Below are 115,343 nucleotides of genomic sequence, written 5' to 3' on the forward strand. Positions count from 1 at the left end.
CCAGCCGCGGTCACTCAGGAGTGCTTCGGCGGCACTCCCGCGCAGACCCGCCTCCAGGGTGGCGATGCGGGAGACCTCGTCGATCTCGACCAGACGGTCGAGACGCCGGAGGTCGAGGCTGAGGACTCCGGCGAATCCGGCTCGGTCGGGCGCGAGCCCGCCCACCACCGAGGTCCCGCCGGTGAACGGCACGACCGCGACCTTCGCGGCGGCGCAGACCTGCAGGATTCGCACGACCTCGTCGTGATCGGCTGGGTAGATCACCAGGTCGGGGGCGTCGGCGGCGTCACCCGCACGCAGCCGCAGGAGGTCGGGAGTCGAGTAGCCACGGGTGTGCTGGACGCGCGCGTCGTCGGAATCGACCACGTACGCGGCGCCGACGACGGCTTCGAGGTCGGCGCGAACGGCTGCCGGCAGGGTCGATTCGCGCGGGGTGACCGACTCGGGTGGGACGCCCCGGTCCTCGGTGGCGTCGCCGGCCAGCGCGGCCGCAGCAGCGGGTAGCTCGGTGACGCGCGCCGGGTCGCCCCAGCGCGGCCGCCGCATCTCGACGACGGGGATCGCGGTCTCGTCCGGCTTCGGCTCGTCACCCGTCCGGTCCGAGCCGGTCATCATGAGCTCACTGCTCCGTCTTGACGACCGCGCGCACGACGAGGTCGGCGATCTGCTCGTCGGTGAGCGAACTGTCCGGGATGAGCATCAGGGAGTAGATCGTGCGCACCAGGAACTCGGCGGCCCCACGCGGGTCCGGGACGAGCTGGTCCCCGATCTGCGGTTCGAGATCGGGCAGCGTCTGGTCGACGATCTGGTGGATGAGGGTCGGACCCGACGAATCGCTGGTCGCGACCAGCGCCCGCACGACTTCCTCGGGTTCCTTGCGCAGCACATACTGCAGGGCCTCGTGCTCGCGGATGTAGGGCAGCACGTTCACGACCTGCGCGCGCACCTTCCCCGCCGCGTCGGGCGCGGAGGCCGACCATTCCCGCAGCTTCACCCGCAGCAGGGACACCTCGCGGTCGACGATCGCTGCGACCAGCGCATTCCGTCCGCCGAACATGCGGTAGGCGGTGGCCCGGGCGACGCCGGCATGACGCGCCACGGACGTCAGACTCAACGTCTTGGCGCCGAAGCGGGAGACGAGTCCCACTCCGACCTCCACCATGCGGTCACGGTCCATGCGAAAAACTTATCGAATCAGGGTGTCCGCAGGTGCGGGCGCCTCCGATCAGGCTACCGTCCATCGGCCACCGACCGGATGTGCCGGGCGGCCACGGCGAGCGTCGCCAGGTCGAAGCGTTCGGCCGCCTCGATCTCGCCCAGGGTGACCGTCGCCCGCTGCAGCGCCGTCTGGTTGGAGAGTTCCCAGGCCTCGATGGCCTCGGTCGGCCAGTAGGAGACCGCGGCCGCCCGGACCGGGTCGTCGGCCAGGGTTCCGACGACGTTGCAGGTGAGGTCGCGGAGTGCGCGGTACAGGTCGTCCCGCAGCGCGGAGCGGGCCAGCGCATGCCAGCGGTCCCCGCGGGGCAGTGCCGAGAGACGGATCAGCCATCGGTCGACGTCGATGTGGTCGGACAGCGCGAAATAGACGGCCCCGACGGTCGCGATATCGCACCCCGTCTCCTCGGCCACTTCCGCGATGTCGAGGACGCTGTAGCGGTACAAGCCCTCGGCCACGCGCCGTGCGATCGCCGGCGGAACCCCTGCCTCGGTGTATTGGGCCACCGCCGATTCGATGCGGGCCGCCTCGTCGCCGCGCAGCCAGATCGACACCTGCGGCGCGGAGTCCCGGACGATCCGGAAGCGTTCGATCGTCTGCGTCACCGGGATCGGCTGCGGGCGGCGCGTCAGCAACCAGCGCGAGGCACGGTCGAGGAGCCGGCGCGCCTCGGCGATGATCTCGTACTCCACCTCGGGACGCAGACCGGCCGCCTCGATGTCGGACTGCAGCTCTGCCAGTCCCAGAACCTCCACGGCGACGACGAATGCCCGCACGATGTCGGCGGCCGCCGCGCCGGTCTCCTCTCGCAGCCGGAACGCGAACGTCAGGCCGCCGAACGCGAAGAGGTCGTTGACGAGTTCGGTGGCGATGACCTCGGTCCGCAACGGGAAGTCGTCGACATCGCCCAGATCCGCGAGTGCTTGCGGGAAGTACCGCGTGAGCCGGTCGGAGAAGTAGGGATCGTCGAAAGCGCCAGTCGCCGCACAGAGCTCGGTCTTCACGTCGAGTTTTGCATGACCCATCAGGGTCGCGAGTTCCGGCGACGACAAGCCCTCCCCGCGTCGGGCCAGGGCCGCGAAACCCTCGGCGGTGGGCAGGGTCTCGAGTGCCCGGTCCAGACCCCGGCGCCGTTCCAGGTCCTCGACGAGACGGGCGTGCACGTCGACCATCTGTGCCGCATGCGCGCGTGCTTCACCGAGAATCCGGTTCTGCGCCCAGTTGTTGCGCAGCACGAGATCGGCGACCTCGTCGGTCAGCTCGGCGAGGACCTCGCCACGCCGTGCCCCCGACACCCCGGTCGAGGACCGCCCGTCGAGCAGGATCTTGATGTTGACCTCGTGATCGGAGCAGTCGACGCCCGCCGAGTTGTCCAGTGCGTCGGTGTTGATCCGTCCGCCGTTGCGCGCGAATTCGATTCGCCCGGCCGACGTGACGCCCAGGTTGCCGCCCTCCCCGATGACCCGCGCCCGCACCATCGTGGCATCGACGCGGACGAGATCGTTGGTCCGGTCACCGACCTGATCGTGGTTCTCGGCCGCGCTCTTGACGTACGTACCGACCCCGCCGTTCCAGAGCAGATCGACCGGCGCGCACAGGATGGCCGAGATGAGCTCCTGCGGAGTGGCGTCGGTCGTCTCGCGCGGCAGCCCGAGCACCTCGGCCGCCTCGGGCGACACCGAGATCGACTTCGCCGTCCGGTCGAAGACCCCACCGCCGGTGCTGATGAGTTCACGACGGTAGTCGGCCCACGAGGAGGACGGGAGACCGAAGAGTCGTCCGCGTTCCTCGAATGACCTGTCGGCGTTCGGGTCCGGGTCGATGAAGATGTGCCGGTGGTCGAAGGCCGCGACCAGTCGGATACGCGGGGTCGAGAGCATCCCGTTGCCGAAGACGTCGCCGCTCATGTCGCCGATGCCGGCCACGGTGAACGTGTCCCGGTCGACGTCGATGCCGAGTTCGGCGAGATGCCGGGTCACGCTCACCCAGGCGCCCCGCGCCGTGATGCCCATCGCCTTGTGGTCGTATCCGACCGAGCCGCCCGAGGCGAAGGCGTCGCCCAGCCAGAAGCCCCGGTCGACGGCGATGCCGTTGGCCACGTCGGAGAACCGTGCGGTCCCCTTGTCGGCTGCCACGACGAGGTAGGAGTCCTCGCCGTCGCCGCACACCGTCGCGTCGGGGTGCACCGAACGTCCGTCGGCGGATCGGTTGTCGGTCAGGTCGAGCAGGCCCGAGATGAACTGGCGGTAGCCGTCCTCCCCCGACATCGCCGGGTTCTTGACGACGAACCCACCTTTCGCGCCCGCCGGCACGATGACCGAGTTCTTCACCGTCTGCGCCTTCGCCAGTCCGAGAATCTCGGTGCGGTAGTCGTCGCGGCGATCCGACCATCGGATCCCGCCGCGGGCAACGGCACCGAAGCGGAGATGAACGCCCTCGACATCTGGTGAGTAGACGAAGATCTCGTGCAGCGGACGCGGCGGCGGGAGGATGTCGACCTCCCGCGGCCGGAGCTTGAACGCCAGCTGTGGCCGTTCCGGTCCGAGCGCGTCGGGGCGGTAGAAGTTGGTGCGACTCGTGGCGAGCACGAGAGAGCGATACGCACGGAAGATCCGGTCGGCGTCGAGTCCCTGGACCCGGTCGATCAGCGCGTCCAGCGTCCCGAGTCGTCCGGCGACGAGATCGACACTCCGGGCGGGGTTTTCGATGCCTGGATCGAACTGGGCACCGAAGAGCTCGACGATCGCCGAGGCGACGTCCGGGTTGCCGGTCACCACGGACTCGATGGTGCGCTGCCCGTACGGCAGGGCCGTCTGCTGCAGGTAACGGGCATAGGCGCGCAGCACGACCACCTCGCGCCAGCCCAATCCGGCGGTGAGCACCAGGTGCCCGAAACGATCGGGTTCCGTGCGGCCCGACCACATCGCCGAGAACACATCCAACACTGCCGCGTCGTCCGTACCCGCGCCGGCGACCCGTCCCGGAGAGGCAACGAAAGCGTGCAGGCGACAACGCAATCCGTCGGGGCGTCGGACCACCGTGGTGGCGTGATCGACGAGCTGGAGGTCGAGGCTGCGCAACAACAGGATGACCTTCTCGAAGGACACCTCGGGGCCGCCGCTGTACAGGGTCACCTGCAGGTGACCGTCCGCGGTCGTCTTCGCCCCGACCTCCACGGTGTCGGGCGTGAGCGCTTCGAGGATCGCGACCTCGGGGGCCGCGGTGTGCGCCTGCTCTTCGACGTAGCCGGTCGGCAGGAGGTCGTGGCGAGGGGGCAACGTGCTGGTCATCGCTGGACTCCGGGGGTTCAGGTGGCGGGGTTGGTGATCGGAGGTGGTTCGGGAGAGCTGTTGGCGTGCAGTGGAATGCACGCGGCCCACCCATGGACGACGCTGGCCATGGGTGGGCCGGGAGTGCAGGACGCGTGTCCTGTCAGTCCTGAGTGATCAGGACTTCACGTGTGCATCCGCGACGTCGAGTGCGGTGTCGAGGATCGCCAGACCCTCGCGCACCTCGTCGTCGGAGACGGTGCACGGCGGCACCGCGTGGATGCGGTTGAAGTTGGCGAACGGCAAGAGCCCGTTGGTCTTGCAGGCCGCGATCACCGCGTTCATGGCCGGGCTGCTTCCGCCGTATGGCGCCAGCGATTCCCGGGTCGCACGGTCGGCGACCAGCTCGACGGCCCAGAAGACACCGAGTCCGCGGACCTCTCCCACCGACGGATGCTTGTCGGCGAGCGCACGCAGTCCGGGACCGAGCACCTCGGTGCCGATGCGCGCGGCGTTCTCGACGATCTTCTCGTCGGTCATGGCGTTGATCGTCGCGACCGCGGCCGCGGTGGCGAGCGGGTGACCCGAGTAGGTCAGGCCGCCCGGGTACGGGCGCTGAGCGAAGGTCGCGGCGATCTCACCGCTGATGGCGACGCCGCCGAGCGGCACGTAACCGGAGTTCACCCCCTTGGCGAAGGTGATCAGGTCCGGCACCACGCCGTCGAAATGTTCGATGGCGAACCACTTTCCGGTCCGGCCGAAGCCGGCCATCACCTCGTCGGCGATGAACACGATGCCGTAGCGATCGCAGATCTCGCGGACACCGGCGACGTAACCGGGCGGCGGGACCATGATGCCGGCGGTGCCGGGCACCGACTCGAGCACCAGTGCTGCGATCGAGTCGGGTCCCTCGAGGCGGATGAGCTGGTCGAGAGAGGCCAGCGCGCGCTCGGTCTCCTGCTGCTCGTTCTCGGCGTGGAACTGCGAGCGGTAGAGGAACGGTCCGTGGAAGTGGACCACGCCGCTGTTGCCGTAGTCGTTGGGCCACCGGCGCGGGTCACCGGTCATGTTGATCGCGGTGTCGGTGCCGCCGTGGTACGAGCGGTAGCGGGTGAGCACCTTGTACCGGCCGGTGTGCAGTCGCGCCATGCGGACCGCGTGCTCGTTGGCGTCGGCTCCGCCGTTGGTGAAGAAGACCTTGTTCAAGTCGCCCGGCGTGCGCTCGGCGATCAGCCGGGCGGCTTCGGAGCGGGCATCGTTGGCGTGCTGCGGTGCGATGGTGCACAGGGTCGCCGCCTGCTTGCGGATGGCCTCCACGACGACGGGGTGCTGATGTCCGATGTTGGTGTTGACCAGCTGGGACGAGAAGTCCAGCAGGCGGTTTCCATCGCCGTCCCAGACGTAGGAGCCCTCGGCGGCCAGGATGGTCATCGGGTTGATCTGTTCCTGGGCCGACCAGGAGTGGAACACGTGCGCGCGGTCGAGGGCGTGGGCGCGGACGCCACGCTCGCGTGCGGACTCGAGGTCTTCCCCGGTCGACAGGATGACACGCTCGGTGGTGGTCATGTCGGTGTCCTTTCTGCGGTGTCTCGCCGGTCAGTTGTTCTCGGGGAAGCCGAGGTTGATGCCGTCTCGCTCACTGGGGTCCTGCCAGCGGGTGGTGACGACCTTGCCGCGGGTGAAGAAGTGCACGCCCTCGGTGCCGTGGGCGTGGGTGTCGCCGAACAGCGAGCTCTTCCAGCCGCCGAAGCTGTAGTAGGCGGTGGGCACCGGGATCGGGACGTTGATGCCGACCATGCCGACCTCGACCTCGTTCTGGAAACGACGCGCCGCGCCACCGTCGTTGGTGAAGATCGCGGTGCCGTTGCCGTACGGGTTGCTGTTGATCAGCTCGAGCGCCTCGTCGTAGGTCTCGACCCGCACGACCGAGAGGACCGGGCCGAAGATCTCGTCGGTGTAGACGCTCATGTCGGTGGTGACGTTGTCGAGCAGCGTCGGGCCGAGCCAGAAGCCGTCGGTCTCGCCGTCGGCCTGGACGCCGCGGCCGTCGACGACGACGGTGGCGCCGGCCGCCTCACCGGCGTCGACGTAGGAGGCGACGCGATCGCGGTGGGCCTTGGTGACCAGCGGGCCCATGTCGGAGTTGCGGGTGCCGTCGCCGGTCACCAGGCCGACGGTGCGTTCGGTGATCTTTGCGACCAGTTCGTCGGCGATGTCACCGACGGCGACGAGCGCCGAGATGGCCATGCAGCGTTCACCGGCCGAGCCGAAGCCCGCGTTGACCATCGCATCGGCGGCGAGGTCGAGGTCGGCGTCGGGAAGGACGATGGCGTGGTTCTTGGCGCCGCCGAGGGCCTGCACGCGCTTGCCGTGCGCGGTGCCGGTCGAGTAGACGTACTGCGCGATCGGGGTCGAGCCGACGAAGGAGATGGACTTCACGGCGCGGTTGGTCAGGAGCTCGTCGACGGCGGTCTTGTCACCCTGCAGCACGTTGAAGACGCCGGCCGGCAGCCCAGCCTCGGCCCAGAGTTCGGCGATCCAGATGGCGGCGGTGGGAACCTTCTCCGACGGCTTGAGGATGACGGTGTTGCCGGTGGCGATGGCGATCGGGAAGAACCACATCGGGACCATCGCGGGGAAGTTGAACGGCGCGATGATGCCCACCGGGCCGAGGGGCTGGCGGATGGAGGCGACGTCGACCTTGGTGGAGGCGTTCTCGGTCATCCCGCCCTTGAGCAGGTGTGCGATGCCGCAGGCGAACTCGACGACCTCCTGGCCGCGGGAGATCTCACCGAGGGCGTCGGAGAGCACCTTGCCGTGCTCGGAGGTGATGATCTCGGCCAGCTCACCCTTGCGGGCGTTGAGCAGTTCGCGGAAGGAGAAGAGGATCGAGGTGCGCTTGGCGATCGAGGTGTCGCGCCAGCCGGGGAAAGCCGCTGCGGCGGCGGCGATCACGCGCTGTGCGTCGGCGGTGTCGGCGAGTGCGACCTGACCGGTGACCTGACCGGTCGCCGGGTTGGTGACCGGGGCGAAGCGCTCGCCGGTGCCGGAGAACTCCTTGTTGTCGAACCAGTGCGAGATCGTCCTGGTGGCGAGTGCGTTGGTCATGGAATCGCGTCCTTTGCTCGAGGGATCACTGCTGGGAGGGATCCGAGGGAGGGGGAACCGGGAGCCGCGCGGGAGAGACGGTGCGCTGCGGTGGTGATTACAGAATGCGGCCTCCGGAAGCCCTACGGTGCCGACAGTGTGTAAGTTTCGACCCGAAGTCCTTTACACTCTGTTAGGTGAAGCCGACCATTGCGGACATCCTCTCGCTTCCCGTGGTGCGCAACGGGAAGCCGAGGCAGGTGGGTGGCGGGCGACTCGACCGCGAGGTCCGATGGGCTCACGTCAGCGATCTGGCCGATCTCACCGATCTGTTGCAGGGCGGCGAGATCGTCCTGACCACCGGACCGGCACTTCTCGCGGACCCCACCGGTTACCTGGAGGGGCTCGCGGCTGCCGGAGCGGTCGGGGTGATCGCGGAACTCCTCGACGCCGACGTACCCGATTCCGTTGCGGCGAACGCTGATCGCCTCGAGCTGCCCGTGGTGGTCCTTGAACGCGCGATCCGCTTCGTGGACGTCACCGAAGAGGTGCACAGCGCCATCGTCGCCGACCAGTACGAGGAGGTCGTCTTCTCGCGGCACGTCCACGAGGTGTTCACCGGGCTGGGGATGCGCCGGGCGGAAGTCACGGAGATCGTCGAGGCAGCAGCCGAACTCATCGACTCGGCGGTCGTCCTGGAGGATCTCACCCGGCAGGTGCTGGCATTCGCCGGTCGAGGTACTCCGGCGAAGGATCTGTTGCGCGACTGGGAAAGACGCTCCCGACTCACGCCGACCGGGCGGGAGACCTCGACCTCTGGCCCCGAGGGATGGCTCACCGCGCCGGTGGGTGCGCATCGTCAGGAGTGGGGACGGCTCGTGGTCCCCCACCCCGGCGACCTCGGCGAACGCGCGCGCATGCCGTTGGAACGCGCCGCGCAGGCCCTCGCACTGCATCGGATGATCGAACAGAACTGGACCGAGCTGGAGATGCGTGCCCAGAACGGTCTGGTCGACGATCTGCGCCTGGGACGGATCCCCGACGAGGCCGAAGCCACCGCACGCGCCCATGCGCTGGGTCTGCAGCCAGGGTTGACATACGCGCCGTTGACGATTCGCGTGGTCGAGTCGGTGAGCGCCGACCAGGTGATGGCACAGGGCCGCTTGACGCGGGCGCTTGATTCGGTGCGGCACTCCGTGCGGGGTGTGGGACGCACGGCATTGACCGCGCTGCGTCCGACCGGCCAGATGGATCTGATCCTGTCGCTGCCCGCCTCGCGGAACACCGACGTGATGACCGATGTGTGTACAGCCATCCACACCTCACTCCTGCGGGTCGACGGCGTCGTCCGCGTGACGATCGGCGTCGCACCGGACTCGACGCGGCTCGTCGACGCCGCGCGCGGTCTCGCGGAGTCGGCCCACGTGGCCGAAGCGGCGCTGTCACTACCCAAGAGCGACAAGGCCTTCCACCGGACGACCGACGTCCGGCTACGTGGCCTGATCGCGGTGATCCGCTCCGACGCCCGCGTCCAGGCGTTCGCCGAGACCGAACTGCGCGGCCTACTCGAACACCACGCGCGTCACGACGACAACATGCTCGAGACACTGCGACGCTTCATCGGGTTGGGCGGCAACAAGGCCGAACTCGCCAAGGCGATGAACCTCACCCGACCGACGGTCTACGCCCGTCTCGCACGGATCGAACGCATTCTCGGCGTCGAACTCGACGACGCCGAATCCCGGACGTCACTGCATGCGGCACTGCTCATCCTCGACAGCCGGCCGGAAGCCGAACGCGGCCGCTGACGCATGAGCGCCACTTCGAGAGAGAAGCGCCAGCCGTAACCGGCGCTGCTGCAGTCGAACTGACCCCCGCTCCCTGAGGAGCGTCGAGCCCCGACTGCCGAACCTCAACTCGACCGGCAAACGTCGATCGAAGTCTGCGGGGCGGGTTGACGTCGACCGGTGGTCGGGTAAGCGACGGTGTCTCACCAGGCCTTCGAGGCTCGTCGCTTACGCTCCTCGCACCTCAGGCAGCAGACCTGGGCGCGTTGCGTTCTTTCGGATCAGGGATCGGGGAACTCCCGCGCCTCAGGGGGCGAGGGGCGGGGCGGGAGTCGCGGATGGCTTCACAACTCCCGGATCTGCTGCACCGACACGACGCGGAGCCCGTGCTCGGCGGCGAACTCGAACGCCTCACCGGCGCCGGCCATCTGAGTCTCGTCGCGCACCGACACCAGGTCGGCGAAGGAGACGACACCGGAAAGCCCTGCGCGGCGGGCGAGTTCACCCAGTTCGCGTGCACAGCCGTACGACGCCGCGGCGTCGGCGGCGACGCCGACGACCAGGACGTGGCCGGGCCGGGTGAAGTCCGCGTGGCCGAACCGGTCGTCGGCCAGGGCACGGAGGGTGCAGGCGCGGTCGGCGGCCGAGATGCCGGTTCCGACGCCCGCCACCGCATCCACCGAGACCGCGAAATCGGTTGGTGCACCCGGGGTCACGTCACCGGCGGGCAGCATCGGCGGCAGCCCGAGGACCCGGCATCGATCTGCGGGCAGCGACACCGTCACGAGACCCGAGCCGAACCGGATGACGAAGGCCATCTCCTCGGTGGTCGCGGGTTCGGCGGCGAGTGCCAGTACCACCCGCCCGGATTCGACGTCGGACACGACGACGGGACGTCCGGCACGCACGTCGTCGAACACCTCGTGCGCGATGTGCGACGAATCCTGCGCAGGGGCGGCACGTTCCAGCAACACGGCCATCGTGAATCCTCTCGGAGGAAGAGTGGAGCGGCCGCCGACCGATCGGACCCATCACGATCGATCGGCGGCCGGGTTCTGGTGGGACACCTGCCCTGAGGCAGGACTTGCTCAGACGCGCTCGGCGAGATCGCCTGCGTCGGGATCGACGGAATCCGCTTCGCGGACGCGAGCTTCGGCGACCTCGTCTTCCTCGGCCAGCCGCTCGGCGTGCGGAACGGCGAGCCACAGGGCGAGACCGATGGCGACCACACCGCCGAGGAGCTTGCCGATCAGCATCGCGGCGATCATGTTCGGCTGGAAGTTCGCGGTGAAGGCGATGTAGTCGCCGATCGCGAACGCAGCGCACACCGCGAACGAGATGGTCAGCACCTTGTCACGGGCCGGCATCAGCGGGACGACCCGGAACAGGGCGAGGACGTTGGCCGCGCCGGCGAAGAAGCCGGTCATGCCCGCCTCGGAAACCCCGACGCGCTTGCCCAGGGCGGCCAGCGGCTTGTCCAGCCAGGTCCGGATGGCGTAGACCATCGGGAACGCACCGGCCAGCATGACGCCGATGTAGCCGGCGACCTCCAGTGCCCGGAACTGGTCCTCCTCGTCGGCGATGAAGGGAGCCAGACCCCACGAACCGAACATCCACGAGAACACACCGGTGAAGTACTCGACGACCCCGAGCGCGAGGGCTGCCGTGGTGACCGCACGGATCAGCTGGCCGAAGGCCATGAAGCCCGAGATGGACTGACGGGGGAAGAACTTCAGCAGTACCGCCAGCACGATCATCAGCAGGACCAGCGGGATGAGGTTCAGGATGATGTCGACGACCGGCAGGTCGAACGGCTTGCTGGCGTCCGATTCCGTGGACACGTCTTCGCGGAGCAGGACGCCCGTCTGCGCCAGGATCAGCGTCATGAAGAACGCGGTGAACGGGATGCCGAGCAGACCCGTCATCACGCCCAGAGCCATGTACTTGTGGTCCTTCTTGGGCAGCATCGCCAAGCCGACCGGAACGCTGAACGCGATCGTCGCGCCCGCGGTCATGCCGACCGCGAAGGCGAGGATCCAGGCGTTGTGACTGCCGGCGACCTCATGGGACAGCTGGTAGGCACCCTGGTCGGCCGGGATGAACGAGCTCACCGCGATCGACGCGTCGGAGTGCATCCACCGGTACACCGGTCCGATCCACTTGTCGATCCCGTCCGCGAGGAACGGGATGATCGACATCATGCCGCCGACCGGGAGGAAGATCGCACCGATCGACATGATGCCCTCGCGGAACTCCTCGCCCAGCGGTGACCCCGGTTTGAAGATGTAGGCGCCGGCCCCGAGGAGCAGGAACGCCATCATGATGTAGATGATGATCTGGCCGAACAGTTCCATCAGGCCGACCTCCCTTCACGTGAATTCTGTTGCGAGCGCATGTGTCTGGTCTCCTGGCCCCGGTGGCTCAGCGACCCGCGAGGAGGCCGCCGTCGATGAGCACCTCGGCACCGGTGATGTACGAGGCATCATCGGAGGCGAGGAATGCCACCGTCGGGGAGATCTCTTCCGGTCCGGCCAGGCGACCCATCGGGATCGTGGCCAGAGTTGCCTCTTCGGCGCCCTCGCCGAGCTGTGCGAACTCGTCGCGGAGCATCTGGGTGTCGATGTATCCGGGGTGGATGCTGTTGACGCGGATGCCGAACTTGCCGTAGCTGAAGGCGGCGGACTTGGTCATCAAGGTGACCGCACCCTTCGACGCGACGTAGGACAGGTAGCCGTCCGCACCGACGAGGCCGAAGATGCTCGAGGTGTTGATGACGGCCGCGTGCTTGCTCTTCTTGAGCAGCGGGATCATCGTGTGGAACGACAGGAAGATGGACTTCTGGTTGACGTTGGTCGTCTTCTCCCACGCGGCCTCGGTGGAGAGCTCGGCCGGGTGGATGTCGGCGAGGATGCCGGCGTTGTTGACCAGGATGTCGAGGTATCCGACGGTGGTCTCCAGCTCGGCCGCCAGCGCCTGCCACTGCTCGATGCGGCTGACGTCGAGCTGGTGGAAGGCGACCTGCAGGCCCTCGGCTTTCAGGGTGCGCTCGGCCTCCGCGCCGACCTCTGCATTGATGTCGGCGAAGTGGACGATCGCACCCTCCTGCGCGAGGCGGCGGGTGTGCTCGAGTCCCTGACCACCGGCACCGCCGGTGACCAGGGCGATGCGGCCCTCCAGGCGGTTGGCGACAGGTGCGGTGCTGCTCATGATGAAGTACCTTTCAGTGCTCGTGAATCCTATGGGTGCGGTGCGTGCGGCAGCACCGTCTGTGGAGGGGGACTCTCTTGTCCCCCGAAGTGAGGCGTGACCTGTGGGTCGGACCGCTGTGGCCCGGGCTATCGATTGACGACGTAGAACTTGCGGACGGTCTCGAGGACCTCCCAGGTCGCGGTCTCATCGGCGTCGATGACGAAGGTGTCACCCGCGGCGATATCGAAGACCTCCGCGGAGGGATGGACGGTCACCCGTGCGCGACCGGCCACCAGAGCCACCGACTCGGGGCCCGCGACGTTGCGCAGCACACCCGGCGTCATCTGCCAGATGCCGTGCGACTGTCCGCCGTCGGTCCACAGCACGCGCGAGCTGATGATGCCGGTCTCCGGGTCGGTACGCTCCCGATCGACGAGGTCGGCCTCGGCGATGCGGAGGTGACGGGAGTCGACGATGGTGCCCAAGGCATGGTCCTTTCGGGATGAGTCGGCCCGCCGGACGCCGTTGTCCGGCGGGCCGATCAAGGTGGTCGGTGAAGCGGCGGGTCTCAGCCGTTGAGGTGGGCGAGCTGCGGGGCGACCTTCGCGCCGAGGAGCTCGAAGCTGCGTCGGTAGGGTTCCGGGTTGTCGGTGTACTCGTGGACGAAGCTGACCAGGGTGCCGAAACCACCGACGGCGTTGTACAGCTCCTCGATGCGGGCGGCGACCGTGTCCGGCGAACCGATGATGAAGAAGTTGTCGATCATCCAGTCGAGATCCAGATCGTCCTCGCTGATCTCCCCGCCGGTGAGCAGCGGCCCGAGGCCCAGACCCTTGAAGGTCGGGATGTTGTACTTGCCCCACAGGGTGCCCATGGCACCGTTGCGGACCAGGTCCAGAGCCTGTTCGTCGGTGTCGGCGACGAAGATGTCGCGGCAGACGCGCCAGTCGGCCTTGGACGGGTTGTATCCCGCTTCCTTCGCCGCGGTGGAGTAGGTCTCCCAGTGGTTGATCCAGGTCTTCTCGTGCACCTGCTGGCTCAGCAGGTAGGCACCGCGGGAACCGGCGAACTTGATGGTCGAGGAGTTCTCCGACATGCCGGTGATCATGATCGGGATCTGAGCCTGAGCCGGCTTGAGGTGCGGGCCGGCGATCTCCTCGTCGTGGGCGGGCATGTCGACCGAGAAGTACTCGCCCTCGATCTTGAAGGCGCCCTCGCGCTTGAAGATCGCCTCGAGGATGTCGAGTGCCTCCACCATCATCTTCGAGTTGTTGGCACCACCACCGGTGCCGAACAGCTGCGCATCCGAAGCGTATGCGCCCGGGGCGATTCCGGCGATGTACCGGCCTCCGGTCATGTGGTCGAGCCACATCATCCGGTGCGCCAGCGCGATCGGGTTGTGGTACGGCAGCAGGTGTGCGGCTGCGCCCAGGGTGAGCCGCTCGGTCACCTGGGACGCGGCGGCGATCATGGCGTCGGGGGCGGGCGACGGCTCACCGCCGAGGGTGTAGTGCTCGGCGAAAAAGGCCTCGTCCCAACCGTATTCCTCGGCCCATTTCACGAGCTGGAGGTCCCAGTCGATGACCTCTTTGGCGGTGCGCTTGCCGTGGGCGTAGTCGTGCGAGTAAGGCGCGCTGAAGGTTCCGAATCTCATTGATCTCCTCTTTCTCGATGGACCGGCGGGCGCCGGGTGGGTAGGACGGGATGGCCGGCCGGCGCGGTGCGCCGTCGGTTGAGTTCTGATGGCTGGGGCCTGGGGAAGGAAGGGGGCGTCGCCGTGACCGACGGCCGCCCTAGGCGGGCGTCGGCTCGGCGAGCCGGCGGAATCCGCTGCGATGGAAGATGATCGGCTCGCGCGGCGTGGACTCCTCCGCCTGCCCGAGTTCGAGGACCTCCACCGAGCACGATCACGTGGTCGCCGCCGTCGAGAATGTCCGCGATCCGGCAGTCGAACCAGGTCACCGTCTCACCGAGGATCGGATTGCCGGTGGAAGTCGTTGTGTAGTCGAGGGATTCGAATCGGTCATCGCCGCTCGAGGCGAACTTGCGGGCCAGCTCCGAGTGCTGCTCCGACAGGATGTTGACCGCGAACGATCCGGTTTCGGCGATCACCGGCCAGGTCGTCGAGGTCCGGGCAGGAGCGATGGCGATCAGCGCCGGCTCGAGCGAGAGCGACATGAACGACTGGAGCGTCATGCCGTGCGGACGGCCGTCGTCGACACCGGTGACGATCGTGAGGCCGCTGGGGAACTGGCCGACGGCCTTCTTGAACGCGTCATGGTCGAACGCTTGGGTTGGCATGAACCACCCCTTCCGAGGTTCTGAACATTTGTTGAAACTTTGTTGGACGTAAACCTAAAGGCGGGCATCCTCGCTGTCAACGGGTAGTTCCCAAGTTTTCCGCGCTGTAACAAGCGAACTCGGTGTTACACGGGTGTTAACCGGGGGCTGGATTCTAGCCAGTTCCCGACCCGCACATGTCGTCAAAATTGAGACATAACTGAACGTTTGTTGTAGCTTTGCGGTGAGCAGAGAGCGGACACGCATCCGGTAAGACAATTCAGACCCCGGCCTTCAGCTCGGCGAGCAGGGCGTGTCAGCCCGACCACACCGAGCTGAAATCCGCCCCCAAGAACCGCCCCCGAAATCGGCCCTCCAGCAGGACGCCGGCGACATATCGCCCGTGCCGGACTTTCAGAGGGCTCATCTCAGGGGCGCATTTCGGTGGATGGCTACGGGGGGCGTCGTCGATCGGGATCAGGCTTTCGCACCCGCGGAACGGGTCTTCACCTGCGGGTATTCGCGCGACTCGTCGGTGCGGATGATCGCGAGCACGACCTCACGGAGCTCTGCGTCCGACAAGGACGCGTCACCGACGTTGCGCTGGACCGCCGATCCGTCCCAGACCGCTTCGAGGATGGTGGCCACTTGCGCCGAGCAGTACGTCTCGACACCCGATTTGGCACGCTTGGACCACTTTCGGATGAGCTGCCGGTAGGCCTTCTCGCGAACACCCTGCGCGTACATCTCCCACATGAGAACGACGGATTGGGTGTCCTCCGAGAGCTTTCGCGTCATGTCGACGACTGCGTCGGCGAGATCTTCGTCGTTCCGGACGAACGTGAATCCGCTCTCGTACTTCTCGGAGATGCGGTCCACGTAGTAGGCGAACGCGTCGAGGAGCAGTTCATCGAGATCGGCGTAGTGATAGTTCACGGTGCCCAGCGCGAGATTTGCCGCGCTGCACACCTTTCGGTGGGTCACACTCTTGACGCCGCTCTCGGTGATCACCTGCAGAGCTGCTTCCATGAGAGCGGCACGGGTCGCCTCGGACCGCGCATTCTTCGCTTTCATGAGCCCTTCCCCGACATCGACCGAACTGCGATTATCGCACTCCGGAGTCGCGCACTGCAGTGGCACCCTGGGCATCGATGGCGCCGGCCGGCGCGACACTCTCGACACCACTGCCTCGGCGGGTCCGCGGCAGCAGCCGACGGGCGATCGCCACCCCGCCGATGCACAGCACGCCGCCGATGATGCCGATGCCCGTCGGGAGTTCGTCGAGTATCGCCCAGGACATCACGATGACGATCGCGGGAACCACGAGCGTCGTCGCCGCCATCGCGCCCGCATCGGTGCGCGCAAGCGCGTAGGCCCAGGTCGAGAAGGCGATCGCGGTGGGACCGATGCCGAGATAGATCACCGCGGCGACCGCCGGCGCGTCCGCGTCGGCGAGTTCGGCGATCGCGGTCGGCGCGAACGGGAGCGTCGCGACCAGGCCGGCGAGCGCACCGAGCCAGGTCGCGGTCAGCGCGCCGACCGTGCGGAGCGCGGACTTCTGGATGAGCACACCCGTCGCGTAGAGGCCCGCGGCACCGAGGCCCAACACGATGCCGAGCCAATCGGCGTGTGCGTCGGCGGTGGCCGAACCACCGACCGCGATGAGCACGACCCCGGCGAAGGCGATCGCCATCCCGATCACCAGGTGTCGCGGAAATCCCTCTCCCAGAAAGGCTCCCGCCGCCAGCGCGACGAGGATCGGGGCGAGGTTCACCAGCAGGGACGCGGTACCGGCGTCCAGATGTTGCTCGGCCCAGTTCAACAGCACGGTGTAACCCGCGAACCAGGCGACACCGTAGGCGATCACGAGACCCAGTGCCCGTCCGCGGGGAAACCACGCGGGGACCGGACGGTCGTCGTCGACGGCAGTGCCCCGTCTCCGCAAACGCACCACCAGCATGATGGCCGTCAGCGGGACGACCGCCGCGAGCAATCGCACGAACGCCATCGACCCCGGCGAGAACGAATCCCCCAGCGCACGAATGCCGATGAACGCCGACGCCCACAACACCACGGTGACCACCGCAGCGAGCGCAGGCAGAGAGACGACGCGGATGCGTGGCGGGAGCAGGGGCACGGTCCCAGCGTCGCGTATCGCACCCTGAAGGACAAGCGATTTCATGGGCTTCGACAAGCTCAGCCAGCGGGGGGGCAGCTCAGCCAGCGGGGGGCAGCCCAGCCAGCAAGGGCAGCCCAGCCAGCGAGGGCAGCCCAGCCAGCGAGGGCAGCCCAGCCGGCGGGGGCAGCCCAGCCAGCGAGGGCAGCCCAGCCAGCGAGGGCAGCCCAGCCAGCAGGGGCGGCCCAGCCGGCGGAGCGGGGCTAGCCGAGCTTGCGCAGGCGCGGTTCCAGATCGCGCTGGAAGTTCTCCAGGAACCGACGCTGGTCGTGGCCCGGGGCGTGGAAGACGAGGTGGTTGAGCCCCGCGTCGGTGTAGAACTTGACCTTCTCCACGGCCTCGTCGGGGTCGGACGCAACGATCCAGCGCTTGGCGACCTGCTCGATGGGCAGTTCGTCGGCGAGACGTTCCATCTCGGTGGAGCTGTTGACGCTGTGCTTCTGCTCCGGCGTCAGTGACAGCGGCGCCCAGAAGCGCGTGTTCTCCAGTGCCAGTTCGGGATCGGGATCGTAGGAGATCTTGATCTCGATCATCTTGTCGATGGCGTCGAAGTCCCGTTCGGCCTTCTCCGCACCTTCCTTCACCGCCGGCAGCAGCTTCTCGGTGTAGAGCTCGGCGCCCTTGCCCGAGGTGCAGATGAAGCCGTCCCCGGCGCGACCCGCATACCGGGCGACGACCGGACCACCGGCGGCAACGTACACCGGGATCGGTTGTTCCGGAACGTCATACATGTACGCACCCTGCGTGTGGTAATACTCGCCGTCGAAGTTGACCTCGTCGCCGGTCCACAGTTCACGCATGAGAGTGATCGCCTCGCGCAGGCGGGCGAAGCGCTCCTTGAACTCGGGCCACTCGCCCTGGAAGCCGGTGGCGTATTCGTTGAGCGCCTCGCCGGTGCCGACACCGAGCATGATGCGGCCCGGGTACATGCAGCCCATCGACGCGAAGGCCTGGGCGATGACGGCCGGGTTGTAGCGGAAGGTCGGGGTCATGACCGATGTGCCGATCTGAACGCGCTTGGTGCGCTCGCCGACGGCCGCCATCCACGCGAGCGAGAAGGGAGCGTGGCCGCCGTTGTGCCGCCACGGCTGGAAGTGGTCGCTCACCGCGACCGAGTCCAGTCCGTGTTCCTCGGCCGCGACCGCGATCTCCACCAGCTCGCGCGGATCGAACTGCTCCGCCGATGCCTTGAAACCGAGCTTGAGTTCTGCCATGAGCCTCGCCCCTAACCGTCGGCCGTGCCGACCTGACATTCCCTGGTCGATCCGCTGATCGTGATCGCCGTCTGTGACCTCAGTTACCAACCTAGAGCATGGGTGGCGGGACGCCTCTCCAGCTCCCGGCGTGCACCTCCACCCGCATCCGGAAGGGACGAATGGACCTCAAGTTGACTTGAAGTCCTACCCTGGGCGACATGAGCATGGAGTCGGTCGCGTGGGACATGATGTACAAGTCGTCGACCTCGCCGGACGGTAAGCGGTTGCGGGGGGATCGGCGTACGACGCTGCGTCGGATCAGCGGGTTCGCCGGACCCCATCGCCGCCGGATAGCGCTGTTCCTCGTGCTGTCCGTGTTCACCGCGGTCCTGACGGTGGTCACGCCGCTCCTCGCCGGACGCGTCGTCAACCTCATCACCGACAGCGGGTCCGAGGCGATGATCGTCGGTCTCGCGGTGACGATCGCCCTGATCGCCGTCGCCGAGGCGGCGGCCGGAATCGGGGTGCGGTGGCTGTCGTCGAACATCGGCGAGGGCCTCATCCTCGACCTGCGACGCGCAGTCTTCGACCATGTCCAGCGGATGCCGGTCGCCTTCTTCACCCGCACCCGGACCGGCGCCCTGGTGAGCCGGCTCAACAACGACGTCATCGGCGCGCAACGCGCCTTCAGCGACACGCTCTCGGGCGTCGTGTCGAACATCGTGACGCTCACGCTGACGCTGGGCGTGATGATCTACATCAGCTGGCAGATCACGCTGCTCGCCCTCGTGCTGCTGCCGATCTTCGTGGTCCCGGCGCGCCGGATGGGACGCCGGATGGCCGCCCTGTCGCGTGAGGCCGCCGAGCACAACGCCCGGATGTCCACCCAGATGACGGAACGGTTCTCCGCACCCGGAGCCACCCTGGTCAAGCTGTTCGGACGTCCCGACCTGGAATCACGCGAGTTCGCCGACCGTGCGGATCGCGTGCGCGACATCGGTGTTCGACGCGCGATGCTGCAGGCCTACTTCTTCACCGCGTTGACGCTGGTCTCGGCGCTCGCGCTCGCCCTGGTCTACGGGCTCGGGGGATGGCTTGCGGTGAACGAACATCTGTCGGCGGGTGCGGTCGTCTCGCTCGCCCTGCTCCTCACCCGCATGTACGCCCCGCTCACCGCGCTGGCGAACGCACGGGTCGAGATCATGAGCGCGCTGGTCAGTTTCGAGCGCGTCTTCGAGGTCCTCGACCTGACACCGCTGATCACCGACGCCCCGGACGCACGCCCGGTCCCCGGCACCGAAAGCGGCCGGCCGGTCCCGGTGTCGGTGCGCTTCGACGACGTCTCCTTCGCCTACCCCGCCGCCGACAAGGTCTCGCTGGCATCACTGGAAGAGGTTGCACAGCTGGACAACCGGGCGGGTACGACGGTTCTGCACCACGTCGACCTCGATGTTCCCGCGGGCAGCATGGTGGCTCTTGTCGGCAGTTCGGGTGCGGGCAAGTCGACGATCGCGAGTCTCGCGACCCGGCTGTACGACGTCGACGAGGGCTCGGTGCAGCTCTCCGGCGTCGACATCCGCGACCTGCAGACCGCGTCGGTGCATCGCACCGTCGGCCTGGTCACCCAGGACGGCCACCTCTTCCACGACACCATCCGCGCCAACCTCGTCCTCGCTCGACCCGACACCTCCGACGAGGAGATCTGGGACGCGCTGCGCCGGGCGCGTCTCGACGAGCTGGTGGCGTCGTTGCCCGACGGACTCGACACCATCGTCGGCGAACGCGGATACCGCCTCTCCGGCGGTGAGCGCCAGCGGATGACGATCGCGCGGCTACTGCTCGCGCAGCCGTCGGTGGTGATCCTCGACGAGGCGACCGCACATCTGGATTCGACCTCGGAGGCGGCCGTTCAGGAAGCATTGGGCGAAGCCCTCGAAGGCCGGACCTCGATCGTGATCGCACACCGCTTGTCGACGATCCGCGCGGCGGACCAGATCGTGGTGCTCGAAGCAGGACGCGTCGTCGAACGTGGCGATCATCCGACGCTGCTGGCGCGCAACGGACGCTACGCCGAGCTCTACCGCACGCAGTTCGCCGACGACGGCGACGAGGGCGAGGACGACGGCGGGACGCTGAGCGCCTGACTCCGGCTTTCCCGGAGGGGGCTCACCAGAACCTTCGGATCAGGCAGCAGGGGGAGGGTTGTCGTCGAGGTCGTCGAAGTTGTCGATCAGCGGACGCCGGGGGCGCTTCGGGTCCTTGGCGCGCTCTGCGCGGCGGCGGCGGATCTGCAGCACGATCAGCACGATGTTGACCACGATGATGGCGATCCCGACGGCCACCCAGAACCAGCGGCCGTCGCGCCACCAGTCGACGGTCAACCAGCCCAGGCAGACGATGAGGATGGCCGCGCCGACGCTGGTCATCGTCGTCGACAGCGTCTGCGCGCCGCGGGAGAAGTCGGGGCCGGTACTCACGGGAACTCCTGGGTAGAACAGGTCGGGATGGCGATCAGGTCTGGATCACGACGACAACCGCGATCAGGATGGCCACCACCACTATCGCAGTGACGACGAACAGGATCTGGGCCGGGCCCGGCATCTGTCCACCCTGCTGGAGCACTCGCATCGTCCGCCGCCAGCGCCACGCACCGATCACGGCGAGGGAGCAACCCAGGGCGACGAGGACGAGACCGAGGACCAGTTCGAGCACCGGATCGTCGATGTCGGGGGCGAGGTAGACGATCGCCATACCTGCCGCCATGAACCCCATCGCGGTCCGCACCCACGCGAGGAGCGTGCGTTCGGCGGCGAGGGTGAAGCGCGCGTCGACCGCACCGGGCGGGGCGTCGGTGGGTGGCGCGGCGGTGGGGACGGCACCTGCTTCGGTGCCGGGGCGGCTTTCGTCAGCCGACCCGTTGGTCCTCTCGGTCGTCAGTGCTCTTGCCCTCTCGTATCGCCTGTTTCGCGAAGGCCGCGGTCACCTCGATCGCGTGGATGGTCTCCGGGTGATGCGAGGCCAGCACCGGGAACGCGTGCACCTGCCAAGCGTAGCTGTGCGCGAGGGCCTCGATCCCCGCCTGGTCGAGAATCTCGACCAGGTCGATGACGTCGGGCTCCAGCATCTCGCCCTGGGCGGTGACCATGACCGTCGGCGGGAACTCGTCCGGATCGAGATCGGAGATCCGGCGCACCCCCGTCAGCGGCACGGGACCGCGATCGAACTTGGGGGCCAGCTTGGCCATCTTCGACTTCGGCAGATAGGCGTCGGAGCGACTGGACCGGTCCGGGTTGGTACCCAGGTCCACGTCGAGCAGCGGAGAGAAGCCGATGAGCGCCGCCGGGGCCGGTAGTCCGCGCTCGGCGACGGCCTCGACGACCTTGGCCGCGAGGAACCCGCCCGCCGAATCACCGGCGACGATGACCCGCCGATAGTGGCGTTCGTTGATCAGTTCGGCGTACGCGTCGATCGTGTCGGCCACCGATGCGCCCACCCCCGCCTTCGGCAGCTGCCGGTACTCGAGTGAGAACACCGGGATCTCGCAGGCGCGCGCCAGCCGCGCGGCGATCGAACGGTGGGTACCGAGACCGCACACGACGAAGGCGCCGCCATGCAGGTACAGCATCGCCGTGTCGCTGTCCCGGCGCGACGGACCGGCGGGCATGATCAGCTCCGTGGAACGACCCGCGAGGGTCAACTGCTCGCGGACGACCCCGCGGGGTTTGGGTCCGACCGCCATCAGCCGGTCGATCAGGAACAGACCGGCGAGGCCCGCACTGTTGACCGGCCACAGGGTGAGCATCGGCTTCAGGAACAGGCGTGATCCGAGCCAGAGAGGATATGACAGGAGACTCGGCCGCCGGTGATGGACGATGGGCATGGAATTCCTCCTGGTCTGAGCCGAAGCTACACCCTCGGCACCCCTCCTGTATCCGGTAAACGCCGGGGAAAAACATTCACCGGGCCGAGCCCTGCTGGTCACCTGGGTCGGCTATATTCTCGAACTCGTGACTAGACGGTGGCTGTGACGCAGGTACAGATCTCTCCTCAGTTCCTGCTGTCCGCGCAGGCAGACGATCCGCGGACCCTGTGTGACGTCCTCACCGAGACCGCGCGGGCGAACCCCGACGCCGCCGCGATCGACGACGGCGACGTCACCCTCACCTACGGCCAGCTGCTGGCGCTGATCCGACGCACCGTCGCTCGTCTCGCCGAGGTGGGCGTCGGGCACGGCAGCCGCGTCGGCATCCGGATGCCGTCCGGTTCACGCGATCTGTACGTCGCCATCCTGGCCACGCTGTACGCCGGTGCCGCCTACGTGCCCGTGGACGCGGACGATCCCGATGAGCGCGCCGAACTCGTCTTCGGCGAGGCCGACGTGGATGCCATCGTCGACGCCGACGGCCCGCACGCGACGAAACCCGCCGGCACCGCGGTCGCACCGGCGCGTCCGACACCCGACGACGACGCGTGGATCATCTTCACCTCCGGTTCCACCGGCACCCCGAAGGGTGTCGCGGTCACCCACCGCAACGCGGCCGCCTTCGTCGATGCCGAGGCACACATGTTCCTCGCCGACGCGCCGATCGGACCCGGTGACCGTGTGCTCGCCGGGCTCTCGGTCGCTTTCGACGCGTCGTGCGAGGAGATGTGGCTGGCCTGGCGCAACGGCGCCTGCCTCGTTCCGGCACCACGATCGCTGGTGCGCAGCGGCATGGACCTGGGGCCCTGGCTGGTCGCGCGGGACGTCACCATTGTCTCGACCGTGCCGACACTGGCGTCGTTGTGGCCACCGGAGGCCCTGGAGGCGGTGCGACTGTTGATCTTCGGCGGCGAGGCCTGCCCGCCGGAACTCGCCGATCGCCTCGCCGTGCCCGGGCGGGAGGTGTGGAACACCTACGGCCCCACCGAGGCGACCGTGGTCGCGTGCGCCGCCCCGCTCGGCGGACCCGGTCCGGTGCGCATCGGATTGCCTCTGCGCGGATGGGATCTCGCGGTCGTCGACGCCGACGGCCGGCCGGTCGCCGAGGGCGAGGTCGGCGAACTGGTCATCGGCGGCGTCGGACTGGCCCGCTACCTCGACCCGGCCAAGGACGCCGAGAAGTATGCCCCGATGCCGACCCTGGGCTGGGAACGCGCCTACCGCAGTGGCGATCTCGTGCGACTCGAGTCCGCGGGCCTGATCTTCATGGGTCGGGCCGACGACCAGGTGAAGGTCGGCGGGCGACGCATCGAACTCGGCGAGATCGACAATGCCCTACAGCACCTGCCCGGTGTGAGTGGCGCCGCCGCCGCGGTCCGCAAGTCCGCGGCGGGCAACAGCCTGCTCGTCGGCTACCTGGTCTCCGCTGATCCCGACTTCGACGTCTCGGCCGCGCACGCCGAACTCACCCGCCACCTGCCCACCGCGATGGTCCCGACCCTCGCCCTCGTCGACGAATTGCCCACGCGCACTTCGGGAAAGGTTGATCGCGATGCGCTGCCCTGGCCCCTGCCGGGCAGCAGCAGACCAGTGGATGAGGATGTGGAACTCGGTGAGACCGAGTTGTGGCTGGCCCAGTTGTGGACCGATGTGCTCGGCATCCGGGTCAGCAGCCCCGATGTCGACTTCTTCGCCGAGGGCGGTGGTTCGCTCGCCGCCGCACAGCTGGTGACCGCGATCCGCGGACGCCACCCGGACATCTCGGTCGCCGACCTCTACGACCATCCCCGTCTCGGCTCGATGGCCGAGATGCTGGACGCGCGCAGACCGACGACGAACATCGTCGAACGTCATGTGAGACCGACACCGCGCGCCACGGGCGTCGCCCAGGTCGCGCTGACCGTTCCCCTGACCACCCTGACCGGTCTCCAGTGGGCGACCTGGCTCGGCGTCGTGAACAACCTGGCCGCCGTCGTCGCCGACCGGATGAACCGCTCGGTCCCGTGGCTGGTCGAGGTGAACTGGTGGGTTCTGCTCGTCGCGTTCCTGGTCTTCATCACGCCGCCCGGCCGGATGTTCATCGCGGCGTCGGGTTCCCGTCTGCTCCTCGCCGGCGTCACCCCGGGTGAGTACCCCCGCGGCGGCGGCGTGCACGTGCGGCTGTGGGTGGCCGAACGACTCCTGGACGCGAGCGGTGCGGCGAACCTCTCCGGCGCGCCGTGGATGATCTACCTCGCCCGCGCTCTCGGCGCACAGGTCGGGCGGGGCGTCGACCTGCACACGATCCCGCCGGTCACCGGACTGCTGACGGTCGGGGAAGGCGCCTCGGTCGAACCCGAGGTCGACCTCGCCGGTTGGTGGATAGACGGCGACGTCGTCCACATCGGGGAGATCGCGATCAAACGCGGGGCGACGATCGGCGCACGGTCGACGCTCATGCCGGGAGCCGTCGTCGGACGTGACGCCGTCGTCGCGCCGGGTTCCGCGGTGTTCGGTCGGGTGAAGGCGCGCCAGCACTGGGCCGGCTCACCCGCGATCAAGGTGGGCAAGGCCGCACACCCCTGGCCCGATCACCGGCCACCGCGCGCCAGTGGCTGGGTGCCGGCGTACGGCCTGTCCTCGCTGGTCCTGGCCGCGATCCCGCTGGTCTCGCTGGCCGCGGGACTCGCCGTCATCGGCAGCTGGGCCCTCTCTGCGGACCGGTTGCGCGACGCCGCGGTCCGTGCGCTCATCCTCCTGCCGGCCGCGACCCTCACCAGCCTCGTCGTCTTCGCCGCGATCACCGCAGGACTGGTACGCCTGGCATCGCTGGGGTTGAGCACCGGCTACCACCCGGTGCGATCCCGGGTCGGTTGGCAGGTCTGGCTCACCGAACGGCTCCTCGACGCCGCCCGCACCTATCTGTTCCCGCTCTACGCCAGCCTGCTGACACCGATCTGGTTCCGCGTGCTGGGCGCCAAGGTCGGCAAGAGCACCGAGATCTCGACGGCACTCGTGCTGCCGCGCTTCACCACCATCGGCGACGGCGCCTTCCTGGCCGACGACACGATGGTCGCGTCGTATGAGCTGGGCGGCGGCTGGCTGCACATCGACGAGGCGAAGATCGGCAAGCGCTCGTTCCTCGGGAATTCCGGGATGACCGGGCCGGGCCGCAAGGTGCCCAAGAACGGCCTGGTCGCGGTGCTGTCGGCGACGCCGGACCGCGCGAAGTCAGGGTCGAGCTGGCTGGGCAGCCCACCGGTCCGCCTGCGCCGCACCGCCGCCGAGATCGACACGTCGCGCACCTTCGACCCGCCGACAAAGCTGAAGGTCGCGCGTGCCGCCATCGAAACCCTGCGTCTCATCCCGGTGATGGTGTCGTTCGGGCTCGGTGTCGGCATGTTGTTCGCGCTGCAGTACGTCGCCGTTCACCTGCACTACGGCATGGCCGCGCTGGTGAGCGGACTGTTGCTGCTCGGGGTCGGCGCCATTGCCTGTGGCACCGCGGCCGCCGCCAAATGGCTCGTCGTCGGACGCATCACGGTGAGCGAGCACCCGCTGTGGAGTTCGTTCGTCTGGCGCAACGAGCTGTCGGACGCGTTCGTCGAGACCGTGGCCGCGCCGTGGTTCGCCAATGCCGCCACCGGGACACCGATTCTCAACCTGTGGCTTCGTCTGCTCGGCGCCCGGATCGGGCGTGGCGTGTGGTGTGAGACGTACTGGCTACCCGAGGCCGATCTGGTCAGCCTCGGCGACGGCGCGACCGTGCAGCGAGGCTGCGTCGTCCAGACGCATCTGTTCCACGACCGCGTGATGGCCATCGACCGCGTCACCCTCGACGCCGGCGCGACCCTCGGACCGCACTGCGTCGCCCTTCCGGCGTCGGGGCTGGGCGAATCGGCAACGGTCGGACCGGCTTCGCTGGTCATGCGCGGCGACGTCGTGCCCGCGCACACCCGTTGGCAGGGCAATCCCATCGCCCCGTGGCCGACGGCGAAGTAGGTTCCGACCAGCCCGACCAGCAGGGCGGTCCTGCCGGCCGAGCCGCGTCGAACGAGCGCAGCGAGGACGCCGCGTGTCGAGGTCAGACCGCAGGCTCGACCGGGGCCTCGACCTTCTTGGGGAGCGTCAGGAGCGTCGCGATGGACAGTGCGACCAGCATGATGCCACCGACCCAGGCCAGGACCTGGAGCGAGAAGACCGGCAGGATGATCATCACGATTCCGGCGATCACCGCGACGATGCCCGAGAGGATCAGGAACCAGGTCGGGCTGTGACCGGACTTCGTGACCGCCGCATAGAGGTCGGCGACACCCTGGAAGATCCAGCCGATGCCGATGAAGACCGCGAGCAGCCATATCGCGTCGCCGGGGCTGAAGAGCGCGATGATTCCGGCGAGCAGCACGATCACGCCGACCACGCCGAGCAGTACGCGCACTCCCGTACTCAGGAACGACGCCGCGAACGCCTGGTAGATGCGGAAGATCCCGGCGATGATCAGCGAGATCGCGAACAGGATCGCCACCACGACGATGGTGGGTCCCGGCCACACGATCACCACGACACCGAGAACGATGCCGACGATCGAGGTGACGATCAGCGCGGTGCGGACGGCGCCGATCAGTTCGTCGGGGAAATGTTTCGTGTACGCCGTCGCAAATGTCATGGTCGAAGGTTATCGGGAGACGGACCCCGGCACATGCTGATCGCGGGGCCCTGGCACAAACCTGACTGCGGCTACCGGTAATAAGTAGCGGATGACCATCATCGCCTTTTTCGAGGCTGTCGAGACCTCCTCGGCGTCGGAGCTGCGCTACCGGCCCACGCAGTTCGCCTCCAGCCTGTGGGCGCCGGGGACGTTGAGCGGGCCTGCGGTGTGTGCGCTCGCCGCGCGCGCGGTCGAGGTGGAGTACGGCGACGATCAGTTCCTGCCGGCCCGATGCACGATCGACCTGTTCAAGGCCGCCCGCGACGTCATCACCTCCACACGGACGCGGCTGACACGCTCCGGTGGACGTATCCGGGTCGTCGACGTCGAGATCGTGCAACACCCGGAGGACAGCGAGGAGGTCGTCGTGGCACGAGGGACGACCGTGTTCCTGCGGACCTCGGCCAACCCGCCGGGAGAGCGATGGCAACGGCCGCCGGAGGCGGTGACGTTCCGTCCGCCGAGATCGACGCCCTCGGACGACGACCTCATCCCGCGATGGGCGTCCGACGCGCCGGGCCGTGCACCCAGGGAATGGGAGTACGAGATGCCCGATCACCAGAACGCCTATCGCAAACGAGTCTGGACTCGCGCGGCCCCGATCGTGCCCGGCGAGGAGCCGACACCGTTCCAGCGCGCCGTCATCAGCGCGGAGTCGGCGAGTGTCATCTCGAACTGGGGTACCACCGGCATCGGTTTCATCAACTGCGACCTCACCGTGGCGATCAGTCGTCTACCCCGTGGTGAACGCATCGGCGTCGAGGCCGACCTCCATGTCGAGGACGACGGCGTCTCGGTCAGCAACGCGGGACTGTACGACGCCGACGGGATGTTCGGGACGGCGCTGGTGACCGCGGTGAACAACGCTGCGGCACAGATCGACTTCACCACCGTCGACACCACCGCACGCTATCGTCCACTCTGACCGTTTTCAGCGTTTCGCCAGGATAGCGACCTATTCTTCCGGCCCCCAGCACCTCTCAGGTCTTGATAAGGTCTCGCCCATGACACGACGCCTTCATCGGCTTCTCCTGGGTCTCGTCGTCTCGACGCTCGCAGTTGCTCTGACGACGACACTGACCGCCTCGCCCGCACAGGCCGGGAATGCCGCAGGTCCGGCGACCATCGTCAATCGCCTGACGGGCCCGTTCGCGATGAACGACACCATCGGACGCTTCAACATCGTCGGCACCGATCTGGGCGTCATGTGGGACAACGGTCGCGGCGAGATCCTCACCGCATTCGGTGACACCCAGTCGTTCAACGGTTGGTCCCTGCTGTACGGCGAGCTGTACTACTGGCGGTCCAACGTCCTGCTGCGCAGCGCGGACCGCAATCTGGCCGACGGCATGACCTTCACCTCGCACGCCGGCCGCCCCGGCCACGCGAAGCGACTGCTGAAGCCCAATGTCCGTCGCGAGGTCACCATCATCCCGACCGCGGGTGTCGCCGCCAACGGCAAGCAGTACATGACCGTCATGTCGGTCAAGCGATGGGATCAGCCGGGGATCTGGACGACCAACTGGTCGGGCCTGGTCGTCTCGAACGACAACGGCGAGAACTGGCGGGCCCTGAACGCCTTCCGTCCGAACGGAGGCGGCAACAAGAAGTTCCAGATGGGCGCCTTCCTGAAGGTCGGCAAGACCATCTACTACTACGGCACCCCGGACGGCCGGTGGGGCGGCGTCTACCTTGCCCGCGTCGACGAGAAGGACATCGAGAACCTCGGCAAATGGGACTACTTCTCCTACGGCCGTTGGGTCCGCAACGACCCCGGCGCCGCGACCCCGGTGATGGGCGCCCCGACCGGCGAGCTGTCCGTGGCCTGGAACGATTACCTCGGCAAGTACATCTCGCTGGCAAGCCAGGACATCGGCGTCACCCTCCGCACCGCCGATAACCCATGGGGCCCTTGGACTTCCGGTGAGATCGTCGCACCGTCCGCCGACCCGTACACCGGCTACGCGCCGTACATCCACCCGTGGTCGAAGGGCAGCACGCTCTACTTCACGTACTCGATCTCGATCGGCTATCAGGTCTATCTGATGCGGTTGCCCCTGAAGAGATGACACTGAAGAGATGACGCTGCAACGCTGAGGTCGGCACAAGGGGGGTGTGGGGCGGTTCCGGATCTTCTCCGAACCGCCCCACACCGCGTTCTCCGGGTGGTTCAGCCCTGGCCCAGCATCGCCCGCATCTGGTCGATCTCGGCCTGTTGCGTCTTCTTCACGTTCGTGGCAAGGGCTTTCGTGGCCGGGTCGGTGCCGTTGGCCAGCACCTTGTCGGCCATCGCGATGGCGCCTTCGTGGTGACGGATCATGCCCTCGAGCCAGAGTCGGTCGAACTCAGCGCCACTGGCGTTCCGGAGTGCCGCCATCTGCGCCGCGGACATCATCCCCGGCATGCCCTCTTGGCCCATGCCGCCACCCCCGGGCCCCATGTCCCCGTCGTCCATGTGTCCGTCGTCCATGTTTCCGTGACCCATGTCCCCGTCGTCCATGTGTGCCCCCATCGGGACGCCCCATGACCTCAGACGGGCTGTCATCTGGTCGATCTCGTTCTCCTGCGCGTCCTCGATCGTGTTCGCGAGGGTGATCAGTTCGCGATTCTGCGTCCGGCCCTCGACGAGTTCGGCCATCATCACCGCCTGGCGGTGATGCGCGATCATCTCGGTGGTGAACTCGACGTCGGCGTCGTTGTGGGCCGACGCGGGCGACTGGCCGGGCGCGGACGAGCCGGCCGGGGACGATGCCGCCGGGCGGTCGGCGGAGGTTGTGCCGGAAGGAGATTCATCGGACGAACATCCGGCGAGAGTGAGTGCGACGGCGGCGCCCAGGGCGGTCCCGATCGCGGCGCGGCGTCGAACAGTTGCATTGCGTGGTACAGACATCGGTTTTCCTTGCTGCTGAGGGTTTTCGGGTATGACGACATGGCGGACCCACCGGTCCGCGGATGTCTCCTCAGCAGCGGATCACCTGCAACTGCAGGTGCGAGCGGATGGCCCACGGGGGCGGACGTCCGAGGACGACGACGCCGCGACGAGCCGGGCGATACCGCGCTGCCGCCGACAGGGACAGGAAGGCCCAGACGAGCAGGACGAGAGCGGCAGTCGGGAGATCGATGTCGGCGGCTCGGGTGAACACGCACCCGTGGTCGTGATCGCCGCAGTCCGCACCGGACATCGACGGGGCCTCACCCATCACCGCGGCATGCGTCATCCCGGGCGCCGACGACGCTGCCGCCGTCTGATGACCGGCGTGGGAGTGGGAGTGGGAGTGGGAGCCGGCACGGCCTTCCGCCCCGGCCGGACCCGCGACCACGGTGTGCATGAGCATCACCGCGAGCGCGAGCGGAAGGATCAGCCCCCGATACCGTCGTACGGTCCGGGCCCCGTGCCGGGTCATCTGTCCCAGGCTAGCGGGGTCACGACGCGGGCGTCGACACCTTCTCGGCGTCCGGGTCCTCACGGTCGGATTCGGTCCCGGCGGCTTCGGTCCCGGCAGCTTCGGTCCCGGCAGCTTCGGCCTCGGCGGCCAAACGTTTCTGTCGCGGGATCAGATACTTGCGATCGACGATCTGGTACGCCGCGATCACCGCTGCGGCGAGTGCCCACCCGAGCACGATGTCGAAGACGTAATGCTCGGCGGAATAGACGAGGGCGAACGCCATCGCGAACGCGTAGCCCATGAAGAGCGTCTTGCCGAGCGCCTTCACCCGTGGCCACATGAAGAGCGCCAGCAGCATCGTGAGACCGGCGTGCAGCGACGGGATGGCCGCGACGAGGTTGGACTTGCCCTGGCCGAGCGTGACCAGGTTCGACGCGGCATGGATGTTCAGGAAGTTCCAGCCACGCGCCGAGATGCGTTCCACGTACGGTTCCGCGTCGGGATGGGCATTGTCCAAGGGCCCGAGCAGGCCGCCCGGTTCCTTGGCCACGGGCTCGTACATGCAGATCGGGTCACGCGGATAGTCCTGGACCTCGGCCGCGGTGCATCGTGCGGCAGCCCACGGCGGGGCACCCGGGACGAGGGTGTACCCGACGAGGGCCAGGAATGTCGTCGCGACGAAACAGGCTGCGTATCGGCGCCAGGCCGCACGGTCCTTGAGCCACAGCCACGCGGCCACCGCATACGGGATGATGAAGTACGACATGTAGACGACGCTGACGATGACCTCCCACCAGGGTGGGCTCGCCTGCTTGAGGTTCTCCTGCAGCCACGCCGTGGGCGTGATGCCGCCGAAGAGGAACGCGTCGAAGTCGATCGCGAGATTCCAGTGCGTCGGCATGCCGACGACCTGCGCGATGTTGCGCGTCCAGTCGTAGAGGATCAGGATCAGGGCGAACGGCGCCCAGTCGAGGATGATCGTGATGAACCTGCGGCGCCCGATGCTGGCCGCCGCCAGTCCGAGGCACATCAGGATGATCAGCCGCGTGCGGTCGAAGGCCAGGCCCTCGAGGGCGATGTGCACGCCCATCAGCACGAACCAGGCGGTGACGGCGATGCGTCGGACCATGGTCAGGTCGCGACGGTTCTCGGGTTCGGCCTCCATCTCCGCGGCGGCGGCCAGGTCTTCGAGAACCGGCGCCATCTCCGGCGGGTCGACCTCGGACGTCTCAGGGGCGGATTCGGGTCCGGAGGGCGGTTGGTCGGACCTCGACAGCGTCGCATCCGCCGAGTTCGTGTCATCAGGCTTCTGGCCATCACCGCGTTCCGTGGACCTGCCCGGTCGCGGGAAGCCCACCGACTCGTCAACACTCACCCGACACAATCCCGCCCGTCACGCCCCTCAGGGCACCCACGCTCGTAACCTGCCGTCAGTGTAATGGCCATCTTCCATTGGTGAGCCATCGCAGCACGGCGCGTATCGCCGGTCGTCGCGACCGGCCCCATCACCCACCCGGCGACTGGTTTCGGCTGAAATACACCCCGTCGGGGTGTCGTGGATCACACTGGAGTCCGGCAATCCCCATTCCAGAGGAGGTCTCGGTGCCCAATCGCTACCTGCGCTACGGCGACCAGCGCTACATCATCACCAAGGAGGCGGAGGCTCGGCTGAACCGCACCCTCGATGCGGTGTATTCCGACGGGACTCGCGGCCATGAGTGGCTGAACCTGTATCACGACAGTGCGGCCCCGTGCCGCCTGCTGATCGCGGCCGGGGTACCGATCACGATCGAGACGGAGCCGGCACCCGGCGAGTGACGAGTCGTCGAATGACCGACCGCGGTGGCCTGTCCCTCGGGACTCGGGCACCGGTATTGCCGCCCGGATGCGGGCACTATCGTTGACGCATGCGCATCGGAGCACACCTTCGCGAGGACACCGACCCGTTGGTCACCGCCACCGAACTCGGCATCGACGTCTTCCAGATGTTCGTCACCGATCCGCAGAGCTGGAAGAAGCCGCAACCGAATCCGCATGCGGCCGCGATCCGCGAATCCGATGTCGACGTCGTCGTGCACTCCAGCTATCAGATCAACGTCGCGAGCCTCAACAACCGGCTGCGCATGCCGTCGCGCAAAGCCGTCGAACAGCAGGCCGACGCAGCCGCCGAACTCGGGGCCTTCGGTCTCGTCGTGCACGGTGGGCATCTCCGTGACGGTGAGGAGTCAGCAGAGGGATTCGCCAACTGGCGCAAGCTCTTCGACCGCCAGGTCGACAAGGGCGGCTTCGGGGTGCCGATCCTGATCGAGAACACCGCGGGCGGCGATCACGCGATGGCACGGACGCTGGAGTCGATCGATCGGCTGTGGGAAGCAGTCGGCGACTTCGAGCAGGCCGGCTTCTGCCTCGACACCTGCCACGCCTGGGCCGGCGGTGAGGATCTCGTCGGACTGGTCGAGCGCGTCAAGGAGATCACCGGACGCATCGACCTGGTGCACCTCAACAACTCTCGCGACGAGTTCGACTCGGGTCGCGACCGTCACGCCAACCTCGCCTCGGGGCACATCGATCCAGAGGTGCTCGTCGCCGTGGCCGCGGCCGCCGATGCGCCGGTGATCCTGGAGACGCCGGCCGAGGGCATCCCCGCCGACCTCGAATACCTTCGTTCAGCGCTCTAGCCGGTCCGTCACGACAGATTCCGGCCCGGGGTCGGGGTTCCGCGGGATACGCGGCCACGTTCATGACATCCGTCCCGTCACAGCGTCCGCCGTCGATCGTGGTGCGTCATACGCCTCCGGTCCTGCCGCCGCCAAGCGCATGAGCGATTGGACCGCATATCCCCGTCACCTGCAGCCATTGCCGGAATTGTCGTGCGTCATCGCCGGCCCGGCAGTCGGTGTAGATCACATCGGCAGCGATTGATCCCCCGGCGATATGGGTCTATATTGGCGGTTACCGGCGAGTAACTTAGCTCGAACCGAGACTGCTCCACCATGCCCGGCCGGTACCCACTTCACCCGAGTGGGATCGGACCGGGACCTGGAACAACCCGCCATCACGCATACGGCCGCACCAGAGAAGGAATTCATCATGGGCCATTACAAGAGCAACATGCGCGACCTGCAGTTCAACCTGTTCGAGCTGTTCGAGCTCGACAAGGTGCTGGAGTCGGGCGACTTCGGCGACCTCGACCACGAGACCGCCGTCGACATGCTCCGCGAGGTCAAGGCACTCGCCGAGGGCCCGATCGCCGAATCCTTCGCCGACGTGGACCGCAACCCGCCGGTCTTCGACCCCGAGACCCACAGCGTCACCATCCCCGAGGGCTTCAAGAAGTCCTACAACGCCCTCGTCGAAGGTGGCTGGGACAAGATCGGCATCGCCGAGGAGCTCGGCGGCCTGCCCGCCCCGCGTTCGCTGTACTGGGCGATCGGCGAGATGATCCTCGGCGCCAACCCCCCGGTGTTCATGTACGCCGCAGGTGCCGGCTTCGCCAACATCTTCTACAACAACGGCACCGACGAGCAGAAGAAGTGGGCCGCGATCTGCGCCGAGCGCGGCTGGGGCGCCACCATGGTGCTGACCGAGCCCGACGCCGGTTCGGACGTGGGCGCCGGCCGCACCAAGGCCACCCAGCAGGAGGACGGCTCCTGGCACATCGACGGTGTGAAGCGCTTCATCACCTCGGCCGACCAGGACATGACCGAGAACATCTTCCACCTCGTGCTCGCCCGCCCCGAGGGAGCCGGCCCCGGCACCAAGGGTCTGTCGCTGTTCTTCGTGCCGAAGTTCCACTTCGACTTCGAGACCGGTGAGCTCGGCGAGCGCAACGGCGTGTTCGTCACCAACGTCGAGCACAAGATGGGCATCAAGGCCTCGGCCACCTGTGAGGTCACCTTCGGGCAGCACGGCACCCCGGCGAAGGGCTGGCTCGTGGGCGAGGTCCACAAGGGCATCGCGCAGATGTTCGAGGTCATCGAGCACGCTCGGATGATGGTGGGCACCAAGGCGATCTCGACGCTGTCGACCGGTTACCTGAACGCTCTGGACTACGCCAAGGAGCGCATCCAGGGTGCCGACATGACCCAGATGACCGACAAGGCAGCCCCGCGCGTGTCGATCACCCACCACCCGGACGTGCGTCGTTCGCTGATGACCCAGAAGGCCTACGCCGAGGGTCTGCGCGCGGTCTACCTCTACACCGCATCGCACCAGGACGTCGCTGCCGCCAAGATCGTCTCCGGCGCCGACGCGGAGATGGCGCACCGCGTCAACGACCTGCTCCTGCCGATCGTCAAGGGCGTCGGTTCCGAGCGCGCCTACGCCACCCTCGGTCACGAGTCCCTGCAGACCCTCGGCGGTTCGGGCTTCCTGCAGGACTACCCGATCGAGCAGTACATCCGCGACTCGAAGATCGACTCGCTCTACGAGGGCACCACCGCCATCCAGGCGCAGGACTTCTTCTTCCGCAAGATCATCCGCGACAAGGGGCAGGCCCTCGCGCACGTCGCCGGCCAGATCCAGAGCTTCATCGACTCCGAGGCCGGCAACGGTCGGCTGAAGGCCGAGCGCGCTCTGCTGAAGACCGCCCTCGAGGACGTCCAGGCGATGGCCGCCTCCCTGACCGGGAGCCTGATGGCCGCACAGGAGAACCCGGCCGAGCTGTACAAGGTCGGCCTCGGTTCGGTCCGCTTCCTGATGTCCGTCGGCGACCTGATGATCGGCTGGCTGCTGCTGCGTCAGGCCCAGATCGCCCTCGCCGCACTCGACAACGGTGCATCCGACAACGACAAGGCCTTCTACGAGGGCAAGGTCGCCGTGGCCAGCTTCTTCGCCAAGAACATGCTGCCGCTGCTCACCTCCGTCCGCGTCACCGTCGAGAACGTCGACAACGAGATCATGGAGCTCGACGAAGCGGCCTTCTGATCTGAGAATCCGCAAACCCACCCTTGATCGGCAAACCCACCACCTCGCGAGGCGGTGGGTTTGCCGATTTGTGGTGGGTTTGCGGAGCGGTCACTCGAGCAGCGAGACACAGGACCTCCTCTTCGTTGCCGGCGAACCAGAACGTCGAGTAGCTGAGCCCGCAACCGAATCGGGTGAACGACTTACTGGCGACGACGTAGTGGAAGTCGGTGGTGTCACACGAGATCTTCTCGGCCTTCAGCCAGTCCGACCCCGAGGTCATCTCGAGACACTGCCCGACCTCGACGTCGTCGGCGTTGTGGACGATCGAACCGTCGGAGTCCCGACCAGCGCCACCGCACCGGCGATCACCGCGCCTACGACGAGGAATGCAAGGACGCCGAGCGTGATCCAGAGCCCCTTGTGACTCTTCTTCGGCGGTGGCGGCCCTTTTCGGCAAACCCACCACCCGGACGGGTGCCGGATTAGCGGAAAAAGGGTGGGTTTGCCGTTGCGGTCGCGTCTCGATCCGAGAAGGTCCGGGTGTGTCATACGGGACCTGCCTAGCCTCGGGAAGTGAGACCACCGACAGTCGGGGACAACTCGAGGGAGAGCCCATGAAGGCACTCGTCTTCCACGGACCAGGCAAGAAGAGCTGGGACGACGTACCCGATCCGACGATCCTCCACCCGACCGACGTCATCGTGAAGATGGACGCCACCACCATCTGCGGCACCGATCTGCACATCCTCAAAGGCGACGTACCTGCCGTCGGGCCAGGTCGCGTACTCGGCCACGAAGGCGTCGGGACGATCACCGAGATCGGCTCTGCGGTAACGACTCTCGCAGTCGGCGATCAGGTGATCCTGTCGTGCATCTCGGCCTGCGGCAAATGTGACTTCTGCAAGCACGGCGTGCATTCGCACTGTCTGGGCGAGGAGGGTGCGTCGGGTATCGGCTGGATCTTCGGGCACCTCATCGACGGCACACAAGCCGAGTACGTACGTGTCCCCTACGCGGAGACATCGGTCTACAAGCTGCCGTCGGGGGTCACGCCGGAGCAGGGCGTCGTCCTCAGTGACATCCTGCCCACCGGTCATGAGATCGGTGTCCGCTACGGCAGCGTCGAACCCGGCGATGTGGTGGCCGTGGTCGGCGCCGGACCGGTGGGCCTCGCGACGATCGCGACCTCGGGACTGTACGGGCCGAGCCGGGTGATCGCCGTCGACGTCGATGCCAACCGCGTCGAACAGGCCAAGGCCTTCGGCGCGACCGACGGCGTGGTGTCATCGGATACCGATTGGAAGGACCAGGTCCTCGCGATGACCGACGGTCTCGGCGTCGACGTCGCGATCGAGGCGGTCGGCATCCCGCAGACCTTCCAGATGTGCCTGGACGTAGTGCGCCCGGCGGGCCATGTCGCCAACGTCGGCGTGCACGGTGCGCCGGTCGAGTTCGCACTCCAGGACCTGTGGATCTCGAACATCAACGTCTCGATGGGTCTGGTGAACACCGACACCCTCGGCGTCCTGCTCAAGCTCGTCGCGCAGCGCCGGATCGACCCGGACCTGTTCATCAGCCACCGATTCGCCCTTTGCGACATCATCGAGGCCTACGACGTCTTCGGTCGGGCCGCGGAGACCAAGGCACTCAAGGTGGTCCTGCAGGCCTGAGCCATCCGCACACCCTCCGGGAACGGCCGAACCCACCACCCCGGAGGGCAGTGGGTTCGGCGAGCAGTGATGGGTTGTGCAGGCTACTTCGGAGGCATCCGGATACCGCCGTCGACGCGGATCACCTCGGCGTTCATGTAGCTGTTGGTGACCAGCTCGACGACCATCGAGGCCAGCTCGTCGGGAGCGCCCAGGCGGTGCGGGAACAGGACCGACTCGCCCAGCTTCGCCTTGAACGCCTCAGCGGCCTCGCCCTCGCCGTAGATCGGGGTGTCGATGAGGCCCGGGGCGATGGTGTTGACGCGGATGCCGACCGCGGCCAGGTCGCGGGCGACCGGCAGGGTCATGCCGACGACGCCACCCTTGGACGAGGAGTACGACGCCTGGCCGATCTGGCCGTCGAAGGCGGCGACGCTGGCCATGTTCACGATCGCGCCACGCTCACCGTGGGCGTCGAGCGGCTCGTTGCGGCTCATCGCAGTGGCGGCCAGACGGATGCAGTCGAAGGTGCCGATCAGGTTGATCGCGATGACCTTCTTGTAGGCGTCCAGGTTGTGCGCCGACCCGAACTCACCGTCGCGGCCGATGGTGCGCTGGGCCCAGCCGATGCCGGCCGAGTTGACCAGCGCGCGCAGCGGGCCGAGTTCGGTGGCCGCGTTGACGGCGGCCTCGATCTGCTCGGTCGAGGTCACGTCGACGGCGACGAACTGTCCGCCGATCTCCTTGGCGAGTTCCTCACCTTTGTCTGCGTTGAGGTCGGCGACGATGACCTTCGCACCCTTGGCCGCCAGCTGGCGAGCCGCAGCTGCGCCGATGCCCGACGCTCCACCCGTGACGATTGCACTAGCTCCATTGATATCCACGACTCGGAGCCTATCGAGCGTTCTATCGCTCGGTAAAGTCCTTCGGTGAAAGACGCCGATCGTCTTACACGCACTTCACGTTCGGCTCGGGCGCGTACCGGACGGTGCGGGTGTACCGGTTGATCTCGCGGCCCGTCTTCGCGTCACGGATGATGCGCGTGTTCGACGTGGTGAATCCCTTGCTGCCGCTGCTCGCGATGCAGTCGTCGCCCTTGGGGAGTCTGATCCGTTCCGGTTCGGTGGTGTCATAGCGTTCGCCGGTGATCGACTCGACCTCGAAGGCCTTGGTGCCCCACAGCCGCACCGTCACCGCAGACGGCGACCAGCTCGTCTCGATGAGCACACCGTGACGGGTGTTGTTGCGGAACTTCAGGTCGATGGCGCCCTCGAAGACGGTGGCCTCCCGGGCCTCCGGATACCGCGAGATGTAGTACGCGTGCTCGGTGTGGTCGACGTCCTCGAGACCGGCGAAGTAGGCGGCGTTGTAGAGGGTGGTCGCGAACTGCGAGATGCCGCCGCCGACGGCCGTCGCGGCGCGGCCGTTGTTGATGATCGTCGAGTCGACATAGCCCTGCGCCGTCCCGCGCGGACCGGTATGGCCGTTGAGCGAGAACACCTTGCCGGGCAGGACCAGCGCACCGTCGACCTCGGCGGCGACGAGGCGGATGTTCTCGCCGGAGGCACTCGAGAAGCCATCGGTGGTGTACTCGCTGATCAGTTCGCGCACACCGAGTTTGCGGGCGGCGTCGGTGGTGAGCCGCGGATCGACGTCGTCATAGACCACCTCGGCGGTGCGGCTGCCGCCGCCTGCGGTCGCCGTCGTCGCGAGTTCCCGAAGCGTCTTGTCCCAGTTGATCTTCGAGCCGGTGACCGCGGGCACGACGGTCGGCCGGCCACTGGCGAGACTGAAAGTCGCACTGACGGCGGGACTCTGGGACGGATCGAGATCGGGCGCGAGCGCTTCCCGCGCCTTCTTCTCGTCGACGAGCGGCGTGAGCCCGCCCCGGCCGTCCGGACCGAAGGTCAGCATCGACGCGATGTCTCCCGCCGGGACCTCGACCGTGCGTTTCCGCCGGTCGATCAGCTTCACCGGGCCCGACGTGGCGCGTTCGGCCGGCCCGGCCACGGTGGCCGCGACGACCTGGGGGCCGACGGTCGGCGAGAACGGTTCCATCGGCATGTCGATCGGCGCCCCGTCGAGCCAGTGGTCGACGAGCACGGCGGCCGCGGCCTCCCGTGCGATGCGTTCACCCGGCGCCGGTTCGTCGCCCACCGGCGTGGTGCCCTCGAAGTGCACCCCGCCCTCGACCGCGGCCTTCTCCAGCGACCGGCGGTGGGCGTCGAGCGCCTTGTTCATGGTTGCGGGGTCGAGTTTCACGACCGGTTCGACGTCGACATCGCGACCGACGAGTGCCAGGAATCGCACGAGCGGGTTGCGCGGCTGTTCAAGGAGGCGTGCGCGGGTCGTCTCGGCGTCGAACTCGAGGCCCAGTTCGGCAGGCGCGACCTCGGCCGAGCCCTCGGGGGTCCGGAGGACGACCGGCTGGGTGGAACGCATGGTCAGCTCGTCGAGGACGGGCTCCAGCCCGGCGGTGTCGCGATTGCCTGCCGAGATCCCGCCGATGACGGCTCCACGGGCGGAGTGGTCACGGGTGGCGACGAAGTCGATGGAGAGCGTGAGGGTGACGATGGCCACGACGGCGAGCACAGCGCGTATCGCGTGGCGTACTCGCCCGGCGCTTGTGGTCACAACTCCATCCATCACGGCTGACTACCTGGGCCGGTCATGGTGGTGGCCGTAGAACGTACCCGAGAAAAGTAGGTGCTCCAGCCGAGCTGTCGGGTCGGGGGTCTGACAGCTCTGCCGGAGCTGTCTTCATGTTTACGCTACTTTTCGGCCGTTGACACGTCCGCGGCCGCGTTTGGTCCAAACATGTGACGAAGGACCCCATTTCGCGCGCGAAAACGAGACGGATCGAGCGATTCGTCGCCTCCCCCGCTCCTTGCGCGAAAAACTAGACGGATCGAGCGATTCGTCGCGTCCCCCGCTCCTTGAGTAGCCCCGGAGCTTGCGGAGGGGCGTATCGAAAGGACCGGCAGACGAGCGTCTTCGCCGAGTCCCTTCGATACGCTCGCAAGCTCGCTACTCAGGGAGCATGGAGTGCCGGACGAGGGATCAACCCTCGATGATCGCGGTGACGCCCTGCCCGCCGGCGGCACAGATCGAGATCAGCGCGCGTCCGCCGCCGTTCTCCTTGATCTGCTTGGCCGCCTGGGCCACGATGCGTCCGCCGGTCGCGGCGAACGGGTGGCCCGCCGCAAGCGAGGAGCCGTTGACGTTGAGCTTGGACCGGTCGATCGGTCCGAGTGCCGAGTCGAGGCCCAGACGCTCTTTGCAGTACTCCTCGGACTCCCACGCCTGCAGGGTCGCGAGCACCACGGAGGCGAACGCCTCATGGATCTCGTAGAAGTCGAAGTCCTGCAGCGTGAGACCGTTGCGCGCCAGCAGCCGCGGTACGGCATAGGTCGGGGCCATGAGCAGGCCATCGGGCCCGTTCACGTAGTCGACGGCGGCCGTCTCGCTGTCCACGAAGTACGCGAGCACCGGCAGGCCGCGCTCGGCCGCCCACTCGTCGCTGCCCAGGAGCACGGTCGACGCCCCGTCGGTGAGCGGCGTCGAGTTGCCCGCGGTCATCGTCGCGTCGCCGAGGGAGACGCCGAAGACCGGCTTGAGCTTCGCGAGCTTCTCCGCGGTCGAGTCGCCACGCAGGTTCTGGTCACGCGTCAGACCCATGAACGGGGTGATCAGGTCGTCGAAGAAACCGTCGTCGTAGGCGGACGCCATGTTCTGGTGGCTGCGTGCCGCGAGTTCGTCCTGGTCGGCCCGCTTGATGCCGAACTCCTTGGCGGTGATGGCGGCGTGCTCACCCATCGACATGCCGGTGCGCGGCTCGCCGTTCTGCGGGATCTCGATCCCGAGCTTGGTGAGCAATTTGGCGGCACCGAGGATCTGGTCCTTGGTCGACCGCGCGCGATTGACCTCGAGCAGCTGGCGGCGCAGGCCCTCGCCGACGGCGATCGGGGCGTCGGAGGTGGTGTCGACACCGCCGCCGATCGCGGCGTCGTAGCGGCCACGTGCGATCCCGTCCGCGACGGTGGTGATGGCCTGCAGGCCGGTGCCACACGCCTGCTGGATGTCGAAGGCGGGGGTATAGGGCGAGAGTGCCGAGCCCAGCACCGATTCGCGGATGAGGTTGAAGTCACGGGCGTGCTTGAGCACGGCACCTCCGGCGACCATGCCGAGCCGCTCGCCCTGCAGGTTGAAGCGGCTCACCAGACCGTCGAGCGCGGCGGTGAACATCTCCTGGTTGCTGACCTTGGCGTATGCCTTGTCCTGGCGGGCAAACGGGATGCGATTGCCGCCGAGGATCGCCACCGGACGCTCGGGGCGGGTCTTCGGTTGGGTGGTCTTGTTCGCGGGGGAATTGTTCTCTGCCACGTCGATCTCCAGGGTCGTGTGCGGTATCTATAGCGTATTCTTACTCAACAGTAAGTTCGTTGTCGAACGACAGTCAGAGGAGATCAACATGGCCGCCACCGGAAACACTGGCCTGTACTCGAGCTTCGTCCATTCCGCGCCCGGCGCTTTCATCGCCAAACAGGCCGGACTCCCCGTCCCGCCGCCGTTGCGGCGGTACAAGCCGTCCGAACCGGCGCTGCCCGGTCCCGTACTGCTGGGAGGATCGGGACGCCTCGTCGAACCGCTCCGCGAGATGCTCTCGGGTGACGACTACGACCTCATCCAGAACGCCCTGACCGGCCGCAGCGCCGACAAGTACGGCGGCCTGGTCTTCGACGCCACCGGCATCACCTCCCCGGGCGAACTGCGCCAGTTGTTCGAGTTCTTCCAGCCGGCCATGCGCTCGACCGCACCGTGCGCGCGCTTCCTGGTCATCGGCACCACGCCGGAGCTCGTGACCGACCCGTCCGAGCGCGTCGCACAGCGCGCTCTCGAGGGTTTCACCCGCTCGCTCGGCAAGGAGCTGCTGAAGGGTTCCACCGTCCAGCTCGTGTACGTCTCGCCCGACGCCAAGACCGGTCTCACCGGCCTGGAATCGACCGTACGCTTCGTGCTGTCGGCCAAGTCCGCTTTCGTCGACGCACAGGTCATCCGAGTAAGTTCCGCCGACGCGACCGCCCCGAAGGACTGGGATCGCCCCCTCGAGGGCAAGGTCGCCGTGGTGACCGGTGCGGCACGCGGCATCGGCGCCACCATTGCCGAGGTCCTCGCGCGCGACGGCGCCCACGTGATCGCCGCCGACGTCCCCCAGGCCGGTGACGCACTGTCGGAGACCGCCAACAAGGTCGGCGGCACCGCCTTCCCGCTCGACGTGACCGCCCCCGATGCGGGCGACAAGCTCGCCGAGCACGCCCTCGAGCGTCATGGCGGCATCGACATCATCGTCAACAACGCCGGCATCACCCGCGACAAGCTCCTCGCCAACATGGATGACGCCCGCTGGGACGCCGTCATCGCGGTGAACCTCGTCGCCCCGCAGACCCTCGTCGAGAAGCTGCTGGAGAAGGGCGCGCTGCGTTCCGGTGGCGCCGTCATCGACGTGTCGTCGATCGCCGGCATCGCGGGTAACCGCGGCCAGACCAACTACGGCACATCGAAGGCCGGCGTCATCGGCCTGGTCGACGCCTACGCGCCGATCCTGGGCGAGAAGGGCATCACCATCAACGCGGTCGCCCCGGGCTTCATCGAGACCAAGATGACCGCTGCGATCCCGCTGGCCACCCGCGAGGCCGGCCGCCTGATGAGCTCTCTGCAGCAGGGCGGCCAGACCGTCGACGTCGCCGAGACCGTCGCCTACTTCGCCAACCCGGCGAGCAGCGCCATCACCGGCAACGTGGTCCGCGTGTGCGGCCAGGGATTCCTGGGTGCGTGATGGGTAAGACGATCACTCTTCCCGGCGCCCCCGGCACCGGCGAGCTGTACGGCAAGGCCGTCACCGGGATGTTGCCGGGCATCGGCAAGCCCGCCCGGGTCCCGGCCGACGCGACCGTCCCCGACACCCACTACCGGCTCGAGGATGTCCGCGTCGATCCCGCTGCGCTGCAGGCGTATTGCCATGCGACCGGTCAGCGTTTCGGCGCCACCCTGCCGGTGACGTACCCCTTCGTGCTGCAGTTCCCGGTCGTCATGAAGCTGCTGACGTCGGACGAGTTCCCATTCGGCGCAATCGGTTCGGTTCACATGTCGAACAAGATCGAGCGGAAGCGTCCGATCGAGGTCGGCGAGCCGCTGTCGATAGAGACGCACGCGGAGAACCTGCGGGAGCATCGCAAGGGCATCCTCGTCGACGTCATCAGCGAGATCAGCGTCGGCTCCGAGCTGGTGACCACGCAGACGGCGACCTTCCTCAAGCAGCAGCGGACCAGCCTGTCCGACGAACCGCGCGGTCCCGAGCCGAAGTCGAAGACCCCGCCGCCGCCGGATTCGATCCTGGCCGTGGATCTGGGGCGGATCCGCGAGTACGCCGCGGCGTCGGGCGACCGCAACCCGATCCACATGGCGAACCTGACGGCCAAGGCCTTCGGGTTCCCCAGGGCCATCGCGCATGGGATGTGGAGTGCCGCAGCGGCAATCGCGAATGTCGAGGCCCAGCTGCCCGGCGCGGTCACCTACGACGTCAAGTTCGGCAAGCCGATCCTGCTGCCGGCCAAGGTGAACCTCTACACCCGTCGCATCGACGGTGAGGGCAACTTCGACATCGCGATCCGCGACCGTCGCAAGGGATTCCCGCACCTCACCGCGACGACGCGGAAGGGCTGATTTTCGCTCACGAGATCCGTTCCCGCTCACCCCATTTGTGTGAGCGGGAACGGATCGAGGGAGCGAACCTCTTTCCGTCAGCCACTACTGCCAGTCCATTCTGGTCAGTTGACTTGCACGAAAAGGCACACGACTGCGCCCCGCAACGTCGACCTACGAAGAATCCCGCTGATCGGCCGCGCCAACCCTTCGCCCCGACCCGTATCTGCGACTATTGCTTTCATGACCGACGAGGCGACTGCCGACGAGACCCCATCCACCAAGGCCGGCCGCTCGAGTGCATGCGACGGGCCTGGATGGATCGCGTTGACTCAGCGCGACGATCTTGTGAAGTACGGGGCTGGCAACGCAATCGCATTGTTCGCTGCCGAGTTGAGGCTCGGCATCGATGACATAGACACCTTCGCCGCCGACGCCCTCACCGACCACAGCAATGACAAGAAGTGCGATCTGGTCGCCGTGGATCGTGGAAGCGGGCAACTGATCGTCGCACAGGCATACGCAGCTGCTAAACCTGAAACTAAGAACGAAGGTCCCGCCAGCAAAGCCAGCGACTTGAACACTGCGGTGACCTGGCTGCTGTCCGGCGACATCAGCACACTTCCTGAAGTACTTCGCGACGCTGCGACTGAGTCGAGGGATGCTCTCGAATCAGGTGAGATTACTGATCTGCAGATTTGGTCGGTACACAATTGCCCAGAGGGCACAAACGTCCAGAACGAGCTGAATCAGGCTGTTCGGACGGCCGATAGCCTAATCAGGCGCTACTTTCCCGACGCACAAGTGAACGTGTCGTCAATGGAGATTGGCGAACGAACCATAGATGAGCTTTACCGACGGACCCATCTTCCGATCTTGGTCGAAGAACCGATTGAATTCACAACGTTGGGCGGTTTTGAACTTTCGGGGAGCGACTGGAAGGCATACAACACAGCGGTAAAGCTGAGTCGCCTAAGGGAACTCTGGCAGTCGCACGGCACCGACCTTATGTCGCCAAACATCCGCGACTATTTAGGAGTGCGACGATCTCAGCGGAACATCAACTACGGCATCAAGACCACCGCCAAAGAATCTCCACGCGACTTCTTTATCTACAACAATGGAATTACCGCAGTTGTTCACAGTTTCGAAGTTGCAAATGACACACTGACCGTTCGTGGACTGGGCATCGTCAACGGCGGACAAACAACGGGATCAATTGGGACCCTCAGCGACACTGAAGCGTCCGACCTCGGCGACTCCTGGGTACAGATAAGATTCGTGACGAGCGCCAACTCGGACGTCCTAGAAAATGTCGTCCGCTACAACAACACACAGAACAAAATCGAGGCAGCTGACTTTCGTAGCCGTGACAGCGTACAAGAACGACTGCGCACTGAATTCCAAGCTGTGCCTGACGCGCTATACCGCGGAGGCCGTCGCGGCGGTGCAGACGACGCAATGAAGCGGGACCGAAGGCTCCTCGCTGACAGCGCGGTCGCACAGTCCCTGGCCGCTTTTCACGGGTATCCAAACCTGGCGTATAACGAACTAGGGCAGATCTGGGAGAACGATCCCACATACGCGCGATTCTTCAACGACAATCTCAACGCTCGCCACATAGTCTTTTGCTACTCGCTACTCAAAGCGATCGAAGCACAGAAATCGGCGGTAAACTCCATTCCCGATGACGAACGCACGCAGAGCCAGAAATCACGTGCGGAGTTTTTCCGATCGCGTGGCGGTATCCATCTCCTCACAGCCGCGATCGGGAACAGCATTGAAACGATTCTTAATCGCGCAGTTCCGAACAGGTTTTCGTTGCGATTCACCAGTAATCTCTCGCCAGCGACCGCAACAGACACGTGGGCTCCAGTAGTGCAGACCTGCGCTGCGTTCACAAAGCAGCTATCGACCGCCACGAATCTGGGGCTTAAGTCAACGGACCGGGTTCGCGACGCACTAGCGCTGTTCGAGTCCATGATTGAAGCCACACGCGGGTCCGACCCCTCTACCTTCGACACTTTCGCTTCGGCAGTCGAGCTTTCCTAGCGACCTATCCGCGAACGGTCTAGGACTCGGAAGCGGAAAGGGTGACTCGTCCCAATGTTGCGTCACATTTCTGACAGGTGTAACGAATTGCATCGTGCGACAGCGAACCCGGTAACGCGGGGCCACAAGAGATGCTTGTCGAAGTGCCGCGCCCCTCAGATGTCGGTACCGACACCCTTCAGGCCGCGCCAGGCGATGCCGACGAGCATGTTGGTGGCCTTCTCGAGGTCGACGTCACCCTCGGTGATTCGGTCGGCGACCGCCTCGCAGGCGCCGACGATGGCGACGGCGGTGAGCTCGAAGTCGATGTCGCCGGCGGTCTCCACGGTGGTGCCGGCCTTGATGAGCGCGGCGACCATCTCGGTCACGCGCTGACGACTGTCGGACACGATCCCCGCGAAGCTCGCGGTCCCGATCGCCACCCGGTACAGCACGCGCCACGATTCCCGGTTCTCGTGCACGAAGCGCAGGAACTCCCGGATGACGGTCACGGCCTGCTCGCGCTGGGTGAGCGACGGGTCGAAGCCCACGCTCATCGCGTCGATGAACAACCCGGACTCGCGGGCGATGCAGGCGCTGAACAGCTCCTCCTTGGAGCCGTAGTACAGGTACAGCATCGGCTTGGAGATCTGCGCCTCGGACGCGATCGCGTCCATCGAGGTTTCCCGGAATCCGTTCTGCGCGAACACCTTCACGGCGGCGTCGAGCATCTGCTGCTCACGCACTGCACGCGGCAGGCGTTTGGTTCCGCCCGACATGGCCACCTCCATCCTCGCTGTCGTGTCCGAACGACGATACCCAATAAACTTACCAATCGGTAAGTTTGACGTTCGCCAGGGTTGCTCCGGACAGATTACTCAGCAGGTGACGACGCCCTTGGACCGGAGGATGCGGATCACCTTCGCGTCGAGGCGTGCAGGTGCGAGGCGTCCGCGCTTCACCGCGACCTCCAGATTGTCCAGAACCGACGAGACCCGGTCGGTGGACAGCCACAGCGCGACGTCGCCGCCGGCGAGGATGAACTTCTCCACGGCCTGCTCGATCGGGTACCGCTGGCTGATCGCCGCCATGCCCGAGAGGTCGTCGGAGAAGATCACGCCGTTGTACCGCGGACCGTCGTAGCCCACCCCCGTGCGCAGCATCTGGATGGCCGGCCGGCTGATGGACGACGGCAAGCCGTCGGTCAGCCCGGGCACGATGAGGTGCCCGACCATGACGCCCGCGGTCCCGGGGTCGCGCAGCAGATTGCGGAAGGGCACCAGATCGCTGTTCTGCAGTTCGGCGAGTGACGGCACCGTCACGACGCCGAGGTGCGAATCGCCCGAACCGTGGCCGTGTCCGGGAAAGTGCTTGTACACCGGCGTGATTCCGGCCTCGGCGAGTCCGGCGGCGTAGGCGGCCGCGTACTCGGTGACGACGGCCGGGTCGTTGCTGAAGGAGCGATCGCCGATGACCTCGTTGTCGGATTCGTCGCTGACGTCGGCAACGGGCGCGAAGTCGACGGTGACGCCGAGGTTCTTGAGTTTGCGACCGACGCCGGCGGCGATCTCCTTCACCTGCGCGGGCGTCTTCGTCTGCGCGAGTTCACGAGGCGATGCGTGGTCGATGCCGAGCGACGACAGGCGCGACACCCGACCGCCCTCCTGGTCGACGGTGATCATCAACGGGATCGACGAGTTCTGCGAGATCCGTGATGCCGCACCACTCGTCAGGATCGCCTTGTCGGTCCAGCTCCCGACGAAGATCCCGCCGATCTCCTCGTCCTCGACGATCTGCTGGGCGTCATCGGCACCCGTGACACCCACGACGATCAGCTGGGCCAGTTTCTGCCGCAGCGTGAGCTTGGCGAGTTGCTCAGCGCCACAAGGATTTGCGACGGTGGTCGTGGTCGCGGACACCGACGACGGGGAGGCCGACGGCGAGCCGGACGCGGACGGTGTGGGCGGCGGAGAATCCGGCGTCGACGAATCGCAGGCGACGAGACCGAGACCCAACGCCGCAACCGTCGCAGTCGTCAGCACGTTCCGAATCCACCGAGGTCGTCGAGTTGGGCCCATGGCACGAGTCTGGCATGTAACCTGAGCAAATGGACGTGGGGTCCATCCCGGCCGGGTCCGCGACCGCCCCCAGCGGTCGCGGTGGTGGCCGCGCCACTCAGACGCTGATGATCGCCTACGACGGCTCACCGAACGCCGATCGTGCCATCCGCTATGCCGGACACTTCCTGCGCGCCGAAGCCGCGGTCGTCGTGACCGCCTGGCAACCGGGCGGCATGACCTCCGCCCGCATGTCCACCCTCGCCGGCGGCATGCAGCCGTTCGTCGACACGCAGCTCGACGTCGGGGTCGACCGTGCCCTCGAAGACGAGGCCGAGCGGATCAACGAACGCGGCGTGGTCCTCGCCCGCAAATGCGGACTGACGTCGAGGGGCACGCTCGTCGAGGTCGAGTCGACGGTCTGGGGGGCACTCGTCGCCGCCGCGGAGGCGCTCGACGTCGATCTGCTCGTCACCGGAACCCGCGGCGCGTCGGGCCTCAAGGCGCTGCTGCGATCCAGCGTCGCCGAACGCGTGCTCAAGCATTGCCATCGTCCGGTCTTCATCGTGCCGGCGAAATGTGAACAGGAGCCGCAGTTGACGCTGTAGGGGGTTTCGATACGGCTCGTCGCAAGCTCCTCGCCTACTCAACCAGCAGGAAGATACGGCTCCCTAAGTCAAGCGGCGGCCAGGGTTGCTGGTCGAGCCGGTAGCGAGCGAAGCGAGCCACCGCGTCCATGCTGGTTGAGCCGGTAGCGAGCGAAGCGAGCCACCGCGTCCATGCTGGTTGAGCCGGTAGCGAGCGAAGCGAGCCACCGCGTCGAAACCGCGCGTCCCTGCTGATTGAACCGGTCGGCGGGGTCTGATGGCGGACGGGTTTCGACACGACGCCTCGCTACGCTCGGTGTCGGCTCAACCGGCATGGGTTGCTCGGTGTCGGCTCAACCGGCATGGGTTGCTTGGTGTGGTGGCGGACGGGTTTCGACACGACGCCTCGCTACGCTCGGTGTCGGCTCAACCGGCATGGGTTGCTCGGTGTCGGCTCAACCGGCATGGGTTGCTCGGTGTCGGCTCAACCGGCATGGGTTGCTCGGTGTCGGCTCAACCGGCATGGGTTGCTCGGTGTCGGCTCAACCGGCATGGGTTGCTCGGTGTCGGCTCAACCGGCAGGCGGCGGGGATGTCCTCAAGTGTGGGATGTATGTCCTGGACGACGAAGCCGACGTCGGGACACGATGAGCACATGACACGAACGGTGCTGGTTCTCGGCTTCCCCGGGGTGCAGGCACTCGACGTGACGGGACCGGCCGACGTCTTCACCACCGCATCGATCGCGCTGCGTGACCAGGGGTCGCCCGTCACCTACGACCTGCGACTGGTGTCGCAGCACGGAGAGCCCATCGACAGCGGCGTCGGCCTGCAGTTCGTCTCCCACCCGCTGCCCGACCCCGCCGAACCGATCGACACTCTGTTGCTGCCGGGCGGCACGGGCGTCCACCGGGCCACCGAGGACACCGACCTCATCGACTGGGTCCGCGACGCGGCGGGTCGGGCACGGCGCGTCATCAGCGTCTGCAACGGCGCCTTCCTCGCCGCCGAGGCCGGGCTACTCGACGGCCGACGCGCGACTACGCACTGGGCGGTGGGCGAGCTCCTTGCCGAGCGGTATCCGGCCATGCGGGTCGACGCCGACGCCCTGTTCGTCCGCAGCTCGGACCACGTGTGGACGTCGGCCGGTGTCACCGCGGGCATCGACCTCGCCCTCGCGGTCATCGAAGAGGACCACGGCACCGAACTCGCCCAGTTGGTCGCCCGCTGGCTCGTCCTCTACATGCGCCGGCCGGGTGGACAGAGCCAGTTCGCGCCGCCGGTCTGGATGCCGCGCGCACGACGCGACGTGATCCGGGCGGCGCAGCAGCGCATCGAGGCCGAACCCGGCCTGCCCCACCGGCTTTCCGACCTCGCGCAGGAAGCCGCGATGAGTCCGCGCCATTTCTCCCGCGTCTTCACCGCGGAGACCGGCGAGGCACCCAGTGACTACCTCGAACGGGTCCGCACCGACGCGGCTCGTCGGGCGTTGACCGAATCCGCCGACACCATGCCGGTGATCGCCGCGCGCTGCGGGTTCGGTTCCTCGGAGTCTCTGCGCCGCACGTTCATCCGACGTCTCGGCATCTCCCCCGACCAGTACCGCAAGACCTTCCGCTGACACAGTCCTCGCCACCGACCAGACAGGCAGACCCATGACCCAGATCGCGATCGTCCTCTATCCGCGGTTCACCGCCCTCGATTTCGTCGGACCGTACGAGGTGCTGCGCATGCTCCCCGACGCCGACGTCCGATTCGTCGCCCACGAACCCGGCCCCGTCGTCGCCGACTCCGGTGTCCTCGTCGGCGCGACACACTCGTTCGACGAGACGCCGTCACCCGATCTGATCCTCATCCCGGGTGGACCGGGATGCTTCGGGGCGGCGAAGGACGAGAAACTCCTGGAGTGGCTGCGCACGGTCGGCCCGGGAGCACAGTGGACGACGTCGGTCTGCACCGGCTCGGTGGTCCTGGCTTCCGCGGGACTGCTGGACGGTCTCCGGGCCACCACGCACTGGTCGTCGCTGACCGCGCTGTCCCTCTACGGTGTGACGGCGGTGTCGGACGAGCGCGTCGTGCGCGCCGGCCCCGACGAACACATCGTGACCGCGGCCGGCGTCTCGGCCGGCATCGACCTGGCACTGTGGCTCGCCGACCAGATCGCCGGGACGAAGAAGGCCGAGGCCATCCAACTCGCGATCGAGTATGACCCGCAACCGCATCTCGAGTCCGGCCACCGATCGAAGGCGTCGGGCGCCACGATCACGGCGTCGACGGTGATGCTCAGCCGCGACGTCGACAAGCCCGAGGTGCTGAAGTTGAGCACCGGCTGCTGTGGGATCGGGCCCTGGCGACGGTCCGTTCGCGCCGCTGACGCCGAAACCCGTGATGGAACTGCCGGACATGCCCGGGTGACACCCGGGTGAGACTCCGCGCGATGGTAGTTTCTTCGCCATGACCAACAACCGCCTTGTGGCCGGCGCCGTCGCCGGAGTGGCCGGCATCCTGGTGGGACTCGGCGCGGTGTTCCTCGGCGGGTTCATCACCTCGGAGAACAGCCCGTCGACGGACCTGAACAACATCAATCCGAACAGCGGATTCGTCCAGGGTTCGGTCGACTACGGATCGCGCGGCGGCGCGGGCGAGACCAACTGACGCCCGACCCCGATGCCGTGCACGGCGTCGGGACGACCTGACGGCAGCAGCAACTGAGTAGGACACCGACCACCGCTCCCACAGGTGTCCTGTCGGCACGTGGGATCGGTGTGGCTGCCGCGGTCGCGCTGATCGTCTGTCTGCTGCAGTCCCCGGGGCAGATCGCCGCCGACACGAAACTCGACCTGACGGCGAATCCACTCGGGTTCCTTGCGCGTGCCGCACACCTGTGGACCCCGAACGCCCCGATGGGCCAGGTCCAGAACCAGGCCTACGGATACTTCTTCCCGCACGGCGCGTTCTTCGCCGCCGGCGACCTCCTGTCGGTCCCGCCCTGGATCGTCCAGCGGCTGTGGTGGGCGCTGCTCCTCACCATCGGCTTCGTCGGCATCGTGCGCGTGGCGGAGGCGATGCGGCTGGGCTCGCCGGCATCCCGCATCCTCGCCGGCGTCGTCTTCGTCCTGAGCCCCCGCGTCCTCACCACCCTCGGCTCGATCTCGTCGGAGACGCTGCCGATGATGCTGGCGCCCTGGGTCCTCCTGCCCGTGATCCGGGCGCTCGACGCCCCCATCTCCGATTCCCGGCCGCTGTGGCGGGAAGCCGCACGCTCGGCGGCCGCCGTCGCACTGATGGGCGCGGTGAACGCGGTCGCGACGGCGGCCGCGCTCGGCGTCGCGGCCGTGTGGTGGCTGCTGCATCGTCCCCGCGACCGCCGCTGGCGGCGCTTCGGTGCGTGGACCGCGCTGGGCCTGGTCCTGGCGTGCGCGTGGTGGATGGTGCCGCTGCTCATCCTGTCCCGGGTCAGCCCGCCCTTCCTGGACTACATCGAGTCCTCCCGGGTGACGACGCAGTGGACGTCGCTGACCGAGGTGTTGCGCGGCGCGAGTTCGTGGACACCGTTCGTCTCCACCGAGCGGGTGGCCGGGGCGGTGCTCGTCACCCAGCCGGCCGCCGTGCTGGCGACCGGTGCCATCGCCGCCGCGGGACTCGCGGGTCTGTGCATGCGGCACATGCCGTTCCGGGGACGTCTCGTGACGATCCTGGGCGTCGGCCTGGTGATCATGTGTGTCGGCTTCGCCGGTGGTCTCGGTTCGCCGATCGCCGAGCAGATCCGGGTGTCCCTCGACGGTTCCGGTGCCCCGCTGCGCAACATCCACAAGTTCGAACCGTTCATCCGCATCCCGCTGGTCCTGGGTGTCGCTCACCTGCTCGCGCGGGTCCCGCTGCCCGGCACCGTGTCGGTACAAGAGACGCTCTCGGCCTTCGCCCATCCGCAGCGCTCCCGCCCGGTGGCCGCGGCCATCGTGCTCATGGTCTCGGTGATCGGTGCGGGTTCGCTCATCTGGACCGGCCAGCTCGCACCCGCCGGGACCTACACCGCGATCCCGAACCACTGGAAGCAGACCGCGGACTGGTTGTCCGAGCACAGCAGCCGGCCGGACGGTGCCCCGGCGCGCGCGCTCGTCGTCCCCGGTGCGCCGTTCGCCGACCAGCTGTGGGGTCTGACCCGCGACGAACCCCTCCAGCCACTGGCCGACGCCCCGTGGGCGGTGCGGGACGCCATCCCGCTGACGCCCCCCGGCGCCATCCGTGCGCTCGACTCCGTGCAACGCGAGATCGCCGCCGGACGCGGATCACCCGGCCTCGCCGAGACCCTCGCGCAGCAGGGCGTGGGATTCGTGGTGCTCCGTGCGGACCTCACCCCCGAGACCTCCCGGTCGGCACGACCGCTCCTCGCGCAGCAGGCACTCGACACCTCGCCCGGGTTGACGCGGGTGGCACGGTTCGGGCCCCCGGTCGGACCGCCGACAGTCCGAGGAGTGATGCGCGACAACGGATTGCGGCCGACGATGCCCGCGATCCAGATCTATGCGGTCGAGGCGACCGGCTTCGACGGCACCGGCCCCCTTCTCGTGGACCAGCACGGGATGCCGCGGGTCGCGGGCGGTCCCGAGGCCATCGCGGCTCTCGCCGAAGTTCGTGCGCGTCAAGGACTTCCACCTCTCGGTCCGGTGTTGCTCGACGCCGATGCGCGACGCGCCGGGATCACCGACGGCCCACTCATCGTCACCGACACCCCGAGCGACCGGGAAACCGACTTCGGACGGGTCGACGACCACAGTTCCGCCATCCGGTCGGCCGACGACCCGCGTCGGACCCAGAACGCGGCCGCGGACTACCCGGTCGACGATCAGCCGCTCGTCCGCGGGGAATGGTTGCTGGACAACCGGAGTGGCGAGGTCCAGGTGACGACGTCCGGTTCGGCGTCGGACGCGGTGCAACCGGGGCAGACCTCCCCCGCGAACTCCCCCGCCGCGGCCTTCGACGGCAACCCACAGACGGCGTGGGTCAGCGGCGGACTCGAAGGAGCGCTCGGGCGGTGGATGCGAGTCGGATTCACCACACCCCAGACGGACCTGGCGCTGTCGTTGACCACCGCCCGGGCCCTCGGCCCGGACGTGACCAGCGTCCTGGTCACCACCGAGGCCGGAAGCACGGTGGCGTCGGGACTCGAACCGGGCAGACCGACGACCGTGACCGCCCCGAGCGGCTCGACCCGCTGGATACAGATCCGCGCGCTGAGCACCGAAGACGGCACCGCCGGGAACCAGTTCGCCCTCGGTGAGGTGGAGGTGTCGAACCTGCGGACCTCGACACCGCTGCAGATCAGACATCGTGTCGTTCTGCCCGAACTCGCGGCAGGCACCGAGGTGGCCCAGTGGCTGCTGTACTCGGAGCTGAACGGGCGGGCGTGGTGCGTCGCCGACCCCGCCCGCGAGATGACCCGGTGCGCTCCGGGACTCGGGCTGTCGCCGGAGACATCGTCGGTGTTCAGCCGGGCTCTCTCCGTCCCCGAGGACACATCGGTCACCCCGTCGGCCATCCTCCGCCCACGACCCGGAGACGCGCTCGATCGGCTCCTCGCCACCCCGGACGGCGTGAGCGCCACCGGACCGCGACCGGTCACCGATCCCCGTGGCGGTCCGGCCGCTGCCGTCGACGGCGACCCCGGAACCGCCTGGACCGCACCGCAGATCCCGGCCAGGGAAAGGCCCCAAGACCGCAACAACGACGACGAGGAGTCGGCGGACGAGGCGGAGCCGACCCTGACCGTCCACCTCCCCGCCGAACAACGCGTCGAATCGCTGAAAATCGTTGCGCCGCTGGATTACCCGGCCACACCGACCGAGGTCGCCGTCGATCTCGGCACCGGCGAACAGATTCGCGAGGTCGGCAAGGACGGCGTCCTTCGACTCGATCCCGCGGTCACCGACCGCATCGAGATCACCGTCCGCGAACAGCGCGACCTGATCGACGTCAACAGTCTCGGATTCGCCACGCCCGCGCCGCCGGGGATCGCCGAGGTCGAGGTGACGCCGGCACCGCGGGCGCCCGCCGGCGACCGGGTCGTCGAGATCGGTTGCGGTGACGGTCTCGGCGTCACCGCCGCCGGTCAGGTCATCGGGTTCTCTGCGCGGACCACCACGAAAGCACTGCGTGCCGGTGAACCGGTGGTCGCCCGTGCGTGCCGACCGGGCGAGCTGCGACTGCCCGCCGGTCAGCAGGAGGTGTCGGTCAATCCCGGACCGGCCTTCACCGTCGACGCGGTGTCGCTGACCGCCGGGACGCCCGTGACCGGGGCGGCGACGACCACCCCGGACGTCACCGAGTGGACAGCGGCGAGCCGTGCGGTGCAGATCGATTCCGGTCCCGAACGCCTGCTGGTGGTCCCCGAATCCACCAATCCGGGCTGGATCGCGCGGATCGACGGCCGGGAGTTGTCCCCGGTGGTCGTGAACGGGTGGCAGCAGGGCTGGGTCGTGCCGGCCGGAGTGTCGGGTGCGGTCGAGCTCACCTATCGGTTCGATTCGCTGTACCGCTGGTCGCTCGTCATCGGACTGGTGCTGATGGCCCTGCTGCTCGTCGCCGCGTGGTGGCCCTTTCCCCTGGTGTCACGATCCGGGCGGGACACCGTTGCCGAACCGCGGACGGTGCCCACCGGACGGTTCACCCTCGTGGCCGCCGGTCTGGGGATCCTCGGCGCGTCGTGGCTGCTGTCCGGATGGTGGGGTCTGGCCGTGGGCCTCGCCGTCGGCGTGGTCGGTGCGGCCGTTCCGCCGAAGGTCGGTGTCACGGCGACATTCGTCACGATGATGGCTGCGACCGTCGGCCTCACCGCCGGGCCGTGGCACGCCTCCGGCGGCTACCACGGCTGGGAGTGGTGGGTTCAGTTGCCGGCGTTGATCGCCGTGCTGATGACCGGCTGGCTGGTGTTCTGGCCGGGCTGCGACGCCGACGAGCCGGGCGAGGCCGAGTCGGACGACTCCGAGTCACCGGCCGCACGGTTGCGGCGTCGGGTCTCGCGGTTGCGCAGCCAGTGGCGAGCCGGCTCCTCGATGAAGGCGTAGGAGGCCGCGGAGATCCCGACCGTCAGTCCCAGCGTGATCACCCAGACGAGGACGGTGTTGCCATTGAACGGCACGATGCCGAACAGCGGGAAGACGACGGCCAGGATCGCGATGTGCCAGATGAAGATGCCGTAGGACCAGCGCCCCAGCGCGAGCATCACGCGTGAGGTGAGGAAGCGGAACGGCCCCGCGTTGCAGACCAGCGGGGCGAGAAGGGCGTAGCCGCAGAGTCCACCCAGGACCATCTTGGTGGCGAACTCGATGTTGGTGACGTCGCCGAGCCCGGTCGGACCGGCGAGACGGGTGCACGCGAGGCCGTAGGCGACGACGAGAAGCCCGAGCATCAGGGAACGGTTCGCACTGAGCCGCATCGCCAGGGACATCCACCGGCCGCGCGCTGCGCCGGTGTCGAGGACACCGGCGACCTCGGCGAGGATCAGGCCGGCGACGAACCACGGCAGATGACCGAACACCCAGTTCTTGGTCTCCACCCCGTCGGCGACCGGCAGCGAGGTGCCGACCCAGGCCCAGCCGAGGCTCAGCGCACCGAGCATCAGCAGCACCGGGATGCGCGCCCCGACGCGCCGACCACGCAACTGGAGGAGTGCGAGGCCGATGAGCGGAAGCAGAGCGTAGAAGGCGATCTCGACCGACAGACTCCACATCTGCGTGAGACCCGCGGTCAGCGTCAGGGGCACGAAGACCTGCGTCAGCGTCAGGTTGGCCAGCCAGACGTCGAGGTCGGCGCCCTGGGCCTCCGGCAGCAGGAGCAGCACCAGCGCGACGACCACCACATACGCCGGCCAGATGCGGACGACGCGGTGACGGAGATAGCGCCGGATCGGCGGATGCCCGGCGCCGCGGTGCGCGGCGTCGACCCACGGTCGCCACAGCAGGAAGCCGGAGAGACCGAAGAACAGCGCGACCGCGAGGTCGAGGCGACCGAGCACCGGTCCGAGGACCGGGATCTCGACGGCACTCGTCTGGAAGGCGACGTGGGTGGTCAGCACCCCGATCGCGGCGAGCGCTCGCATGCCCTCGAGTTGCGGGTAGAAGCGTCGCGAGTCGGTCGCCGGTCCGGGGGCGTCGGGATGGCGCGCCCCGGAACGGGAGTCGGTGCCCGATGATCCGACAGAGTCGGGGCTCGATGATCCGACAGAGTCGGACCTCGAGGCAGCGACGGAGTCGCGGGCGGAGTCGGTGCTGGTCATGCTGGTGACAGGGTAGCCCGGCGGCATCCACTACCCTCGCCACCATGTCTTCGGAGCCGTCCCCGGTGCCCCAGTCCGCGGTGTCAGAGTCCGCACCTCACCGCTGGTCGACCGCGGACCTGGCCGGGCCGACACTGATCTTCGTCGGCAGTTTTCTCATCGCGGTGACCATCGCGCTGCCGACGCTGCTCGTCGGCAACTTCCGCGAGATCCCGCTCAGCACCGACTTCACCACGGTCGCCACCGCCGCGGACGCGACGATCCTCGACCGCTGCTCGCTCGCCACGCCCGCGGCGCGGACCCTCGACGCCGATCTGGTCCGCCAGCAGCGGGTCGTCGCGGTACAGCCCTCCGACGAGCACCGCGTGACACTGCAGGCCGGCACCTCGGTCCAGACAGACACCCTGCGTATCGACGACCGCGAGGTCGAACCGGAGGCCCCCCGGCCCGGCAGCGAGGTCGACGCCGAGTCGTCGGAAAGGTGCAACGACGCCACGGTCAACGCGCTCAAGGACCGGGTGACGCTCGACCGGGAGACCGCCGTACCGCAACTGTCGGCGCGCGGGGCGTCGGAGATCCAGTACGACAGCAACCAGGCACCGGTGCTGGTGCCGGACCGCCGCGGTTTCACCTACCTGCTGCCCTTCGACACCAGCCTGACCGACCACGAGTTCTTCGACGTGGTCACACGCACGACCGTGCCTCTGAGATACGACGGAGACACCGAGGTGGTCGGCAGGGATGTGGCCCGGTTCCGCGCCGAGGTCCCCGAGACCGACCTCGCGCGGGCAGCGCTCGGCCGGCCGGTGGGCACCGATGTCACCATCACCCGGCCCGCATCGTGGTTCGGCCTCGACGGGCCGCCGCGTGAGCTGACGGCCACCCTGCGGCACCGCAGTTCGTGGGATCTCGCCGTGGAACCGCGCACGGGGACGATCGTCGACGCGAAGATCACCGTCGACGAGTTCTACGCCTTCCCGGAGGGCACTCCCGGAGTGCCGGCGGACTTCCGGCTGCCCCATCTACAGGCCGCCTTCGCCTACGACGACACGACACAGTCCCAGATGTCGCGCCTGGCTTCGGATCTGGCGACGCCGATCACGATCTGGGGTCGTATCGTGCCGATCGTGACCGGCGTCCTCGGCGTCATCGCGCTGGTCGCGGGCGGTTTCCTGATCAACCCCGCGTGGCTGCCGCCGAGATTCCGGCGGACCGGTCGTGATTCCGGTGACGTGACCTAGATCAGGACGCCGCTTCTGCGGCGAGTCGGCCGAGCGTGTCCTCGAGCTGGGCCTCGGTGACGAGCGGGAACCCCACCTGTTCGAGGAGTTTCTTGTCGGTGACCTTCGACCAGTCGTAGGTGTGGCGGACCAGCGTCTCGTTGGGACCCTGGGACTCCAACTCCCACAACCACTCCCATCCGGGCGGCTCCGTACCGGCGGGGGTCGTCTTCCAGGCCAGCAGCTTGTCCTTGGCATATCCGGTGACGTGGTTGTCGGTCTTGTACTCCCCGCCCATGTGGTCGCCCTCCATGTTCATGGTGAACACGTCGCCGACCTTCTGGATCCGATCGGCGTGGTCGACGCCCCGGATGAACCCCGAACCGTCGAGCGCCTGGTGCCTCTCGGGGTTGGAGAGTACGTCGAACACCGCGTCGACCGGTGCCTCGATGACTCGTTGGACCGTGACCTGAGTACTTCCGTTGTGGCTCATCTGCCCACCCTGCCGAAACATGTGCATCTCGGCAACGTTCCTGCTGAGGCCTGCGATCAGCGGGCGAGAACCCATGTCCCGGCGGCCGCGACCGTCACCGCGACCGCCGCAGTGGCTGCGACCCCGACCACCGAGCCGGCGACGGTGAGGATGACCGTCACCTCGATCGCCACGACGATCCACGTCCCGAACGCGACACGGGTGCGATCACGGGCGATCGCCGACAACAGCACCACCTGGAGGACGGCGAGGGCGGCACCGATGTAGGCGAAGAGCCACAGCAGTGGGACGAGTTCGTCGTAGCCGTCGCCGAAGACGATCGGGACCATCGGCCCCGCGCCACCCGCCGCCAGAGTGAGCACCACGCCCACACCCGCGACCACCGTCACCGCCTGCCGAAGAGAGACCCGGGACCGGGCGGGATCGGCGAGGCGCGGATAGAAGACGACGCCGATGGCCTGCGGCAGCCAGAACGCGACCTTCGTCGCGATGGCGCCGAGCGCGTACACCCCGACCGACTCGGCGTCGAGCACGCGCGGTGAGAGCAGCAGGTCCACCGACGACGCCACGATCAGCACCAGCTGGACCTGCGACGCGCGAACCACGCTGAGGACTCCGACCGTCCCCGACGCCGCCGCGGCATGCGCCCGCTCCCCGACCCTTCCGACGACGACCCAGACGACGACGGCCGACACCGCGGCACCGAGGGTTCCGGCGAGCAGTCCACCCGCCGGACCGGCACCGACGACGAAGGCCCCGATGATCGGCATCGAGCGCAGGATCCCGACGGCGGCCAGCACCCACGACAGCGTCCGGAACTCGCCGCGTCCCTGCAGGATGCCCTGACCGGTGGCGATCAGCGCCAGCAGCGGGGCCGCGCCGAGGGCGGCGAGAGTCGTGACGACACCGGTGCGCATCAGCAACGCGACGAGCGGTGTCGCGACGGCGACCAGGACCACCACGTAGAGCGTCGTGTGGACACCCACCCGGCGCAGGCGGCGCTCGTCGCAGCCCAGGACCACCTCCCGCGCGACCACGTTCTGCAGCGCCAGGGCGGGCACACCCAGCACGAGCATCGCCGACAGCAGGACGGCGAACTCGCCGTACTCGCTGACGTCCAGGTAACGGGCGCTCGCGGCCAGATGGACCACGTACATGCAGACGTTGGCGACCATCGATCCGACGGCCACCGATCCGACGGCGCCGACGGTGCCGGCGGCGGGTCGGCGCCGTCGGCTCGGTCGGATCTGCTGCATGGCACAAGTGTGCCGAGTTGGCACCGGGTCCCGTGCACAGGGTGCTTTGCACCGGTCCTCGGGCATAGGCAACGATGGGTAGGCTGCAGAATTCACCGACGAGAGATGCCGATGTACGACGACAACACCACCGACGACGCCGAATCGACCGATGTCGGTTCGCGTATCGATCCGGTGCTGGCCCGAAGCTGGCTCCTGGTCAACGGCGCGCACTACGCGAAGTTCGAGCGCGCCGCTCGCTCGCGCGCCGACATCGTCGTCCTCGACATCGAAGACGCGGTCGCTCCCAAGGACAAGGTCGAGGCGCGCAACAACGTCGTGCGGTGGATCGGTCCGAAGGACGGTTCCGGCCCCGGTGCCGGTGAATGGGTCCGGATCAACGGATTCGGCACCCCGTGGTGGGCCGACGACCTCGCCGCCCTCGCGGAGACCGCGGTCGGCGGTGTGATGCTGGCGATGGTCGAGTCCGTCGACCACGTGACCGAGACCGCCAAACGCCTGCCCGGCCTGCCGATCGTCGCCCTCGTCGAGACTGCACGCGGACTCGAGCGGATCAGCGAGATCGCATCGGCCAAGGGCACCTTCCGCCTCGCCTTCGGCATCGGCGACTTCCGTCGGGACACCGGTTTCGGCGACAGTCCACAGACGCTGGCCTACGCCCGGTCCCGATTCACCATCGCCGCCAAGGCTGCTCACCTGCCCAGCGCGATCGACGGCCCGACGGTCGGTTCCAGCGCTCTGAAGCTGAGCGAGGCCACGGCGGTGAGCGCCGAGTTCGGCATGACCGGCAAGATCTGCCTCACCCGGTCACAGTGCGCCCCGGTCAACGAGGGCCTGTCCCCGTCCCAGGACGAGATCACCTGGGCGCGGGAGTTCTTCGCGGAGTTCGAGCGCGACGGCGGGGAGATCCGCAACGGTTCGGACCTCCCCCGCATCGCACGCGCCACCAAGATCCTCGACCTCGCCCGCGCCTACGGCATCACCGAGTCGGAGTTCGACGACGACCCGGTGCACGCACCCGCGCCGTCGGACACCCACCACTTCTGAGCCACCCGGGCCGCGGTGTTCTCCGGACGGTTGCTCCCGACGCTCTACCTGGTGAGTGCCGTTGCGGCCGTGGCCGTCCTGGCGCCGCTGCTCCCCGGATCGATCGGCGTCGGACCCGGTTACCTGCTGTACCGGGACGCGGTGTCGACGCCGCGTACCCATGTCACCGACACCACGTTGGGCATCGGCGACCTACCGCCGCGCGCGGTGCCGCAGGACTGGTTCGTGGCGATGGCGTCGACAGTGGTCGACGGCGGCGCGATGGTCACCGCGATCCTGCTGGCCGCCTTGGTGTTCGCCGGCGCCGGCTTCGGCCGATTGGCATTCCGGCTCGTCCCCGCCGCCGGGCGTGTGGGCGCGGCGGCCGCCGCTCTCGCGGCGATCTGGAATCCCTATGTCGCCGAACGTCTCCTGCAAGGGCACTGGAGCCTGCTCGTCGGCTACGCCGCGCTGGGCTGGATTCTCGTCGCCGCATCCGATCTGCGGGAACAACCGGACGCGGCACGGTTTCTTCGGCTCGGCGGATTGCTGGCGGCTGCCGGGCTGACGCCGACGGGTTCGGTGCTCGCCGGGATCGTGCTGGCCGTGGTACTCATCGGTCGTCCGGTCGGCCTGCGGCCCGGCCTCGTCGCTGTCGGCCTGTGGGTGCTGAGCACCCTGCCGTGGGTCGTGACGGCGGTGGTCAGCGACGCCACCACCACGTCCGCCGCGGCGGGCGTCGATGCATTCGGTCTCCGGTCCGAGCCGGGGCTGGGTCCGGTCGGGACCGTTCTCTCCCTGGGGGGCATCTGGAACGTCGACGCGGTACCCGCCAGCCGAACGATCTGGTGGGCGGCGATCGCGACGTTCTGTTCGTTGCTCGTGGTCGCGACCGGCGTCGTCCACCTCTGGCAGCGCCGGCGGATGCTCGATCCGCTGGTGCGGGCGATCGGAGCATCGGCCGTCGTCGTCGCGATCCTGCTGGTCCTCGGCACCTTCGGTCCGGGACAGTGGTTGCTGGAGTTCACGATCGAGCACGTCCCCGGCGCCGGTCTGTTGCGGGATACCCAGAAGTTCTCCGCTCTTCTCGTTCCCGGAGTCGCGCTTGCCGTGGCCGGGGCCGTGGCGGCCGCCCGTCGACGAGTCCCGTCGGGTTTCGCACTCGCCGCCATCGTGCTGCTCGTCGTGGCCCCCCTTCCCGATCTCGCCTGGGGTGTCGGTGGTTCCGTGCGGCCGGTGACCTACCCGGACGACTGGGCGGCGGTGGCTGCCATCGTGCCCGACGATCGGGGTTCGGTCGCCCTGTGGCCCACGGACACCGTGCGGCACTACCGTTTCGCCGGCGGCATCTCGCTCGATCCCGCCGCGCGGATGTTGCGGGCTCCGGTGATCGAGTCCGGCGCGCTCACCGTCGACGGCGAGGTCGTCGACCCGCCGAGTGAGCATGCGGCCGCCGTGGCGTCGGTGCTCGAAGCCGGTGGCTCACCCGCCGAACTCGCCGCGCTCGGCGTGGGATGGGTTCTCGTCGAAGATGATCCGACGCCCGAGCGGCTCGCCGCAGCAGCGCGCCTCGTCCACGACGGGGAAGATCTCCGGCTGTACCGGGTCGATTATCCCGTCGAGCGGGGTGCCGGAGCGGCCGATCGGGCTCTGGCACTCGCCGCACACCTGTGGTGGGCGATGATGCTCCTGGCGGGAGTCGTGGGCGCGGTCGTCGCTAGCGTGCGAGAACGGCGTCGAACGTCTCGATGAACCCGTCGCAGGTCGCGGCCCAGGAGTAACGGCCCGCCCTGATCCTGGCGTTGCGCCCCAGTCGCTGGGTCTCGTCGGGGTTGTCGATGAGTTTTCTCGTGGCACTCACCAGTTCGTCGACGCCGTCGACGAGGAGGCCGGTGTTGCCGTCGTCGACGGAGTCGGTGAGACCGACCGAGCTGCGGTAGCCGATGGTCGGGACACCGTGCTGGGCCGCCTCGACGACCGCCAGCCCCCACCCCTCTTTGCGCGAGGGCATCAGGTGGACCTGCGCCTGTGAGAGCAGCTCGTGCTTGCGCTGCTCGCTGACGTGGCCGTGGAAGGTCACCGCGTCAACGACCCCGAGTTCGGCTGCAGCGGAACGCAATTCATCGGACCACCAGCCACCGCCGATGACGTCGAGGTACACGTCGACCCCGGAACGACGCAGCTGTGCCAGCACGGTGAGAGCGTCCTCTACCTGCTTGTGCGGGACCAGCCGGGACAAGACGCACAGACGCACCGGGCCCGAACCGCCGTCGGCTGCGCCTCCGGTGAGCAGCGCGTCGGCCGGGACCGGGTCGATACCGTTGCGCACGACCGAGATCCGCTCCGCGTCGACGCCGAGGGCGACGAGTTCGGTCTTCGACGGCGTGGACACCGTGACATAGCGGTTGCGGCGATGAATCCTCGGGGACAGTCGCGACTCGATGAACCAGCCCACCGGCCCGAGCACACGTCCGGCGACCGGCCACTGCTCGCGGTGGCAGTGGTGGACCAGTACCACCGTCGGCGCGGAGGCGACGAGGGTCGCGAAGAACGGCACCCCGTTCTGGGTGTCGACGATGACTTCGGGGTGACAGCCCCGGAGCGGGCCGAGGCCGAATCGGCCGGCCAGAATCGTCGCCAGCATGCGCGGGTACACGCTGATCCGCCCTCCGGCACGCACGAACCGCATGCCGTCGCGGTGCTCCTCACCGGCTGCCCCCGGGTAGGACGACGTCAGAAAGGTCACGCGCGCGCCGCGTCGGGCCAATTCGGCACCGACACGTTCCAGATATGTCTCACTGCCGCCGCCCTGAGGGTGGCGGGTGTCCCGCCAGCACAGCAGCAGGACGTCGGAAGGTACGCGCATCGCACGACAGCCTACCGACTGGTAACGCCAGGCCGTCGTCACACCGGGAAGCGGCGAGTTCATGATCAGGGTTCCGCCCGTCAGTGACAGACCTGCGTCGATGAGCGCGGCTGACCGTCGCCCACCGCCCGCGACTAGAGTTCTCCGACGATGACGACCACGACTTCCGGCCGGAACCGAATGGCCCGGCTGGCCACGCTGCGGCGTGCCGCCGGACTGCTGAACGACTTCCGCTTCGAGCAGTCCGACCCCGCCCGCTTCTACGGCGCACTGGCGACCGACACCGCGGACATGGTGGCGGCCTTCGTCCCCGACCTCGACGGAAAGGTCATCCTCGACGTCGGTGGGGGTCCCGGCTACTTCGCCGACGCCTTCCGGGCACGGGGCGCGCACTACATGTCGGTCGAACCGGACCCCACCGAGATGCACGCCGGCGGGCTCGAACATCGTGGGTCGGTCCGCGGATCGGGCCAGAACCTGCCCTTCGCCGACGACTGCGTCGACGTCTCCTTGTCGTCGAACGTCGTCGAACACACGTCGACGCCGTGGGAGATGGCCGACGACATGCTGCGCGTGACCCGGCCCGGGGGCGTCGTCATCGTCAGCTACACGCTGTGGTGGGGACCGTTCGGCGGCCACGAGATGGGACTCACCCATTACCTCGGCGGTCATCGTGCCGCGCGTCTCTACACGAGACGTCACGGTCACCCCCCGAAGAACCTGTTCGGGACGTCGCTGTTCGCCGTTCACGCCACCGATGGCCTGCGCTGGGCGCGATCGGTGACCGACCGGGCCGATCTCCTCGCCGCCTTCCCTCGCTACATCCCCCGCTGGATGTGGTGGGTCATGCGCGTCCCCGGCCTGCGTGAGGTCCTCGGCACGAACCTCGTGCTGGTGCTGCGCAAGCAGTAACACCTAACGCAAACCCACGCTTTTTCGGCAAATCCGGCACCCGCGCGGGTGGTGGATATGCCGAAAAAGGGTGGGTTTGCAGGCCCGCCTACTCCGCCGAGAGGTCCGCGGTGCAGTTCAGCGTGCCGCCCTGACTGGTCGCGGTCGCGAGTTGTTCGCCGTCGACGAGGATGCTGCAGGTCACCGGGCCGCGGACGACGATGGCCGAGAGGGTCGCCTTCGGCCCCTTCACGGTCACCCGCTGCGACCAGGGCGACCCGGTGGCCGCGATGACCGTCGGCGCGCCGCCGCCCTTGCTGAAGCTGAGCGCGACCACATCTCCGTTGCCGGTGAGCTGGTAGGTCACCGTCGCCGGCCCCGGCTTCTTGCTCGGACTCGACGTCGTCTCCTCGGTCGTGGTCGTGGTGGTCGGGGACGAGCTCGTCGTCGTCCGCTCGCTGGTGGTGGTCGTCGACGACGAGGACGCCGCAGCGGTCGAGGAGTCGTCTCCGCCGGACTTCGTGACCAGCACGACGACCAGACCGAGGATCACCAGGGCAGCCAGGGCGACCAGCGCGAGACCGATGGTGCGGCCCTTCGACGACCCGTGCGGGGGTTCGCCGCCCTGCGGCGCGTCGTACGGCGACGCTCCATAGGGCGACGCCGCCGTGTACTGAGGATCCGCGTACTGGGGTTCCGTGTACTGGGGTTCCGTGTACTGGGGTCCGGGGTGGGGCTCGGTGTACGGCCCGGGATACGGCTGACCTTCGGGATGCTGGGTGTAGGCCTGCGACGGGGGCGCCGAGGGGTCGTAGTCGGGATCGAACTGTCGGGTCTCCGGCGGATTGTTCCGCGGATCGTTCGGATCGCCCTGGGGTGGTCGGGTCATGCCGACGATTCTGTCATCCGGATCCTGATATCGGCCTGTGACCACGCGGCCCGGGCAGAACCCGGGCCGCGTGACATCCGGATCAGGAGCAGAGCGTCACAGATCGGCGATGGCCTCGAGCGGCCCCGTCCGGGCCGCTCGGACCGCGGGCCACAGAGCCGCCAGCACACCGACCACCGCCGACGCGACCAGCGTGATCACGATCAGCGACCACGGGATCACCGGCGCACCCAGACCCCAGGCGGCGAGCGTCCGCACGAGCGCCACGCCGATGAGCGTTCCCAGAACCACACCGACCACGGCACCGAAGATCGAGATCAGCACGGACTCCAGATAGATCGAACGACGCACCTGGCCGCGCACCATGCCGATCGCGCGCAGCATGCCGATCTCGCGCTTACGTTCCACCACCGACAACGCAAGGGTGTTGATGATGCCGAGCACCGCGATCAGCAATGCCAGTCCGAGCATCGCGTAGAGCGTGCCCAGCATCTGGTCGATCTGGGCGGAGATCTGTCCCTTGAACTGGTCGCGGTCCTTGACCTGGACGGTCAGGTACCCGGCGGTCGCGTCCTCGAGGCCGGTGCGCAAGGTGTCCAGATCGGCACCCGCCTCGGCCTTCACGAAGACCGTGACGTCGAAACGCGCCGCCGGCGGGACCAGCCGGTCGTAGACCGCGGGCCCGACGACCCACGGCTGAAGGGCCTCGTTGTCGGCGTACACACCGGCGATCGGGACCTGGACCTGCTCGCCCACGGGCGAGGTGAAGTTCAGGACCTGACCGCGTTCCCAGCCCTTCGTCATGGCCGTGCGATGACTGATCAGCATCCCGTCATCCGGCAGCGCCGTCGACGCGCCGTCCTCCATGTCCATGACCGTCACGTCGCTGAGCGGACCACCGAGCGCCGAGAAACCCTGCACCGGCTGATCGTCGACCTTCGCCTGCACGACGCCGAACGAGACCACCTCGCCGACGCCCGGCACGTTCTTCACCGCGGGTGCCACCGTGGGTGGCAACGGTCCCTGGTTGGTCCCCGCGAGGATGTAGTCGGCGGTGATCCCGGAGTCGACCGCCTCGTCGACCGTGCCCTTGAACGACTGGCCGAGTGTGCCGATGATCGCCACCAGCATCAGCCCCAGGGTCAGCGCGAACGCGGTCGCGGCCGAACGTCGGGGATTGCGAACGGCATTGGTGCGCGCGAGTCGTCCGATCGTGCCGAACGGTGCGCCGACCGCGCGGCCGAGCACCCCCACGAACGGCCGTGCGACCGCCGGCCCGACCAGCACCGCGGCCAGCACCAGGCCGGCCGCGCCCGCACCGACCGTCAGAGCCGGTCCGGAGCCCTCGTCCATCGCGCCGACGACGATGGCCACGATCGAAGCCAGGCCGATGACCGCACCGATGACGGTGCGGTTGCGCAACGACGCCGATCCCTCGGCCGCCGATGCGCGCATCGCCTCCACCGGCGGCACCCGTGCGGCGCGAGCCGCGGGCACCCAGGCGCTGACCATCGTGACGACGACGCCGACCAGGATGCCGGCGAGCACCGCGCCGGGCCCGATCGTCAGCTCACCCTCCGGCAGACCCGACGTCGCACTGGTGAATGCCTTGAGCACGGCGGCCAGGCCGATGCCGATGGCCAGGCCCAGCACTCCGCCGATCACGCCGACGACGAACGCCTCGAAGAGGACCGACCGCGACACCTGACGCTGGCTCGCGCCGACCGCCCGCAGCAGCGCGAACTCGCGGTTACGCTGCGCGACGATCATCGAGAAGGTGTTGTAGATGATGAAGGTGCCGACGACCAGACCGATCGCCGCGAACGCCAACAGGATGTACTGGAAGATCTGCAGGAACTCGTTGACCTGCGCCTTCTGGTCCTCCCGCACCTGATCGCCGGTCCGCACGTCGTACAGGTCGGCGTCGGCGCCGAGGAGGGTTCGCACCCGCTCCTGCAGTTGCTCCGGCGAAACCCCGGCGACGGCCGACATGTCGACGAGCCCGACGTGCTTGCCGTCGCTGAACAGACGCGACGCGGTCGCGGCGTCGAACTGCGCGTTGACGTACCCGCCGGTCGAGGTGGGGAGATCGATCAGCCCGACGACGGTGACATCGAGTGGGACGGCGTTGCCCTGGCCGATCACGACCTTGGTCTTCGACCCGACCTTCAGCCCGGCTTCCTCGGCAGCCGAGGAGTTCAGCGCGATCTCACCGGCATTGGCGGGGCCGCGGCCGCCCGGCATGATCCGGGACTCATCGGGATCGAGCGCCTCGCTCTCCGGGATGTAGGTGGTGCCGACGCTCGGGGCACCGCCGGTCTGGATGGCCTTGCCGCCCGAATCGGCAACGGTGATCAACCCGTTGTTGTTGACGACGAGCTTGTCGATGCCGAGTTCGGCACGCTGGGCGCGCAGCTGGTCGACGACCGACAGCGGAACGCCGGGCGACTGCCGGTCGGCAGGCGTCACCTCGACCGCCACGCCCTGCGCAGCGCTGTCGAAGATGTCCGTGAAGGCCTTCGAGATGGAGCTGGTGAACACGATCGATCCGACGACGAACGACGTGCCGAGGACGATCGAGAAGAGGGTCAGGAACAGACGGAGCTTGTGCGCCCGCAGGTTTCGTAGCGAAACCCGGCGCATCACCGATGACGACGCCACGGCTCAGAGCGCTCTGGAGGTCTCGGCGGGAGCCGAGGTGGACGGGGCATCGGCGTGGTGGACAACGTCGAGGTTCTTCATGACCTCGAAGACGTCGTCGGCACTCGGCCGCGCGAGCTCCTGCACGATCTGCCCGTCGGCGAGGAACACCACGCGGTCGGCGTACGACGCCGCGCGCGGGTCGTGGGTCACGATGACGACGGTCTGCCCGAACTCGTCGGTGGCGGCACGCAGGATCGAGAGAACCTCACCCGACGACCGGGAGTCGAGGTTGCCGGTGGGCTCGTCGCCGAAGATGATGGCCGGCTTGCCGATCAGTGCCCGGGCACACGCCACGCGCTGCTGCTGACCGCCGGACAGCTCGCTGGGCAGGTGCGAGAGCCGGTCGGTGATACCGAGTCGCTCGGTGACCGCGTCGAACCATTCGGTGTCGACCGCCCGGCCGGCGATGTCGACCGGAAGGGTGATGTTCTCTTTCGCGGTGAGCGTCGGCACCAGGTTGAACGCCTGGAAGACGAACCCGATGCGGTCGCGGCGCAGCATCGTCATCGCCTTGTCGGACAGTGCGGTCAGATCGGTGTCGCCGATGAAGACACGGCCGTCACTCGCGACGTCCAGGCCCGCCAGACAGTGCATCAGCGTCGACTTGCCCGACCCCGACGGCCCCATGATGGCGGTGAACTCGCCCGCGCGAAACGAGATGGAGACGCTTTTCAGCGCCTCCACGGCAGTGTCGCCCGTGCCGTACCTCTTGGACAGGTTCTCCGCACCCGCAGCCATTCCGTGTTTCGGCTCTCCGGCATCGCGGGCGGCCTCATCAGTCGTCGTCATGCCCTCAACGGTGCCAAATCCGACGACGATGCGCTATCAGGTAATCCCCTGACACCACCCTGAGGCGGTGATTGTCACACTCGTCCCCCCGGCTCCTCGAGTAGCCCCGGAGCCTGCGGAGGGGCGAAACTTTCACACCAAGCAACCCCATGCCGGTTGAGCCGACACCGAGCGCAGCGAGGCGTCGCGTCACCCATGCCGGTTGAGCCGACACCGAGCGAAGCGAGGCGTCGCGTCACCCATGCCGGTTGAGCCGACACCGAGCGAAGCGAGGCGTCGCGTCGAAACCCGCCCGCCACCACACCCCACCGTCCGGCTCGACCAGCACGGCGCGAGGTTTCGACGCGGTGGCTCGCTCCGCTCGCTACCGGCTCAACCAGCAACCCCGATCGCCGCTCGCGGAGGGACGTCAAAGTTACTTCGGCAGCTGGACCTCGAACGAGTGGACGCGGGTGGGCGATCCGGCGTTCTGGGAGACGACGAGCAGCGTTCGGCTGCGCTTCTTCGCGTACGGGGTGTCGGGGTGCCAGTTGCCCCACGCGAGGCCCGACATGTCGCCGGTGGCCAGACGCGGCGTGCCGGTCGTGGAGAAGATCCGACGCTTGGGCATCGCCCTCTCCTTGCCGGAGAGCTTCTTCTTGCCGGTCACCGACGTCGCGTCGCGGGTGGTGGTCCAGAAGATGTTCGTCAGCGTGCCCGCTCCGCGTTCGAGGACGAGGAAGTCGGTGGAGTTGATGGCCAGCACGTCGGCGGCCACCTTGTCGCCGTCGGTGCGATAGACGAACTCGCGATCGGTCTTGCCGAAGGTGAGCAGACGCGCCGACGTGCGTCCGTCCTGCTTGAGCCCGCCCGCGGTGAGCACCGAGACCTGACCCTGCGGCCCGACCGCGAGGCCGGTCAGCCCACGCTGCCCGGCCACACCCGACTTGGACGCCGGGCGCCACGCGGCGGGCAACCGCAGGTCGCGGACGAACTGGCCGAGCGGGCCGATCTGCCGGACGAACTGGTTGTTGCCACCGCTGACGACGGTGTAGCCGCCGTTGGTCTTGCGGATGCCTTCGAACTGCGCACCGCCGGGCAGCAGGGGCACGAACCACGGACCGAGGACCGTGCCACCACCGTTGAGCGCGGGTCGGCCAACGAATGACGCTGTCTCCGAGGAGTATCCGATGCGGGCGGTGAAGAACCGTGCAGGGAGAACGTCCTCCGCGATCAGCGCGTACTGCCCGTTGGCGGTCCGGTCCAGTCCGGTGATCCGGTTGAACGTCGGAACGAAGTCGCCGAGCGTCGTCGTGTCGGTGTAGTACGCGCCGACGCCGGCGCCGGAAGCCGGTGCGGCAGAGGCAGGTTGAACTGCGAGCGGAGAGGTCAGCCCGAGTACACAGGCTCCGACGATCGTGGCCCCCCACAAACGTAGTTTCATGAGAGGCACGATACCTCAACCGTCACATCAGCCCCGGACCGAACCAACCGAGCGGTCGCCGATCAGGCGAGTCGATGCTTCAAGGCATCCAACTCGTCACGCAGCGAGGTGGGGAGCTTGGGACCGATGAACTCGAAGAGCTCCTCGATCGACGGGATCTCCTCGCGCCACTCGTCGGCGTTGAACGCCAAGGCCTCGGCGACGTCGTCCGCCGGCACGTCGAGCCCGGAGACGTCGATGTCCTCCGGCTTGGCGACGATGCCGATCGGGGTCTCGACGCCCTCCGCCTCACCCTCGATGCGACCGATGATCCACTTCAGCACGCGGCTGTTCTCACCGAATCCGGGCCACAGGAAGCGCTTGTCGTCGCCGCGACGGAACCAGTTGACGTAGAACACCTTCGGCAGCTTGGATTCGTCGGCGTTCTTGCCGATGTTCACCCAGTGCTGCAGGTAGTCACCGACGTGGTAGCCCATGAACGGCAGCATCGCCATCGGGTCGCGACGCACGGTGCCGACCTTGCCCTCGGCCGCCGCGGTCTGCTCCGAGCCGACGGTGGCGCCCATGAAGACGCCGGTCTGCCAGTCGCGGGCCTCGGTCACCAGCGGGACGGTCGTCTTGCGACGGCCGCCGAACAGGATCGCCGAGATCGGCACGCCCTTCGGGTCGTCCCACTCGTCGGCCAGCGACGGGCACTGTGCGATCGGGGTGCAGTAACGCGAGTTCGGGTGGGCGGCATTGTGATCGGACTCCGGGGTCCAGTCGTTGCCGAGCCAGTCGGTGAGGTGCGCGGGCGCCGGACCGTCGATGCCCTCCCACCAGATGTCACCGTCGTCGGTGCGGGCGACGTTGGTGTACAAGGTGTTTCCGGCCTCGATGGTCTTCATCGCGTTCGGATTCGAGTCGTAGCTGGTACCCGGGGCGACACCGAAGAAGCCGAACTCCGGGTTGATCGCGTAGAGACGGCCGTCCTCGCCGAAGCGCATCCAAGCGATGTCGTCGCCGACGGTCTCGGCCTTCCAGCCCGGAATGGTGGGCTGCAGCATCGCGAGATTCGTCTTGCCACAGGCACTCGGGAAGGCCGCGGCGATGTAGTAGACCTTGTTCGCCGGGCTGGTCAGCTTGAGGATGAGCATGTGCTCGGCCATCCAGCCCTCGTCGCGGGCGATGACCGACGCGATGCGCAGGGCGTAGCACTTCTTGCCGAGCAGCGCGTTGCCGCCGTAACCCGAACCGTACGACCAGATCTCGCGGGTCTCCGGGAAGTGGGTGATGTACTTCTCGGTGTTGCACGGCCACGGCACGTCGGCCTGGCCGGGCTCGAGGGGAGCGCCCACCGAGTGCAGCGCCTTCACGAAGAAGCCGTCGTCGCCGAGGAGCTCGAGGACACGCGGACCGACGCGGGTCATGATCTTCATCGAGAGGACGACGTACTCGGAATCGGTGATCTCGACGCCCAGCTTGGGGTCGTCGGAGTCCAGCGGGCCCATGCAGAAGGGGATGACGAACATCGTGCGGCCGCGCATCGAGCCCCGGTACAGCTCGGTCATGGTGGCGCGCATCTCGGCGGGCTCGACCCAGTTGTTGGTCGGGCCGGCATCCTCTTCGGACTCCGAGCAGATGTAGGTCCGCGACTCGACGCGTGCCACGTCGGCGGGGTCGGAGCTGGCGAGGAAGGAGTTCGGCTTCTTCTCCTCGTTCAGCTTGACGAGGGTCCCGGCCTTCACCAGGGCGGCGGTGAGGCGCTCCCACTCCTCGTCGCTGCCGTCGGACCAGACGACCCGATCGGGCTGGGTCAGCTCGGCGACCTCAGTGATCCAGGCCAACAGACCCTGATGTTTGGTCGGCGCGCTGCTCGGGTCCAGTCCGGGAATGGTGGCTGCGGTCATCGTTGGGGCCTCCTGCGAGCATGTGACCTGCTGGAATGGTCACCGGTCAGTCGTCTAGGTGTTCAGGATACGTGTACCGAGCGGACGTTAGGTGTGGGGGCCTGCGACTGCGGGTTATCCCACACTCCTCCGATATGGGACCAAAGTCCCTGGAAGACGACCATCGGCCGGCTCCCGAGCAGCTCAGCCGATGCGTCCCGAACCGCCGGAAATCCACTCACCGGTGTCCGGGTCGAGCACGGCCGAGCGGAATCCGCCGTCGGCACCGATCTCGGTGATCTTGTCGACCTGGCCGTCCCGGTCGCTGTCGGTGTACACGGTGAACCCGTCCGGACCGTTGCGGGTCAGCGAGTCGTTGACCCCGTCGTTGTCGGTGTCGACCTCCGCCGGCCCGAGGTCCCAGATCCGGCCGTCCTCGTGCATCCACAGATGGTCGTCGAGGTCGTCGGCGGGCGATTCCGCGTGGATCGCGGCAACCGAGTCCACGTGTGGATCGAGGCCGGTACCGGGTAGGTCTCCGGTCGCGAACGGTCCACCCGGCGCGGACGCCCCGGCGTCGGGGTGACCGGCGTCGAACGGGTCGGAACCCGCGTCGTCGTCGAAGATCGAATCCATCTCTCGCTCACCTGGTCCTGTCGTCGCCGTTGCTGCGGTCGTCTGGGCCGGCCGGATCGTTCGTGCCGGGGTCGGGCTTTTCTGTGGAGCCGGTCGGGCGCGGTCCGTCCGACTCGTCGGCCCGCAACCCCTCGGAGCCCCACAACCACTCGGAGCGGGCGACCAGTTCGCGGCGGATGCCCTCGGCACGGTCACGGCGGATACGCGTCTCCTGCTGCCCGGCCCCGCTGCGCAGCCGCCGGATGTCGTCGTCGATCTCCGCGACCTGCTCGGTCGTCCGCCGTGCCCGACGTTCGTGGGCGCGAGCGATCTGTCCCGCTGTCCGGGTCTCGGCTGCGGAGAACCGCAACCCGAGCTGATGGTCGAGTGCGGAGCGAGCGACCGCGAGCCGTTCGGAGACACGGGTCAGGCGATCGGCACGATCCAGCGCGCCGCGTCGGACGCGGATGACCCAGACCGCCACGCCGATCCCCAACAACAGGGTCAGCGGCATGCTGATCCATTGCAGGGTCTGCACCGAGGCCATCGGTGCGACGACGAGGCGTCCGACACCCAGGCCGGTGGAGGCGCCGATGACGACGAGCAGCGCGTCCTCCGCACCACCTCGGCGCCGCCGGTTGCCCGGCCCGTCGGCAGGCAGCGGGGTGTCGGACCAGGGCTCCCGCGGGGACGGTTCGGGGTCGAGACCCACCAGTGCCGTGGCCGCGACCTCGTCGATGCGCTCGTCGGCGTCGCGGCGGATGTCCTCGGCGAGGTCGGCCCACCGGGTGTCCAACCACGACCGGTGCTCGGCGTCGTCGACCTCCGGAGCATGGTCGGCGGCCGCCGCGAGTTCGCGGACACGCGACTGGAGCTCGGCCGAGCACTGCGCCCGGGCTCGGGCGAGGCCGGCTCGCACGGCGGCGAGACGGTCGATCCGGCCGCGATCCCGCGACGACAGCAGCCGACGACGCGCACTCATCAGGTCGTCGAGCGTTCCGGAGGAGTCGGTGCCGGTTCCCGCGTCGGCGTCGGCCAGCAGATGCTCGACGGCCCCGACGCCGGCCGCGACCCGGGCCCGTTCGAGGCGCAACGCATCGGGGGCCGCGTGCGCCTCGCGTATCCAGTCGACCAGCGCGTCGACGCCTGAGTCGACGACGTCTCCGCCGAGTGCCGCTGCCGCCGACACCCCGAACACCGGCATCGTCCCGAACGGATCGAGGGTCGTGCGGTGGGCCCGCACGATCCTGGGCCATTCCCAGAAGGCGTCGATCTTGGTGCACACGAGCGCGACGGTCCCGATCTGGGCACGCACCTGCTCGACGAGGTGTCGTTCCTCGTCATCCACCGACGACGAGGGATCGACGACGACGAGCGCGACACCCGGCCGGGTTCCGCTGTCGGGTCCGGGTTCCCGGGCCTGAACGTCCCGGGCGTGGATCTCGAGGCCGGGGGCCAGTTCGCGGATGGCGTCGACGAGCGTGCGCACCCCGGCCCCCTCGGTCCCGACCACCAGGACCCCGGACCCGGAACCGACGTGTGCGGCGTCGAACCCGGTCAGTTCGCGCGTCGCCTCGAGGATGCGGGTACTCACCCGAGACCTCCCGCCGCCAGCAGCCGTTCGGCGTTCTCCCGGTCACACCCGCCGGCCGCCGCGCGTTCGAGTTCGGCGCGGATCTCGACCTCGCGCCAGAACCGGACGCGACCGACGCGGTCGGAGATCTCCGTGGTGAGCTGCGGAACCCCGCTGATCGCGTGCAACGCACGATTGAGCGCCGACGCGTCGGCCGCCATGTCCGATCCCTCGGCGATGAGCCGCAGCGCGGTGTCGATCCCGAAGGCGTCGATGCGGCGCAACAGCCCCTGCCGCAGGATTCGCTCCTCCGATCCCGGCGCGCCGACGAGGAATCGCCCGGCCATCGACGGCATCTCGGCCCCCTCGGCGGCCAGCCTCGCGAGGGCGGTGAACTCCGTCGCGTCGAGGTCGGCGCAGGCCAGCAGCTGGGAGACCGCGTGGACGGGCAGGCCGAGTTGTGTCGAGGACCGATTCGCGGCGTCGACCGCGGCGTCCCAGTCGGGATGTGTGTCCGCCTTGCCCAGGACCACCACGACGCGGTCGGCCGGCAACGATCGCAGCAATTCGTGATCGGCCCGGCGCGGCGGCCCGGCCAGCACGAGAACCCAGAGGTCGGCGTCTGCGGCCGCGCGGGCGTCCTCGCCCGGGCCAATCACCGTCAGCGCCAGCCGCTCGCGCAGGGCGCGGGCCATCGTGTCGCGTCCGACGCCCGGCCTGCCGACCACCTGCACATGCAGCGGCCGTAGAAACCGTCGTCCCGCCGCGGAGAGGATCGGGACCAGAGGCGACGACGGCTCGACGAGCCCGGCGAGTCCGCCCTGTTCAGCGGCCATGGACAGGGAGTTCCGGTCCGGCCGTGGCGCTGGTGACGCATTCGTCGATGTGCCCACGTCCGCCCCCACGTCTCCATGCCCTTCTCCACCCGACATCCCGCGTGTTCCGCGGCTGGCCCGAGACTAATCCCGATTCACCCCGATGGGCGTCCTGACCTCCACATCCCCGTCAACTGGCCGTTCTGTCCCCACGAACTCGCTGCCACTTGACGGACACGCCTACCCGCGACTTCGTGGAAATGCCACGATGCGCAACGATGGACGGGTGAACAACAGCGCTGACAGGTCACGGTTGTATCCCCGCGTGACGAGCTTCCGATTCCGCCGGGGGACCTTGACGACCGGGCAGCAACGCAATTGGGAGACCCTCTGGCCCGTCCTCGGCCGCGACCTCGAGATCGGCCCGGAACGCATTCCCGAACCCCAGCTCGACCTGAACGCCATGTTCGGCCGGGACGCCCCCAAGGTGCTGGAGATCGGCAGCGGCACGGGAATCTCGACCGCGGCGATGGCCGAAGCCGAACCCGACGTCGACGTGGTGGCGGTCGAGGTCTACAAGCCCGGCCTGGCCCAGCTGCTCGGTCTCATCGACCGCAACGAGCTGACCAACGTGCGGCTGATCCGCGGCGATGCGTCGATCGTCCTGAGGGAGCTGATCCCGTCGTCGAGCCTCACCGGCGTCCGCCTGTTCTTTCCCGACCCCTGGCCCAAGTCGCGTCACCACAAGCGCCGGTTCGTCCAGACGGGCACACTGGAGCTGATTGCCGACCGCCTCGTCCCCGGCGGCGTGCTGCACATCGCCACCGACCACGCGGGTTACGCCGAGTGGATCGCCGAGAAGCTCGCCACCCAGGACGCCGACGCCCCGCATGTCGTGCAGCTGACCCGCGAGTCCCCGATCCTCCTGGAGCGGCCGACGACGAAGTTCGAGGGTCGGGCGGAGCGAGAGGGCCGGTACGTCAGCGAGTTCGTGTACACGCGGCCCATCCCGCCGGCCTCCGCGTCCGGCGACACCACCGACGGGAGCCCGGCATGACCGACCAGAGCCCTGCCGGATCCCCTGGCGGATTCGCGGACACCATCTCGGGCCAGACCGGCACGCGCCGGATGCTGCTGGTCTGGGATGCGCCCAACATGGACATGGGCCTCGGGGCCCTGCTGGGCGGCCGTCCGACGGCTGCACACCGCCCTCGATTCGACGCGCTGGGCCGGTGGTTGCTGCACCGGACCGCAGATGTGTCAGCTCTCACGGAGGGTGAGAGCGGCGTCGAGCCCGAGGCGACCGTCTTCACCAACATCGCCCCAGGTAGCGCAGACGTTGTGCGTCCCTGGGTGGACGCCCTCCGCAACGTCGGTTTTGCGGTGTTCGCCAAGCCGAAGCTGTCCGATGACAGCGATGTGGACTCCGACATGCTCGACCACATCGAACTTCGCAGGCACACTGTTGGACTAGCCAGCGTGATCGTGGCGTCCGCCGACGGTCAGGCATTCCGCGAGCCGCTCCTCGAAGTGGCCGCCGACGGGGTGCCCGTCACCGTCATCGGTTTCCGCGAACACGCCAGTTGGGCCCTCACCACCGAGGAACTGGAGTTCGTCGACCTCGAGGACATCCCGGGCGTGTTCCGGGAGCCGCTGCCCCGCATCGGGCTGGACTCGCTTCCGGACGAAGGCGCCTGGCTCACACCGTTCCGGCCGCTCAGCGCGCTACTGCGCTGACCGCGCGCGGTGCCTCGTCGGATGACGCCGAGGGGCTCGCTGAGGGTGTCACCGACCCCACACCTCAGGGATCACTCAGGCAACACTGTCAAGATCTCACCGAGAACTGACAGAATCGCGACCGGCACCGTTCACCCCCGGCACGGCGCGCGTCGCGGCGCACCGACGGCCCGACACCCCTGGACCGCGGCCGGCGCCCGACACGTCGCACACGAAAGGACATCAGCGTGTTCCGAGTAATCGGCACATTCGTGTATCGAATGCGCTTCCTCGTCATCGCGGTGATGATCGCACTGATGGCGGGACTCGGACTATACGGCCTCGACCTCAGCAAGCATCTGAGTCAGAGCGGTTGGTTCGACCCCACGTCGGAATCCGATCTCGGCGCCCGCTACGCCGACAAGGCACTCGGCCGCGATCACACGTCTGATGTCATTCTGCTGGTCACGCCACCAGAGGGCACACGGGTCGACGACCCGGCCTTCGGGAAAAAGGTGGAGACCTTCGTCGAAGACCTGATCGCCACCCACCCCGACATCGTCGGGCGCGCCGACCCCGGCCTCTACGACCCGTTCCTCGTGCAGCCGGCACAGAGCGCGGTCCAGGCGCGACTGTTCACCCCGGACAAACGTCAGGCCTTTATCAGCATCGGCGTCGCCGGTGACGACGACACCACGGTGCTGGCGAACTACAACACCATCGAACCGTTCTTCGACGACATCGCCGAACGCTTCGACATACCCGGCGCCACCTTCGAGCTCGCCGGCCTGCAACCCGTCGCCGGGTCGATGGCCGACGGCATGGACAAGGACATCAAGCGCGCCGAGGTCATCGCGCTGCCGGTGGTCGCGCTCATGCTGTTCTTCGTGTTCGGCGGCGTGGTCGCGGCGTGTCTGCCGGTCCTGATCGGCGGCCTGACGATCGCGGGATCGCTGGGCATCATGAAGATCCTCGCGCTGACCACCGAACTCAACATCTTCGCGCAGTCCGTGGTGACGCTGATCGGTCTCGGCATCGCCATCGACTACGGCCTGTTCATCGTGTCCCGCTTCCGCGAGGAACTCGGCGAGGGCTATTCCACCAAGGCGGCGGTCCGAAGAACCGTGATGACCGCGGGCCAGACCGTGGTGTTCTCGGCGACGATCATCGTCGCCGCCCTCGCCTGCCTGCTGATCATGCCCCAGGGATTCCTCAAGTCGGTGGCCTACGGCGCCATCGCGTCGGTCTCCCTCGCCGCGATCCTGTCGATCACGGTGTTGCCGGCGATCCTGGCCATCCTCGGGCCGCGGGTCAACATGCTGTCGATCAGCACCATCCTCAAGTTCACCGCGATCCCGCTGGTCCGGCGCTTCTCGACCGAGGAACGCGCCGTCGCACTCGAGAACCGGTTCTCCGGCCGGATGAAGACCAGCCAGGAAGTCGAGAACGGCTTCTGGGGGCGTCTCGCCACGTGGGTGATGAAGCACCCGGTGAAGACGGCGATCCCGACCGTCCTCCTCCTGCTGGCTCTGACGATCCCGTTCGGGAGCATCCAGTTCGGCGGCATCAGCGAGAAGTTCCTGCCGCCGGACAACTCGGCTCGTGTGGCCCAGGAGAAGTTCGACGAGTACTTCCCCAGTGAGCGCACCGAGGCGGTCAAGCTCGTCATCGTCTACGACCAGACGAACCAGGAAGACCAGAACAAGCTGGAGGCCATCGCACGGCAGGCCGACCAGGTCCCTGGTTTCACCAACAAGTTCAGTGACCCCGACAAGGCCGGCTTCGGCGCGTACGACGCCGAGAAGTACCCGAACGTGGGCGTCTACCAGGTCTCGGCCGGTCTGGTCGATCGCACCAAGGCCGCCCAGGCAATCGATCAGCTCCGTGCGATCGACACCCAGGGCCTCACGATGTACGTGACGGGCACCCCGGCTCTCACCCAGGACTCGATCGACGCGCTGATGAACCGGTTGCCCCTGATGGCGATCATGCTGGTCCTCATCACCGGCCTGCTGATGTTCCTGCAGTTCGGTTCGCTCGTCCTGCCGATCAAGGCGGCACTGATGACCGCGCTCGGCCTCGGTGCGACGCTGGGCATCCTGACCTGGATCTTCGTCGACGGCCACGGCTCCGGCCTCGCGAACTTCACCCCGGGTCCGCTGTTCGCGGCGATCCTCGTGCTGATCATCGCGATCATCTTCGGTCTCTCCACCGACTATGAGGTGTTCCTGCTCTCCCGCATGGTCGAGGCCAGACAGCGGGGCGCGAGTACCACCGAATCGATCCGTAGCGGCATCGCCCACACCGGCGGGATCATCACCGCGGCGGCCGCGATCCTGGTCGTCGTGACAGGTGCGTTCAGCCTGTCCGACATCGTGATGATGAAGTACATCGCGTACGGCATGATCGCGGCGCTGATCCTCGATGCCACCGTGATCCGCATGCTCCTCGTGCCGTCGGTCATGAAGCTCCTCGGCGACGACTGCTGGTGGGCACCCCGCTGGATGCAGACCGTGCAGCGCAAGATCGGTCTCGGCGAGGCCGTACTCGAGGACGAGCCCGACGAGCAGCGCGACTCCGGCGTGGCACGCAAGATGAGTGCGGGCACGCTGGTGGCGGAGGCCCCGACCTCGGTCATGGCCGCGGCCCGGCCGCGTACCGTTCCCGCGGGCGCCGCACCGGCTCGACGCGGAGTGCCCGGCCGCGATGGACGACAGCCGGTTCCCCCGCGTCCGAATGCGCCCGCGTCCAACGCGCCCATCACCAACGCGCCCGCGTCGAGCGCACCGATGACCAACGCACCGATGACACCGACGCGCCGGCCCGGCGCCCCTGCGCAGCGCAGCGGCGGACCGGGTCCCGTGACCCCCTCACCCATGCCCGCGGAGGCCCCCGGGCGCGCGGTCACCGGTCGCGTGGGCCCGTCGACACCGCCGACCGCACAACCGTCCGGCGATCAGGCCTCGCCTGCACCCGAGGCACCGCGGCCCGAACGGCGCCCGACGGCGTCGTACCGGCGACCGGGTCTGGCCAAGGGTGACCGTCCCGACACCGGTGGGTGGACCCTCGGCGAGGGCGGCATCCGCCTCGGCGACGCCGCACCGCGCGCGAACGGTGAACGCCCGACGAGTACCACTCCCCCGCCGGTCCCGACGCCGCCGGTCCCGACACCGCCACCGGCAGCCGCTCCGGCGCGCGACACGGGTTCGCGGTCGCCACTGGGTCGACGCCCCAGCCTCGACGACGCGGGTCGCCGTCCGCTGGCCGCCTCGGTGTCGCCGGAGAACTCGACACCGACGACCCGTGGTCGCCGGACCTCGGGGCCGTCGCCGATGGAGCGTGGGCTGAGCCCGGACGTCACTCCGGCGGCCACCCCCCGGCCGGGAACCGGCGCCCCTGCCGGCCCGCCGTCAGGGGACGCCGACTCCGGCCGTCGCCGGCCGCGCACCGACCGGCACGCCCGATCGGACGAGTCCGGTGACGAGTCCCAGATCAGCGTGCAGGAACTGCTGAAGCGGAGCCGCTCCGAGAAGTGAACAGCGAGAAGTGATCGCCGACGGTCGGTGGAGTTCGCCTCCACCGACCGTGGTGTATCCGGCTATGAATCCCATGGACTCGCGGATCAATTCGGGATGGGCCGGAACTGGGCATTGCCCCGATGTGACTGCGCCCACATCGTGGGCAGGATGTCTGCCAGCACACCAACGCTGGAGGGACAGCCCGCATGAACTCTTCGACCTGGACGTCTCCGGAGCATCGCCGCAGCGTGCTCTGGATCGTCACCCTCGCCGCCGTCGCCATCGTCTTCGACGGCTACGACCTCGTCGTCTACGGGACGGTCCTGCCGACTCTGCTCGATGACCCGGGACAGCTGGGCGAGCTGACCCCGGCGACCGCCGGCGCGCTCGGGTCCTACGCGCTCATCGGCGTGATGATCGGCGCTCTGGCCGCCGGCGCGTTCGGTGACCGGGTCGGCCGGCGTCGGATGATGTTGGTCAACATCGTCTGGTTCTCCGTCGGCATGGCGGCGACCGCCCTGGCCACCGACCTCGTCTCGTTCGGAATCCTGCGCTTTCTCACCGGGATCGGGATCGGCGGCCTGGTCGCGACCGCGGGAGCGATGGTCGCCGAGTTCGCGCCGGCCTCCAAGCGGAACCTGTTCAACGCGATCGTCTACAGCGGGGTCCCGGCGGGCGGCGTCCTCGCGTCCGTGCTGGCAATGCTGTTCGTCGATCAGATCGGGTGGCGCGGCCTGTTCTGGATCGGGGCACTGCCGCTCGTGACGCTGCTCCCGCTCGCGGTGCTGAAGATGCCCGAGTCCCCGCAGTGGCTCGCCGCACGCGGACGGTATGAGGAAGCCCGCGAGATCAGCACGCACACCGGGATTCCGGTGGATCTACGGACACGCCACCTTCGCCAGGAGCCGGCACCGGCTCCGGTGAAGCTCGGCTTCGCCGCCCTGGTGACGCGCCGGTTCGCCGTGCCGACGCTGCTGCTGGGAACGATGAGTTTCGTCGGCCTGTTGCTGACCTACGGTCTCAACACCTGGCTTCCGCAGATCATGGAGGCCAATGGATTCGACGCCAAGGGGTCGCTCTCGTTCCTGCTGGTCCTCAACGGCGGCGCGATCGTGGGCGGCCTGATCGCGGCCCGTCTCGCCGATCAGCGAGGCCCGCAGCAGGTCGTCGCGACATCGTTCTGTCTGGCCACCTTCGCGCTCGTGTGCCTGACATTCGGTCTCCCGCTGCCGATCCTGCTCGTCGCGGTCGCGGTCGCCGGCACGGGCACCATCGGGACCCAGGTCCTGATCTACGGTTTCGTGTCGAACTTCTACCCGACGGAGGCCCGCGGCGCGGGCGTCGCCTGGTGTGCCGGCTTCGGCCGCCTGGGCGGAATCGTCGGCCCGATCATCGGTGGCCTGCTGATTGGCGCCGGTGTCTCGTCGGGGACCGCGTTCTACCTGTTCGGCGGTATCGCGCTCGCCGGTGCGGCGGCCACTCTGATGGTCGTGACACCGAAGGTCGCACCGGCCACCCCGATCACGTCGGCCCCCCTCGCGGCCACCGACCTGTAACCGGCACAACCGCTTTCATCAACCGGCCGGGCGGAGGACTCAGTCCTCCTCCAGGCCGTGTTCGATGACGTAACGGGTCAGTTCCACACGATTGCCCAGCTGCAGCTTCCGGAGCGTGGCCTGCACATGGTTCTCGACGGTACGGTGACTGAGGGACAGCCGCCGAGCGATCTGCTTGGCGCTGAGCCCTTTCGCCACGAGCCGCAACACCTCGGTCTCCCGGTCCGTGAGGGACGGTGTCGCCGCCGAGGCGTCGGGTTGCTGCGACATCCTGCGGTACTCGCCCAGGACGAGACCGGCGAGCCCGGGCGTGAACACGGCCTGCCCGTCCGCGGTCGCGCGGACCGCGGACACTAGTTCCTCGCGGGACGACGACTTCACGAGATATCCGCTGGCGCCGGCCTTCACGGCCTCGAGCACGTCATCTCGTTCGCTCGAGGCCGAGAGTACGAGGATGCGGGTCCGTGGCGACACCTCGAGCACCGCCGCGGTTGCGTCGGCACCTGAGCCGTCGGGGAGTTGCATGTCCATCAGCACGACGTCCGGGGTGACCGCGGCCGCACGACGACCCGCGCTGCCCACCCCGTCAGCGGTGGCCACCACGTCGAACCCCTCGTCGGCGAGGTCACGGGCGACCGCGTCGCGCCAGATCGGGTGGTCGTCGACGACCATGATCCGCAACCGTCCTGCCGCACCGTCTGACACGTGTTCGTCCTCCGACTCGACTGTGCCCATCGGTCCCTCCCTCAGTCCCGCCGACCCTCGGTCTGCCGACGTGGAACGGTGAACTCCCATTCGGTGCCGCCGCCGGGTTCGGTGTCGAGGACGGCCGTGCCGCCCACCGACTCGATTCTGCCGACAATGGATTTCGCGACACCGAGACGTCCCTGAGAGACCGCCTGCGCCAGTCGGCCCTCGACGATTCCGACACCGTCGTCGCGTACGCTCACCACCACGTCGTCCCCCAGATCCTCTACCAGGATGAAGGCGCGCGCATCGGGTCCCGCGTGATGGTGCGTGTTGTCGAGAGCGTTGACCACGGCGGCGCGGATCTCGTGCCCGATGCGGGCGGGTACGGGGACGGGGTCGGCGGGTGCACTCACCGAGATCCGATCGTCGGCGAACACCCTCAGTGCGGCCGCGAGATCCAGCTCCCCGGTGCCCGGCACGCCGACGCCGTCCAGGTCTTCTTCGGCACCGGCATCCCCGGCGTCGGAGATCAGTCGACGCAACGCGCGTTCCTGTTCGGCGGCCAACGACGCCAGTTCTGCTGTGGGGCCACCGATCTCACGACCTCGCCGGGCGATGAGCGCGAGCACCTGAAGCACTCCGTCGTGCACCTCGCGCGACAAGCGCTCACGTTCTTCGGCGGCCGCCGCGATACGTGCTGCGGCCGAGAGCTTCTCATGCGTTCGGCGGGCGTTCGCCGCGGCGAGTCCGACGGCCATACCGGTCGCGACGATCACGATGATCGTGGCGTTGCGTCCGAAGTTCAGGTTCAGCTCGCCCTTGACGAAAGTGCTCGTCCCGCCGACGACGAGGCCCGCGAGGATCCCGTACGTCGGGCCGGCCAGGATGGCCACCGAGATCACCGCGTTGGTGGCCCACAGCGTCGTCGGCCAGGTCTGGTTGTGCCATGCCCACCCGGCATCGGCCACATATGAGGTGGACAGCATCAGGCCGCAGACCACGACGACCTCGGCGGTCACCCAGTAGCGGTTGCGGGCGAATCCGATGAAGTAGCCGATGCCGCTGACCAGCGTCCAGGCGGTCAGCAGACCGAAGAGCGCCCACGCGACGGCACGATGCTCGAGGTCGTCGTTGATCGCGATCTGGAAGCCGAGCGCATACAGATACGACAGCAACCGGAAGATCTGCGCGCCGCGCCACAGCGGGCCGACCGGATCGGCGTCGACGGCACGGGCCGGCCGTCCGGCCTCGGTGTGCCGCATCTGCGCGACCCACCGCGCGAACGGCTCTGCGCTCACGATGGTCCCGGTTCCCGGGGATCCGGCTCGGACTCATCGGATCTCGGTGTCTCACCACCGGGCCTCGTGCCGCGCTCGGCCACCGCATCCGCGGTCGCATCGGGATCGGCGGTGTCCCACACGGGTTCACTGGGTTCGACCACGTGACCACCGGCGGCCTCCTGGTCGTCGGCCGCGCCCTCGCTGTCCTTCAGGTGCCGTATCGCGGTGTTGAGGAAGGCGATGAGCGGTACCGCGAGCAGGCCGCCGATGATCCCCGCCGAGACCAGCCCCGCGGCGATGCCCAGGACGACCGCGACCGGATGCAGCCGCACCGAACGTCCCAAGAGGAATGGTTGCAGCACATGGCTTTCGAGCTGCATGACGCCGACGACGATGGCGAGGGCCACGACGGCCGCGAGCCAGCCCTGGGTGATCAGTGCGACCAGCACCGCCAGCGAACCGCTCAGCAGCGCACCGACGATCGGGATGAACGCGCCCAGGAACACCAGCGACGCCAGCGGAAGGGCGAGCGGAACCTGCAGGATGGCGAGGCCCACGCCGATACCGCAGGCGTCGACGAAGGCCACGGCGACCGTGGCCCGCACGTAGCCGACGAGCGTCCCGAATCCGGCGATCCCCGCTCGCCACACCCGGTCACGGGTCGCGACGGGTACGACGCCGACCGAGAACCGCCAGATCTGATCACCTCCGTAGAGGAAGAAGATGAGGAGGAAGAGAGTGAGCAATGCGCCGGTGATGATCTCGCTCGCCGTGGTGGCGGTGGCGAGCGCGCCGCTGGTGACCCGATCCTGGTTGTGCTGCAGGAAGTCCAGGATGTCGGTACCCGCATTGCGCACCTGCTCGGGGTCGAGGTCGAGCGGCCCCTCGATCAACCACTCCTTGGTGCGCTCCACTGTTGCGCTGACCTCTTCGACGAGCTGCGGCACGCCCCGCATGAACTCGCGCACCACAAAGGTCATGACACCCGCGATGAATCCCAGCGCGAGCAGGATGTTGAGGAGCACGGCCAGGGATCTCGGCACCCCGCGACGGTCGAGGGCGTCGACCGCGGGTACGAGCATCGCCGCGATCAGGATCGCCAGCGCGACCGGGACCAGCACCTCCTCGAACTCCACGAAGAGCTTGGCGGCGACGTAGGCCGCGAAGAGGAGCAGGAGCAACCGCCACGCCCATTCCGCGGCGGCTCGCACCTGCGGGTGGACCCTGGCACGGTCGAGGGACGCGAGGTCCGGGGCAACATGCGGCCGACCGGCCGGTTCGGCTTCGCTCACGAGAGCAACAGTAGACAGTCGATCTACCCAATGGTGGTGGACATACGGCGATACAGCCTGGCCTAAGGTGTCACGTATGTCGGAGGATATTGGCTCGCCGGGGGACGTGACCCCGCGCTCGGCCACCCGTCCCCGCTTCTGGTGGGTGCGGTGGGTCCTCCTGGCCGTCGTCCTGGTGATCCTCGGTGTCGAGGTCGTGCTGATCTGGCCCGAGCTGAAGAAGGCCTGGCTACGCATCGGCGACATCAAATGGCACTGGGTGTTCGCCTGTGTCGTGGCCGCGATGCTGTCGATGGACAGTTTCGCGCAGGTCCAGCGCGCGCTGCTGCGTTCGGCAGGCGTCCGGGTCACCCAGTGGAAGTCGCTGTCGGTCATCCTGGCCGCCAACTCGCTCAGCCAGACGATGCCGGGCGGCCAGGTGCTGTCGCCCGCCTTCACCTACCGCGAGACGCGCAAGTGGGGTGCGACCCCGGTCGTCGCGTCGTGGCAGGTCGTCATGTCGGGGCTGCTGGCGGGCGTCGGCCTCGCCGTCCTCGGTTTCGGCGGCGCGATGCTCGCCGGCGCCAAGACCAGCCCGTTCTCCGTCGTGTTCTCGGTCGCCGGTCTGCTCGCGGTCGCGGTGGTCCTGCAGTACCTCGCCAGCCATCCGGAATCTCTGAAGAACACCGGCATCCGGGTGCTGGGCTGGATCAACCAGCTCCGCAACAAACCCGACGACCACGGCACCGAGAAGCTCTTCGAGACCCTGGAGCAGCTCCGCGCGGTCCAGCTGACCAAACGCGACACGTCGGTCGCCTTCGGTTGGAGCCTGTTCAACTGGGTCGCCGACGTGGCGTGCCTGATGTTCGCGTGCTGGGCCGTCGACGCGCACCCGAGCATCTCCGGACTCATGGTCGCGTACGCGGCCGGCAAGGCCGTCGGCACGGCGATCCCGTTGCTCCCGGGCGGCATCGGCGTGGTCGACGCCGTGCTGGTCCCGGCCCTCACCAGCGCCGGGATGCCCGCCGCCGACGCCATCACCGCAGTCCTGATCTACCGGATCATCAGCTACGTCTTCGTCGCGGCGGTGGGCTGGGTGGTCATCGCGATCATGTTCCGCAGCCGGATCAGACGCGACGACACGTTCATCGACGCGGTCGAGCGGGACGTCGACGCGACCGCATCGGAGGACCCGTCCCGTTCGGAGTCCGGTCAAGGGTCCGACACTGATCCCCCGCCAGACCCGGTACGGTAGACCACCATGCCGATCCCGAACCCCACCGAGGCGGGGACCTCACCGGCGCGCGGGACCGCGACCGGACCGGTTGCCGCCCTGTTCGACGCGGTGGCCATCACGATCTTCGTGGTGATCGGCCGGGCCAGCCACGAAGAGGGCTACGCACCGGTCGCCTTTCTGCACACGCTGTGGCCGTTCCTCGTGGGCTGCGCGGCCGGCTGGTCGATCACCTACGTGTACGCCCACGTGCGGTCCAGCGACTTCTTCGGCCACGACTTCCGTCCCGACCGCGTGGTACCGGTCGGGATCGTCATCTGGTTCTGCACCGTGACCGTCGCGATGATCCTGCGCTTCATCCTCAGCCAGGGCGTGGCCGCCAGCTTCGTCATCGTCGCGACCGTGACGCTCGCCGTCTTCCTGCTCGGATGGCGCGCGGTCTTCGCCTACCTCGGCCGGCGCGCCGCCAGGCGATGACACGTGGCCGGCGTCCTCGACCGGCCGACGTCCCCGGCTATTTGATGGTGAAGTACTTCTGCGCCACCTGAAGCGCCGCGGTACCCGACTTCGGACCTTCGGTATAGATGACGACCACCTGTCCGCCCTGGATGCCGACGAACCAGCCCGGTCCCTCCGGGCCGTTGGTGCCGACCAGCGCCTTCAGCCCGGGTGCCCGGGTGAGGTCGCTGGCATCACCGGTTGCCGCGGTGGTGGTCATCGCCTTCAAGATCGGTCCGACGAGAGCGGGGTCGAGGCCGCCGAGCTCACCGCCGGCGACCTTGGTGGGCACGTTCCTCAGGACGAACGGCGGCACCGACGAGGGCTGACCCGCCGCGGCGCGTGCCAGTGCGACGCCGAGCGCACCCATGTTGGTCATCGACATGTTCGTCTGGCCCGGGCGGTAACCGATGGTCGCGATACCGGGCTGGCCCGGCGTCGGAACGCTGGCCCCCGGCACGGTGAACTGGACACCGAGACCCAGGCGATCGAGCAACGTGTCCGCCTGCTCGGGCTGCGGCCCGGCAATGCGTCCGACCTCGTCGAAGACCGGGTTCAGCGTCGAACCGACCGGGTAGGCCCGATCGACCTCGATGCTGCGCTCGGCTGCATACGTGTTCTGCGCCATGCCCAGGATCGCGCCGGTCTGGGCGTCGAGGGTGAGGATCGTGGCGGGCTGCCCGACCTCGACCGCGGCGTCGCCGAGGGTCAGCTGCACACCCTGATCGACGGTCGACAGCACATCGGGTCCGGGCGGTCCCTGCTCACCTGCGAGGCGGCGCGGCCGGACGCCGGGGTTGACCATCTCGACCTGCCAGCCGGCTGTGGCGTCGCGGATCGCCTGCCAGTAGTTGGTCAGGCCGTCCTCGAGCGGCGACGACAGCCGACGGTCGGCCATGACGAGCTGATCGGTGCGGTTGACACTCACGCCGGGCACACGCGCGGGGTCGCCCGCGAGAACCTGCATGTCCGGATCGCGCAGCGTGACGGCGATGACCGACTTACCCGGCGTCTCGGCCAGCTTCTCGCTGATGACCGCTGGGGTGATCAGCGGCGCGATCGGCGCGATCACTCCGGCCAGCGCTCGGGTCGTGGCCGCCAGATCGCGCGTCTGTGCAGGGTCGATGACGATTTCGTTCACCGGTTGGAGATACATGAAGACCTTGTTCGAGCGACTGCGCACCGACGGTGAGGGCGTCGCGTCGGTGCGGATCTCGCGGAGGTGACCTCCGGCGCCGAGACCCGGATGCAGGATCGCCGGATCCCACGTGACCTTCCAGCCCGACGACAGCTTCCGGGCAGTTCCTTCACTGCTCGCCTCGTAGGCGCGTCCCTTGTCCCAGTTCCACTTCGTGGTCAGCGCGAAGGTCGCGGTGCCGTCGCTGTATTCGACGGGTTTCTCGACGTCGACGTCGATCCGTTGCGCAGACATCGATTTCAGCGTCGTGATCAGACTGTCGCCGGCCTGACCGGGCGCGGTGGTGAGCTGCGCGGCACCGCCGGCGTCCTGTCGGCTCAGCGCGCTGGCGAATGCGTCGATGGCGGCGGCAGCACCGGTGTTCGACGATCCGGTGAGCGAACAGGAACTCACCACGACGGCACAGGTGACCGCGGCGCAAGCGGCGGATGTTGCGCGCTTGACCCAGATCTTCATGACGACAATCTTCACTCTTGTCACACTCGAATTCGACGCTCCCAGCTTCCATTCGGGAATCAAGCCGGTCACGAACTCATCTCGTCCCGCAATCTGCGGGTCGCATCGGTCCGGGACGTATGGTTCGATCCACCAAACGGGGGACAAGCCGGGCCGAGTCCGGCCTGCGCCGACTGCGATGATGGAGCCATGGCTTTCACGGTGATCCCCGGCGACGATCGCATGGTCACGACGACCGACTGGCTCACCTCACGACACGGGTTCTCCTTCGGCGATCACTACGATCCCACGAACACCCACTTCGGTGCTCTCCTCGCGTTCAACGAGGAGGAGGTGGCGGCCGGCGCGGGCTTCGACCTCCACCATCATCAGGAGAGCGAGATCGTCACGTGGGTCGTCTCCGGAACGCTCGTGCATCGCGACTCGGCCGGCCACTCCGGAGTGCTCTATCCCGGTCTCGTACAGCGGATGAGCGCCGGTACCGGGGTAGAGCACTCCGAGCGCAACGACTCCTGGCCCGGGCTGGCGGGTTCCGGGACCGAGCCGGTGCACTACGTGCAGATGTGGCTGATGCCCGACCGGCACGGACTCACCCCGTCCTACGACCAGGCCGACGTCGCCGACCAGCTGTCGACCGGTGAGCTGGTCCCGGTCGCCTCCGGGGCCCCCGACCGTGGGGCCGCGATCTCCCTCGCCAACGCCGGCGCCACGCTCTACGCCGCGCGGCTGCGCGCAGGCGGGACCGTCGAACTCCCGGCCGCCCGGTTCACCCACCTGTTCGTCGTCGACGGGCAGGCCGAGGCCACCGTCGACGGGGAACCTGCGCCTCTGGACGCCGGCGACACCGTCCGCGCCGTCGACGCCGACCTGATGTCGGTCACGTCTTCTGCCGGCGCCGAGATCCTCGTGTGGTCGATGGCGACGGGGCTCGGCGGTTCCTGAGCCACCCCAGCAACCCCCCGCCGGTTGAGCCGACACCGAGCGAAGTGAGGCGTCGCGTCGAAACCCCTCCCGCCACCGAACAACCCCACGCCGGTTGAGCCGACACCGAGCGAAGCGAGGCGTCGCGTCGAAACCCCTCCCGCCACCGAACAACCCCACGCCGGTTGAGCCGACACCGAGCGAAGCGAGGCGTCGCGTCGAAACCCCTCCCGCCACCGAACAACCCCACGCCGGTTGAGCCGACACCGAGCGAAGCGAGGCGTCGCGTCGAAACCCCTCCCGCCACCGATCCGCTCACCAGCACGGCGCGAGGTTTCGACGCGGTGGCTCGCTCCGCTCGCTACCGGCTCAACCAGCAACCGGAGCCGTATCGAAACGACCTCACCGAGCCCCATCGGCCTTCGGCCGGCGCCTCAGACCTACTCCGCCGTCCGCGACAGCGCGTGCAGATCCTTCGCGGTCGGTGACTTCTCGACGGTGTCCGGGTCGGGGTAGGTCCGGAGCAACCGGTCGACGGTCCCGGCGGTGGTGACCGTGAACCAGTAGTGCTCGTTGCGGTAGTGGTGGAACCGGTGGTTGCGCCAGATCCTGCGGTAGAACGCGTGGCGCGGCCGGTAGTCGGAGTGGATCAGGTAGTGCGTCCACTCATAGACCAGGCCTATCGCCGGCAGCACGACCAGGAAGGTCAGCCCGCGCTCGACGCTCGTGAAGACGACGAGTCCGACGATGAGGGCCGCGATCATCACCCCGATCAGCACCTGCCACGGGATGAAGATGAGCGGGATGTCGCGCGGATTCTGGTGATGTTCACGATGTTTGCGTGCGACGAGCGGGTCGATGGTGACCGGGCCCAGCCGCTTCGGGCGCCAGTGCAGGACGAACACGTGGATCAGCCACTCCACCAGAGGGAAGCTCGCAACCATGATGACGGGGACGAGCAGGTCGGCGAAACCCCAGCCGCCCAACCACACTCGCGCTACCAGGGCCGCACCCAGAAAGCCCGCCATGATCCACGGCGACGGATGCCGGAGGAACTCGGCGAATGCGTCGCGCAGCGACATCGAGTGCCGCGACCGCATGCGTCGTTCCTCGGCCGCGACCTGCCGGCGCGCCTTGATGTCGATCTCGTCGGCGGCCATCAGTGTTCCTCCTGTGGGTCGGTGTTCTCGAGTGCCTCGCAGAGAGCGAGTAGTGCCGTCGTCGCGGGTGCGAGAAGGGCTCGGGCCGCGGCTTCGGCGCGTTCGGGTGCGTGCGCGGCGATGGTGTCGACGAGCGCGCGGTAGCCCTCGATGTTCCCGACCTCGGGTTCCAGGACCCCGGCCAGAGCGGGTACGGCGGGCTCGTAGGCGGCGCGCAGCGAGTTGTACATGAGCCGGAAGGCGATCGAGTCGGCCGCGTCGATGACGACGCTCCAGAACTCGAGGGCGGCGACCTGCTGGCCGATCGGGTCCGGCTCGGCGGCGAGACGATCCAGGACCGACCGGATCGCGACGAGATCGTCGTCGGTGGCACGTTGCGCCGCGAGGCGGGCGACCTCCGGCCCGACGGCGGCGCGCGCTTCGACGATCGACCGCGCGACACTCGGCACGAGCGCCCCTCCACGGAGGAGCAGCCGTGGCAACAGGTCGAGCCCGCCTGTGCGTGCAATGTCCTGGACGCGCGCGCCGTAGCCCTGCCGGATGGTCACGAGCCCGGCCGCGGCGACTCGTTTGAGCGCCTCGCGCACCGTCGGCCGGGACACCCCGAGCATCCGTGCCAGCTCTCGTTCGCTGGGGAGCGCTTCACCGGCGGCCAGATCGCCGGAGAGCACCCCCTCGACGATCTGGTCGAAGACGATCTCGGGTGCGCTCTGCTGGGTCACCGGCTCGAAGGGCATGCTGTGACGGTAGCCACCCTCGGTCAGGTGGTCAAGTGGTCAGACCAATTGTGCCGCATGCTCGCGACGTCGGCGGAGACGCGCCGGCCCTACGTAGCGGCACTCCGCTGAAGCGGTGATTCTGCAGGTCAGCGCAGCTGGTCGAGCAATCGCAGCCACACCTCGCTGACGGTCGGATACGACGGCACCGCGTGCCACAACCGCGACAGCGGCACCTCACCGACGATCGCGACCGTCGCCGAGTGCACGAGTTCGCCCGTCTGCGCCCCGACGAACGTCGCACCCACGAGGACGTCCCGCGCCGCGTCGACGACCAGAGAGGCGTACCCCGAGTAGTCCGGACCCAGCAGGTACGACCCGGCCACCGAGATGCCCCCTTCGGCGACGCGCACGTCGATGCCCGCGTCCTCCGCCTGCGCGTGGGTCAGCCCCACCGAGGAGATCTCCGGTCTGGTGAACACCACCTGCGGCACCGCGGCATGGTCCGAAACCGCGACGTACCGCGATCCGTCGAGGTCTCGCCCCTCCGCCCGCGCCGCGATGACGTCACCGGCCACCCGCGCCTGATACTTGCCCATATGCGTCAACGCGTTACGGCCGTTGACATCTCCGACCGAGTACAACCACGGATGCCCCGGCACGGTGAGGTGATCGTCGACCGTCAACGGTCCCTTGGCCGCCAAACCCAGCGAGTCGAGGCCCACATCGGTTGTCGCCGGCGACCTTCCGGCCGCGACCAGGATCTCGTCGACGGTGAGCTCCCCCGCACCGTCGCCCGCGAGCCGGACGACCGCCGGGCCGCCGTGCAGTCGTCCGTATCCCGAGGCAGTGGCGTCGGTTCGTTCGACCGCCTCGATCGTCGTCCCGAAGCGGATGTCGGCGCCGCGAGCCCGCAGCGCGTCGGCAACCCGTTCCCCTGCAAAGGGTTCCATCCGCGGCAACAGCCGGTCCCCGCGGATGGCCATGACCAGGCTGCGCACCCCGAGGTCGAGCAGCCACGTCGCGGCCTCACACGCCACCACCCCGCCGCCGAGAACCACCACCCGTTCCGGGATCTCGAGGATGTTGGTGGCGTCGCGCGAGGTCCACGGCAGCGCTTCGCGCAGTCCGGGGACGGGCGGGACCGACGCGGTGCTGCCGGTCGCGATGACCACGGCCTCGCGGGCCGTCACCAACCGGTCGCCGACGCGGACCTGCTTCTCGCCGACGATCCGGCCGTGACCGCGGATCACCTCGATGCCGGCACCGTCGGCCCACTGCACCTGGCCGGAGTCATCGTGCGTGGCGGCGCTGTTGTCGAGACGCCCGGTGACGGTGTCCCGCCAGCCGAGCACGGCGTCGGCATCCGGATTCGGCGCCGATGCCCGTTCGCGGGACCCGGCCAGTGACCGCGCCTCCTCGAGGGCGTTGCCGGGTCCGAGCAGCGCCTTGCTCGGCATGCAGGCCCAGTACGAGCACTCCCCACCCATCAGTTCGTGTTCGACGATCGCGGCCGTGCGATCGCTTCCCCGTATCGCGTAGTCGGCAGCATTCTCGCCCACCGGACCACCGCCGATCACGACGACGTCGTAGCTGGTTTCTCCCACCATGGATCCACCGTAGGGACCGACCGGGGACCTCGTGCGATTTCGCCGGTACCGAACGCTGCTGACGGATCGCCCATCCGGTGACAGGATGGAGCGCGTGACTGCTTCGAATACCGACCTCAAGTCCGGACTCGACCTCGACTGGGTCGACGATTCCGTCCGCATCCAGGACGATCTGTTCGCCCACGTCAACGGGAAGTGGCTGGAGTCGCATGTCATCCCCGACGACCGTTCGGTCGACGGCGCCTTCCACGTGCTGCGCGACAACTCCGAGGAGAACGTCCGCGACATCATCACCGAATGCGCCGAGTCGAGCCCCGCGAGCGGCTCCGACGCACAGAAGATCGGTGACCTCTACGCGTCGTTCATGGACACCGATCACATCGAGGCACTCGGCATCGGCCCGATCACCGGGGAACTCGAGAAGATCGCGGCCGTCGACTCGGCGGACGCGCTCGCCCGACGCATCGGCCGGCTCCAGCGTCACGGCGCCGGTGGACTGTTCGGCTATTACGTCGACACCGACGCCAAGAAGTCCGACCGCTACCTTGTGCACGTCACCCAGTCCGGCCTCGGATTGCCGGACGAGTCGTACTACCGGGAGGACAAGCACGCGGGGACCCGGACCGCCTACGTCGCACACGTGGAGCGGATGTTCGCCCTCGCCGGCTTCGACGATGCCGCCGCCCGCGCCGCCACCATCCTCGATCTCGAGACCGCCATCGCGGCCGAACACTGGGACGTCGTCCGGCGCCGCGACGCCGAACTCACCTACAACCTGATGACGCTGGACGACTTCGCCTCCGCCGCCGACGGTTTCCCGATCGGTGAGTGGCTGGGCGGTCTGGGCACCACCGGCGATCCGACCTTCGCCGAGGTCGTCGTCGCGCAGCCGTCCTTCGTGTCCGGAGCGTCGGCACTCATCGCCTCACGCCCGCTCGAGGAGTGGAAGACGTGGCTGACGTGGCGCCTGCTCCATTCCGCCGCGTCGTATCTGTCGTCGGACTTCGTCGACGAGAACTTCGAGTTCTACGGCCGCACCCTGACGGGCGCGGAGACCATCCGCGACCGCTGGAAGCGCGGCGTCGGCTTCGTCGAGGGCGCGATGGGGTTCGCGGTCGGCAAACTCTATGTGGCCAAGCACTTCCCGCCCGAGGCGAAGGCGCGCATGGACGAGCTCATCGCGAACCTGGTGAAGGCCTACCGCCGCAACATCTCCGAACTCCCGTGGATGACCCCGGACACCCGGGAGAAGGCCCTCGCCAAGCTCGAGAAGTTCACCCCCAAGATCGGCTACCCGGTCAAGTGGCGCGACTACAGCGCACTGAGCGTCGACCGCGGTGATCTCATCGGGAACGTCGCGCGCGCATCGTCGTTCGAGCAGGACCGGGAATTCGCCAAGATCGGTGGGCCGGTCGACCACGACGAATGGTTCATGACCCCGCAGACGGTCAACGCCTACTACAACCCGGGCATGAACGAGATCGTCTTCCCCGCGGCCATTCTGCAGCCGCCGTTCTTCGATCCCGAGGCCGACGACGCGGTCAACTACGGCGGCATCGGCGCGGTCATCGGGCACGAGATCGGCCACGGCTTCGACGACCAGGGCGCGAAGTACGACGGCGACGGCAACCTCATCGACTGGTGGACCGACACCGACCGCACCGAGTTCTCCTCACGCACACGTAAACTCATCGACCAGTACGGCGAGTTCACCCCGACCGGCCTCGACCCCGAGCACAAGGTCAACGGCGACTTCACCATCGGGGAGAACATCGGCGATCTCGGCGGTCTGTCGATCGCGCTCGTCGCCTACGAGATCGCCCACGAGGGGCAGGATCCGCCGGTCATCGACGGCCTCACCGGAACGCAGCGCGTGTTCTTCAGCTGGGCCCAGATCTGGCGCACCAAGACCCGGGACGCCGAGGCGATCCGCCGCCTGTCCATCGACCCGCATTCGCCGCCGGAGTTCCGGTGCAACGGCGTCGTGCGCAACGTGGACGCGTTCTACGAGGCGTTCGACGTGAAGCCCGGCGACGCACTGTATCTCGAGCAAGACCAGCGGGTCCGGATCTGGTGAACGACGCACCTGGGGCCGGCGGCGCCTCGCCCGATGGCGCCCCGGTACCGCGACCCGGGGCACCGGAATCCTTCGTCCTCGCGAAGGGACGCGATCTGACAGTCGCCCTACTCCGGCCCGTCGGCGCGGCCATCGTGTTGCTGATCGGATACTTCTTGTTGCCGATCAACAGGACGAGCGATCTCAACATCCTCGGACTGACGGTCGGCGCCTTCCTGCTGGCATCTTTCTGCGTCTGGGAGGTCCGGAAGTTCGCCCGGTCGGTCCATCCGCTCGCGACCGCAATGGAGATGCTCGTCGCACTGTCGACGTTCTACGTCGTCGTCTTCGCCACCACGTATTACCTGTTCTCCGAATACGACCCGGGCAGCTTCAACGAGTACCTCAGCCGCGTGGACGCCCTGTACTTCTGCCTGACGGTGTTCACGACAACCGGTTTCGGCGACATCGCGGCGTATTCGCAGGGCGCCCGCATCGCGGTGTCCATCCAGATGGCCAGCACCCTCGTGCTCCTCGGACTCGGTCTGCGATTCCTCAATCTGCTGATCAACCAGAAACGCCAGGCCACCGGAGGGTGACCTGGCGTCGCCGGGTGTCAGCGCGAGCGATCAGTGATCGCCCTCGCCGGAGCGATCAGTAGTCGTCGTCGCCGTAGACGATCAGGCCGCGAATGTTGTTGCCCGCGAGCATGTCGTCGTAGGCCTCGTTGATCTGATCGAGCCGGTAGGTCTTGGTCACCAGATCATCGATATTCAGCTTGCCGGCACGGTACTCGTTGAGCAGCGCCGGCACCTGGGTCCGGGGGCTGGCACCACCGAAGATCGCGCCCTGCACCCGCTTCTGCAGCAGGGTGAGCTCGAAGAGGTTCATCTGCGCGTCCATCGACGCGTAGTTGCCCATGCCCACCACGACGACCTGTCCGCCCTTGCCGGTGAGGGCCAGGGCGGGCGCGATCATCGAGCCGTCGATCTCACCGACGGTGAGGATCGTCGTGTTGGCCATCCGGCCCCAGGTGATGTCGCCGATGGCCTCGGCCGCCGCCTCCATCGACGGGAAGGTGTGCGTCGCACCGAGTTTTTCGGCCATCTGCAGCTTGAAGGGCACGGGGTCGACCGCGATGACGTGGCGCGCACCGGCCGCCGCGGCGCCCTGGACCGCGTTGATGCCCACACCGCCGATGCCGACCACGACGACGGTGTCGCCGGCATGCGTCCCGCCGATCTCAACTGCGGAGCCCCAGCCGGTCGCGACACCGCACCCGAGGAGTGCCGCCGCCTGGAGCGGGATGTCGTCCTCGATCTTCACCAGCGAGGCCTGATTCACGGTGATGTAGGGCGCGAAGGTCCCGAGCATGCACATCTGGACGAGCGGAAGTCCGTCATGGGTGTGCGCACGGTTCGTGTCGTCGGCGATCGAGAGGCCGGTCAGCAGCCGTGCACCCTCGTCGCAGATGTTCTGCTGTCCTCGCGAACACGGCTCGCAGGTCCCGCAGGCCGGGATGAACGCGGTGACGACGTGGTCGCCTTCCTTGAGGTTGGTGACGCCCGGGCCGACCTTGGTCACCACGCCGGCACCCTCGTGACCACCCAGAACCGGCATCGGGGCGGGGCTGTCGCCGGTGCGGAGGTGATGGTCGCTGTGGCACAGACCCGAGCTGACAAGTTTGACCTGGACCTCGCCCGCCACCGGATCGCCGAGCTCGAACTCCTCGATCTGCCACTTCTCACCCGGATTGCGGAGAACTGCACCTTTGGTCTTCACATGTGCTCCTTACTCGTGCCGCCCCGGAACAGGGCGTTAGATATCGCCGTCTGCTTATGCAACGTACATCACATGGTGGTCCAAGACCGCGGTCGCCGCAGCCATTTCACGTGATCCGTCTCGCGCGTTCGCTCCGGCCTGCGGCCGGCGCCGAATCGGTTGCATGCGACCGTCCTCGAGCCCCTCGTCGGCACGTGAGAGCAACACTTGGAACGATGGCCCCATGCCGGACAAGACCGATTCGAGTCCCCGTCCCACCCGCAAGCTCCGCTGGCTGATCCCGGCCCTTCTACTCCTCGCCTGGTTGATCGTCGGCGGGATCACGGGCCCCTTCGCCGGCAAGCTCGCGAGCGTCGCGAGCAACGACAGCAGTTCCTTCCTCCCGGCGTCGGCGGAGTCCACGCAGGTCCAGAACCTCCTCGCCGACTTCCAGGACACCGACGAGATCCCCGGCATCGTCATCGCCGAACGCTCGGGCGGGATCACGCCCGGCGACCTCGAGTTCCTGCGCACCACCACCTCCGAGGTGGCCGGTCAGCCCGGATTCGGACCGGCGGTCTCGCCGCCGATCCCGTCGCAGGACGGTCAGGCCGCGCAGGTCTTCGTCCCGATCGACAGCGCGGGCGAACCCGCCGACACCGTGGAGATCTTGCGCGACAAGCTGGCCGACGCGCCGGACGGTCTGACCGTCGCGGTCACCGGCCCCGCCGGCCAGGTCGCCGACCTCGGGGAGGCCTTCGCCGGAATCGACGGCCTGCTGCTGCTGGTCGCGGGCACCGTGGTGATCCTGATCCTGATCGTCGTCTACCGCAGCCCGATCCTGCCGTTCGTGGTCCTCATCTCCGCGGTCTTCGCCCTCGGACTCGCGTCGGGCCTCGTCTACTTCCTGACCAAGCAGGGCGTTCTCGACCTCAACGGTCAGAGCCAGGGCATCCTGTTCATCCTGGTCTTCGGCGCGGCCACCGACTACGCGCTGCTGCTCGTATCCCGATATCGGGAGGAGTTGATCGCGACCGAGGACAAGTACGCGGCGCTCCGGCAGGCGTGGCGCGCCACGATCGAGCCGGTCGCCGCGTCGGCGGGCACCGTCATCGCCGGTGTCCTCTGTCTGATGCTGTCCGACCTGAACTCCAACAAGAGCCTCGGCCCGGTCGCCGCGATCGGCATCCTCGCGTCCTTCCTGGCGTCGATGACGTTCCTCCCCGCCGCCCTCGCGCTCCTCGGCCGGACCGCGTTCTGGCCGCTGCGCCCCCGGTACGCCCCGCAGACCTCGGCCGACAGCGGTGCCACCCACCGCCTGTGGAAGCGCATCGCCGACACGGTCGCGTCCAAGCCGCGCGCCATCTGGGCCGGCACCCTGATCCTGCTGCTCATCGGCGCGGCATTCGCCCCGACCTTCAAGGCCGACGGCATCGCGTCGACCGACTTCTTCATGGGCTCGGTCGAGTCCGTGGAGGGCGCCGAGATCCAGGCGAGACATTTCGACGCCGGTAGCGGTACGCCCACCTACGTCATCGCCGATCAGGGCGCAGGCACCGCCGTACTCGACGCGGTCCGCGCGACCGACGGTGTCGCCGGCGCCGAACTGATCACCGAAGGCAGCGCGCCGATGGTCCGTGACGGCAAGGTCGCCGTCACCGCCACGCTGACCGACAATGCGGAGTCACTCGCCGCCCAGGACACCGTCGCCGACATCCGTTCGGCGGTCGGCCAGGTCCCGAACGCGAACGCCCTGGTCGGCGGCACCACCGCCATCGATCTCGACACCCGCGAGACGTCCATCCACGACCGCAACCTGATCATCCCGATCGTGCTGATCGTCGTGTTCCTGGTCCTGGTGGCGCTGCTGCGCAGCGTCCTCGCGCCCGCGATCCTGCTCGCGACGACCGTGCTCTCCTTCGCGACGACGTTGGGTGTGGCCGCGCTGCTGTTCAACGGTCCGTTCGGCTTCCCCGGCGCCGACCCGGTGGTCCCGCTGTTCGCCTTCGTGTTCCTCGTGGCGCTCGGCATCGACTACAACATCTTCCTGATGACCCGGGTGCGCGAGGAGGCGCTCCGGCATGGCACCCGCATCGGCATGATCCGCGGGCTCACCGCGACCGGCGGCGTCATCACCTCGGCCGGAGTCGTGCTGGCGGCGACCTTCGCGGCCCTCGCCGTGATCCCACTCCTGTTCCTGGTACAGGTGGCCTTCCTGGTGGCGTTCGGCGTCCTCGTCGACACCCTCATCGTGCGTACGCTCCTGGTTCCCGCACTGACCCTGGACATCGGACGCAAGATCTGGTGGCCGAGCGCGCTCGCAAAACGGGAAGAAGAGGACACGACACCGGAATCCGTCCTCGAGAGGGCGTAACATCAGCTGTGACAAGCGAATTCACTGATTCCAACACCGTCGGCACGGTAACGCGTTAGCGTCAGGTATTCGCATTCCCACGTCGGTTGGCTGGTGATCTCATGACCCTTATCGAACACAAGGAAGAGGGCCGCCAGGACTTCTCGTCACTGCGGCAGGGCGGTCTCAACTGGGACTCGTTTCCATTGCGACTCTTCGTCAAAGGGAACTCCCGGTTCTGGGATCCGGTGGCGATCGACTTCTCCCGGGACGCGCAGGACTGGGTGGAGCTGAACGACGAACAACGGCGCAGCGCAACCTATCTGGTGAGTCAGTTCATCGCCGGGGAGGAGGCGGTGACCGAGGACATCCAGCCGTTCATGAAGGCGATGGCGACCGAGGGCCGCTTCGGTGACGAGATGTACCTGACACAGTTCTGTTTCGAGGAGGCCAAACACACCCAGGTCTTCCGGATGTGGATGGACTCCGTCGGACTGACCGGCGACCTCCAGCCCTTCGTCGCCGACAATCCCTTCTATCGCCGCTTGTTTTACGAGGAGTTGCCGGCGTCTTTACACGCCCTCGAACACGACGCGTCGCCGCGTAACCAGATCCGCGCGAGCGTCACCTACAACCACGTCATCGAGGGCAGCCTGGCACTGACCGGCTATCACGCCTGGCAGAAGGTCTGTACGCGGTTCGACATCTTCCCCGGCATGCAGAAGCTGATCCGGTTCATCAGCGACGACGAGCGGCGCCACATGGCATGGGGCACCTTCACCTGCCGCCGTCACGTCGCCGCCGACGACTCGCTGTGGGCCGCCGTCGGCGAGCGCATGGACGAACTCCTCCCCTTGGCGCTCGACATGATCGACTGGGTCAACCAGCAGTTCGACGAGCAACCCTTCGGGCTCGACAACAACGAGTTCCTGACCTATGCCGCCGACCGCGCCCAGCGCCGGCTCTCCGCGATCGAGTCCGCCCGCGGACGCTCGGTCGCCGACATCGACGTCGACTACTCCCCAGAAGTCCTCGAGGACGCCATGGGCGAGGACGACGCGGTGCGGTTGCAGATGTGACCCGCTGCCCCGCCGGCTGAGCCGGCACCCCCAACCCCCGACGGCTGAGCCGGCACCGAGCGCAGCGAGGCGCCGCGTCGAAGCCCCCCACCCCCCGCCGGCTGAGCCGGCACCGAGCGCAGCGAGGCGCCCCACCCCGCCGGCTGAGCCGGCACCGAGCGCAGCGAGGCGCCGCGTCGAAGCCCCCCACCCCGCCGGCTGAGCCGGCACCGAGCGCAGCGAGGCGCCGCGTCGAAGCCCCCTACCGCACGTCCAGATCGACGACGTCACGACACCGCGCGTCGACGAGCCGCCGCTGGTGGCTGACCAGCACCATGCCGGCACCGTCGTCGACGAGCGCCTGAAGCAGCCCGATGACCGCCCGCGCCGACAGTGGATCGAGCATCGCGGTCGGTTCGTCGCACAGCACGAACCGCGGCGCCTGCACCAGCAGGCGGCCGACGCAGGCCCGTTGCAGCTGACCGTCGGAGACCTGTGATGGGAAGCGGTCGAGGAGTGCGGGGTCGAGACCCACGCGTCCGGCGACCGCCTCGATGTCACAGTTGCGTCGCGCGATCGTGGCGGGTTCCGCGACGATCCTGCGCAACGTCCAGCGCGGATTGGTGACCAGGCGGGGATGCTGGGCGATCAGTCCGATGGTTCCCGGCCGAAGTTCCACACCGCGCTGCTCGACGGTGCCGGCCGCGGGTGCGGTGAGTCCGGCGAGGATGCGCAGAAGCGTCGTCTTGCCGCTGCCCGACTGGCCGACGATCCCGAGGACGGATCCCGCGTCGACGGAGACGTCGACGCCGGTGAACACCTCCCGGCTCCCGAACCGGGCGGTCAGGCCGTGCCCGAGCAGCGTCGCCGTCATGAGACGGGCTCGAAGAATTCGGCGACGTACGGCTCTGACGAACGGAGAACCTCGGCAGCTGGACCTTCTTCGACGATCCGTCCGGCCCGCATGACTGCGACTCGGTCGGCACCCCCCTGCCGGCTGAGCCGGTCCCGAGCGAAGCGAGGCACCGCCCCCTGCCGGCTGAGCCGGTCCCGAGCGAAGCGAGGCACCGCCCCCTGCCGGCTGAGCCGGTCCCGAGCGAAGCGAGGCACCGCGTCGAAGCCCCCCACCCCCCGCCGGCCCCCGACCATCGTGTCCACGTCATGAGTGATCACCAGCACCGCGGCGCCGCGTCGTGCGGTGTCCGCCAGGAGTCCCCAGATCGCGGCTGCGAGGTCGGGGTCAAGCGCAGAGGTCGGCTCGTCGGCAACGAGGATCGCGGGGTCGCCGGCGATGGCTGCGGCGATCGCGGCGCGCTGGGCCATCCCGCCGGACAGTTCGTGCGGGTAGAGCCGCAGAGCGTCGGGATCGAGGTGGACCGCCCGGCACAGCTCGACGGCGTCGCGCGTGCCGCCGAGCCCGCTGATCACCTCGTCGAGCTGTGACCCGAGCGTGCGCACCGGGGTGAACGAGGTGGCCGCCGACTGCGGCACCAGCCCCACTCGACGTCCACGCAGCGTCCGCCAGCGTGGGTCGCGACCGGCGACCTCGTCGTCGAGGAAATCATCGTCCCCGAGCGACACCCGGCCGGTCACTGACGATCCGGGCGGGAGCAGCCCACACAGCGCAGCGGCAACCATCGACTTCCCGCACCCGGATTCGCCGACGAGAGCGGTCATCGCGCCGGCAGGTAGATCCAGGGTGACGTCATCGAGCACCCGGACCGGTTCGCGGCGTCGAACGGCGACATCGACCGTGAGGCCGTCGAGACGAGCACTCATCGCCAGACCTCCCCGGTCGGAGGCGAGGTGGCGCGGCGCAGCGAGCCCGCAGCTGCCGAGCAGGCGAGCGCGGTGACCATGAGTGCGAGACCGGGGACCACGAGCGTCCACCAGGCGCCGGTGAGGACGTCACCGCGCGCCTGCCCGAGGAGGGTGCCGAGGCTCGCGGCGTCCGGGGAGAGACCGACGCCCAGGAACGACAGAGTGGTCTCGTGCCACACCGCATGCGGGAGTAGCACAGTCAGCGCGACCAGTACTTGACCGGAGACCGCGGGCATGAGGTGCCGGGTCGCGATGAACGTTCGCGAGGCGCCGGCGAGCCGCGCGGTCTCCACCCAACCGGCCGACGTCGCCTCCAGCAGCTCCGCCCTGACCACCCGAGCGACGGCCGGCCAGTGGGTCAGCGCGATCGAGACGATGATCGCAAGAGGTTCGCCGCGCCACATCGCGGCGATCACCACGCCGACGACGAGATGCGGAAGCGCGTTGACGCCGTCCACGACGCGCATGACGATCGCGTCGACCCACCCGCCTGCCGTCACCGACGCGATACCGACGACGACGCCGAGGACGGTGGCGAGTATCGCGCAGGCGAGTGCGATGACCAACGAGATCCGCAGGCCCTCCGCGGTGCGGACCCCGAGGCCGTATCCGGAATGGTCGGTGCCCAGGAGGCTACCGTCGCCGGGGGCGCGCAAAGCCTGTGCGAAGTCGGCGGTCTGTTCCTCAGCGATGAGAGGCCACCCGATTGCGAGCGCGCCGATGACGCCGAGGACGATCCAGGGGGCAGCGGCCTTGATTCGGTCGGTCGCTGCGGCCCAACGACTCTCGTCGCGCATCGCCGGAGGCGAGATCGCGGTCATGCCCGCAACCCGATCCGCGGATCGATCGACACCGCAGCTGCATCCGACAACGCCGATCCGATCAGAACGAGGACAGCCGATCCGACGGCCAGCGGCGCGAGGAGGGAGAAGTCAAGTGCCACCGCCGAATCGACGAGCGCCTCGGCGAGACCCGGCCAGCCGAACACGGTTTCGACGATCGCGGCGCCGGCGATGAGTTCGGGCAACCGTGTCCCGAGCAGGGCCAGCGTGGGCAACACCGAGACCGGCACGATGTGTCCCCGCAGCAAGGTCCATCCACCTACCCCTCGGGCGCGCGCTCCCCGGACCGCGTCGGACGCCGCGGCATCGACGACCGCCGAACGCATCGTCAGCAGCAGCCACGGGATCATGGAGATCGTCAGCGCCAGATAGGGCAGCACCGCGTGGGTGAGCAGTCCGTCGACCGAATAGTCGTCACCCGGCCGTCGTGCGCCCGATGTCGGTAACCACCCGAGCCCCACCGCGAACATGCTGACCAGCACGAGCGACACCACGAACGGCGGGGTCGCGGCGAGCATCGCGGCCAGCGTCGTGCAGGCGCGGTCGAGGATCCCGCCGCGCCGCATGCCGACGACCGCCCCCAGCGCGATGGCGACGACCGCGGCAGATATAAACGCCGCCAACGACATTCCCAGGCTGAACGGAAGACGTTGGCCGATCAGTTCTGCCACCGGCTGACGCATGGTCGACGACCATCCCAGATCTCCCTGAAACACCGCGACCCACCACTTCCACCAGGCCGCGAACCAGTGGTCGTCGAGTCCGTAGGCCTGCGTGACGGCATCCCGCTGCGCTTGCGTCGCCGACTGGTAGTTGTCGCCGAGGTGCGCCGTCAGCGGATCGAACGGCGACGCCGCGGCGACGGCGAACACTCCAAGCGACACGAGCAACACCGTCGGGACCATCACCAGGATTCGACGTCCGAGGAGTCGGACGGCAGTCCGGGACCGGGTGCGCCGTCGCGCGTGTTCGCCAGTGCCGGAGGGATTCTCCGCGGCGGGACGCGAGGCGCCCGAAAGCCCTGCGGTGTCCGCTCGGATCTGCGTGGTCACGACGTCGGAGTCCAGGACGGCAGATTCCACCAGGGTCCCCAGGTCACGCCGTGCGAGTGGGGTTCGAGAATCGGCGCATCGTGCGCCCACCCCGCGCTTCGTGCGACATAGGCGTGGTGAACGAAGGCGAGGAAGACCTGTGACGGCTGGTCGGCATAGATCTGCTGGATGCGACGGTACCGTTCGTCGTTCTCCGGACCCGGCGCCGATTCGCGTGCGGCGTCCAGTAATTCGTCGAGTCCGGGTGCGGTGAAGTCACCCGGATTGGAGTAGGGCGACGAACCCGGCACCCGGGTGTGCAGGGCGTCGTAGACCTGGGAATCGATGCTGTACGGGGTGGCACCGCCGCCGAGAAGCGCGGCAGCCGAGCCCATCTTGGTGTCGATCTCGTCCCAGCTGGTGCCTCGCGTCAACACTTCGACGCCGATCTGCTTCATCGACGCCGCGAACGCCACCGCCAGGTCACGACGCAGGGTGTCCTCGGCGTTGTAGAGGAGCACGAAGGATGCGCGGACGCCGTCACGGACACGGACGCCGTCGGAACCGGGTCGCCAGCCCGCATCGTCGAGGATCGACGCGGCTCGGGAGCGGTCGTAGGCGAATTGGGCGTCGGGGTTGTAGGCGTCTCCGTAGACTTTCGCGATCGGTGTGCCGGCCGGTTCACCCTTGCCCACGAGGACGTCCTCCACGATCGACGTCCGGTCGACGCCGATGTTCATCGCCAGCCGCGCGGAAGGGTCTGCGGTGAAGTCGTTTTCGGCCGGCAGCGACACGCCCCGCCAGTCAGCCGTCGCCACCACGGCGACGTCGACACCGGACCCGTCGGCGAACGCGTCGGCCAGTCGCGGCGGGAGGCTCGCCCCGTCGGCCTCACCCGTCTGCACCCGCTGCGCGCGAGAATTGTCGTCGGGTACATGCGTATAGACGATCTTGCGCACCGACGGAGCGTCGCCGGCTCGGTCGTCGCGAGCGACGAGGACCGCTTGGTCGGGGTCGAGGGATTCGAGGCGGTAGGGGCCGGTCCCGACGGGTTCGGTGTTGATCGCCCACTGCGCAGCAGGCGTTGCCTCCACTTTCTCCGACGGGACGATACCCACGAGCAGGTACGGCGAGGGATCGGCATCGGTGTTCATGGTCAGTCTGATCGTGTGCGGCCCATCGGCTTCGACCGTGACAATGGGGGCGAAGTCGGTCGAGATACCCGACGCGACCTTCGGGTCGACGGCCGCGCGATAGGTCGCGACCACGTCGGCCGAGTCGAAGGCACTGCCGTCGGAGAAGGTGACACCGTCCTTGAGCTCTAGCCGCCACGTGCGGGGTGCGACGCGCTCGGGCTTCGACGCGGCCAGTGCGGGCACGAGATCGGGGATGCGGTCGTCACCGTCGGCGGCCGGAACCAGCAGCCCGTCGTAGATCGGCGACACACCGAGCTGACCGTAGCCGAGCATCGGGTTGAACAGCCCGAGCTCCTGGCTTTCGGCGAGCACGATCTGATCCGACGCCGGAGCGCTCTGCCCGCCGCCGCAACCCGCGAGAACGAATCCGGCGAGCAGCGTAGCGGTGACCGAGACGGTCACCGGCCGTCCGAGCAGCCGACGTCTCACATGTGTCGTCATCGACATATGTTCGCACAGACACACGTCGGTCGCATCCGACCCCGAGCTGTTGGTGTATATCGGGAGGGTGGCACAAGCAGGAAGAGGGGTTCCGGTGACCGACTTCGACGCGGACTCGTGGGCCGCGCGTTTCACCCTGCTCAGCGACCCGACCCGACTCCGCCTCGTTGCCGAGATGCACGCCCACCCGGGCTCGACGGTCGCCGAACTCGCGGCGGCCATCGGGATCACCGAGAATGCCGCCTCCCAGTCGATTCGCGCCCTGCGCGCCCAGGGATGGGTGCGATCGGAGAAGGTCGGCCGAACGGTCCACTACGAGGTCGTCGGCGACGCGATCGTCCATCGAATCCTGCACGACATCATCGGCGTCGGACACATATCCCCCGGTCACGAGCACAATCACCAACACCCGTGACAACGGATTAGAACACGTTCTAATCTGGTGGCGTGGATGTCTCCTACGAAGCGACCAAACGGGAACTGACGACCGACCAGGGCACCCTGCGCTACCACGAGGCGGGTGACGCCGACGCGCCGCCGCTGATCCTGCTGCACGGATCGGGTCCCGGTGTCACCGGTTGGCGCAACTACCGCGGCAATCTCGGCCATTTCGCGCAGACACACCACTGCTACGTGATCGAGTTCCCCGGTTTCGGCGTCAGCGACGCGGTCGAGGGTCACCCCGTCCTCACCGCCGGCGGCTCGGTCATCCGGTTCATGGATGCGCTCGCCATCGACAAGGCCCCCATGATCGGCAACTCCATGGGTGGCGTCGTCGGCGTCAACCTGGCGATCAAGAAGCCCGACCGCGTCGAGAAGCTCGTCACCATCGGCGGCGTCGGCCCGAATGTGTTCAGCCCCAGTCCCAGCGAGGGCCTGCGACTCCTCCAGGAGTTCACCGACGCGCCGGAGAAAGACAAGTTGGTGCGGTGGCTCAACTCGATGGTCTTCGACCGCTCGCTGGTCACCGAGGAGCTCATCGAGGAACGCTGGGAAGCCGCCATCAATCCGGATGCCCAGAAGACCGCCCAGATGATGTACGGCTCCGCGGCTTTCGAGATGCAGCAGCAGTTCATGGCCGCCTCCGACACGCCGCCGTACTGGGCGTCGATGCACAAGGTCGCCTGCCCTACGCTGCTCACCTGGGGCCGCGACGACCGAGTCAGCCCGCCCGACATGGCGATGGTCCCCATGCGTCTCATCCCCGACGCCGAGCTCCACATCTTCCCGAAGTGCGGGCACTGGGTGATGATCGAGGCCAAGGAGGCCTTCGAGGCCACGGTCACCTCCTTCCTCTCCCGCTGACCCCTCATTCCCGCTGCATCATTCCCCTCCCGCCGAGCCGTTTCCCTTCCGCCTGTCAGATCCACCAAGCGGGAGGGAAACGGCTCCGCGTAAGGATCTTTCATTCATCGGTCCGCGTTCCGCGACCACAGCAGGTATCCGTACGCGAGAGCGAAGATCCCCGGCCCCAATTGCACAAGGTGGTTCTGCGACACCGCGTGGTCGAGGTCCTGATCGGTGAAACCTGCGCGCAGCGCATCGTCGCGTGCGATCAGACCGCTTCGGTCTGCCGGTATGAGGGTCATGCGCACTTAGACGCATCACGGCGTCGAACGGTTCCCCACCAGCCCACCGAATAATCCGTTGCCCCTGCGTCTCCCCACTGGCATAGTTCCCGTTCGGCACGAGGACCAGCAGGCCGGAGCGGGATACCGCGACGCGTCCCTGCGCGTCGGAATCCTCGCGTCTACTTGATGGCAAAGGGTCTTTTCAACCCATTCAGGTTCGAGTCCTGATCACGGCACCGCTCCCGGGATCACGGGTTCGGCCGGTCCTGTGGTCGTCACGGTGAGTCGTACGCGAATCGACGGAGCACGATCCCACCGGTCGGCCCGCCCGCGAGCGGTGTCGCCAATACAACCACATACGTCCCGACAAACATTGCGACGCAACGGAAAGGAGGATCGCCATGATTTTCTACAACGAGATCACCGTCCCACCGGGTCATACGGTGCTGGCCTACCGGGGTACCGAGGTCCAGTCCCTGGGAACCGGCCGTCACCAGATCCCCAAGCCCGACTCGACGGTGACCGTCGACCTGCGCGACCGACTTATTCCCGTTGCGCCGCAGGAGATCCTCACCTCGGACTCGATCTCGATCCGGGTGTCGATGTCGTTGCGCGCCCGCGTGATCGATGCACGGGCGTTCGTCGAGCGGGCGGCCGACCCGATCGGCGCGGTCTACCTGGCCGCGCAGATCGCGCTGCGCCGGGTCTGCGCCAACGTCCCGTCGGAGGATCTGATCCGACGCGGCGATGCCGTCGACGTCGGTCCCATCCGTGCGGCCGCCGCCGAGGTCGCCGCCACCGTCGGTGTCGAGGTGCTCGATGTCGCCATTCGGGACATCATCGTGCCGTCCGAGATCCGCAGTGCCGCACTCGAGGTGATCACCGCCAGGACCCGCGGCCTGGCGAAGCTCGAGGCAGCCCGGGCCGAGACGGCATCCCTGCGGGCACTCGCGAATGCGGGCCGTCTGCTCGACGCCCATCCGGCACTGGCGCAACTGCGGCTCATCGAGGCGGTACCCTACGGCGCCCGCGTCGTGCTCAGCGTCGGCGGTACCGAGGTGCCCTCGGAGGATTGAGCCTTCGCGCGGAGGCGTTTCCGTCCCGCTTATTGAGCTCAATTGGCGGGACGGAAGCCTGTACGCGGGGGAAAACCAAGAGCCCCGGCCGGAATGAATCCGGCCGGGGCTCCTGCGTGAGAGATCAGCTACCCGCTCCCTGAGGTGCGAGGAGCGGTAGCGACGAGCCTCGAAGCGTCAGTACTTCTCGCCCTTCGCGGCCTTCTCGACCAGCGAGGCCGGCGGCTCGAAGTGCTTGCCGTACTTCGAGGCGAGGTCGCGTGCGCGATCGACGAAGCCCTGCAGGCCACCCTCGTACCCGTTGATGTACTGGATGACACCACCGGTCCACGCGGGGAAGCCGATACCGAAGATCGAGCCGATGTTGGCGTCCGGAACGGAGGTGAGAACTCCTTCGTCGAAGCACTTCACGGTCTCGAGGGCCTCGGCGAAGAGCATGCGCTCCTTCATGTCCTCGAGCGGGATCTCCGTGGTGCCCGACTTGAACTGCTCACGCAGACCCGGCCAGAGCTGGGTGCGCTTGCCGTTCTCGTCGTAGTCGTAGAAGCCCTTGCCGTCCTTCTTGGCGGTGCGGCCGTTCTCGACCATCCAGTCGACGACGGCGTTCGAGCCGTGCTGCGGAACTTCCTTGCCCTCGGCCTTGAGCGCTGCCTCGGTCTCCTTGCGGATCTTCTGCGGCAGGGTCAGGGTCAGCTCGTCCATGAGCTGCAGCGGCGCGGCCGGGTAACCGGCCTGGGTGCCCGCATGCTCGATGAACGCCGGCTCGATGCCTTCGCCGACGGCCGCGATGGCCTCGTTGACGAAGGTGCCGATGACGCGGCTGGTGAAGAAGCCACGGCTGTCGTTCACCACGATCGGGGTCTTGCGGATCTGCAGCGTGTAGTCGATGACCTTGGCCAGCACCGCATCCGAGGTCTTCTCACCCTTGATGATCTCGACCAGCGGCATCTTGTCGACCGGCGAGAAGAAGTGGATTCCGATGAAGTCCTCGGAACGCTTCACACCCTCGGCGAGGATGGTGATCGGCAGGGTCGAGGTGTTGGAGCCCAGCACGGCGTCGGGCTCGACGATGTCCTCGATCTCCTGGAACACCTTGTGCTTCACCTCGACCGACTCGAAGGCGGCCTCGATGACGAGGTCCACGCCCTTGAAGTCGGCGGCGTCGACGGTCGGGTGGATGCGGGCGAGGAGCGCGTCGCTCTTCTCCTGCGTGGTCTTGCCCTTGGCGACGGCCTTCGCCTCGAGCTTCTCCGAGTAACCCTTACCGCGCTTGGCAGCTTCGAGGTCGATGTCCTTGAGGACGACCTCCATGCCGGCCTTGGCCGACACGTAAGCGATTGCGGCACCCATCATTCCGGCGCCGATGACGCCGACCTTCTTGGCGGTGAACTTCTCGTAGCCCTCGGGACGCGAGCCGCCACCGTTGATGTGCTGCAGGTCGAAGAAGAACGCCTTGATCATGTTCTGTGCGACCTGGCCGGTGACCAGCGAGACGAAGTAGCGGGTCTCGATGATGTCGGCGGTGTCGACGTCGACGTAGGCACCCTCGACCGCTGCGGCCAGGATGGCCGGCGGCGCCGGCATGTTCGCGCCCTTGAGCTGCTTGCGGAGCAGAGCCGGCAGCGCCGGGAGGTTCGCGGCGAAAGCCGGGTTGGTGGGAGCACCGCCCGGGATCTTGTAGCCCTTGACGTCGAACGGCTGCTGAGCCTCGGGGTTCTCCTTGATCCATGCCTTGGCGGCGGGGATCAGTTCCTCGATGGAGCCGACGACCTCGTCGACCAGACCGGTCTCCTTGGCCTTGGTCGCGTTGAAGCGCTGGCCCTGGAGCAGGACGCCCATGAGGGCGTTCTGGATACCGAGCAGGCGGACGGTGCGGACGACGCCACCGCCACCGGGGAGCAGGCCGAGCGTGACCTCGGGCAGACCGATCTGGACACCCTTGACGTCCGCGGCGATGCGGTAGTGGGTGTGCAGCGCGATCTCCAGGCCGCCACCGAGCGCGGCTCCGTTGATGGCCGCGACGACGGGCTTGCCCAGGGTCTCCAGACGACGCAGCACCTTCTTCATGCCGTTGGTGGTCTCGGTGATCTGGGTGGCGATCTCGGCCTTGGAGACGTCCGAGCGGTCGCTCGTCATGTCCTTGAGGTCGCCGCCGGCGAAGAAGGTCTTCTTCGCCGAGGTCAGGACGACACCGGTGATGTCGTCCTTCTCCGCCTCCAGGCGATCGACGGTCGCAGCCATCGACTCCTGGTACAGCGCGTTCATGGTGTTGGCGCCCTGGTTGGGGTCGTCCATGGTCAGGATGACGACGCCATCGGCGTCCTTCTCCCAGTTGATCATGTTGTCACTCATGGTGTTTCGCAGAGTTCTTTCTCGTGAAGTGGGAGGGGGTCAGAGACGCTCGATGATGGTCGCGACGCCCATGCCGCCACCGATACAAAGAGTGATCAGGCCGTAGCGGCCGCCGGTGCGCTCGAGCTCGTCGAGGCAGGTGCCGTAGATCATCGCGCCGGTGGCACCGAGCGGGTGCCCCATGGCGATCGCGCCACCGTTGATGTTGACCTTCTCGTGCGGGACCTTCAGATCCTTCATCCACTTCATGACGACCGACGCGAAGGCCTCGTTCAGCTCGAAGACGTCGATGTCGTCGATGGTCAGGCCGGCCTTCTTCAGTGCCAGCTCGGTGGCCGGGGTCGGGCCGGTGAGCATGATGGTGGGCTCGCTGCCGACCTCGGCGAAGGAGACGACGCGAGCACGCGGGGTGAGGCCGTTGCGCTTGCCGGCCGCCTCGCTGCCGACGAGCACGAGGCCCGAACCGTCGACGATGCCGGAGCTGTTGCCACCGGTGTGGACGTGGTTGATCTTCTCGACGCTCGGGTACTTCATCAGCGCGACGTCGTCGAAGCCGGCCATGTCCGCGAGGGCGGCGAAGGCGGGCTTCAGCTTGCCGAGGCTCTCGACGGTCGAGCCCGGACGACGGTGCTCGTCGTGGTCGAGGATGGTGACGCCGTTGATGTCCTTGACGGGCACCACGGACTTGGCGAAGTAGCCACTCGCCCAGGCCTTCTCAGCACGAGCCTGCGACTCGGCGGCGTACCCGTCGATATCCTCGCGCGAGAATCCCTCCATGGTGGCGATGAGGTCGGCACCGATGCCCTGGGGGACGATGTAGTGGTCGTAGGCGGTCGCGGGGTCGGTGAAGAGCGCTCCGCCGTCGCTGCCCATCGGGACGCGCGACATCGACTCGACACCACCGGCGATGACCAGGTCGTCGAAGCCTGAGGCGACCTTGGCCGCGGCGAGGTTGGTGGCTTCCAGGCCGGAGGCGCAGAAGCGGTTGACCTGAGTACCGGGGACGCTCTCGGGGAGGCCGCTGTTGAGGGCCGCGGTGCGTGCGATGACCGCTCCCTGCTCGCCGACCGGCGAGACGACACCGAGGATGACGTCGTTGACATCGGCGGGATCGAGACCGCCGTGGCGGGCCAGGAGCTCGTCGATCAGACCCGAGACCAGGTCGACCGGCTTGACGCTGTGCAGCGCACCGCCGCGCTGCTTGCCACGAGGCGTACGGATCGCCTCGTAGATGAATGCTTGATCAGGCACGAAAGTGTTCCTTTCACACGAACCACCAGTTGGTTACCCACCGAGGCTAACGCGGAATCACTTATTTGGCTATACCCCATGGTCAACGACTCTCGCTCATCGGTGAATGTGCGCTATGGTCTGTTCACCATGCCTGACCGTAAAACAACCCGCACCAAGGGCGCCGACCGCAAGCGACAGCTCGTCGATTCCGCGGCGGCGCTCTTCGTCCAGCGTGGCTACGCACAGGTGTCGGTGGCCGATATCGCCCGCGCAGCCGGGGTCACCGCACCGTCGGTGTACAGGCATTTCGACGACAAGCAGTCCCTTCTCGAGCAGGCCGTCCTCGCCGGCGTCGACGACCTCGAGGACTGCACCGATCGCGCCCTCAGGCACGGGAACGACGCTGCGACGCTGATCTCGACGGTGTGCGCGCTCGCGGTCAAGAGTCCGCAGACGGCATCGCTCTGGCGTTGGACGAGCAACTACCTGACCGTCGACCAGAACAAGCAGGTCGCGCTCCGCACCCGCGAGGTGATCGGGCAGTGGGCGGCCGCGATCCTCACCGGACGCGACGACCTGACCGAACGCGAGGCGGTCCAGCTCGCGTGGGCGATCCTGAGTGTCAGCGGCAGCCTGACCGTCCATCACACCCGGATGTCCAGCGTTCGTGCCCGCGAAGAGATCGAGAAGCTGGTCCGACGCCTGCTGGCGCTGAGTCCGTCGACCGCGCCGCCACTCGACACGACACCGGTCGTCACCGGTGTCACGCGGTCACGCCGCGACGAGATCCTCGACGCCGCGGCCGCACTGTTCGCCGATCGCGGTTATTCCGATGTCGGCGTCGACGAGATCGGGGGCGCCGTCGGCATCGCGGGACCCAGTGTGTACAAACACTTTCCGTCGAAGATGGCGATCCTGGTGGCCATCGGTCACCGCAGTGGCGCCCGCCTTGAGGCCGGGGTGATGGCGGCATACGGCGCAACCAACGACCCGGCGAAACTCTTGGCCGCACTCGTTGATTCCTACGTCGACGTCATCACCAGCACGCCCGACCTCTCGGTCAGCTTCAACAACTCGTCGGTGCTCGCCGGGCAACCCAGCGCGACCGACCTGCTGGACATTCAGCGGCGTTACGTCGCGCGGTGGACCGATCTGCTCGTCGAGGTGGACCCGTCACTCAAGCGCGACCAGGGCGCGGTGGCCGTCCACGCGGCACTGTCGATCGTCAACGACGCGGTGCGGATGCGTCGGGGAGCCCAGAGCCCCCAATTCGCCGCGCGGATGGCGTATCTCATGAAGGGCGTGCTCGCCATCTGACCCGCCGGACCCATGGCGTCGGGTTGCGCAGGCGCATCCTGCACCCAATGAGCCTCCCCCGGCCGCACAGTGCGAGACACTGTCTCCATGCCGGAAGACTCACGCTCCCTCGCCGGAGACGACCGCGGACCGTCCGTCGCCGATGTCAACGAGCCCCGCTACACGCGCGACGAGCTGATCGCACAGTTGGGCATCAAACCCGAGTTCGCCGAAAAAGCCTGGAATGCGTTCGGTTTCGTGCGCCGATCCACCGATGACAAAGTCGCCACCGAGAGCGACGTCGCCGCGTTGCGCGTGTTCGCCGCGTCGTCGGGCGCCATGCCCGAGGCCACGCAGATCGCGATGGCGCGGGCGATCGGCCAGACGATGTCCCGGCTGGCCGATTGGCAGGCCGATCAGCTCCGGGAGATCGCCGACGACCCGGACACCCCGTGGGATCTCGACCAGATGAGCGCGGCACTGGGTCAGGTCCAGCAGCTGATCTGGCGACGCCACATGGCGCTCGCCCTCGAACGTCACGTGGAGCATTCGGCGGATGAACAGTTCGACCTGATCGTCGGGTTCGCCGACATAGTCGGTTACACGAGCCTCTCGCGGCGGATCGACCTGACCGACCTCGAGGCTCTCCTCGGTTCGTTCGAGGACGACACGTTCGACGTCGTCGTCGATCACGGCGGTCGCGTCGTCAAGACGCTGGGCGACGCGGTGATGTTCACGTTCGAGGACGCGCATGCTGCCGCCGCTGCGGCCATCCGCATCCACGAGTTGTCCGAGAACGATCACCTGCCACCGCTCCGCGTCGGACTCGCACGCGGACCCGTGCTGACCCGACTCGGCGACGTCTTCGGTGAACCCGTCAACATCGCGTCCCGCCTGGCCGGGTCCGCCCGTCCGGGAACAACTCTCATCGACGACACCATCGCCGACGAGATCAGCGCCGACGACCGGTTCTATCTCAAATCGATGCCCTCACTGCGGGTCCGGGGTTACAAGCACCTCAAGGCCCGCGTCCTCGAAGCACATCGCGACGGCCCCCTGAACGACTGACCAGCAGACGTCAGTTCGACCGGCAGACTTCGATCGAGATCTGGCAGTCGGGAATGAGGTCCGGCCCTGGGTTGTGGACAGCGATCTGCGACTCTGCCCCTGCCGATCTACCCTGGCACCAATACATCTATGGTTGTTTGCGATATCAACGGGGGATTTGTGTCGGACTTGGTTGTCGATCCAGCAGCACTCGATACCGCTGCAACGGACGTCGCGAACTGCGCATCACGGCTGATGGCGCTCGAGTTAACGTCGTACGCGGGCCTCGAAGGGACGTCTTCGACCTTCGGTGAACTGGCCGGCAACTTCAAGGGTGCAACGAGTGACATGTCCGTGGTCGCAGCCAGCGCCGATCACGATATCGCCTCGTCGCTGGCTCACCTGTCCGGCGCGGTGTCCGCATGCTCCGAAATGGTGCTCGACGCCAAGGAAACCACCGTTGCCACAGACGATCAGAGTGCGGGCCGGATCAGGGACGCAGTCCCCTACCCCACTCGTCAAGGCGACCAGACACACCACGTCGTTCCGCTCAGCGTTCTGTTGTCGGTGCAGTAAGCCCTATGCCACCGAGTTACAACGAGGTGACCTCGTGGAAGCCCGAGGTCATGGCGCAGATCGCGTTCGGCGTCGTTCGATTGCAGGCCCATCTGGAGGTCGAAGCGCCGAAGCCGGTAACCCGGTTCTCAACCTGATGCTGTCGGACTGGCAAGGCAACGCCCGCGGTGCCGCCGACACCAGGGCTGAGAGCCTCACCCGATGGATCAGGAACACCGCCGACGAATTCGGTGACCTCGCAGAGGTCCTGCAGAACGGGGCAACCAACATTCGCAACGCAATCACTGCGCTCGAGAGTCGAACCACCCTGGCCGACAGCAGGGGCTACATCCTTGACCGCGGAAGCCGCGGGTACGCAGTGAACTTCGATCCGGCCCGGGCGCCGGATGGCGCCGAGTACGACGCCGGCGAAGCCTTCGAACACCAGTCCGCGCTCTCGGGCCTCGCGACAGTTGCGGACGATACGGTGACCGCCACGCGGGATGCAATCAACGGTGCACTTGGCGAAATCGGCGGGATGACACCAGCTTCCATTGCAAGCAACCGCGGAGTCGTCGACCCGGGACTCGCGGAGAGCGACGCCAAAGCGGTGATGGCAGGCACAGCGACCCCGGAGCAACGCGGACGTTTTGAACGCATGATGGCGCTTACGCCTCAACAGCTCGAGAACCTCAAGGCTGGTAAGACAGACGGGCTCGATCCGTCGCGGGTCGAATACATTAAGAACGCCCTCGGACTTACGGGTGACTTATCCGGCCCAGCTGCGACAGCAGCGATCTCTGCGATACAGCGACGCGGTGAAGACATCGCTGAGGCTTATCGCAGGTCGAGGCGGTCTGTGGGTCAGGCAGGGATGAGTGCGGACGATGTCGCGCGTATGAGCTCTCTGGGCAAGACGATGGCAAAAGGTTCCTTTTTTCTCGGCTTGGGTGTCACGGTCTACGACGAGTGGAGCAAGTACGATCGCGACGAGCAGGAT

The 115,343-nt window shown here is 67.9% G+C and carries 90 protein-coding genes and 3 pseudogenes (2 of these 93 only partly in view); 39 read left to right on the forward strand and 54 right to left on the reverse strand.

The features are described 5' to 3' along the window. The 5 genes from GAA2_RS21045 to GAA2_RS21065 all read right to left on the reverse strand — a co-directional run. Positions 1–615, reverse strand: partial view of an FAD-binding oxidoreductase gene (locus GAA2_RS21045; protein WP_191834559.1) — the 5' end (the start) only. The gene continues 1,011 nt to the left of window position 1, outside the view; 615 of the gene's 1,626 nt are visible here — the first part of the coding sequence; the start codon lies at positions 613–615; the stop codon falls past the left edge of the window. A gap of 4 nt (positions 616–619) precedes the next feature. Beyond that, the gene (locus GAA2_RS21050; protein ID WP_191834560.1) at positions 620–1,177 is read right to left on the reverse strand and encodes a TetR/AcrR family transcriptional regulator; all 558 of its coding nucleotides are present in this window, start codon (positions 1,175–1,177) and stop codon (positions 620–622) included. Between the two features lie 53 nt (positions 1,178–1,230). Then, complete coding sequence (locus GAA2_RS21055; RefSeq protein WP_191834561.1) at positions 1,231–4,506, reverse strand: NAD-glutamate dehydrogenase domain-containing protein; 3,276 nt, start codon at positions 4,504–4,506, stop codon at positions 1,231–1,233. A 156-nt stretch (positions 4,507–4,662) separates the two neighbouring features. After that, positions 4,663–6,051: an aspartate aminotransferase family protein gene (locus tag GAA2_RS21060; RefSeq protein ID WP_191834562.1), complete on the reverse strand. Its 1,389-nt coding sequence runs from the start codon at positions 6,049–6,051 to the stop codon at positions 4,663–4,665. Positions 6,052–6,081: 30 nt separating this feature from the next. Next, positions 6,082–7,593: a CoA-acylating methylmalonate-semialdehyde dehydrogenase gene (locus GAA2_RS21065; protein WP_191834563.1), complete on the reverse strand. Its 1,512-nt coding sequence runs from the start codon at positions 7,591–7,593 to the stop codon at positions 6,082–6,084. 176 nt (positions 7,594–7,769) lie between these two features. Here GAA2_RS21065 and GAA2_RS21070 point away from each other — a divergent pair, with 176 nt between their 5' ends. Next, the gene (locus tag GAA2_RS21070) at positions 7,770–9,380 is read left to right on the forward strand and encodes a PucR family transcriptional regulator (protein WP_191834564.1); all 1,611 of its coding nucleotides are present in this window, start codon (positions 7,770–7,772) and stop codon (positions 9,378–9,380) included. A gap of 323 nt (positions 9,381–9,703) precedes the next feature. Here GAA2_RS21070 and GAA2_RS21075 read toward each other — a convergent pair whose 3' ends face one another. From GAA2_RS21075 to fgd, 9 genes are all read right to left on the reverse strand, one after another. Beyond that, positions 9,704–10,339 carry a 3,4-dihydroxy-2-butanone-4-phosphate synthase gene (locus tag GAA2_RS21075; RefSeq protein ID WP_191834565.1) on the reverse strand — a complete coding sequence of 212 codons (636 nt, stop codon included), beginning with the start codon at positions 10,337–10,339 and terminating at the stop codon, positions 9,704–9,706. Between the two features lie 108 nt (positions 10,340–10,447). Continuing rightward, entirely contained in the window at positions 10,448–11,713 is a 1,266-nt protein-coding gene (locus GAA2_RS21080) for an ethanolamine utilization protein EutH (RefSeq protein WP_191834566.1), read from the reverse strand. A 67-nt stretch (positions 11,714–11,780) separates the two neighbouring features. Next, on the reverse strand, positions 11,781–12,566 hold the full coding sequence (locus GAA2_RS21085) for an SDR family NAD(P)-dependent oxidoreductase (protein ID WP_191834567.1): 786 nt from the start codon (positions 12,564–12,566) through the stop codon (positions 11,781–11,783). Positions 12,567–12,694: 128 nt separating this feature from the next. Beyond that, positions 12,695–13,033: a cupin domain-containing protein gene (locus tag GAA2_RS21090; protein WP_191834568.1), complete on the reverse strand. Its 339-nt coding sequence runs from the start codon at positions 13,031–13,033 to the stop codon at positions 12,695–12,697. 83 nt (positions 13,034–13,116) lie between these two features. Next, positions 13,117–14,202: an LLM class flavin-dependent oxidoreductase gene (locus GAA2_RS21095; RefSeq protein WP_191834569.1), complete on the reverse strand. Its 1,086-nt coding sequence runs from the start codon at positions 14,200–14,202 to the stop codon at positions 13,117–13,119. Continuing rightward, complete coding sequence (locus GAA2_RS21100) at positions 14,199–14,849, reverse strand: flavin reductase family protein (protein WP_191834570.1); 651 nt, start codon at positions 14,847–14,849, stop codon at positions 14,199–14,201. The genes GAA2_RS21095 and GAA2_RS21100 overlap by 4 nt, the downstream gene beginning before the upstream one ends. A 456-nt stretch (positions 14,850–15,305) precedes the next feature. After that, positions 15,306–15,902 (reverse strand): TetR/AcrR family transcriptional regulator, encoded by a 597-nt coding sequence (locus GAA2_RS21105; protein ID WP_191834571.1) that lies wholly within the window; start codon positions 15,900–15,902, stop codon positions 15,306–15,308. 31 nt (positions 15,903–15,933) lie between these two features. Continuing rightward, complete coding sequence (locus tag GAA2_RS21110; protein WP_191834572.1) at positions 15,934–16,965, reverse strand: DMT family transporter; 1,032 nt, start codon at positions 16,963–16,965, stop codon at positions 15,934–15,936. Between the two features lie 242 nt (positions 16,966–17,207). Next, entirely contained in the window at positions 17,208–18,218 is a 1,011-nt protein-coding gene (gene fgd, locus GAA2_RS21115) for a glucose-6-phosphate dehydrogenase (coenzyme-F420) (RefSeq protein WP_191834573.1), read from the reverse strand. Between the two features lie 200 nt (positions 18,219–18,418). Between fgd and GAA2_RS21120 the strand changes: the two genes are divergently transcribed. Continuing rightward, a complete protein-coding gene (locus GAA2_RS21120; RefSeq protein ID WP_191834574.1) occupies positions 18,419–20,344 on the forward strand; it encodes an ABC transporter ATP-binding protein in 1,926 nt (641 codons plus the stop codon). Between the two features lie 39 nt (positions 20,345–20,383). Here the strand turns inward: GAA2_RS21120 and GAA2_RS21125 are convergent, their stop codons facing one another. The 3 genes from GAA2_RS21125 to GAA2_RS21135 are packed head-to-tail and all read right to left on the reverse strand — an operon-like array spanning position 20,384 to position 22,080. Next, entirely contained in the window at positions 20,384–20,677 is a 294-nt protein-coding gene (locus tag GAA2_RS21125; protein WP_191834575.1) for a hypothetical protein, read from the reverse strand. 34 nt (positions 20,678–20,711) lie between these two features. Next, a complete protein-coding gene (locus tag GAA2_RS21130; RefSeq protein ID WP_096274780.1) occupies positions 20,712–21,137 on the reverse strand; it encodes a YidH family protein in 426 nt (141 codons plus the stop codon). Beyond that, the gene (locus GAA2_RS21135; protein WP_191834576.1) at positions 21,106–22,080 is read right to left on the reverse strand and encodes an alpha/beta hydrolase; all 975 of its coding nucleotides are present in this window, start codon (positions 22,078–22,080) and stop codon (positions 21,106–21,108) included. Before GAA2_RS21135 ends, GAA2_RS21130 begins: the two co-directional genes overlap by 32 nt. Before the next feature lie 144 nt (positions 22,081–22,224). Between GAA2_RS21135 and GAA2_RS21140 the strand changes: the two genes are divergently transcribed. Then, positions 22,225–26,103, forward strand: coding sequence for a Pls/PosA family non-ribosomal peptide synthetase (locus GAA2_RS21140; protein WP_191834577.1), 3,879 nt, complete (start codon positions 22,225–22,227; stop codon positions 26,101–26,103). Between the two features lie 82 nt (positions 26,104–26,185). Here GAA2_RS21140 and GAA2_RS21145 read toward each other — a convergent pair whose 3' ends face one another. Continuing rightward, positions 26,186–26,767, reverse strand: coding sequence for an HdeD family acid-resistance protein (locus tag GAA2_RS21145; protein WP_191834578.1), 582 nt, complete (start codon positions 26,765–26,767; stop codon positions 26,186–26,188). A 91-nt stretch (positions 26,768–26,858) separates the two neighbouring features. Between GAA2_RS21145 and GAA2_RS21150 the strand changes: the two genes are divergently transcribed. Both GAA2_RS21150 and GAA2_RS21155 read left to right on the forward strand, forming a co-directional pair. Then, a complete protein-coding gene (locus GAA2_RS21150) occupies positions 26,859–27,734 on the forward strand; it encodes an acyl-CoA thioesterase domain-containing protein (protein WP_191834579.1) in 876 nt (291 codons plus the stop codon). A 79-nt stretch (positions 27,735–27,813) separates the two neighbouring features. Then, a complete protein-coding gene (locus GAA2_RS21155; protein WP_191834580.1) occupies positions 27,814–28,878 on the forward strand; it encodes a DUF4185 domain-containing protein in 1,065 nt (354 codons plus the stop codon). 101 nt (positions 28,879–28,979) lie between these two features. On the opposite strand, the gene GAA2_RS21160 is transcribed toward GAA2_RS21155, so the two are convergent. From GAA2_RS21160 to GAA2_RS21170, 3 genes are all read right to left on the reverse strand, one after another. Further along, positions 28,980–29,699 carry a DUF305 domain-containing protein gene (locus GAA2_RS21160; RefSeq protein ID WP_191834581.1) on the reverse strand — a complete coding sequence of 240 codons (720 nt, stop codon included), beginning with the start codon at positions 29,697–29,699 and terminating at the stop codon, positions 28,980–28,982. Between the two features lie 70 nt (positions 29,700–29,769). Then, complete coding sequence (locus GAA2_RS21165; protein ID WP_191834582.1) at positions 29,770–30,213, reverse strand: hypothetical protein; 444 nt, start codon at positions 30,211–30,213, stop codon at positions 29,770–29,772. Positions 30,214–30,232: 19 nt separating this feature from the next. After that, positions 30,233–31,552: a phosphatase PAP2 family protein gene (locus GAA2_RS21170; RefSeq protein WP_191835036.1), complete on the reverse strand. Its 1,320-nt coding sequence runs from the start codon at positions 31,550–31,552 to the stop codon at positions 30,233–30,235. A 245-nt stretch (positions 31,553–31,797) separates the two neighbouring features. On the opposite strand from GAA2_RS21170, the gene GAA2_RS21175 reads away from it, so the two are divergent. The 4 genes from GAA2_RS21175 (at position 31,798) to GAA2_RS21190 (ending at position 36,773) form a co-directional block, all read left to right on the forward strand. Further along, positions 31,798–32,013, forward strand: coding sequence for a hypothetical protein (locus GAA2_RS21175; RefSeq protein ID WP_005194730.1), 216 nt, complete (start codon positions 31,798–31,800; stop codon positions 32,011–32,013). An 89-nt stretch (positions 32,014–32,102) separates the two neighbouring features. Next, positions 32,103–32,873, forward strand: coding sequence for a deoxyribonuclease IV (locus GAA2_RS21180; RefSeq protein WP_024497425.1), 771 nt, complete (start codon positions 32,103–32,105; stop codon positions 32,871–32,873). A 412-nt stretch (positions 32,874–33,285) separates the two neighbouring features. Next, positions 33,286–35,121, forward strand: a complete 1,836-nt coding sequence (locus GAA2_RS21185; RefSeq protein ID WP_191834583.1) for an acyl-CoA dehydrogenase — start codon at positions 33,286–33,288, stop codon at positions 35,119–35,121. 596 nt (positions 35,122–35,717) lie between these two features. Further along, on the forward strand, positions 35,718–36,773 hold the full coding sequence (locus GAA2_RS21190; RefSeq protein ID WP_191834584.1) for a zinc-dependent alcohol dehydrogenase family protein: 1,056 nt from the start codon (positions 35,718–35,720) through the stop codon (positions 36,771–36,773). An 83-nt stretch (positions 36,774–36,856) separates the two neighbouring features. Here GAA2_RS21190 and GAA2_RS21195 read toward each other — a convergent pair whose 3' ends face one another. The 3 genes from GAA2_RS21195 to GAA2_RS21205 form a co-directional block, all read right to left on the reverse strand. Then, the gene (locus GAA2_RS21195) at positions 36,857–37,636 is read right to left on the reverse strand and encodes an SDR family NAD(P)-dependent oxidoreductase (protein WP_024497427.1); all 780 of its coding nucleotides are present in this window, start codon (positions 37,634–37,636) and stop codon (positions 36,857–36,859) included. Positions 37,637–37,700: 64 nt separating this feature from the next. Then, positions 37,701–39,398 (reverse strand): VanW family protein, encoded by a 1,698-nt coding sequence (locus GAA2_RS21200; protein ID WP_220455711.1) that lies wholly within the window; start codon positions 39,396–39,398, stop codon positions 37,701–37,703. A 414-nt stretch (positions 39,399–39,812) separates the two neighbouring features. Next, entirely contained in the window at positions 39,813–41,135 is a 1,323-nt protein-coding gene (locus tag GAA2_RS21205) for an acetyl-CoA C-acetyltransferase (RefSeq protein ID WP_159406279.1), read from the reverse strand. A gap of 88 nt (positions 41,136–41,223) precedes the next feature. Between GAA2_RS21205 and GAA2_RS21210 the strand changes: the two genes are divergently transcribed. From GAA2_RS21210 to GAA2_RS21220, 3 genes are all read left to right on the forward strand, one after another. Then, positions 41,224–42,588, forward strand: coding sequence for a 3-oxoacyl-ACP reductase (locus GAA2_RS21210; RefSeq protein WP_159406280.1), 1,365 nt, complete (start codon positions 41,224–41,226; stop codon positions 42,586–42,588). Beyond that, the gene (locus GAA2_RS21215; protein ID WP_191835037.1) at positions 42,588–43,475 is read left to right on the forward strand and encodes a MaoC/PaaZ C-terminal domain-containing protein; all 888 of its coding nucleotides are present in this window, start codon (positions 42,588–42,590) and stop codon (positions 43,473–43,475) included. The genes GAA2_RS21210 and GAA2_RS21215 overlap by 1 nt, the downstream gene beginning before the upstream one ends. Before the next feature lie 222 nt (positions 43,476–43,697). Then, the gene (locus GAA2_RS21220) at positions 43,698–45,506 is read left to right on the forward strand and encodes an AIPR family protein (RefSeq protein WP_191834585.1); all 1,809 of its coding nucleotides are present in this window, start codon (positions 43,698–43,700) and stop codon (positions 45,504–45,506) included. 155 nt (positions 45,507–45,661) lie between these two features. On the opposite strand, the gene GAA2_RS21225 is transcribed toward GAA2_RS21220, so the two are convergent. Continuing rightward, complete coding sequence (locus GAA2_RS21225; protein ID WP_039880169.1) at positions 45,662–46,264, reverse strand: TetR/AcrR family transcriptional regulator; 603 nt, start codon at positions 46,262–46,264, stop codon at positions 45,662–45,664. A gap of 99 nt (positions 46,265–46,363) precedes the next feature. Beyond that, a complete protein-coding gene (locus GAA2_RS21230) occupies positions 46,364–47,563 on the reverse strand; it encodes a glycoside hydrolase family 3 N-terminal domain-containing protein (RefSeq protein WP_248664675.1) in 1,200 nt (399 codons plus the stop codon). A 29-nt stretch (positions 47,564–47,592) separates the two neighbouring features. Between GAA2_RS21230 and GAA2_RS21235 the strand changes: the two genes are divergently transcribed. The 5 genes and pseudogenes from GAA2_RS21235 (at position 47,593) to GAA2_RS23475 (ending at position 55,192) form a co-directional block, all read left to right on the forward strand. Continuing rightward, positions 47,593–48,150 carry a universal stress protein gene (locus GAA2_RS21235; RefSeq protein WP_182155988.1) on the forward strand — a complete coding sequence of 186 codons (558 nt, stop codon included), beginning with the start codon at positions 47,593–47,595 and terminating at the stop codon, positions 48,148–48,150. A 633-nt stretch (positions 48,151–48,783) separates the two neighbouring features. Then, entirely contained in the window at positions 48,784–49,749 is a 966-nt protein-coding gene (locus GAA2_RS21240; RefSeq protein ID WP_191834587.1) for a GlxA family transcriptional regulator, read from the forward strand. A 34-nt stretch (positions 49,750–49,783) separates the two neighbouring features. Further along, a pseudogene (locus tag GAA2_RS21245) lies at positions 49,784–50,502 on the forward strand (DJ-1/PfpI family protein). A gap of 80 nt (positions 50,503–50,582) precedes the next feature. Further along, positions 50,583–50,783, forward strand: coding sequence for a DUF2613 domain-containing protein (locus GAA2_RS21250; protein WP_006436777.1), 201 nt, complete (start codon positions 50,583–50,585; stop codon positions 50,781–50,783). Positions 50,784–50,893: 110 nt separating this feature from the next. Further along, positions 50,894–55,192: a DUF3367 domain-containing protein gene (locus tag GAA2_RS23475; RefSeq protein ID WP_410471355.1), complete on the forward strand. Its 4,299-nt coding sequence runs from the start codon at positions 50,894–50,896 to the stop codon at positions 55,190–55,192. Between the two features lie 59 nt (positions 55,193–55,251). Here the strand turns inward: GAA2_RS23475 and GAA2_RS21260 are convergent. Continuing rightward, positions 55,252–56,430 (reverse strand): annotated as a pseudogene (locus tag GAA2_RS21260) (acyltransferase family protein); the annotation flags it as partial. A gap of 17 nt (positions 56,431–56,447) precedes the next feature. Between GAA2_RS21260 and GAA2_RS21265 the strand changes: the two are divergent. Then, a complete protein-coding gene (locus GAA2_RS21265) occupies positions 56,448–57,644 on the forward strand; it encodes a DUF3068 domain-containing protein (RefSeq protein ID WP_051349639.1) in 1,197 nt (398 codons plus the stop codon). A 1-nt stretch (position 57,645) separates the two neighbouring features. On the opposite strand, the gene GAA2_RS21270 is transcribed toward GAA2_RS21265, so the two are convergent. After that, a complete protein-coding gene (locus GAA2_RS21270; protein ID WP_024499474.1) occupies positions 57,646–58,116 on the reverse strand; it encodes an SRPBCC family protein in 471 nt (156 codons plus the stop codon). Between the two features lie 56 nt (positions 58,117–58,172). After that, a complete protein-coding gene (locus GAA2_RS21275) occupies positions 58,173–59,291 on the reverse strand; it encodes a polysaccharide biosynthesis protein (RefSeq protein ID WP_024499473.1) in 1,119 nt (372 codons plus the stop codon). 192 nt (positions 59,292–59,483) lie between these two features. Here GAA2_RS21275 and GAA2_RS21280 point away from each other — a divergent pair, with 192 nt between their 5' ends. Further along, positions 59,484–60,419 (forward strand): HpcH/HpaI aldolase/citrate lyase family protein, encoded by a 936-nt coding sequence (locus GAA2_RS21280; RefSeq protein ID WP_006436783.1) that lies wholly within the window; start codon positions 59,484–59,486, stop codon positions 60,417–60,419. A gap of 15 nt (positions 60,420–60,434) precedes the next feature. Continuing rightward, positions 60,435–62,150, forward strand: coding sequence for a hypothetical protein (locus tag GAA2_RS21285; RefSeq protein ID WP_024499472.1), 1,716 nt, complete (start codon positions 60,435–60,437; stop codon positions 62,148–62,150). Here GAA2_RS21285 and GAA2_RS21290 read toward each other — a convergent pair. After that, entirely contained in the window at positions 62,116–63,264 is a 1,149-nt protein-coding gene (locus tag GAA2_RS21290) for a glycosyltransferase family 4 protein (protein ID WP_024499471.1), read from the reverse strand. The two genes, GAA2_RS21285 and GAA2_RS21290, sit on opposite strands and share 35 nt — an antisense overlap. A 150-nt stretch (positions 63,265–63,414) precedes the next feature. On the opposite strand from GAA2_RS21290, the gene GAA2_RS21295 reads away from it, so the two are divergent. Further along, positions 63,415–64,176: a class I SAM-dependent methyltransferase gene (locus GAA2_RS21295; protein WP_024499470.1), complete on the forward strand. Its 762-nt coding sequence runs from the start codon at positions 63,415–63,417 to the stop codon at positions 64,174–64,176. 88 nt (positions 64,177–64,264) lie between these two features. On the opposite strand, the gene GAA2_RS21300 is transcribed toward GAA2_RS21295, so the two are convergent. The 8 genes from GAA2_RS21300 to GAA2_RS21335 all read right to left on the reverse strand — a co-directional run bounded on the left by GAA2_RS21300 (position 64,265) and on the right by GAA2_RS21335 (position 74,851). Then, positions 64,265–65,044 (reverse strand): hypothetical protein, encoded by a 780-nt coding sequence (locus GAA2_RS21300; protein ID WP_024499469.1) that lies wholly within the window; start codon positions 65,042–65,044, stop codon positions 64,265–64,267. A gap of 96 nt (positions 65,045–65,140) precedes the next feature. Further along, the gene (locus GAA2_RS21305; RefSeq protein ID WP_035760668.1) at positions 65,141–67,687 is read right to left on the reverse strand and encodes an ABC transporter permease; all 2,547 of its coding nucleotides are present in this window, start codon (positions 67,685–67,687) and stop codon (positions 65,141–65,143) included. 21 nt (positions 67,688–67,708) lie between these two features. Beyond that, entirely contained in the window at positions 67,709–68,536 is an 828-nt protein-coding gene (locus tag GAA2_RS21310) for an ABC transporter ATP-binding protein (RefSeq protein WP_096274789.1), read from the reverse strand. Between the two features lie 415 nt (positions 68,537–68,951). Continuing rightward, positions 68,952–69,959, reverse strand: coding sequence for an esterase-like activity of phytase family protein (locus GAA2_RS21315; RefSeq protein ID WP_191834590.1), 1,008 nt, complete (start codon positions 69,957–69,959; stop codon positions 68,952–68,954). A 62-nt stretch (positions 69,960–70,021) separates the two neighbouring features. Beyond that, positions 70,022–71,848, reverse strand: coding sequence for a phosphoenolpyruvate carboxykinase (GTP) (locus GAA2_RS21320; protein WP_096274791.1), 1,827 nt, complete (start codon positions 71,846–71,848; stop codon positions 70,022–70,024). A 183-nt stretch (positions 71,849–72,031) separates the two neighbouring features. Then, a complete protein-coding gene (locus GAA2_RS21325) occupies positions 72,032–72,463 on the reverse strand; it encodes a DUF6802 family protein (protein ID WP_096274792.1) in 432 nt (143 codons plus the stop codon). Between the two features lie 7 nt (positions 72,464–72,470). After that, positions 72,471–74,036: a hypothetical protein gene (locus GAA2_RS21330; RefSeq protein ID WP_096274793.1), complete on the reverse strand. Its 1,566-nt coding sequence runs from the start codon at positions 74,034–74,036 to the stop codon at positions 72,471–72,473. Then, entirely contained in the window at positions 74,033–74,851 is an 819-nt protein-coding gene (locus GAA2_RS21335) for a hypothetical protein (protein WP_191834591.1), read from the reverse strand. The genes GAA2_RS21330 and GAA2_RS21335 overlap by 4 nt, the downstream gene beginning before the upstream one ends. A 247-nt stretch (positions 74,852–75,098) precedes the next feature. Here GAA2_RS21335 and trmB point away from each other — a divergent pair, with 247 nt between their 5' ends. The 4 genes from trmB (at position 75,099) to GAA2_RS21355 (ending at position 81,620) form a co-directional block, all read left to right on the forward strand. After that, on the forward strand, positions 75,099–75,887 hold the full coding sequence (trmB, locus tag GAA2_RS21340) for a tRNA (guanosine(46)-N7)-methyltransferase TrmB (protein ID WP_006436795.1): 789 nt from the start codon (positions 75,099–75,101) through the stop codon (positions 75,885–75,887). Next, on the forward strand, positions 75,884–76,567 hold the full coding sequence (locus GAA2_RS21345; protein ID WP_191834592.1) for an NYN domain-containing protein: 684 nt from the start codon (positions 75,884–75,886) through the stop codon (positions 76,565–76,567). Before trmB ends, GAA2_RS21345 begins: the two co-directional genes overlap by 4 nt. Positions 76,568–76,794: 227 nt before the next feature. After that, positions 76,795–80,082 carry an MMPL family transporter gene (locus GAA2_RS21350; RefSeq protein ID WP_191834593.1) on the forward strand — a complete coding sequence of 1,096 codons (3,288 nt, stop codon included), beginning with the start codon at positions 76,795–76,797 and terminating at the stop codon, positions 80,080–80,082. 188 nt (positions 80,083–80,270) lie between these two features. Then, the gene (locus GAA2_RS21355; RefSeq protein WP_191834594.1) at positions 80,271–81,620 is read left to right on the forward strand and encodes an MFS transporter; all 1,350 of its coding nucleotides are present in this window, start codon (positions 80,271–80,273) and stop codon (positions 81,618–81,620) included. 39 nt (positions 81,621–81,659) lie between these two features. Here GAA2_RS21355 and GAA2_RS21360 read toward each other — a convergent pair whose 3' ends face one another. From GAA2_RS21360 to GAA2_RS21370, 3 genes are read right to left on the reverse strand one after another with little or no spacing between them, the layout of a single operon-like run. Further along, positions 81,660–82,355 (reverse strand): response regulator, encoded by a 696-nt coding sequence (locus GAA2_RS21360; RefSeq protein ID WP_096274796.1) that lies wholly within the window; start codon positions 82,353–82,355, stop codon positions 81,660–81,662. 11 nt (positions 82,356–82,366) lie between these two features. Then, entirely contained in the window at positions 82,367–83,608 is a 1,242-nt protein-coding gene (gene macS, locus GAA2_RS21365) for a MacS family sensor histidine kinase (RefSeq protein ID WP_191834595.1), read from the reverse strand. After that, complete coding sequence (locus GAA2_RS21370) at positions 83,605–84,882, reverse strand: AI-2E family transporter (protein WP_191834596.1); 1,278 nt, start codon at positions 84,880–84,882, stop codon at positions 83,605–83,607. The genes macS and GAA2_RS21370 overlap by 4 nt, the downstream gene beginning before the upstream one ends. A gap of 76 nt (positions 84,883–84,958) precedes the next feature. Between GAA2_RS21370 and GAA2_RS21375 the strand changes: the two genes are divergently transcribed. Both GAA2_RS21375 and GAA2_RS21380 read left to right on the forward strand, forming a co-directional pair. Next, positions 84,959–86,116 (forward strand): YbhN family protein, encoded by a 1,158-nt coding sequence (locus GAA2_RS21375; RefSeq protein WP_191834597.1) that lies wholly within the window; start codon positions 84,959–84,961, stop codon positions 86,114–86,116. A 6-nt stretch (positions 86,117–86,122) separates the two neighbouring features. Continuing rightward, positions 86,123–86,572: a DUF3054 domain-containing protein gene (locus GAA2_RS21380; protein ID WP_191834598.1), complete on the forward strand. Its 450-nt coding sequence runs from the start codon at positions 86,123–86,125 to the stop codon at positions 86,570–86,572. Positions 86,573–86,609: 37 nt separating this feature from the next. On the opposite strand, the gene GAA2_RS21385 is transcribed toward GAA2_RS21380, so the two are convergent. Continuing rightward, a complete protein-coding gene (locus GAA2_RS21385) occupies positions 86,610–88,247 on the reverse strand; it encodes an NTF2-like N-terminal transpeptidase domain-containing protein (RefSeq protein WP_191834599.1) in 1,638 nt (545 codons plus the stop codon). A gap of 189 nt (positions 88,248–88,436) precedes the next feature. On the opposite strand from GAA2_RS21385, the gene GAA2_RS21390 reads away from it, so the two are divergent. Further along, positions 88,437–89,189: a pirin family protein gene (locus GAA2_RS21390; RefSeq protein WP_096274797.1), complete on the forward strand. Its 753-nt coding sequence runs from the start codon at positions 88,437–88,439 to the stop codon at positions 89,187–89,189. Positions 89,190–89,608: 419 nt separating this feature from the next. Here the strand turns inward: GAA2_RS21390 and GAA2_RS21395 are convergent, their stop codons facing one another. From GAA2_RS21395 to GAA2_RS21405, 3 genes are all read right to left on the reverse strand, one after another. Then, positions 89,609–90,328 (reverse strand): sterol desaturase family protein, encoded by a 720-nt coding sequence (locus GAA2_RS21395; protein WP_191834600.1) that lies wholly within the window; start codon positions 90,326–90,328, stop codon positions 89,609–89,611. Next, positions 90,328–91,065, reverse strand: coding sequence for a FadR/GntR family transcriptional regulator (locus GAA2_RS21400; RefSeq protein WP_191834601.1), 738 nt, complete (start codon positions 91,063–91,065; stop codon positions 90,328–90,330). Before GAA2_RS21400 ends, GAA2_RS21395 begins: the two co-directional genes overlap by 1 nt. Before the next feature lie 128 nt (positions 91,066–91,193). Beyond that, a complete protein-coding gene (locus GAA2_RS21405) occupies positions 91,194–92,654 on the reverse strand; it encodes a dihydrolipoyl dehydrogenase family protein (RefSeq protein WP_024499457.1) in 1,461 nt (486 codons plus the stop codon). Between the two features lie 85 nt (positions 92,655–92,739). On the opposite strand from GAA2_RS21405, the gene GAA2_RS21410 reads away from it, so the two are divergent. Both GAA2_RS21410 and GAA2_RS21415 read left to right on the forward strand, forming a co-directional pair. Beyond that, positions 92,740–94,731, forward strand: coding sequence for a M13 family metallopeptidase (locus tag GAA2_RS21410; protein WP_159405711.1), 1,992 nt, complete (start codon positions 92,740–92,742; stop codon positions 94,729–94,731). Next, positions 94,728–95,309, forward strand: coding sequence for a potassium channel family protein (locus GAA2_RS21415; RefSeq protein WP_006436661.1), 582 nt, complete (start codon positions 94,728–94,730; stop codon positions 95,307–95,309). The genes GAA2_RS21410 and GAA2_RS21415 overlap by 4 nt, the downstream gene beginning before the upstream one ends. A gap of 55 nt (positions 95,310–95,364) precedes the next feature. Here GAA2_RS21415 and GAA2_RS21420 read toward each other — a convergent pair whose 3' ends face one another. Further along, complete coding sequence (locus tag GAA2_RS21420; RefSeq protein ID WP_159405712.1) at positions 95,365–96,492, reverse strand: NDMA-dependent alcohol dehydrogenase; 1,128 nt, start codon at positions 96,490–96,492, stop codon at positions 95,365–95,367. A 223-nt stretch (positions 96,493–96,715) separates the two neighbouring features. Between GAA2_RS21420 and GAA2_RS21425 the strand changes: the two genes are divergently transcribed. Beyond that, on the forward strand, positions 96,716–98,845 hold the full coding sequence (locus GAA2_RS21425; protein ID WP_024499453.1) for an MMPL family transporter: 2,130 nt from the start codon (positions 96,716–96,718) through the stop codon (positions 98,843–98,845). Between the two features lie 101 nt (positions 98,846–98,946). Next, entirely contained in the window at positions 98,947–99,903 is a 957-nt protein-coding gene (locus GAA2_RS21430) for a R2-like ligand-binding oxidase (RefSeq protein WP_159405713.1), read from the forward strand. 241 nt (positions 99,904–100,144) lie between these two features. On the opposite strand, the gene GAA2_RS21435 is transcribed toward GAA2_RS21430, so the two are convergent. The 5 genes and pseudogenes from GAA2_RS21435 to GAA2_RS21455 form a co-directional block, all read right to left on the reverse strand. Continuing rightward, complete coding sequence (locus GAA2_RS21435; protein ID WP_096274798.1) at positions 100,145–100,756, reverse strand: ABC transporter ATP-binding protein; 612 nt, start codon at positions 100,754–100,756, stop codon at positions 100,145–100,147. A 272-nt stretch (positions 100,757–101,028) separates the two neighbouring features. Further along, positions 101,029–101,661, reverse strand: a pseudogene (locus GAA2_RS21440) (ATP-binding cassette domain-containing protein); the annotation flags it as partial. Beyond that, positions 101,658–102,524, reverse strand: a complete 867-nt coding sequence (locus GAA2_RS21445; RefSeq protein WP_096274799.1) for an ABC transporter permease — start codon at positions 102,522–102,524, stop codon at positions 101,658–101,660. The gene GAA2_RS21445 and the pseudogene GAA2_RS21440, both read right to left, overlap by 4 nt. Then, entirely contained in the window at positions 102,521–103,597 is a 1,077-nt protein-coding gene (locus GAA2_RS21450) for an ABC transporter permease (RefSeq protein ID WP_096275040.1), read from the reverse strand. Before GAA2_RS21450 ends, GAA2_RS21445 begins: the two co-directional genes overlap by 4 nt. Continuing rightward, a complete protein-coding gene (locus GAA2_RS21455; RefSeq protein ID WP_191834603.1) occupies positions 103,594–105,213 on the reverse strand; it encodes an ABC transporter substrate-binding protein in 1,620 nt (539 codons plus the stop codon). Before GAA2_RS21455 ends, GAA2_RS21450 begins: the two co-directional genes overlap by 4 nt. Positions 105,214–105,307: 94 nt before the next feature. Here GAA2_RS21455 and GAA2_RS21460 point away from each other — a divergent pair, with 94 nt between their 5' ends. Next, positions 105,308–105,628 (forward strand): ArsR/SmtB family transcription factor, encoded by a 321-nt coding sequence (locus GAA2_RS21460; RefSeq protein ID WP_096274800.1) that lies wholly within the window; start codon positions 105,308–105,310, stop codon positions 105,626–105,628. A gap of 32 nt (positions 105,629–105,660) precedes the next feature. Then, positions 105,661–106,518 (forward strand): alpha/beta fold hydrolase, encoded by an 858-nt coding sequence (locus GAA2_RS21465; protein ID WP_191834604.1) that lies wholly within the window; start codon positions 105,661–105,663, stop codon positions 106,516–106,518. Between the two features lie 104 nt (positions 106,519–106,622). On the opposite strand, the gene GAA2_RS21470 is transcribed toward GAA2_RS21465, so the two are convergent. Beyond that, complete coding sequence (locus GAA2_RS21470) at positions 106,623–106,802, reverse strand: type IV toxin-antitoxin system AbiEi family antitoxin domain-containing protein (RefSeq protein ID WP_096274802.1); 180 nt, start codon at positions 106,800–106,802, stop codon at positions 106,623–106,625. Positions 106,803–107,185: 383 nt separating this feature from the next. Here GAA2_RS21470 and GAA2_RS21475 point away from each other — a divergent pair, with 383 nt between their 5' ends. Further along, positions 107,186–107,860 (forward strand): slipin family protein, encoded by a 675-nt coding sequence (locus tag GAA2_RS21475; protein WP_096274803.1) that lies wholly within the window; start codon positions 107,186–107,188, stop codon positions 107,858–107,860. Positions 107,861–108,037: 177 nt separating this feature from the next. On the opposite strand, the gene GAA2_RS21480 is transcribed toward GAA2_RS21475, so the two are convergent. Both GAA2_RS21480 and GAA2_RS21485 read right to left on the reverse strand, forming a co-directional pair. Beyond that, positions 108,038–110,212: a 3-hydroxyacyl-CoA dehydrogenase NAD-binding domain-containing protein gene (locus GAA2_RS21480; RefSeq protein WP_096274804.1), complete on the reverse strand. Its 2,175-nt coding sequence runs from the start codon at positions 110,210–110,212 to the stop codon at positions 108,038–108,040. A gap of 39 nt (positions 110,213–110,251) precedes the next feature. Next, positions 110,252–111,463 (reverse strand): acetyl-CoA C-acetyltransferase, encoded by a 1,212-nt coding sequence (locus tag GAA2_RS21485; protein ID WP_096274805.1) that lies wholly within the window; start codon positions 111,461–111,463, stop codon positions 110,252–110,254. Between the two features lie 129 nt (positions 111,464–111,592). On the opposite strand from GAA2_RS21485, the gene GAA2_RS21490 reads away from it, so the two are divergent. From GAA2_RS21490 to GAA2_RS21505, 4 genes are all read left to right on the forward strand, one after another. Further along, on the forward strand, positions 111,593–112,762 hold the full coding sequence (locus GAA2_RS21490; protein WP_035760660.1) for a TetR/AcrR family transcriptional regulator: 1,170 nt from the start codon (positions 111,593–111,595) through the stop codon (positions 112,760–112,762). A gap of 87 nt (positions 112,763–112,849) precedes the next feature. Further along, positions 112,850–113,809 (forward strand): adenylate/guanylate cyclase domain-containing protein, encoded by a 960-nt coding sequence (locus tag GAA2_RS21495; protein WP_096274806.1) that lies wholly within the window; start codon positions 112,850–112,852, stop codon positions 113,807–113,809. Positions 113,810–113,968: 159 nt separating this feature from the next. Next, complete coding sequence (locus GAA2_RS21500) at positions 113,969–114,364, forward strand: hypothetical protein (RefSeq protein ID WP_024499446.1); 396 nt, start codon at positions 113,969–113,971, stop codon at positions 114,362–114,364. A gap of 136 nt (positions 114,365–114,500) precedes the next feature. Then, on the forward strand, positions 114,501–115,343 hold the 5' portion of the coding sequence (locus GAA2_RS21505) for a hypothetical protein (RefSeq protein WP_236577696.1). The gene runs 189 nt beyond the window's last position; the window shows 843 of its 1,032 coding nt (coding positions 1–843); it begins with the start codon at positions 114,501–114,503; the stop codon falls past the right edge of the window.

The sequence above is a fragment of the Gordonia ajococcus genome, assembly GCF_012974285.1.
In the GTDB taxonomy this organism is placed as follows: Bacteria; Actinomycetota; Actinomycetes; order Mycobacteriales; family Mycobacteriaceae; genus Gordonia; species Gordonia amicalis.

Bases quoted from the DNA above. Each gene is read 5' to 3' on its own strand.
- GAA2_RS21050 (WP_191834560.1), bottom strand. From the start codon at position 1,177: ATGGACCGTGACCGCATGGTGGAGGTCGGAGTGGGACTCGTCTCCCGC.
- GAA2_RS21055 (WP_191834561.1), bottom strand. From the start codon at position 4,506: ATGACCAGCACGTTGCCCCCTCGCCACGACCTCCTGCCGACCGGCTAC.
- GAA2_RS21060 (WP_191834562.1), bottom strand. From the start codon at position 6,051: ATGACCACCACCGAGCGTGTCATCCTGTCGACCGGGGAAGACCTCGAG.
- GAA2_RS21065 (WP_191834563.1), bottom strand. From the start codon at position 7,593: ATGACCAACGCACTCGCCACCAGGACGATCTCGCACTGGTTCGACAAC.
- GAA2_RS21075 (WP_191834565.1), bottom strand. From the start codon at position 10,339: ATGGCCGTGTTGCTGGAACGTGCCGCCCCTGCGCAGGATTCGTCGCAC.
- GAA2_RS21080 (WP_191834566.1), bottom strand. From the start codon at position 11,713: ATGGAACTGTTCGGCCAGATCATCATCTACATCATGATGGCGTTCCTG.
- GAA2_RS21085 (WP_191834567.1), bottom strand. From the start codon at position 12,566: ATGAGCAGCACCGCACCTGTCGCCAACCGCCTGGAGGGCCGCATCGCC.
- GAA2_RS21095 (WP_191834569.1), bottom strand. From the start codon at position 14,202: ATGAGATTCGGAACCTTCAGCGCGCCTTACTCGCACGACTACGCCCAC.
- GAA2_RS21100 (WP_191834570.1), bottom strand. From the start codon at position 14,849: ATGCCAACCCAAGCGTTCGACCATGACGCGTTCAAGAAGGCCGTCGGC.
- GAA2_RS21105 (WP_191834571.1), bottom strand. From the start codon at position 15,902: ATGAAAGCGAAGAATGCGCGGTCCGAGGCGACCCGTGCCGCTCTCATG.
- fgd (WP_191834573.1), bottom strand. From the start codon at position 18,218: ATGGCAGAACTCAAGCTCGGTTTCAAGGCATCGGCGGAGCAGTTCGAT.
- GAA2_RS21120 (WP_191834574.1), top strand. From the start codon at position 18,419: ATGAGCATGGAGTCGGTCGCGTGGGACATGATGTACAAGTCGTCGACC.
- GAA2_RS21135 (WP_191834576.1), bottom strand. From the start codon at position 22,080: ATGCCCATCGTCCATCACCGGCGGCCGAGTCTCCTGTCATATCCTCTC.
- GAA2_RS21145 (WP_191834578.1), bottom strand. From the start codon at position 26,767: ATGACATTTGCGACGGCGTACACGAAACATTTCCCCGACGAACTGATC.
- GAA2_RS21150 (WP_191834579.1), top strand. From the start codon at position 26,859: ATGACCATCATCGCCTTTTTCGAGGCTGTCGAGACCTCCTCGGCGTCG.
- GAA2_RS21155 (WP_191834580.1), top strand. From the start codon at position 27,814: ATGACACGACGCCTTCATCGGCTTCTCCTGGGTCTCGTCGTCTCGACG.
- GAA2_RS21160 (WP_191834581.1), bottom strand. From the start codon at position 29,699: ATGTCTGTACCACGCAATGCAACTGTTCGACGCCGCGCCGCGATCGGG.
- GAA2_RS21165 (WP_191834582.1), bottom strand. From the start codon at position 30,213: ATGACCCGGCACGGGGCCCGGACCGTACGACGGTATCGGGGGCTGATC.
- GAA2_RS21180 (WP_024497425.1), top strand. From the start codon at position 32,103: ATGCGCATCGGAGCACACCTTCGCGAGGACACCGACCCGTTGGTCACC.
- GAA2_RS21185 (WP_191834583.1), top strand. From the start codon at position 33,286: ATGGGCCATTACAAGAGCAACATGCGCGACCTGCAGTTCAACCTGTTC.
- GAA2_RS21190 (WP_191834584.1), top strand. From the start codon at position 35,718: ATGAAGGCACTCGTCTTCCACGGACCAGGCAAGAAGAGCTGGGACGAC.
- GAA2_RS21200 (WP_220455711.1), bottom strand. From the start codon at position 39,398: ATGGATGGAGTTGTGACCACAAGCGCCGGGCGAGTACGCCACGCGATA.
- GAA2_RS21210 (WP_159406280.1), top strand. From the start codon at position 41,224: ATGGCCGCCACCGGAAACACTGGCCTGTACTCGAGCTTCGTCCATTCC.
- GAA2_RS21215 (WP_191835037.1), top strand. From the start codon at position 42,588: ATGGGTAAGACGATCACTCTTCCCGGCGCCCCCGGCACCGGCGAGCTG.
- GAA2_RS21220 (WP_191834585.1), top strand. From the start codon at position 43,698: ATGACCGACGAGGCGACTGCCGACGAGACCCCATCCACCAAGGCCGGC.
- GAA2_RS21225 (WP_039880169.1), bottom strand. From the start codon at position 46,264: ATGTCGGGCGGAACCAAACGCCTGCCGCGTGCAGTGCGTGAGCAGCAG.
- GAA2_RS21230 (WP_248664675.1), bottom strand. From the start codon at position 47,563: ATGGGCCCAACTCGACGACCTCGGTGGATTCGGAACGTGCTGACGACT.
- GAA2_RS21235 (WP_182155988.1), top strand. From the start codon at position 47,593: ATGGACGTGGGGTCCATCCCGGCCGGGTCCGCGACCGCCCCCAGCGGT.
- GAA2_RS21240 (WP_191834587.1), top strand. From the start codon at position 48,784: ATGACACGAACGGTGCTGGTTCTCGGCTTCCCCGGGGTGCAGGCACTC.
- GAA2_RS21250 (WP_006436777.1), top strand. From the start codon at position 50,583: ATGACCAACAACCGCCTTGTGGCCGGCGCCGTCGCCGGAGTGGCCGGC.
- GAA2_RS21265 (WP_051349639.1), top strand. From the start codon at position 56,448: ATGTCTTCGGAGCCGTCCCCGGTGCCCCAGTCCGCGGTGTCAGAGTCC.
- GAA2_RS21270 (WP_024499474.1), bottom strand. From the start codon at position 58,116: ATGAGCCACAACGGAAGTACTCAGGTCACGGTCCAACGAGTCATCGAG.
- GAA2_RS21275 (WP_024499473.1), bottom strand. From the start codon at position 59,291: ATGGTCGCCAACGTCTGCATGTACGTGGTCCATCTGGCCGCGAGCGCC.
- GAA2_RS21280 (WP_006436783.1), top strand. From the start codon at position 59,484: ATGTACGACGACAACACCACCGACGACGCCGAATCGACCGATGTCGGT.
- GAA2_RS21290 (WP_024499471.1), bottom strand. From the start codon at position 63,264: ATGCGCGTACCTTCCGACGTCCTGCTGCTGTGCTGGCGGGACACCCGC.
- GAA2_RS21295 (WP_024499470.1), top strand. From the start codon at position 63,415: ATGACGACCACGACTTCCGGCCGGAACCGAATGGCCCGGCTGGCCACG.
- GAA2_RS21300 (WP_024499469.1), bottom strand. From the start codon at position 65,044: ATGACCCGACCACCCCAGGGCGATCCGAACGATCCGCGGAACAATCCG.
- GAA2_RS21305 (WP_035760668.1), bottom strand. From the start codon at position 67,687: ATGCGCCGGGTTTCGCTACGAAACCTGCGGGCGCACAAGCTCCGTCTG.
- GAA2_RS21310 (WP_096274789.1), bottom strand. From the start codon at position 68,536: ATGACGACGACTGATGAGGCCGCCCGCGATGCCGGAGAGCCGAAACAC.
- GAA2_RS21315 (WP_191834590.1), bottom strand. From the start codon at position 69,959: ATGAAACTACGTTTGTGGGGGGCCACGATCGTCGGAGCCTGTGTACTC.
- GAA2_RS21320 (WP_096274791.1), bottom strand. From the start codon at position 71,848: ATGACCGCAGCCACCATTCCCGGACTGGACCCGAGCAGCGCGCCGACC.
- GAA2_RS21325 (WP_096274792.1), bottom strand. From the start codon at position 72,463: ATGGATTCGATCTTCGACGACGACGCGGGTTCCGACCCGTTCGACGCC.
- GAA2_RS21335 (WP_191834591.1), bottom strand. From the start codon at position 74,851: ATGGCCGCTGAACAGGGCGGACTCGCCGGGCTCGTCGAGCCGTCGTCG.
- trmB (WP_006436795.1), top strand. From the start codon at position 75,099: ATGCGCAACGATGGACGGGTGAACAACAGCGCTGACAGGTCACGGTTG.
- GAA2_RS21345 (WP_191834592.1), top strand. From the start codon at position 75,884: ATGACCGACCAGAGCCCTGCCGGATCCCCTGGCGGATTCGCGGACACC.
- GAA2_RS21355 (WP_191834594.1), top strand. From the start codon at position 80,271: ATGAACTCTTCGACCTGGACGTCTCCGGAGCATCGCCGCAGCGTGCTC.
- GAA2_RS21360 (WP_096274796.1), bottom strand. From the start codon at position 82,355: ATGGGCACAGTCGAGTCGGAGGACGAACACGTGTCAGACGGTGCGGCA.
- GAA2_RS21375 (WP_191834597.1), top strand. From the start codon at position 84,959: ATGTCGGAGGATATTGGCTCGCCGGGGGACGTGACCCCGCGCTCGGCC.
- GAA2_RS21380 (WP_191834598.1), top strand. From the start codon at position 86,123: ATGCCGATCCCGAACCCCACCGAGGCGGGGACCTCACCGGCGCGCGGG.
- GAA2_RS21385 (WP_191834599.1), bottom strand. From the start codon at position 88,247: ATGAAGATCTGGGTCAAGCGCGCAACATCCGCCGCTTGCGCCGCGGTC.
- GAA2_RS21390 (WP_096274797.1), top strand. From the start codon at position 88,437: ATGGCTTTCACGGTGATCCCCGGCGACGATCGCATGGTCACGACGACC.
- GAA2_RS21395 (WP_191834600.1), bottom strand. From the start codon at position 90,328: ATGGCCGCCGACGAGATCGACATCAAGGCGCGCCGGCAGGTCGCGGCC.
- GAA2_RS21400 (WP_191834601.1), bottom strand. From the start codon at position 91,065: ATGCCCTTCGAGCCGGTGACCCAGCAGAGCGCACCCGAGATCGTCTTC.
- GAA2_RS21405 (WP_024499457.1), bottom strand. From the start codon at position 92,654: ATGGTGGGAGAAACCAGCTACGACGTCGTCGTGATCGGCGGTGGTCCG.
- GAA2_RS21410 (WP_159405711.1), top strand. From the start codon at position 92,740: ATGGAGCGCGTGACTGCTTCGAATACCGACCTCAAGTCCGGACTCGAC.
- GAA2_RS21425 (WP_024499453.1), top strand. From the start codon at position 96,716: ATGCCGGACAAGACCGATTCGAGTCCCCGTCCCACCCGCAAGCTCCGC.
- GAA2_RS21430 (WP_159405713.1), top strand. From the start codon at position 98,947: ATGACCCTTATCGAACACAAGGAAGAGGGCCGCCAGGACTTCTCGTCA.
- GAA2_RS21435 (WP_096274798.1), bottom strand. From the start codon at position 100,756: ATGACGGCGACGCTGCTCGGGCACGGCCTGACCGCCCGGTTCGGGAGC.
- GAA2_RS21445 (WP_096274799.1), bottom strand. From the start codon at position 102,524: ATGACCGCGATCTCGCCTCCGGCGATGCGCGACGAGAGTCGTTGGGCC.
- GAA2_RS21455 (WP_191834603.1), bottom strand. From the start codon at position 105,213: ATGACGACACATGTGAGACGTCGGCTGCTCGGACGGCCGGTGACCGTC.
- GAA2_RS21470 (WP_096274802.1), bottom strand. From the start codon at position 106,802: ATGACCCTCATACCGGCAGACCGAAGCGGTCTGATCGCACGCGACGAT.
- GAA2_RS21475 (WP_096274803.1), top strand. From the start codon at position 107,186: ATGATTTTCTACAACGAGATCACCGTCCCACCGGGTCATACGGTGCTG.
- GAA2_RS21480 (WP_096274804.1), bottom strand. From the start codon at position 110,212: ATGAGTGACAACATGATCAACTGGGAGAAGGACGCCGATGGCGTCGTC.
- GAA2_RS21490 (WP_035760660.1), top strand. From the start codon at position 111,593: ATGCCTGACCGTAAAACAACCCGCACCAAGGGCGCCGACCGCAAGCGA.
- GAA2_RS21495 (WP_096274806.1), top strand. From the start codon at position 112,850: ATGCCGGAAGACTCACGCTCCCTCGCCGGAGACGACCGCGGACCGTCC.